General features: G+C 71.1%; 101 protein-coding genes and 1 pseudogene (1 of these 102 running past the window's edge). 46 read left to right on the top strand and 56 right to left on the bottom strand.

Going from position 1 to position 114,608, the window contains the following annotated elements:
• From ACTJJP_RS10435 to ACTJJP_RS10415, 5 genes are all read right to left on the bottom strand, one after another.
• Positions 1-1,185 carry the 5' portion of a sulfate adenylyltransferase subunit 1 gene (locus tag ACTJJP_RS10435; RefSeq protein ID WP_440774950.1) on the bottom strand. 147 nt of this gene lie to the left of the window's left edge, so the window shows 1,185 of its 1,332 coding nt (coding positions 1-1,185); the start codon lies at positions 1,183-1,185; the stop codon falls past the left edge of the window.
• Positions 1,185-2,102 (bottom strand): sulfate adenylyltransferase subunit CysD, encoded by a 918-nt coding sequence (gene cysD, locus ACTJJP_RS10430; protein ID WP_440774949.1) that lies wholly within the window; start codon positions 2,100-2,102, stop codon positions 1,185-1,187. The genes ACTJJP_RS10435 and cysD overlap by 1 nt, the downstream gene beginning before the upstream one ends.
• On the bottom strand, positions 2,099-2,842 hold the full coding sequence (locus tag ACTJJP_RS10425; RefSeq protein ID WP_440774948.1) for a phosphoadenylyl-sulfate reductase: 744 nt from the start codon (positions 2,840-2,842) through the stop codon (positions 2,099-2,101). The genes cysD and ACTJJP_RS10425 overlap by 4 nt, the downstream gene beginning before the upstream one ends.
• The gene (locus ACTJJP_RS10420) at positions 2,839-4,554 is read right to left on the bottom strand and encodes a nitrite/sulfite reductase (RefSeq protein WP_440775090.1); all 1,716 of its coding nucleotides are present in this window, start codon (positions 4,552-4,554) and stop codon (positions 2,839-2,841) included. Before ACTJJP_RS10420 ends, ACTJJP_RS10425 begins: the two co-directional genes overlap by 4 nt.
• Before the next feature lie 242 nt (positions 4,555-4,796).
• Positions 4,797-5,624 carry a MarR family winged helix-turn-helix transcriptional regulator gene (locus tag ACTJJP_RS10415; protein ID WP_440774947.1) on the bottom strand — a complete coding sequence of 276 codons (828 nt, stop codon included), beginning with the start codon at positions 5,622-5,624 and terminating at the stop codon, positions 4,797-4,799.
• Between the two features lie 106 nt (positions 5,625-5,730).
• Here ACTJJP_RS10415 and ACTJJP_RS10410 point away from each other — a divergent pair, with 106 nt between their 5' ends.
• Positions 5,731-6,237 carry a MarR family winged helix-turn-helix transcriptional regulator gene (locus ACTJJP_RS10410; RefSeq protein WP_440774946.1) on the top strand — a complete coding sequence of 169 codons (507 nt, stop codon included), beginning with the start codon at positions 5,731-5,733 and terminating at the stop codon, positions 6,235-6,237.
• Between the two features lie 150 nt (positions 6,238-6,387).
• On the opposite strand, the gene ACTJJP_RS10405 is transcribed toward ACTJJP_RS10410, so the two are convergent.
• A complete protein-coding gene (locus tag ACTJJP_RS10405; RefSeq protein WP_440775089.1) occupies positions 6,388-7,758 on the bottom strand; it encodes an MFS transporter in 1,371 nt (456 codons plus the stop codon).
• Positions 7,759-7,886: 128 nt separating this feature from the next.
• On the opposite strand from ACTJJP_RS10405, the gene ACTJJP_RS10400 reads away from it, so the two are divergent.
• The 5 genes from ACTJJP_RS10400 to ACTJJP_RS10380 all read left to right on the top strand — a co-directional run bounded on the left by ACTJJP_RS10400 (position 7,887) and on the right by ACTJJP_RS10380 (position 14,296).
• On the top strand, positions 7,887-9,656 hold the full coding sequence (locus ACTJJP_RS10400; RefSeq protein ID WP_440774945.1) for a DEAD/DEAH box helicase: 1,770 nt from the start codon (positions 7,887-7,889) through the stop codon (positions 9,654-9,656).
• 615 nt (positions 9,657-10,271) lie between these two features.
• Positions 10,272-12,146 (top strand): molecular chaperone DnaK, encoded by a 1,875-nt coding sequence (gene dnaK, locus ACTJJP_RS10395; RefSeq protein ID WP_440774944.1) that lies wholly within the window; start codon positions 10,272-10,274, stop codon positions 12,144-12,146.
• A gap of 11 nt (positions 12,147-12,157) precedes the next feature.
• Positions 12,158-12,787 carry a nucleotide exchange factor GrpE gene (locus ACTJJP_RS10390; RefSeq protein WP_440774943.1) on the top strand — a complete coding sequence of 210 codons (630 nt, stop codon included), beginning with the start codon at positions 12,158-12,160 and terminating at the stop codon, positions 12,785-12,787.
• Positions 12,788-12,798: 11 nt separating this feature from the next.
• Positions 12,799-13,779, top strand: coding sequence for a DnaJ C-terminal domain-containing protein (locus ACTJJP_RS10385; protein ID WP_440774942.1), 981 nt, complete (start codon positions 12,799-12,801; stop codon positions 13,777-13,779).
• A gap of 79 nt (positions 13,780-13,858) precedes the next feature.
• Complete coding sequence (locus ACTJJP_RS10380; protein WP_440774941.1) at positions 13,859-14,296, top strand: heat shock protein transcriptional repressor HspR; 438 nt, start codon at positions 13,859-13,861, stop codon at positions 14,294-14,296.
• 144 nt (positions 14,297-14,440) lie between these two features.
• Here the strand turns inward: ACTJJP_RS10380 and ACTJJP_RS10375 are convergent, their stop codons facing one another.
• A complete protein-coding gene (locus tag ACTJJP_RS10375; RefSeq protein WP_440774940.1) occupies positions 14,441-15,034 on the bottom strand; it encodes a hypothetical protein in 594 nt (197 codons plus the stop codon).
• 160 nt (positions 15,035-15,194) lie between these two features.
• On the opposite strand from ACTJJP_RS10375, the gene ACTJJP_RS10370 reads away from it, so the two are divergent.
• The 4 genes from ACTJJP_RS10370 to ACTJJP_RS10355 all read left to right on the top strand — a co-directional run bounded on the left by ACTJJP_RS10370 (position 15,195) and on the right by ACTJJP_RS10355 (position 22,013).
• Positions 15,195-16,922, top strand: coding sequence for an ABC transporter ATP-binding protein (locus ACTJJP_RS10370; RefSeq protein WP_440774939.1), 1,728 nt, complete (start codon positions 15,195-15,197; stop codon positions 16,920-16,922).
• Positions 16,919-19,096 (top strand): ABC transporter ATP-binding protein, encoded by a 2,178-nt coding sequence (locus tag ACTJJP_RS10365; protein WP_440774938.1) that lies wholly within the window; start codon positions 16,919-16,921, stop codon positions 19,094-19,096. Before ACTJJP_RS10370 ends, ACTJJP_RS10365 begins: the two co-directional genes overlap by 4 nt.
• Positions 19,097-19,363: 267 nt before the next feature.
• Positions 19,364-20,650, top strand: coding sequence for a glycosyltransferase (locus ACTJJP_RS10360; RefSeq protein ID WP_440774937.1), 1,287 nt, complete (start codon positions 19,364-19,366; stop codon positions 20,648-20,650).
• 4 nt (positions 20,651-20,654) lie between these two features.
• Complete coding sequence (locus ACTJJP_RS10355) at positions 20,655-22,013, top strand: glycosyltransferase (protein WP_440774936.1); 1,359 nt, start codon at positions 20,655-20,657, stop codon at positions 22,011-22,013.
• Between the two features lie 340 nt (positions 22,014-22,353).
• Here the strand turns inward: ACTJJP_RS10355 and ACTJJP_RS10350 are convergent, their stop codons facing one another.
• Positions 22,354-22,608: a hypothetical protein gene (locus ACTJJP_RS10350; RefSeq protein ID WP_440774935.1), complete on the bottom strand. Its 255-nt coding sequence runs from the start codon at positions 22,606-22,608 to the stop codon at positions 22,354-22,356.
• Between the two features lie 88 nt (positions 22,609-22,696).
• On the opposite strand from ACTJJP_RS10350, the gene ACTJJP_RS10345 reads away from it, so the two are divergent.
• Positions 22,697-23,707 carry a GlxA family transcriptional regulator gene (locus tag ACTJJP_RS10345; RefSeq protein ID WP_440774934.1) on the top strand — a complete coding sequence of 337 codons (1,011 nt, stop codon included), beginning with the start codon at positions 22,697-22,699 and terminating at the stop codon, positions 23,705-23,707.
• Positions 23,708-23,781: 74 nt separating this feature from the next.
• Here ACTJJP_RS10345 and ACTJJP_RS10340 read toward each other — a convergent pair whose 3' ends face one another.
• Positions 23,782-25,158 carry a DUF2252 domain-containing protein gene (locus ACTJJP_RS10340; RefSeq protein ID WP_440774933.1) on the bottom strand — a complete coding sequence of 459 codons (1,377 nt, stop codon included), beginning with the start codon at positions 25,156-25,158 and terminating at the stop codon, positions 23,782-23,784.
• 127 nt (positions 25,159-25,285) lie between these two features.
• Here ACTJJP_RS10340 and ACTJJP_RS10335 point away from each other — a divergent pair, with 127 nt between their 5' ends.
• Positions 25,286-27,508, top strand: a complete 2,223-nt coding sequence (locus ACTJJP_RS10335) for an ATP-dependent Clp protease ATP-binding subunit (protein WP_440774932.1) — start codon at positions 25,286-25,288, stop codon at positions 27,506-27,508.
• 124 nt (positions 27,509-27,632) lie between these two features.
• Here the strand turns inward: ACTJJP_RS10335 and ACTJJP_RS10330 are convergent, their stop codons facing one another.
• Both ACTJJP_RS10330 and ACTJJP_RS10325 read right to left on the bottom strand, forming a co-directional pair.
• Positions 27,633-28,217, bottom strand: a complete 585-nt coding sequence (locus ACTJJP_RS10330; protein ID WP_440774931.1) for a nitroreductase family protein — start codon at positions 28,215-28,217, stop codon at positions 27,633-27,635.
• A 181-nt stretch (positions 28,218-28,398) separates the two neighbouring features.
• Positions 28,399-29,760 carry a glucose-6-phosphate dehydrogenase gene (locus ACTJJP_RS10325; RefSeq protein ID WP_440774930.1) on the bottom strand — a complete coding sequence of 454 codons (1,362 nt, stop codon included), beginning with the start codon at positions 29,758-29,760 and terminating at the stop codon, positions 28,399-28,401.
• Positions 29,761-29,873: 113 nt separating this feature from the next.
• Here ACTJJP_RS10325 and ACTJJP_RS10320 point away from each other — a divergent pair, with 113 nt between their 5' ends.
• The 3 genes from ACTJJP_RS10320 (at position 29,874) to ACTJJP_RS10310 (ending at position 33,070) form a co-directional block, all read left to right on the top strand.
• Positions 29,874-31,685 carry a glycoside hydrolase family 15 protein gene (locus ACTJJP_RS10320; protein ID WP_440774929.1) on the top strand — a complete coding sequence of 604 codons (1,812 nt, stop codon included), beginning with the start codon at positions 29,874-29,876 and terminating at the stop codon, positions 31,683-31,685.
• A 138-nt stretch (positions 31,686-31,823) separates the two neighbouring features.
• On the top strand, positions 31,824-32,675 hold the full coding sequence (locus ACTJJP_RS10315) for a hypothetical protein (protein ID WP_440774928.1): 852 nt from the start codon (positions 31,824-31,826) through the stop codon (positions 32,673-32,675).
• Between the two features lie 14 nt (positions 32,676-32,689).
• The gene (locus ACTJJP_RS10310) at positions 32,690-33,070 is read left to right on the top strand and encodes a VOC family protein (RefSeq protein WP_440774927.1); all 381 of its coding nucleotides are present in this window, start codon (positions 32,690-32,692) and stop codon (positions 33,068-33,070) included.
• Positions 33,071-33,246: 176 nt separating this feature from the next.
• Here ACTJJP_RS10310 and ACTJJP_RS10305 read toward each other — a convergent pair whose 3' ends face one another.
• The 4 genes from ACTJJP_RS10305 to ACTJJP_RS10290 form a co-directional block, all read right to left on the bottom strand.
• Positions 33,247-34,365, bottom strand: a complete 1,119-nt coding sequence (locus tag ACTJJP_RS10305) for an ABC transporter permease (protein WP_440774926.1) — start codon at positions 34,363-34,365, stop codon at positions 33,247-33,249.
• On the bottom strand, positions 34,362-35,246 hold the full coding sequence (locus ACTJJP_RS10300; RefSeq protein WP_440775088.1) for an ABC transporter ATP-binding protein: 885 nt from the start codon (positions 35,244-35,246) through the stop codon (positions 34,362-34,364). The genes ACTJJP_RS10305 and ACTJJP_RS10300 overlap by 4 nt, the downstream gene beginning before the upstream one ends.
• 287 nt (positions 35,247-35,533) lie before the next feature.
• A complete protein-coding gene (locus ACTJJP_RS10295) occupies positions 35,534-36,199 on the bottom strand; it encodes a response regulator (protein ID WP_440774925.1) in 666 nt (221 codons plus the stop codon).
• Complete coding sequence (locus tag ACTJJP_RS10290) at positions 36,192-37,451, bottom strand: sensor histidine kinase (RefSeq protein WP_440774924.1); 1,260 nt, start codon at positions 37,449-37,451, stop codon at positions 36,192-36,194. Before ACTJJP_RS10290 ends, ACTJJP_RS10295 begins: the two co-directional genes overlap by 8 nt.
• Before the next feature lie 141 nt (positions 37,452-37,592).
• On the opposite strand from ACTJJP_RS10290, the gene ACTJJP_RS10285 reads away from it, so the two are divergent.
• Positions 37,593-38,165, top strand: coding sequence for an NADPH-dependent FMN reductase (locus ACTJJP_RS10285; RefSeq protein WP_440774923.1), 573 nt, complete (start codon positions 37,593-37,595; stop codon positions 38,163-38,165).
• A gap of 110 nt (positions 38,166-38,275) precedes the next feature.
• On the opposite strand, the gene ACTJJP_RS10280 is transcribed toward ACTJJP_RS10285, so the two are convergent.
• The 3 genes from ACTJJP_RS10280 to ACTJJP_RS10270 form a co-directional block, all read right to left on the bottom strand.
• Positions 38,276-39,517, bottom strand: coding sequence for an RNA polymerase sigma factor (locus ACTJJP_RS10280; RefSeq protein ID WP_440774922.1), 1,242 nt, complete (start codon positions 39,515-39,517; stop codon positions 38,276-38,278).
• A gap of 58 nt (positions 39,518-39,575) precedes the next feature.
• Positions 39,576-40,001, bottom strand: a complete 426-nt coding sequence (locus ACTJJP_RS10275) for a YciI family protein (protein ID WP_440774921.1) — start codon at positions 39,999-40,001, stop codon at positions 39,576-39,578.
• A 282-nt stretch (positions 40,002-40,283) separates the two neighbouring features.
• Positions 40,284-41,129: an exodeoxyribonuclease III gene (locus tag ACTJJP_RS10270; protein WP_440774920.1), complete on the bottom strand. Its 846-nt coding sequence runs from the start codon at positions 41,127-41,129 to the stop codon at positions 40,284-40,286.
• Positions 41,130-41,376: 247 nt separating this feature from the next.
• Here ACTJJP_RS10270 and pyrE point away from each other — a divergent pair, with 247 nt between their 5' ends.
• A complete protein-coding gene (gene pyrE, locus ACTJJP_RS10265; protein WP_440774919.1) occupies positions 41,377-41,955 on the top strand; it encodes an orotate phosphoribosyltransferase in 579 nt (192 codons plus the stop codon).
• Positions 41,956-42,363: 408 nt separating this feature from the next.
• On the opposite strand, the gene ACTJJP_RS10260 is transcribed toward pyrE, so the two are convergent.
• The 3 genes from ACTJJP_RS10260 to ACTJJP_RS10250 all read right to left on the bottom strand — a co-directional run bounded on the left by ACTJJP_RS10260 (position 42,364) and on the right by ACTJJP_RS10250 (position 43,790).
• Positions 42,364-42,516: a hypothetical protein gene (locus ACTJJP_RS10260; protein ID WP_307448889.1), complete on the bottom strand. Its 153-nt coding sequence runs from the start codon at positions 42,514-42,516 to the stop codon at positions 42,364-42,366.
• A 22-nt stretch (positions 42,517-42,538) separates the two neighbouring features.
• Entirely contained in the window at positions 42,539-43,369 is an 831-nt protein-coding gene (locus tag ACTJJP_RS10255) for an HAD-IIA family hydrolase (RefSeq protein ID WP_440774918.1), read from the bottom strand.
• A gap of 250 nt (positions 43,370-43,619) precedes the next feature.
• Positions 43,620-43,790: a CsbD family protein gene (locus ACTJJP_RS10250; protein WP_440774917.1), complete on the bottom strand. Its 171-nt coding sequence runs from the start codon at positions 43,788-43,790 to the stop codon at positions 43,620-43,622.
• Between the two features lie 187 nt (positions 43,791-43,977).
• Here ACTJJP_RS10250 and ACTJJP_RS10245 point away from each other — a divergent pair, with 187 nt between their 5' ends.
• Positions 43,978-44,925, top strand: coding sequence for an SDR family NAD(P)-dependent oxidoreductase (locus ACTJJP_RS10245; protein WP_440774916.1), 948 nt, complete (start codon positions 43,978-43,980; stop codon positions 44,923-44,925).
• A gap of 42 nt (positions 44,926-44,967) precedes the next feature.
• Positions 44,968-47,838: an HAD-IC family P-type ATPase gene (locus ACTJJP_RS10240; RefSeq protein ID WP_440774915.1), complete on the top strand. Its 2,871-nt coding sequence runs from the start codon at positions 44,968-44,970 to the stop codon at positions 47,836-47,838.
• A 37-nt stretch (positions 47,839-47,875) separates the two neighbouring features.
• Here the strand turns inward: ACTJJP_RS10240 and ACTJJP_RS10235 are convergent, their stop codons facing one another.
• The gene (locus ACTJJP_RS10235) at positions 47,876-48,511 is read right to left on the bottom strand and encodes a metal-dependent transcriptional regulator (RefSeq protein WP_440774914.1); all 636 of its coding nucleotides are present in this window, start codon (positions 48,509-48,511) and stop codon (positions 47,876-47,878) included.
• 9 nt (positions 48,512-48,520) lie between these two features.
• Positions 48,521-49,891: an Nramp family divalent metal transporter gene (locus tag ACTJJP_RS10230; RefSeq protein ID WP_440775087.1), complete on the bottom strand. Its 1,371-nt coding sequence runs from the start codon at positions 49,889-49,891 to the stop codon at positions 48,521-48,523.
• Between the two features lie 323 nt (positions 49,892-50,214).
• Here ACTJJP_RS10230 and ACTJJP_RS10225 point away from each other — a divergent pair, with 323 nt between their 5' ends.
• Positions 50,215-50,889, top strand: coding sequence for a TrmH family RNA methyltransferase (locus ACTJJP_RS10225; RefSeq protein ID WP_440774913.1), 675 nt, complete (start codon positions 50,215-50,217; stop codon positions 50,887-50,889).
• A gap of 126 nt (positions 50,890-51,015) precedes the next feature.
• On the opposite strand, the gene ACTJJP_RS10220 is transcribed toward ACTJJP_RS10225, so the two are convergent.
• The gene (locus ACTJJP_RS10220; RefSeq protein WP_440774912.1) at positions 51,016-52,344 is read right to left on the bottom strand and encodes an MATE family efflux transporter; all 1,329 of its coding nucleotides are present in this window, start codon (positions 52,342-52,344) and stop codon (positions 51,016-51,018) included.
• A gap of 94 nt (positions 52,345-52,438) precedes the next feature.
• On the opposite strand from ACTJJP_RS10220, the gene ACTJJP_RS10215 reads away from it, so the two are divergent.
• The 4 genes from ACTJJP_RS10215 (at position 52,439) to ACTJJP_RS10200 (ending at position 56,821) form a co-directional block, all read left to right on the top strand.
• Complete coding sequence (locus ACTJJP_RS10215) at positions 52,439-54,421, top strand: M13 family metallopeptidase (protein WP_440774911.1); 1,983 nt, start codon at positions 52,439-52,441, stop codon at positions 54,419-54,421.
• A 48-nt stretch (positions 54,422-54,469) separates the two neighbouring features.
• Positions 54,470-55,432 (top strand): serine hydrolase, encoded by a 963-nt coding sequence (locus ACTJJP_RS10210; RefSeq protein WP_440774910.1) that lies wholly within the window; start codon positions 54,470-54,472, stop codon positions 55,430-55,432.
• A 205-nt stretch (positions 55,433-55,637) separates the two neighbouring features.
• Positions 55,638-55,913, top strand: a complete 276-nt coding sequence (locus ACTJJP_RS10205; protein ID WP_440774909.1) for a hypothetical protein — start codon at positions 55,638-55,640, stop codon at positions 55,911-55,913.
• A 14-nt stretch (positions 55,914-55,927) separates the two neighbouring features.
• Positions 55,928-56,821 (top strand): FHA domain-containing protein, encoded by an 894-nt coding sequence (locus ACTJJP_RS10200; RefSeq protein ID WP_440774908.1) that lies wholly within the window; start codon positions 55,928-55,930, stop codon positions 56,819-56,821.
• 352 nt (positions 56,822-57,173) lie between these two features.
• On the opposite strand, the gene purU is transcribed toward ACTJJP_RS10200, so the two are convergent.
• Positions 57,174-58,055 carry a formyltetrahydrofolate deformylase gene (purU, locus tag ACTJJP_RS10195; RefSeq protein WP_440774907.1) on the bottom strand — a complete coding sequence of 294 codons (882 nt, stop codon included), beginning with the start codon at positions 58,053-58,055 and terminating at the stop codon, positions 57,174-57,176.
• A 55-nt stretch (positions 58,056-58,110) separates the two neighbouring features.
• Positions 58,111-59,229, bottom strand: a complete 1,119-nt coding sequence (locus ACTJJP_RS10190; protein WP_440774906.1) for a zinc-binding alcohol dehydrogenase family protein — start codon at positions 59,227-59,229, stop codon at positions 58,111-58,113.
• Between the two features lie 83 nt (positions 59,230-59,312).
• On the opposite strand from ACTJJP_RS10190, the gene ACTJJP_RS10185 reads away from it, so the two are divergent.
• Positions 59,313-59,912 carry a TetR family transcriptional regulator gene (locus ACTJJP_RS10185; protein ID WP_440774905.1) on the top strand — a complete coding sequence of 200 codons (600 nt, stop codon included), beginning with the start codon at positions 59,313-59,315 and terminating at the stop codon, positions 59,910-59,912.
• Positions 59,913-59,922: 10 nt separating this feature from the next.
• Complete coding sequence (locus tag ACTJJP_RS10180; protein WP_440774904.1) at positions 59,923-61,245, top strand: MFS transporter; 1,323 nt, start codon at positions 59,923-59,925, stop codon at positions 61,243-61,245.
• A 40-nt stretch (positions 61,246-61,285) separates the two neighbouring features.
• Here ACTJJP_RS10180 and ACTJJP_RS10175 read toward each other — a convergent pair whose 3' ends face one another.
• Entirely contained in the window at positions 61,286-61,684 is a 399-nt protein-coding gene (locus ACTJJP_RS10175) for an MFS transporter permease (RefSeq protein WP_440774903.1), read from the bottom strand.
• Positions 61,685-61,856: 172 nt separating this feature from the next.
• On the opposite strand from ACTJJP_RS10175, the gene ACTJJP_RS10170 reads away from it, so the two are divergent.
• The gene (locus tag ACTJJP_RS10170) at positions 61,857-62,543 is read left to right on the top strand and encodes a GNAT family N-acetyltransferase (RefSeq protein WP_440774902.1); all 687 of its coding nucleotides are present in this window, start codon (positions 61,857-61,859) and stop codon (positions 62,541-62,543) included.
• Positions 62,544-62,579: 36 nt separating this feature from the next.
• Here the strand turns inward: ACTJJP_RS10170 and ACTJJP_RS10165 are convergent, their stop codons facing one another.
• Together ACTJJP_RS10165 and ACTJJP_RS10160 are read right to left on the bottom strand one after the other, a co-directional pair.
• Complete coding sequence (locus ACTJJP_RS10165; protein WP_440774901.1) at positions 62,580-62,789, bottom strand: multidrug transporter; 210 nt, start codon at positions 62,787-62,789, stop codon at positions 62,580-62,582.
• A 5-nt stretch (positions 62,790-62,794) separates the two neighbouring features.
• Positions 62,795-63,607, bottom strand: coding sequence for an SDR family oxidoreductase (locus tag ACTJJP_RS10160; protein ID WP_055951885.1), 813 nt, complete (start codon positions 63,605-63,607; stop codon positions 62,795-62,797).
• Positions 63,608-63,862: 255 nt separating this feature from the next.
• Here ACTJJP_RS10160 and menC point away from each other — a divergent pair, with 255 nt between their 5' ends.
• Together menC and ACTJJP_RS10150 are read left to right on the top strand one after the other, a co-directional pair.
• The gene (gene menC, locus ACTJJP_RS10155) at positions 63,863-64,996 is read left to right on the top strand and encodes an o-succinylbenzoate synthase (protein ID WP_440774900.1); all 1,134 of its coding nucleotides are present in this window, start codon (positions 63,863-63,865) and stop codon (positions 64,994-64,996) included.
• A gap of 98 nt (positions 64,997-65,094) precedes the next feature.
• Entirely contained in the window at positions 65,095-66,483 is a 1,389-nt protein-coding gene (locus ACTJJP_RS10150) for a glycine--tRNA ligase (protein ID WP_440774899.1), read from the top strand.
• Positions 66,484-66,711: 228 nt separating this feature from the next.
• Here the strand turns inward: ACTJJP_RS10150 and ACTJJP_RS10145 are convergent, their stop codons facing one another.
• Positions 66,712-67,722, bottom strand: a complete 1,011-nt coding sequence (locus ACTJJP_RS10145) for a LacI family DNA-binding transcriptional regulator (protein WP_440774898.1) — start codon at positions 67,720-67,722, stop codon at positions 66,712-66,714.
• A 223-nt stretch (positions 67,723-67,945) separates the two neighbouring features.
• On the opposite strand from ACTJJP_RS10145, the gene ACTJJP_RS10140 reads away from it, so the two are divergent.
• Positions 67,946-69,199 (top strand): MFS transporter, encoded by a 1,254-nt coding sequence (locus tag ACTJJP_RS10140; RefSeq protein ID WP_440774897.1) that lies wholly within the window; start codon positions 67,946-67,948, stop codon positions 69,197-69,199.
• Positions 69,196-70,827 carry an amidohydrolase gene (locus ACTJJP_RS10135; protein ID WP_440774896.1) on the top strand — a complete coding sequence of 544 codons (1,632 nt, stop codon included), beginning with the start codon at positions 69,196-69,198 and terminating at the stop codon, positions 70,825-70,827. Before ACTJJP_RS10140 ends, ACTJJP_RS10135 begins: the two co-directional genes overlap by 4 nt.
• 115 nt (positions 70,828-70,942) lie before the next feature.
• On the opposite strand, the gene ACTJJP_RS10130 is transcribed toward ACTJJP_RS10135, so the two are convergent.
• The 9 genes and pseudogenes from ACTJJP_RS10130 to ACTJJP_RS10090 form a co-directional block, all read right to left on the bottom strand.
• Positions 70,943-71,305, bottom strand: coding sequence for a hypothetical protein (locus tag ACTJJP_RS10130; protein ID WP_440774895.1), 363 nt, complete (start codon positions 71,303-71,305; stop codon positions 70,943-70,945).
• Entirely contained in the window at positions 71,292-75,455 is a 4,164-nt protein-coding gene (gene eccCa / locus ACTJJP_RS10125) for a type VII secretion protein EccCa (RefSeq protein WP_440774894.1), read from the bottom strand. Before eccCa ends, ACTJJP_RS10130 begins: the two co-directional genes overlap by 14 nt.
• The gene (locus tag ACTJJP_RS10120) at positions 75,452-75,895 is read right to left on the bottom strand and encodes a hypothetical protein (protein ID WP_440774893.1); all 444 of its coding nucleotides are present in this window, start codon (positions 75,893-75,895) and stop codon (positions 75,452-75,454) included. The genes eccCa and ACTJJP_RS10120 overlap by 4 nt, the downstream gene beginning before the upstream one ends.
• A gap of 333 nt (positions 75,896-76,228) precedes the next feature.
• Positions 76,229-77,578 (bottom strand): EsaB/YukD family protein, encoded by a 1,350-nt coding sequence (locus tag ACTJJP_RS10115; protein ID WP_440774892.1) that lies wholly within the window; start codon positions 77,576-77,578, stop codon positions 76,229-76,231.
• The gene (locus tag ACTJJP_RS10110) at positions 77,575-77,832 is read right to left on the bottom strand and encodes a hypothetical protein (protein WP_055951860.1); all 258 of its coding nucleotides are present in this window, start codon (positions 77,830-77,832) and stop codon (positions 77,575-77,577) included. Before ACTJJP_RS10110 ends, ACTJJP_RS10115 begins: the two co-directional genes overlap by 4 nt.
• Before the next feature lie 67 nt (positions 77,833-77,899).
• Positions 77,900-78,334 carry a DUF6177 family protein gene (locus tag ACTJJP_RS10105; RefSeq protein ID WP_440774891.1) on the bottom strand — a complete coding sequence of 145 codons (435 nt, stop codon included), beginning with the start codon at positions 78,332-78,334 and terminating at the stop codon, positions 77,900-77,902.
• Between the two features lie 65 nt (positions 78,335-78,399).
• Positions 78,400-78,963: pseudogene (locus ACTJJP_RS10100) on the bottom strand (DUF6177 family protein); the annotation flags it as partial.
• Positions 78,960-79,730: an FHA domain-containing protein gene (locus ACTJJP_RS10095; protein ID WP_440774890.1), complete on the bottom strand. Its 771-nt coding sequence runs from the start codon at positions 79,728-79,730 to the stop codon at positions 78,960-78,962. The gene ACTJJP_RS10095 and the pseudogene ACTJJP_RS10100, both read right to left, overlap by 4 nt.
• 120 nt (positions 79,731-79,850) lie before the next feature.
• Entirely contained in the window at positions 79,851-80,078 is a 228-nt protein-coding gene (locus ACTJJP_RS10090; protein WP_440774889.1) for a hypothetical protein, read from the bottom strand.
• A gap of 256 nt (positions 80,079-80,334) precedes the next feature.
• Between ACTJJP_RS10090 and ACTJJP_RS10085 the strand changes: the two genes are divergently transcribed.
• A complete protein-coding gene (locus ACTJJP_RS10085) occupies positions 80,335-80,664 on the top strand; it encodes a hypothetical protein (protein WP_440774888.1) in 330 nt (109 codons plus the stop codon).
• On the opposite strand, the gene ACTJJP_RS10080 is transcribed toward ACTJJP_RS10085, so the two are convergent.
• The 11 genes from ACTJJP_RS10080 to ACTJJP_RS10030 form a co-directional block, all read right to left on the bottom strand.
• Complete coding sequence (locus ACTJJP_RS10080) at positions 80,661-80,942, bottom strand: YrhB domain-containing protein (RefSeq protein ID WP_440774887.1); 282 nt, start codon at positions 80,940-80,942, stop codon at positions 80,661-80,663. The two genes, ACTJJP_RS10085 and ACTJJP_RS10080, sit on opposite strands and share 4 nt — an antisense overlap.
• Before the next feature lie 2 nt (positions 80,943-80,944).
• The gene (locus ACTJJP_RS10075; protein WP_440774886.1) at positions 80,945-81,178 is read right to left on the bottom strand and encodes a hypothetical protein; all 234 of its coding nucleotides are present in this window, start codon (positions 81,176-81,178) and stop codon (positions 80,945-80,947) included.
• A gap of 235 nt (positions 81,179-81,413) precedes the next feature.
• Complete coding sequence (locus ACTJJP_RS10070) at positions 81,414-81,767, bottom strand: hypothetical protein (protein WP_440774885.1); 354 nt, start codon at positions 81,765-81,767, stop codon at positions 81,414-81,416.
• Between the two features lie 178 nt (positions 81,768-81,945).
• A complete protein-coding gene (locus ACTJJP_RS10065; protein WP_440774884.1) occupies positions 81,946-82,419 on the bottom strand; it encodes a hypothetical protein in 474 nt (157 codons plus the stop codon).
• The gene (locus ACTJJP_RS10060) at positions 82,416-85,142 is read right to left on the bottom strand and encodes a glycohydrolase toxin TNT-related protein (protein WP_440774883.1); all 2,727 of its coding nucleotides are present in this window, start codon (positions 85,140-85,142) and stop codon (positions 82,416-82,418) included. The genes ACTJJP_RS10065 and ACTJJP_RS10060 overlap by 4 nt, the downstream gene beginning before the upstream one ends.
• Positions 85,142-85,486, bottom strand: a complete 345-nt coding sequence (locus ACTJJP_RS10055) for a DUF6507 family protein (protein WP_440774882.1) — start codon at positions 85,484-85,486, stop codon at positions 85,142-85,144. Before ACTJJP_RS10055 ends, ACTJJP_RS10060 begins: the two co-directional genes overlap by 1 nt.
• 105 nt (positions 85,487-85,591) lie before the next feature.
• Positions 85,592-85,903: a pore-forming ESAT-6 family protein gene (locus ACTJJP_RS10050; protein ID WP_440774881.1), complete on the bottom strand. Its 312-nt coding sequence runs from the start codon at positions 85,901-85,903 to the stop codon at positions 85,592-85,594.
• 20 nt (positions 85,904-85,923) lie between these two features.
• Positions 85,924-86,256 (bottom strand): hypothetical protein, encoded by a 333-nt coding sequence (locus ACTJJP_RS10045; RefSeq protein ID WP_440774880.1) that lies wholly within the window; start codon positions 86,254-86,256, stop codon positions 85,924-85,926.
• A gap of 117 nt (positions 86,257-86,373) precedes the next feature.
• On the bottom strand, positions 86,374-86,946 hold the full coding sequence (locus ACTJJP_RS10040) for an HhH-GPD-type base excision DNA repair protein (RefSeq protein ID WP_440774879.1): 573 nt from the start codon (positions 86,944-86,946) through the stop codon (positions 86,374-86,376).
• A gap of 41 nt (positions 86,947-86,987) precedes the next feature.
• Positions 86,988-87,269 (bottom strand): hypothetical protein, encoded by a 282-nt coding sequence (locus tag ACTJJP_RS10035; RefSeq protein ID WP_440774878.1) that lies wholly within the window; start codon positions 87,267-87,269, stop codon positions 86,988-86,990.
• A gap of 218 nt (positions 87,270-87,487) precedes the next feature.
• The gene (locus ACTJJP_RS10030; protein ID WP_440774877.1) at positions 87,488-88,831 is read right to left on the bottom strand and encodes a glutamyl-tRNA reductase; all 1,344 of its coding nucleotides are present in this window, start codon (positions 88,829-88,831) and stop codon (positions 87,488-87,490) included.
• A gap of 100 nt (positions 88,832-88,931) precedes the next feature.
• On the opposite strand from ACTJJP_RS10030, the gene hemE reads away from it, so the two are divergent.
• From hemE to ACTJJP_RS10005, 5 genes are all read left to right on the top strand, one after another.
• Positions 88,932-90,047: a uroporphyrinogen decarboxylase gene (gene hemE, locus ACTJJP_RS10025; protein WP_440774876.1), complete on the top strand. Its 1,116-nt coding sequence runs from the start codon at positions 88,932-88,934 to the stop codon at positions 90,045-90,047.
• Positions 90,044-91,549, top strand: a complete 1,506-nt coding sequence (hemG, locus tag ACTJJP_RS10020; RefSeq protein WP_440774875.1) for a protoporphyrinogen oxidase — start codon at positions 90,044-90,046, stop codon at positions 91,547-91,549. Before hemE ends, hemG begins: the two co-directional genes overlap by 4 nt.
• Positions 91,550-91,660: 111 nt before the next feature.
• Complete coding sequence (locus tag ACTJJP_RS10015; RefSeq protein WP_440774874.1) at positions 91,661-92,062, top strand: hypothetical protein; 402 nt, start codon at positions 91,661-91,663, stop codon at positions 92,060-92,062.
• A 5-nt stretch (positions 92,063-92,067) separates the two neighbouring features.
• A complete protein-coding gene (locus ACTJJP_RS10010; protein WP_440774873.1) occupies positions 92,068-92,478 on the top strand; it encodes a phage holin family protein in 411 nt (136 codons plus the stop codon).
• Positions 92,468-92,746 carry a hypothetical protein gene (locus ACTJJP_RS10005; protein WP_440774872.1) on the top strand — a complete coding sequence of 93 codons (279 nt, stop codon included), beginning with the start codon at positions 92,468-92,470 and terminating at the stop codon, positions 92,744-92,746. The genes ACTJJP_RS10010 and ACTJJP_RS10005 overlap by 11 nt, the downstream gene beginning before the upstream one ends.
• A gap of 192 nt (positions 92,747-92,938) precedes the next feature.
• Here the strand turns inward: ACTJJP_RS10005 and ACTJJP_RS10000 are convergent, their stop codons facing one another.
• Complete coding sequence (locus ACTJJP_RS10000) at positions 92,939-93,814, bottom strand: bestrophin-like domain (RefSeq protein WP_440774871.1); 876 nt, start codon at positions 93,812-93,814, stop codon at positions 92,939-92,941.
• A gap of 52 nt (positions 93,815-93,866) precedes the next feature.
• On the opposite strand from ACTJJP_RS10000, the gene hemQ reads away from it, so the two are divergent.
• From hemQ to cofD, 6 genes are all read left to right on the top strand, one after another.
• Positions 93,867-94,538, top strand: coding sequence for a hydrogen peroxide-dependent heme synthase (hemQ, locus tag ACTJJP_RS09995; RefSeq protein WP_440774870.1), 672 nt, complete (start codon positions 93,867-93,869; stop codon positions 94,536-94,538).
• Positions 94,535-95,533 (top strand): hydroxymethylbilane synthase, encoded by a 999-nt coding sequence (hemC, locus tag ACTJJP_RS09990; protein ID WP_440774869.1) that lies wholly within the window; start codon positions 94,535-94,537, stop codon positions 95,531-95,533. The genes hemQ and hemC overlap by 4 nt, the downstream gene beginning before the upstream one ends.
• Positions 95,530-96,342, top strand: coding sequence for a uroporphyrinogen-III synthase (locus ACTJJP_RS09985; protein ID WP_440774868.1), 813 nt, complete (start codon positions 95,530-95,532; stop codon positions 96,340-96,342). Before hemC ends, ACTJJP_RS09985 begins: the two co-directional genes overlap by 4 nt.
• Positions 96,339-97,322, top strand: a complete 984-nt coding sequence (gene hemB, locus ACTJJP_RS09980; RefSeq protein WP_440774867.1) for a porphobilinogen synthase — start codon at positions 96,339-96,341, stop codon at positions 97,320-97,322. The genes ACTJJP_RS09985 and hemB overlap by 4 nt, the downstream gene beginning before the upstream one ends.
• 182 nt (positions 97,323-97,504) lie before the next feature.
• Positions 97,505-98,845, top strand: a complete 1,341-nt coding sequence (hemL, locus tag ACTJJP_RS09975; RefSeq protein ID WP_440774866.1) for a glutamate-1-semialdehyde 2,1-aminomutase — start codon at positions 97,505-97,507, stop codon at positions 98,843-98,845.
• Positions 98,846-98,901: 56 nt separating this feature from the next.
• On the top strand, positions 98,902-99,867 hold the full coding sequence (gene cofD / locus ACTJJP_RS09970) for a 2-phospho-L-lactate transferase (RefSeq protein WP_440774865.1): 966 nt from the start codon (positions 98,902-98,904) through the stop codon (positions 99,865-99,867).
• A 12-nt stretch (positions 99,868-99,879) separates the two neighbouring features.
• On the opposite strand, the gene ACTJJP_RS09965 is transcribed toward cofD, so the two are convergent.
• Positions 99,880-100,710, bottom strand: coding sequence for a hypothetical protein (locus ACTJJP_RS09965; RefSeq protein ID WP_440774864.1), 831 nt, complete (start codon positions 100,708-100,710; stop codon positions 99,880-99,882).
• A gap of 313 nt (positions 100,711-101,023) precedes the next feature.
• Here ACTJJP_RS09965 and ACTJJP_RS09960 point away from each other — a divergent pair, with 313 nt between their 5' ends.
• Entirely contained in the window at positions 101,024-104,227 is a 3,204-nt protein-coding gene (locus ACTJJP_RS09960) for an RCC1 domain-containing protein (RefSeq protein ID WP_440774863.1), read from the top strand.
• Between the two features lie 55 nt (positions 104,228-104,282).
• On the opposite strand, the gene ACTJJP_RS09955 is transcribed toward ACTJJP_RS09960, so the two are convergent.
• The 4 genes from ACTJJP_RS09955 to cofG form a co-directional block, all read right to left on the bottom strand.
• Positions 104,283-104,918, bottom strand: coding sequence for a 2-phospho-L-lactate guanylyltransferase (locus tag ACTJJP_RS09955; RefSeq protein WP_440774862.1), 636 nt, complete (start codon positions 104,916-104,918; stop codon positions 104,283-104,285).
• Positions 104,919-105,019: 101 nt separating this feature from the next.
• The gene (fgd, locus tag ACTJJP_RS09950) at positions 105,020-106,030 is read right to left on the bottom strand and encodes a glucose-6-phosphate dehydrogenase (coenzyme-F420) (RefSeq protein WP_440774861.1); all 1,011 of its coding nucleotides are present in this window, start codon (positions 106,028-106,030) and stop codon (positions 105,020-105,022) included.
• The gene (locus ACTJJP_RS09945; RefSeq protein WP_440774860.1) at positions 106,027-107,733 is read right to left on the bottom strand and encodes a flavin-containing monooxygenase; all 1,707 of its coding nucleotides are present in this window, start codon (positions 107,731-107,733) and stop codon (positions 106,027-106,029) included. The genes fgd and ACTJJP_RS09945 overlap by 4 nt, the downstream gene beginning before the upstream one ends.
• Positions 107,730-110,330 carry a 7,8-didemethyl-8-hydroxy-5-deazariboflavin synthase CofG gene (cofG, locus tag ACTJJP_RS09940; RefSeq protein ID WP_440774859.1) on the bottom strand — a complete coding sequence of 867 codons (2,601 nt, stop codon included), beginning with the start codon at positions 110,328-110,330 and terminating at the stop codon, positions 107,730-107,732. Before cofG ends, ACTJJP_RS09945 begins: the two co-directional genes overlap by 4 nt.
• 246 nt (positions 110,331-110,576) lie before the next feature.
• Here cofG and ACTJJP_RS09935 point away from each other — a divergent pair, with 246 nt between their 5' ends.
• Entirely contained in the window at positions 110,577-114,062 is a 3,486-nt protein-coding gene (locus ACTJJP_RS09935; protein WP_440774858.1) for a family 43 glycosylhydrolase, read from the top strand.
• Between the two features lie 146 nt (positions 114,063-114,208).
• The gene (locus ACTJJP_RS09930; RefSeq protein WP_440774857.1) at positions 114,209-114,598 is read left to right on the top strand and encodes a hypothetical protein; all 390 of its coding nucleotides are present in this window, start codon (positions 114,209-114,211) and stop codon (positions 114,596-114,598) included.
• Positions 114,599-114,608: the final 10 nt, after the last annotated feature.

Genomic DNA, 114,608 nt, shown 5'->3' with positions numbered 1-114,608 from the left:
CCGGTCGGCCCCGACGTGGGTGAGGGCGTCGAGGTCGTACCGGGAGTCGATGGATGCCACGATTGCCTGCACCGCGGCCGTGCCATGCTTCACGAGCACGCGGGAGCCGGGGGTCAGGGGCCGTGCGTCGAGCTGGAAGAGCTCGACATCGGCCTCGCGCCGTGAGGGGGGCAGCGTCCCCGCTGAGGCGATGACGGCGCCACGCGCGGCATCCACGTCGTCCGCGAGCTCGAGGGAGACGGACTGCGGGGCCACGGCGCTGTCGGCCGGAACCCCCGCGACCCGGATGCCGCGCACCACCGTGCGCACGCCCGAGCCCGACACCTCGACCTCGTCGCCCACGCGGACGGAGCCGCTCGAGATGCGCCCGGCGACCGCGCGGTAGTCGCGCAACGCCGCGGCGGTCTCGGGGTCGGCGGCCAGCTCGGGCGACAGGCCGCCCTGCGGACGGATGACCGACTGCACGGGAAGGCGCAGCGGTTCGCCGACGCGCGCGGACTCGTCGGCCGACGGCAGCGTCTCGAGCAGCTCGAGAAGCGCGGGGCCGTCGTACCAGGGCGTGCGGGTCGAGCGATCGACGATGTTGTCGCCCTCGAGGGCCGACACGGGCAGCACGTGCAGGTCGTCGATCTCGAGCTCCGCCGCGATCGATCGCGCGTCGGCGGCGACCGAGGCGAACACCTCGGCCGAGAAGTCGACGAGGTCGATCTTGTTCACCGCGACGATGACGTGCGGCACGCGCAGGAGGGCGACCACGGCGAGGTGGCGGCGCGTCTGCTCGACGACCCCGGCGCGTGCGTCGACGAGCACCACGACGGCATCCGCGGTCGTCGAGCCCGTGACCATGTTGCGCGTGTACTGCACGTGGCCGGGGCAGTCGGCGAGGATGAACGACCGCGTCCCGGTGGCGAAGTACCGGTAGGCGACGTCGATGGTGATGCCCTGCTCGCGCTCGGCGCGCAGGCCGTCGGTCAGCAGCGCGAAGTCGAACGCGCCGTGCGCGAACCCGCGGTCGGCCGAGGTGCGCGCGACCTGCTCCAGCTGGTCGGCGAGGATCGCCTTCGCGTCGTGCAGCAGGCGCCCCACGAGCGTGGACTTGCCGTCGTCGACGGAGCCGGCGGTCGCGAAGCGGAACAGCGTGGGCTCGGTCGTGGCGACCGGGGCCTCGAGGGTGTCGAGCGACATCAGAAGTACCCGTCCTTCTTGCGATCCTCCATGGCCGCCTCGCTGAGGCGGTCGTCGGCGCGGGTGGCTCCGCGTTCGGTGATGGTGGTGCGTGCGACCTCGGCGACGATCGAGGTCAGGTCGGCGGCGTCCGATTCGACCGCTCCGGTGCAGCTCATGTCGCCCACGGTGCGGTAGCGGACGGTGCGCACCTCGACGTTCTCGCCCTCGCGGGGCGGGGAGAACGGGCCGACCGGATGCCACATGTCGCCCCGGCGATAGACCTCGCGCTCGTGCGCGAAGTACAGCGGCGGCAGGGCGATCTCTTCTCGCTCGATGTAGCGCCAGATGTCGAGCTCGGTCCAGTTCGAGATGGGGAAGGCCCGCACGTGCTGGCCGGGAGTGTGGCGGCCGTTGTAGAGGCTCCAGAGCTCCGGGCGCTGGTTGCGCGGGTCCCACTGCCCGAACTCGTCGCGCAGCGAGATGATGCGCTCCTTGGCGCGCGCCTTGTCCTCGTCGCGGCGCGCTCCGCCGAAGACGGCGTCGTGGCGGCCGGCGGCGATGGCATCCAGCAGCGGAAGCGTCTGCAGCGGGTTGCGCGTGCCGTCGGAGCGCTCCTGCAGGCGGCCGTCGTCGATGTAGTCCTGCACGCGCGCGACCTCGAGGCGCAGGCCGAGGCGCTCGACGGTCTCGTCGCGGAAGGCCAGCACCTCGGGGAAGTTGTGCCCGGTGTCGACGTGCAGCACGGGGAAGGGCACGCGGCCCGGCGCGAATGCCTTCGTCGCGAGGTGCAGCACCACGACGGAGTCCTTGCCGCCCGAGAACAGCAGCACGGGCCGCTCGAACTCGGCGACGACCTCGCGGATGACGTGGATCGCCTCGGCCTCGAGCAGGTCGAGGGTGGAGAGGGCAGTGGATGCCGTGGACACAGCGCTCATGTGTGCAACCCGCATTCGGTCTTGGACAGGCCCGCCCAGCGGCCGGACCGGGGATCTTCGCCCGGGGCGACCGGGCGGGTGCACGGCTCGCACCCGATGGAGGGGTAGCCGTGGGTGAGGAGGAGGTTGACCGGCACCTTCTGGTCGTTGGCGTAGCCGATGAGGTCGTCGAAGCTCCACGCCGCGACCGGGTTCACCTTGACCAGGCCGTTGCGCGCGTCCCAGGTGACCAGCGGGGTGTGCGTGCGCGTGGGAGCCTCGTCGCGGCGGACGCCGGTGAACCACACCTCGTAGCCGCCGAGCGCTCCCTGCAGGGGGTCGACCTTGCGGCGGGCGCAGCAGAGCGCGGGGTCGCGCTCGTACAGGCGGGCGCCGTACTCGGCATCCTGTTCGGCCACCGTCTGCTCGGGCAGCACGTCGACGACGCGCACGTCGAGGGCGCGGTCCACCTCGTCGCGCGTGAAGCGGGTTTCGGAGAAGTGGTAGCCCGTGTCGAGGAAGAGCACGTCGACGTTCGGCAGCTGCTCGGCGACGAGGTGCGGCAGCGCGGCATCCGCCATCGAGCAGGCCACCGCGGCGGCTTCGGGGGCGAAATGGCGGGCGACCCAGGCGATGACCTCGGCGGGTGACGCCTCGTCGGCCGAGAGGCTGCGGAGCTCTGCATTGCCCTTCTCGGCCAGGGCTTCGAGCTCGGCGGCGCTGCGGCGCACCGCGACGCGGGGGGCGAGGGACACGGTCACTGCAGGGCCTCCTCATCGGCGCGGTGCGCCCACTGGGCGAACGTCTCGTCGGCTGCGGCGTTCCGCTCGTCGAGGAAGCGACGCACGACCCGGTCGACGTAATCGGCGATGCCGTCCGCGGCGACCTTGAGGCCGCGCACCGTGCGACCGAGGCCGGCTTCGTCGCGATCCTGCGACGCGAGTCCTCCGCCGAGGTGCACCTGGTAGCCGGGCACCTGCTCGCCGTCGATCGTGACGAGCTGACCCTTCAGGCCGATGTCGGCGGTCTGGATGCGCGCGCACGAGTTGGGGCAGCCGTTCACGTGCAACGAGATCGGGTGCGGCAGGTCGAAGGCCGCGAGACGTTCTTCAAGATCGAGCACGGCGGCGGTGGCGTTGACCTTCGTCTCGACGATCGCGAGCTTGCAGAACTCGATGCCGGTGCACGCGATGGTGCCGCGGCGGATGAGGCTGGGCCGTGCCTGCAGGCCGAGGTCGTCGAGACCGGCGACGAGGGATTCGACCCGGTCTTCGGGGATGTCGAGGATGACGACCTTCTGGTGCGGCGTCGTGCGCAGCCGCGTCGAGCCGTGCTCCTCGATGAGGTCGGCGAGGCGGGCGAGGGTGGTGCCCGAGACGCGGCCGACGATCGGCGTCGCGCCGACGTAGAAGCGGCCGTCCTTCTGACGGTGGATGCCGACGTGGTCGCCGGGAGCTGCGGGCTTGGGCAGTGCGGGACCGTCGGGCAGGGCGTAGCCGAGGTACTCGTCCTGCAGCACCTGCCGGAACTTCTCCGTCCCCCACTCGGCGAGCAGGAACTTCAGGCGCGCCTTGTTGCGCAGGCGCCGGTAGCCGTAGTCGCGGAAGATCTGCGCGACTCCGTGCCAGACCTCGGCGACCCGCTCGGGTGCGACGAAGACGCCGAGGCGCTCGCCGAGGCGCGGGGTGGTCGAGAGGCCGCCGCCGACCCACAGGTCGTAGCCGATGCCGAGCTCGGGGTGTTCGACCGCGACGAAGGCGACGTCGTTGATCTCGTGCACCACGTCGTGGTTGGGGTGTCCGGTGATGGCCGACTTGAACTTGCGCGGAAGGTTCGACAGCGTCGGGTCGCCGATGAAGCGGCTCGTGATCTCCTCGATCTGCGGGGTCGGGTCGATCAGCTCCTCGGCGGAGATCCCCGCCACGGGCGAGCCGAGCACCACGCGCGGGACGTCGCCGCACGCCTCGGTGGTGCCGAGCCCGACCGCTTCGAGCCTGCGCCAGATCTCGGGCATCGACTCGACCTCGACCCAGTGCAGCTGCACGTTCTGGCGGTCGGTGAGGTCGGCGGTGTCGCGGCCGAACTCCCGTGAGATGCCGGCGATGACGCGCAACTGCTCGGTGGTGAGCTGTCCGCCGTCGATGCGCACGCGGAGCATGAAGTAGGCGTCTTCGAGCTCTTCAGGGGAGAGGGTCGCCGTGCGCCCGCCGTCGATCCCGGGCTTGCGCTGCGTGTAGAGGCCCCAGACGCGGAACCGTCCGTGCAGATCGGTCGGGTCGATGGAGGAGAACCCGCCGGAGGCGTAGATGTTCTCGATGCGCTCGCGCACCGCGAGACCGTCGTCGACTTGCTTCCACTCCTCGTTGCCGTTCAGGGGCGCGGTTCCGTCGATCTTCCATTGCCCGTTGGGCTTGGTCGACGGCCGCGGCGGCCGGGTGGCGGCGCGCGGTGGGGTCTGGCTGGTGGTCACGATGCGGCTGTTCCTTCACTGCGCCGAGGCGGCATACGGCGGCATTTCCCCAGACGCTAGAGCGGGCTGCGGATCTCGGCCAAGGAGTGCGTCTCGGAGCGTCGCGAAGTGACATGGAGCGTCATGAACGGCCGGGGATGTTGCGCGACCGGCCGGAACGCAGTAACTCGCGACCCGCGACCGTGGTCACGCTTAGGGACCACGGCCGCGGACGGCGTCGGAATCGGGAGGTCATGCGGCAGTCCTCACTCCTGCGGTGCCGGAGGCGCGCCCGCCTCGCGACCGCGCTGGTAGCCCGCGTCGAAGCCGCGCTCGAAAGCGCGCTCGTGGCCACGGCGACGATCGTGACGCGGACCGCCGTCGTGACCGTGCTCGCCTCCGCGGTGCTCGTGTGCCGGGTGGCAGCGTTCGTGCGCGCCGTGATCCTGCCCGTGCGACGGGCGGTCGAAGCCGCGCGCGCCGGACGCGTCACGTTCGCCCGGGCCGGAGTCGGAAGCGGGGTGGTCGGCGGGGTGCGCCGGGCGGTGGCGGGCGGAGCCTGCGCCGCGCTCGCCCACGCGGAACCCGCGGTGCTCGTTCGGACCGAAGGCCCGGCGGGGGTCGGGGCCGAAGCCGTGTCGACCGGCGCCGGGGATGACGCGGAAGCCCCCGCGGGGGCCGCGGCCGGTCGTCTCGGCGGCGTCGAGGTCGAGGTCGAGGGCCGTCGCGAGCGTGTCGAGCGCCGCGGTCAGGTTCGCGAGATGCTCGGCTGGCACAACGGCCAACAGCGCCGAGCGCTCGGCATCCGCGCGGTCGAGGAGGGCGCGGCCCTCGTCGGTCAGCGACCATCCGTCGCCGGCGCGGGCGATCCAGCCGCGGTCGGCGAGAGCGGTGACGCGCTTGCCTCCGCGGGCGAGTCGATCGCGCACCCAGGGGGCGTCGATGCGTCCGTCGATGGCGCTGAGCAGCAGGAGGGTCTTGGGGTGGATGCCGCTGTCGCGCAGGTGCGCGAACAGGCGGTGGTGCAGCGCGTGGCCGACCGTCGTGAGGCGATGGGCGAGCGCGCGGGGATCCGAAGGTTCAGGGGTGTTCATGGGGGTCCTTTCGTCGGCGGACGGTCCGCCAGTGCATGTCATGTGACAACGAATGTACTGTGACATGCATTCCCGATGCTTGTCAAGGGACATGTAAAATCCCCTCGTGCCCACCGATCCCGCCGACGAGATCGCCGCCGCGCTCGCGCGCCTGCGCGGCCGGCGCCCGCGTCCCCCGTTCCCGCCCGAGGCGCACCACCACCCGCACGGGGGGCATGGGGGTCCCTGGAGTCGCGGCGCGCCGCCGTGGACCGACCCCGCGCACGGACGCTTCGGCGGGCCCGCGCGGCTGCGCATGCTCGACGCCCTCGTCGCGGCATCCGGATCGCTGTCGGTGAGCGAGATCGCCGCGGAGGTGGGGGTCGACCAGCCCCGCGCCTCGCGCCTCGTGCAGCAGTCGGTCGAGCTCGGTCTCGTCGCGCGAGAGCCCGACCCCGACGACGCGCGGCGCATCCGCGTGCGGCTGACATCCGAGGGGCAGCGGCTCGTTTCGGGTCTCCGCGGGCGGCGACGGGATGCCGTCCGCTCGGCGCTGGAGTCCTTCAGCGACGCCGAGCGCGCCGAGTTCGCGCGCCTCCTGGCCAAGTTCGCCGACGCTTGGCCCCGCGACTGAGTCCCGGCATCCGCCCTCGCCCCCCGGCCGTCCGCGAGAGCCCACGATCCGCGGGAGATGACGCGGTGCGACGCGACGACGATCGGTGATCTCGTCACGATCGTGTGATCTCGGCGACCACCCTGCCGGCGGGCGGGCGACGGGCCGCGGTCAGCGCAGGACGGCGCTCTTCACCCTCACGGGCAGCATCAGCAGGAGACCCGCGGCGAGGATCAGCACGATGCCCAGGATGCCGAGGCGCGTGTCGCCCGTCACACCGACGAACAGTGCGAACAGGCCCGGCGCGAGGAACGACACCGCGCGTCCGGTCGTGGCGTAGAGGCCGAAGATCTCGCCCTCCCGTCCCTCGGGAGCCACCCGGGCGAGCAGCGAGCGGCTGGCCGACTGCACCGGACCGACGAAGGCGCCGAGACCCAGACCCACGATCCAGAAGCCGGTCTGCGACGTGCCGATGAAGAGCATGACGGTGCCCAGCACGATGAGGCTGGCGAGGGATGCCAGGATCACGCGCTTCGGGCCGAACCGGTCGTCGAGACGTCCGGCGACGAACGTGCTGATGCCGGCGACGAGGTTCGCCGCGACGGCGAAGTAGAGCACCTCGGTGGAGGTGAAGCCGAACACCTGCGCCGCGATGATCGCTCCGAAGGTGAACACCCCCGCCAGACCGTCGCGGAAGAGGGCGCTGGCGGCGAGGAACAGCAGCACCTGCCGGCTGTCGCGCCAGAGCGAGCGCAGCGTTCCCCACAACACGACGTAGGAACGGAGGAAGCCGACCCGCACCCGGCGGTCCTGCGCCGGGATCTCCGGTACGCGCAGCAGCACCGGGATCGCGAACACCGCGTACCAGAGGGCGGAGGCCAGGACGGCGAGCCGGATGTTCAGCCCGCCCTCCTCGGTGACGGCGAGGAGGCCCCCGGCATCCGGATCGCCGAAGCTCTGGATGAACAGCACCAACAGCAGGAGCAGCAGCACGATGCCGCCGACGTATCCCATGCCCCACCCGAAGCCCGAGACGCGGCCGATGTTCTCACGCGTGGAGACCTGCGTCAGCATGGCGTAGTAGTTGACGCTCGCGAACTCGAAGAACACGTTGCCGATCGCGAGCAGCGTCGCCCCGAGCACGAGGTACGCCGGGGTGCCCTCGACGAAGACCATCGCCGCCATCGCGAGCACGACGACGCCGGTGTTGACGCCCAGCCAGAGCTTGCGCCGGCCCGTCCCGTCGGAGCGCTGTCCGAGCACGGGAGCCACGAGCGCGACGACGATGCCCGCGATCATCAGGGCGATGCCGACGGCGCTGGCGTTGTCGGCGAGCGCCCGCACGAGTGCGGGGTCGTCGGCGTCGCCGTTCGCCGCGGCGCGGACGGCCGGGTCGACGAAGAGCGAGCTCGCCAGGTAGGTGCTGAAGACGAAGGTCGTGACGACCGCGTTGAACGCGGCCGAGCCCCAGTCCCACAGTGCCCAGGCCAGCACGGGCCGACGTGCGGATTCGGCGGGCGAAGCCGGCCCGGGTGAAGGCATGTCGGTCACGCTAGGACCCTTCGGTGAACACCCGGTGATGCCCGGGATCTCGAGTCGCCGGCGTCGCCGGGCGCGTTCAGGTTATCCCCACGCCCGCGCGGTGACGCGGAGCGGACTACCGTGGACTCATGGCATCCGAATCCCCCGTCGACTCCGCTGAGGCGGAGACCGCTCCCGCGCAGCTCACCTTCTCCGACCTGGGACTGGATGCCAACGTGCTCAAGGCCCTCAAAGACGTCGGCTACGAGACCCCGTCCGCCATCCAGGCGGCCACCATCCCCGTGCTGCTGCAGGGCCGCGACGTCGTGGGCCTCGCCCAGACCGGAACCGGCAAGACCGCCGCTTTCGCGCTGCCGATCCTGTCGCAGATGGAGACCGGTTCCAAGAACCCGCAGGCTCTCGTGCTCGCCCCCACCCGCGAGCTCGCGCTGCAGGTGTGCGAGGCGTTCGAGAAGTACGCCGCCCACATCAAGGGCGTCTCGGTGCTGCCCGTCTACGGCGGCCAGGGCTACGGTCAGCAGCTGTCGGCCCTCCGCCGCGGCGTCGACGTGATCGTCGGCACCCCCGGTCGCATCATGGACCACCTCGACAAGGGCACCCTCGATCTGACCGAGCTGAAGTTCCTCGTGCTCGACGAGGCCGACGAGATGCTCAAGATGGGCTTCGCCGAAGACGTCGAGACGATCCTCGCCGACACGCCCTCGACGAAGCAGGTCGCGCTCTTCTCGGCCACCATGCCGGCGCAGATCCGCCGCATCTCGGCGCAGTACCTCAACGACCCCGAAGAGATCACGGTCAAGACCAAGACCACGACCTCGGCGAGCATCACGCAGCGCTACCTGATCGTGTCGTACCAGCAGAAGATCGACGCCCTCACCCGCATCCTCGAGGTCGAGAACTTCGAGGGCATGATCGTCTTCACCCGCACCAAGAACGAGACCGAGACGGTGGCCGAGAAGCTGCGCGCCCGCGGCTATACCGCGGCCGCGATCAACGGCGACATCGCCCAGGTGCAGCGCGAGCGCACGGTCAACCAGCTGAAGTCGGGCAAGCTCGACATCCTCGTGGCGACCGACGTCGCCGCGCGCGGCCTCGACGTCGAGCGCATCAGTCACGTCGTCAACTACGACCTGCCGATCGACACCGAGTCGTACGTGCACCGCATCGGCCGCACCGGCCGCGCCGGCCGCACCGGTGACGCGATCAGCTTCGTCACCCCGCGCGAGCGCCGCATGCTCACCGCGATCGAGAAGGCGACGCGCCAGCCGCTGACCGAGATGTCGCTGCCGAGCGTCGACGACGTCAACGCCACGCGTCTCACCCGCTTCGACGACGCGATCACCGCCGCCCTCGAGGACACCGCCGCGATCGCGACCTTCCGCGACGTCGTCGCCCACTACGTCGAGCACCACGACGTGCCCGAGGCCGACGTGGCCGCGGCCCTCGCCGTCGTCGCCCAGGGCGACACCCCGCTGCTCCTCGAAGAAGAGACGCTGCGCCAGCAGCGCTTCGACAACGACCGTCCTTCGCGTGACGGCGGCGCGCGTGACGGCGGATTCCGCGACGGCGGGTCGCGAGAGGGCGGTCCGCGCCGCGACACGACGGGTCGCTTCTCGACCTACCGCATCGCCGTGGGGCGCCGCCAGCGCGTCGAGCCGCGTCAGATCGTCGGAGCCCTCGCGAACGAGGGCGGCCTGCGGCGCAACGACTTCGGCGCGATCCAGATCCGTCAGGACTTCTCGCTGGTCGAGCTCCCCGCCGACCTGTCCAACGACACGATCAACCGCCTCGCCGACACCCGCATCTCGGGCCAGCTGATCGACCTGCGCCTCGACCAGGGCGGCCGTTCGGCGAAGCGCAGCGACCGTCCCCAGCGCCGCGACCGCGACCGCGACTGACACCCCGGCCGCTGCGCCGGGTCCACGGCATCCCCTCGACGTCCCCGCCGACCTCCGGGTCGCGGGGGCGTCGTGCGTCCTGGCGCGGGGGTCGAGCTGCGGGATCGAGTCGCCGCCGCGGCTACGGGGTCGCTGCAGGGCCAGGGGCGTCGTGCGTCCTGGCGAGGGGGTCGAGGTGCGGGATCGAGCCGCCGCCGCGGCTACGGGGTCGCGGCGCGGCCAGGGGCGTTGCGAGGACGGGGTGGGTTGCGTGCACGAGGCGTCGTCCGCACGGCCGGTGTCGTCGGGTCTCCGGGGCGTGATCCGTGTGCCGGGGCGTGATTCGTGCACCGGGGCGTGCTGTCTCCGACCCGGTGCACATTCGGCGCCCCGGTCCTGCCGGGAACGCCTCGGTGCCCCGGTCCGGGTTGGACCGCCGCGCGGTCTGGGGAGCAACTCGGCGATGAACCCCGCGCGTGGGGCGCCACCTCGAAGTTGAGCCAATTCATATCAAGTCGCCTTGACCTCCTCGAGGGGCCGCGGTAACCTTGAGTCATCGCGGCTCAACCCGCGCAGCAGACTTCGCACCAACCCCGAGTCGTGGCATCCGCCCGGCTCACAAGCAAGGAGACACATATGCCCCGTGCAGTGGGAATCGACCTCGGTACGACCAACTCCGTCGTGAGCGTGCTCGAGGGTGGCGAGCCCAAGGTCATCGCCAACGCCGAGGGTTTCCGCACGACCCCCTCGGTCGTCGCGTACACCAAGGACGGCGAGGTGCTCGTCGGCGAGACCGCCAAGCGCCAGGCCGTCACCAACGTCGACCGCACGATCTCGAGCGTCAAGCGCCACATGGGCACGACCTGGTCGTTCGACGTCGACGGCAAGAAGTGGACGCCGCAGGAGATCTCGGCCCGCATCCTGCAGAAGCTCAAGCGCGACGCCGAGGAGTACCTGGGCGACAGCGTGACGGATGCCGTCATCACGGTGCCCGCGTACTTCAACGACGCCGAGCGTCAGGCCACCAAGGAGGCCGGTGAGATCGCGGGTCTCAACGTCCTGCGCATCATCAACGAGCCCACGGCCGCGGCCCTCGCGTACGGCCTCGACAAGGGCAAGGAAGACGAGCTCATCCTCGTCTTCGACCTCGGTGGCGGAACGTTCGACGTGTCGCTGCTCGAGGTGGGCAAGGACGACGACTTCTCGACCATCCAGGTGCGCGCCACCTCCGGTGACAACCGCCTCGGTGGAGACGACTGGGACCAGCGCGTCGTCGACTACCTCATCAAGCAGTTCAAGGACACCACCGGCGTCGACGTCTCGGGCGACAAGATCGCCCTCCAGCGTCTGAAGGAAGCGGCCGAGCAGGCCAAGAAGGAGCTGTCGAGCTCGACCTCGACCTCCATCAACCTGCCCTACCTGTCGCTCACCGACTCGGGCCCCGTCTCGCTCAGCGAGACCCTGACGCGCGCCAAGTTCGAGGACCTCACCAAGGACCTCCTCGACCGCACCCGCAAGCCCTTCTCCGACGTCATCCGCGAGGCCGGCGTCAAGGTCGACGACATCGCCCACGTGGTGCTCGTCGGCGGCTCCACCCGCATGCCCGCGGTCGCCGAGCTGGTGAAGAAGGAGACGGGTAAGGACGCCAACAAGGGCGTGAACCCCGACGAGGTCGTGGCCGTGGGCGCAGCCCTGCAGGCCGGTGTCCTCAAGGGCGAGCGCAAGGACGTCCTCCTCATCGACGTCACCCCCCTGAGCCTCGGCATCGAGACCAAGGGCGGCATCATGACCAAGCTCATCGAGCGCAACACGGCCATCCCGACCAAGCGCAGCGAGACCTTCACCACCGCCGATGACAACCAGCCGTCGGTCGCGATCCAGGTCTTCCAGGGCGAGCGCGAGTTCACCCGCGACAACAAGCCGCTCGGCACCTTCGAGCTGACCGGCATCGCTCCGGCTCCCCGCGGCATCCCGCAGGTCGAGGTCACCTTCGACATCGACGCCAACGGCATCGTGCACGTGTCCGCCAAGGACAAGGGCACCGGTAAGGAGCAGTCGATGACCATCACGGGCGGCTCGTCGCTGCCCAAGGAGGACATCGAGCGCATGGTGCGCGAGGCCGAGGAGAACGCGGCGGAAGACAAGAAGCGCCGCGAGTCCGCCGAGACCCGCAACCAGGCCGAGACCCTGTCGTACTCGATCGAGAAGCTGATCAAGGAGAACGAGGACAAGCTCCCCGCCGAGGTCAAGACCGAGGTGCAGGGCGATGTCGACGCGCTCAAGACGGCTCTCGCCGGCGACGACGACGACGCGGTCAAGACCGCGTTCGACAAGCTGAACGCCAGCCAGGGCAAGCTCGGCGAGGCCATCTACGCCTCCTCGCAGGCCGCGGGCCAGCCGGCCGACCCCAACGTGGGTCAGCCGGGCAACGGCGAGACGCCGAACCCCGAGGAAGACGTCATCGACGCCGAGGTCGTCGACGACGAGCCGACCGACGAGAACAAGAAGTAAGCGACAGACACATGGCACACAAGGACGACGACCCTTCGACGGGCTCAGGGCCCGAGTACGGTGGCGCCGGTCCTGACGAGACGGGGCCGGAGGAGAACACCTCCGGCCCCGCGCCGTCGGGCGAGCAGTCCGAGACGCAGGACGTGGATGCCGAGGGCCTGACCATCGACGACATCCTGGGCGCCGAGCAGACGCCCGAGGCCGCGGCAGAGGGGGCATCCTCCGACAAGGAGGCCTCGCTGCTGATCGACCTCAAGCGCCTGCAGGCGGAGTACGCCAACTACCGCCGGCGCACCGAAGAGCAGCGCGAGCGCGAGATCGAGCGGGCCAAGGGCGAGGCCGTGAAGGGCCTGCTGCCCGTCATGGACGACCTCGACCGCGCCGTCAAGCACGGTGATCTCGTCGAGGGCACGCCCTTCGCCGCGATCGGCGACAAGGTGCGCGCCGTGGCGGAGCGTCTCGGCGTGGTGTCGTACGGCGCCGTCGGCGACGTCTTCGACCCGCAGCAGCACGAGGCCATCTTCCAGGCGCCCACCCCCGGTGTGACCGAGACGACGATCCTCGAGGTCGTCGAGGTCGGCTACCGCCTCGGCTCGGTCGAACTGCGACCGGCCAAGGTCGTCGTCGCCGTACCGGCCTAGGAGGAGGACGCATGGCGAGTCAGGACTGGTTCGACAAGGACTTCTACAAGGTCCTCGGTGTCGACAAGGGCGTCAGCGCTGCCGATCTGAAGAAGACGTACCGCAAGCTCGCGCGCCAGTACCACCCCGACTCGAACCCGGGAGACGCGAAAGCCGAGGCGACCTTCAAGGAGATCAGTGAGGCCTACTCGGTGCTCAACGACCCCGAGCAGCGCGAGGAGTACGACCAGATCCGGGCCATGGGCTCGGGGGCGCGCTTCTCTGCTCCCGGGGCGGGCGGCGGCGGGGGTTTCGACGACGTCTTCAGCCGCTTCGGTCAGGGCCGGGGTCAGCAGCAACCCGGCTTCGAGGACATCTTCTCGATGTTCGACCAGCAGGGGGGCGGTTTCGGTTCCGGCCGGTTCGGGCAGACGACCGGGGGCTTCCGAGGCTTCGGCGGCCCGCAGCGCGGGGCCGACGTCACCGCACGCACGACGATCGACTTCGTCACGGCGGCCAAGGGCGAGACCATCACCCTGCAGGGTGAGGACAACGTGCCGTTCAAGGTGAAGATCCCCGCCGGCGTCTCCGACGGCCAGAAGATCCGCCTTCGCGGTCGAGGCCGGAAGTCCCCCGACGGCGGGGAGAGCGGCGACATCGTGGTGACCGTCGCGGTGCGCCCGCACCCGGTGTTCACGCGTGACGGCCTCAACCTGCGGGTGACGGTCCCGGTGACCTTCACCGAGGCGGCCCTCGGCGCGACCATCGAGGTCCCCACCCTCGGCGGTGAGCCCGTGCGGCTCCGCGTCGCGCCCGGCACCCCGTCGGGACGCGTCCTTCGTGTCAAAGGCCGCGGGATCGAGTCGAGCAAAGGGTCCGGTGATCTGCTCGCGGAGGTGCAGGTCGCGGTGCCGGCGCACCTCGACGACGCCGCCCGTGAGGCTCTCGAGCGGTTCCAGGCACTCCAGCCGAAAGAGAACCCGCGCGCCGACCTGATGTCCAAAGCGCGGTAGAACTGCAGGACGGAGGTCTCCCGGCATCCGTGATCACACCGGATGCCGGGATCCGCCGGAGCGATGGAGAGGAGAGACCGTGCCCGAGAGAGAGATCGACGAAGACGCCCCCATCTTCGCCATCGCCGCCGCGGCTGAGCTGTCGAACATGCACCCGCAGACGCTGCGCCAGTACGACCGGCTCGGTCTCGTCGTACCCGCGCGAACCCAGGGCGGATCGCGGCGGTACTCGAGCCGCCACGTCCAGCAGCTGCGCGAAGTCGCCCGACTGTCGGGCGAGGGCATGAGCCTCCCCGCCATCGCCCGCCTGCTCACCCTCGAGCAGCAGGTGCACGATCTCGCCCGGCGTGTGAACGACCTCGAGCGTCAGCTCACCATCGAACGCCAGTCGCGACCGGGTGCGCGCGTCTTCGCCGCCGGTGCGACCGGCTCGGTCGTCACGTTGCGCCACGGTTCGCGTGTGCGTCGCGCAACCGACATCGTGCTCTGGCGCCCCCGCGACATGCACGGCGACTGATCCCTTCGCCCATCCCGGATGCCACCGCTCCCGGTGGCTCCGACAGACTCAGCCACCTGAACCGCGGACATCCCGAGCGTCCGCGCATCTGCGCACGAACGGACGGCTCCCCGTGTTCGTCGCGCGGACCGCTCGTCGAGGGTGTCAGGCCGGGTCGAGCCGCAAGACCGTGGGCGATTCGCCGACCCGCAGGTCATCGGCCACGCGGATGGTGCGGGCCACGGCATCCACGGCTCCGATGACCGTGCCGAACCGCTCGCGATCGGCGCACACCGCCGTGACCGTCACGAAGTGCGAGCCCGTGTCCCACGTATAGGTCGCGAACGGCGGGGTGCGCGCATCGCTCGGCAGCGGCATCGCGAGCTTCTCGCCCACACCGAGGAAGGGGTTGGGGAAGGACTCCGTGTCGTCGTACTCCATCGGCATCATCGCCCGCGCGGTGCGTGCCTGCGGCGTGGCCTCCTGCAGTTGCGCCATCACGACGAGCAGTTCGGGATCGCTCTTCCACACCCACACGAGCACGCGACCGGCAGCGCGGCGCATCAGCAGGGGCGCGGCTTGGCTGAGGATCCACGCGAAAGCGCCGCCGCCGGGCCGAGGGGCCGCGCCGGCGGCCTGATTCGCCTGGCTGAGCAGCATGCCGATCGCCGCTTTGCGGTGTCGACGCCCGCGGAAACCGAGGGATCCGGTCACGGGCACCCAGAGGTCGGCGGGAGCGTCGGCCTGCAGTCGAGACATGGGTTCAGCCTACGATCCGCATCCTGTGAAGCGGATGCCGGAGGCCCGCGTTCGCGACGGGAGAACGCTCCCACAGCCGATGGGGTCGCCGGTGTCGGAGGTTGGTGCAAGGCTGTACTCCGCGGCCACCGCGACCGCATCGACCATCTCTGGAGGTGCCGTGCTCGGCAAGATCCTCATCCGTTACCTCTCCCGGTACCGGTGGCTGCTCCTGGCATTGCTGGTCTTCCAGTTCGTGGCGGCCATGGCGTCGCTCTACCTCCCGCGCCTGAACGCCGACATCATCGACCAGGGCGTCGCGCGCGGCGACACGGCCTTCATCTGGTCGCAGGGGTCGATGATGCTCGCCATCTCGCTCGGTCAGATCACGGCATCCGTCATCGCGACCTACTTCGCCGCCCGCGCGGCGATGGCCGCCGGCCGCGACATCCGTCGCGACATCTTCGAGAAGGTCAGCGGCTTCTCCGAGCGCGAGCTGTCGCAGTTCGGTGCGGGATCGCTCATCACCCGCAACACCAACGACGTGCAGCAGGTGCAGATGCTGGCGATGATGGGCGCGACGATGCTCGTCAGCGCCCCGCTGCTGGCGATCGGCGGCATCTTCATGGCCCTCCAGCAAGACGTCGGCCTCAGCTGGCTGATCGCCGTCGCGGTGCCGACGCTCCTGATCGCCGCGGGCCTCATCATCGCGCGCATGGTCCCGCTCTTCCGCAGCTACCAGGCGAAGCTCGACGCGGTGAACCGCATCATGCGCGAGCAGCTCACCGGTGTACGCGTCGTGCGCGCGTTCGTTCGCGAGCGCATCGAAGAAGAGCGGTTCCGCGGGGCCAATACCGACATCATGATCGTCGGTCGAAGGGTCGGGTCGCTCTTCGTCCTGTTGTTCCCGCTGGCCATGCTCGTCCTGAACGTGACCGTCGTCGGCGTGATCTGGTTCGGCGGCATCCAGGTCGACCAGGGCGGCGTGCAGATCGGCACGCTGTTCGCCTTCATGCAGTACGTGGCGCAGATCCTCATGGGTGTGCTCATGGCGAGCTTCATGACGGTGATGATCCCGCGCGCGGCCGTATCCGCCGAACGCATCGGCGAGGTGCTCGACAGTCACTCCACCCTCGAGCGGCCCGCGAACCCGGTGAGCGTCTTCCCGGAGCGCGGCGCCGTCGAGTTCGAAGACGTGTCCTTCGCCTACCCGGGCGCCGAGTCCCCCGTGGTGTCGGGTATCAGTTTCGTCGCCCGTCCCGGCGAGACGGTCGCGATCGTCGGCTCCACCGGTGCGGGCAAGACCACCCTCGTCTCCCTCATCCCGCGCCTGTTCGACGTCACCGCGGGCGCCGTCCGCGTCGGCGGCGTCGACGTGCGCGAGGCCGACCTCGACGGGCTGTGGAAGAGCATCGGGCTCGTGCCCCAGCGTCCCTTCCTCTTCAGCGGCACGGTGGCATCCAACCTCCGATTCGGTCGAGAAGACGCCACCGACGACGAACTGTGGAAGGCCCTCGAGATCGCGCAGGGGCGCGAGTTCGTCGAGGCGATGGAGGGGGGACTCGACGCGCGCATCGCCCAGGGCGGCACGAACGTCTCGGGTGGTCAGCGTCAGCGCCTCGCCATCGCGCGGGCGATCGTGCATCGGCCCGCCGTGCTCGTGTTCGACGACTCCTTCTCGGCGCTCGACCTCAGTACCGACGCCCGGCTCCGGCGGGCGCTCTGGCAGGAGTTGCCCGAGGTGACGAAGATCGTCGTCGCGCAGCGCGTGTCGACCATCACGGGAGCCGATCGCATCGTCGTCCTCGAGGAGGGGCGACTGGCAGGTGTCGGGAGCCACGAGGAGCTGCTGCAGTCCAGTAGCACCTATCGCGAGATCGTCGAGTCGCAGCTGGGGGTCGAGGCATGAGCACCACAGAGACGCTGACCGAAGAAGAGCGGGCCGAACTCGAGCTGGCCGAGCAGGCTCGACTCACCTCGGGCGACTGGGACAGCGTGGCACCCGGGAAGGCATCGAACTTCGGCCCGAGTTTCCGGCGTCTGATCGGGCTGCTGCGTCCGTACGCCGGCGCCTTCACGTTCGTCTCCGTGCTGGGAGCCCTCGGCGTCGTGCTCGCCGTGCTCGCGCCCCGCGTGCTCGGCGACGCCACGAACATCATTTTCGAGGGCGTGGTCTCGAAGGGGTTGGCCGAACAGTTCCCCGCCGGCACGTCGCAGGCCGACGTCGTTGAAGCTCTCCGCGCGGCGGGCCAGGGCGACATCGCCAACATCGTCGGTGCCATGAACAACTTCTCCGTCGGCGCCGGTGTCGACTTCGACGCGCTGCGCATGGTGGTGGTCGCCGTCCTGGCGATCTACGTCGGTTCGTCGCTGCTGTCGTGGATCCAGGGTTACGTCATCAACGTCATCATGGTGCGCACGATGTGGCGTCTGCGCGAAGACGTCGAGGCCAAGATCAACCGCCTGCCGCTGTCGTACTTCGACAAGGTGCAGCGCGGAGAGCTCATCTCCCGCGTCACCAACGACATCGACAACATCACGCAGACGATGCAGCAGTCGCTGTCGAGTGCGCTGACCTCGGTGCTCACCGTCGTGGGCGTGCTCATCATGATGTTCACGATCTCGTGGCAGCTCGCGCTCGTCGCTCTCGTCTCGCTGCCGCTCATGGCCGTCATCTTCGGCGTCATCGGCCCGAAGTCGCAGAAGGCGTTCGGCGAGCAGTGGAAGAAGGTCGGTCGCCTCAACGCCCGCGTCGAGGAGTCCTTCTCCGGTCACGCCCTCGTCAAGGTCTACGGACGCGAGAAGGACGCCCGCGAGAAGTTCGAGGTCGAGAACGAGGAGCTCTACGAAGCGAGCTTCCGGGCCCAGTTCCTCTCCGGCATGATCATGCCCGGCATGATGTTCGTCGGAAACCTGACCTACGTCGGCATCGCCGTGCTGGGCGGTCTCATGGTGGCGGGCGGCCAGCTCCGCCTCGGCGACGTGCAGGCGTTCATCCAGTACTCGCAGCAGTTCACCCAGCCGCTGTCGCAGCTGGGCGGCATGGCCGCGGTGGTGCAGTCGGGCACCGCGTCGGCGGAACGCGTGTTCGCGCTGCTCGACGCCGACGAGCAGGATCCGGATGCCGCCGACGCCCCCGGCCACGTGGAGGGGCGCGGCGTCATCGAGTTCGAGAACGTACGCTTCGCGTACACGCCCGATCGGCCGCTGATCACCGATCTGTCGTTCCGCGTCGAGCCCGGCCAGACGGTCGCGATCGTCGGACCCACCGGTGCGGGCAAGACGACGCTGGTCAACCTGATCATGCGGTTCTACGAACTCGACGGCGGTCGGATCCTGCTCGACGGGCAGGACATCGCCGATCTCCGCCGCGACGATGTGCGCGCCCGCACCGGCATGGTGCTGCAGGACCCGTGGCTGTTCGCCGGCACGATCCGCGACAACATCCGGTACGGCCGCGAGAGCGCGACCGACGCCGAGATCGTCGAGGCCGCCGCCGCCACGCGCGTCGATCAGTTCGTGCACTCGCTGCCCGACGGCTACGACACCGTGCTCGACGAAGACGCCGCGAACGTCTCGGCGGGTGAGAAGCAGCTGATCACGATCGCGCGCGCATTCGTCGCCCGTCCGTCGGTGCTCATCCTCGACGAGGCGACCTCGTCGGTCGACACCCGTACCGAGCTGCTGCTGCAGCAGGCGATGGCCGCGCTCCGCGAGGGGCGCACGTCGTTCGTCATCGCGCACCGGCTGTCGACGATCCGCGACGCCGACCTCATCCTCGTGATGGAGCACGGCGACATCGTCGAGAAGGGCACGCACGACGAGCTCATCGCGCGCGAGGGCGCCTACTACCGCCTCTACCGCTCGCAGTTCGAGCAGGCCGCGGCCGACCTCGACACCTCCGATCACGGGCCCAGCCCGGCCGTGCACCCTCAGCGGGCGTCGGCGACAGACGACGCCGAGGTGGTCTCCGCTTTCGCCGCCGCAGCATCCGAGGTCGCTGCCCCCGCGGGCACCGACGGTCCGCCGCGTCCGGCGCACGGTGCGCCCCTGCCCGACCGCCGTCCCGACGGGAACGCATAGCGCAGGCCTACCCTCGTCAGACCCCGAAGTCCGCTCGGTCTCCCTCCGGGCGGGCTTCGGCGCTATGTCGGTGCCGCGTTGGCGTTGGCGTCGGCGGCGGCGCGGGCGCGGTGCGGTGCCGGTTGCCGTCCTGCACACACCGCCCCGCCCGGCGTCCCCGGCGCCTGTGGAGCGTCCCCGGGGGAGGAAATGCCGCTCGGGTACAGTGGACAGGCGCATGACCCGCACCGTGCGACCCGTCCGCCGCATAGTTAGGCCTCACCACTCGTGACCAGTTCTGCGACGCCCGCCGATCATCCCGCGCCCGGCGCTCCGGTCCACCCCTCCCCTCCGTCGACGCCCGCCCCGGTGGAACCCGCTTCGCTCCCGGCTGACGGCGCTGACGACCGCCCGCTGCGCGTCCTCATCGGCGCCGACACCTTCCTGCCGCATGTCAACGGTGCCGCCCGCTTCGCCGAACGCCTCGCGGCCGGTCTCGTCGCCCGCGGTCACGATGTGCACGTGTCCGCGCCGAGCATCGGGCACCGCAACGGGGGAACGGCGACCGAGACGGTCGAGGGTCAGCCGGTGGTCATGCATCGACTCCCCGCGTTCCGGTTCCGCCCGCACGACTGGATCACCTACGTCCTTCCGTGGCGCTCCAAGCACTACGCGCGCATCGTGCTCGACGAGGTCAAGCCCGACGTGGTGCACATCCAGTCGCACATCGTGATCGGTCGAGGTCTCACCCGCGAGGCGCGCAAGCGCGGCATCCCCGTCGTCGCCACCAACCACGTGATGGCCGAGAACATCCTCGACTTCACCACGCTCCCCGACTTCCTCGATCGCATCGTCGTCAAGCTCGCGTGGGCCGACGCCGAACGCACGTTCAAGATGACGCGCGCCGTCACCACACCCACCCGTCGGGCGGCCGATTTCCTCGAGAAGACGATCGACATCTCGGGCGTGATCCCGGTCTCGTGCGGCATCGACCGCGCGAACTACCGCCCCGACCTCACCCCGCGCGACGCGAACCGTCTCCTCTTCGTGGGGCGTCTCACCACCGAGAAGCACATCGACGTCGTGCTCCACGCGCTCGCCCAGCTCGATCCCGCGCTCGACGTCACCTTCGACATCGTCGGCGGCGGAGACCAGCGCGCCAAGCTCGAGGCCCTCGCGCAGCAACTCGGAGTCGCCGAGCGCGTCACCTTCCACGGTCACGCGTCCGACGATGACCTCCGCGCCCTGTACTCCCGTGCCAGCCTGTTCGTCATCGCCTCGATCGCCGAACTGCAGTCCATCGCGACGATGGAGGCCATGGCATCCGGACTCCCGATCGTGGCGGCGAATGCCGTCGCCCTGCCCCACCTCGTGCATCACGGCGAGAACGGCTACCTGTTCGAGCCCGGCGACGCCGACGAGCTCGCCGCGCGTCTCACCGACGTGCTGACCGCGTCGCCCGAGGAGCGCACGCGCATGCAGCAGGCATCGCTCGACGCCGTCGCGGTGCACGACATCACCCGCACCCTCGACACGTTCGAGGCGCTCTACCGCGGTCGACCGCTGCCGGAGTAGCCGCGTGCACGTCGTGATGTTCGCCGACCAGCACCTCGAGTCGCTCGGCGGCGCGCAGGTGTCGATGCGGCTGCAGAAGCGATTCCTCGAACGCGCGGGCCACGTCGTGACGATCGTGGCGCCCCGGATGCACCGCGATGCCGCCCACGATGCCGCGTACCTCGACCTGCCCTCCATCGCCATCACCCCCGACCGCGAGTACGCGTTCACCTGGCCGGGAGCGCGCACCGATCGCTTCGTCGACGCGCAGATGGGCGCCCGTCTGCCCGTCGACGTCGTGCATGTGCAGGCCGACTTCTGGGGCGCGTTCATCGGGCATCGTTTCGCGGCGCGCCACGGTGTTCCGGTCGTCCACACGATGCACAACCGCGTCGACGTCGGGATCGAGGCGACCGCTCCCTTCCCCGGCCTCGTGCTGCGCGCCCTCAACGCGTGGGCGCGGCGGGCGCTGCCGTCGGCCGTCCCGGCATCCGGGACCGGATCCCGCCGAGGCGCACCACGCGTGCGGGACCCCCGTGGTCCTGCCCGAGGATCGAGCGGAGGCACGGCGCCGGAACGGGATGCCGCGGTCACCCGCGACGGCGCGGCTGACGCCTCAACGCGCGGCGACGGTGCGGACGCCCCATCGCGCGGCGACGGCGCCGCCGACGGCTGGGCGTACCTGCGTCGCCTCGCCCGCCTGTCGAGCGCCGTCACCGCCCCCTCGTCGCACTTCGGCCGTCGCCTCGAACGACACGGGGTCACCGCCTCGGTGGACGTGATCTGGAACGGCATCGATGACGACGTCCTCGACGCCGCTCTCGCCACCGACGCGGCCGTACGCCGGCCGGGCCGGCCGCGCTTCATCTGGCTCGGACGCATGAGCCCCGAGAAGCGGCTGCTGCCCTTCCTCGAAGCCGTGATCGCCTCGGGGATCGACGCCGAGGTCGAGATCGTCGGCGGCGGCGCGCAGCTTGGGGCAGCGCGCCGCATGATCGAACGCGGGGCGCCGCGGGCGACGGTGACGTTCGCGGGGCGACTGCCCTACGCCGAGACCCTCCGCCGGCTCGCCGACGCCGACGCCGTGGTGCAGACCTCGATCGGCTTCGAGACGCAGGGCATGACCGTGTTCGAGGCGGCATCGCTGGGCACGCCCGCCGTGGTGAGCGATCCCGACATCGCCGACGAGCTCGGCTCGGGAACGTGGACGGTGACGGATGCCACCGTCCCCGCGCTCGCGCAGGCGCTGCGTCGAGCGACCGCCGACATCGCCTCCGGGCACCCGGTCGAGCCGGACGCCTCCCTCGCGGAGCGGTTCCGCCAGTCGTCGCGCACCGCCGCCATGATCGAGGTCTACCGCCGAGCGGTCACCGCCGGACGCTGAACGTCGGCGCGGTCGCGTGCCGAGATTCCGTGTCGTGACGGGCTCGTTCCGTGCGCCCGACCTCGCGGCGGGCTCGTGCCCTGCGCGCGATGTCGGCGCGGGGCTCGTGCGGTGCGCGCGATGTCGGCGCGGCGCGCGCGATGTCGGCGCGAGGCTCGTGCCCTGCGCGCGATGTCGGCGCGGGGCTCGTGCGGTGCGCGCGATGTCGTGGCGACGCGTGCGCGGCGCGCACAACGGCGGGCGGGTTCGCGACATGCCGGGCCGGTGGCATCCGGTGTCGGCGTGTCGCTCGTCTCGTCCGCCGTCGTGCGCGGGTCGAGGCGTGCGGCCGTATCGCGGGTCACTTCGCCCGCGCGATGCGCAGCGGTCGCGTGACGGGTGACGCGGGCGCCGACGAGACCTGCAGAGTCGGTCGGGGGGCCTCGACCCCCGGCGCCGCGGCGGTTGCGTGGTGCGCGCGGGCGGACTCGTCGGGGACGGATGCCACGCGTGAGGGGTCGGTGGGGATTCGCTCATAGCCGTCGGTGCGGACGAGCCACACCGTGCCGACGACGCCGATAAGGGACAGGATGCCGAGTGCGATGAGGTAAGCCATGGCAGAGAAGCTACGGGTAGAGGAATCATGCCGACGAGTGGCATGATGGACGTCAATCGATATATTTCTGCCACATCGGAGGTTCCGCGTGCGATCGGTAGCCGTCGTCATCCAGCCGGGCTTCGCCCCGTTCGAATTCGGTCTCGCCTGCGAAGCCTTCGGCCTCGACCGCAGCGACGACGGCATCCCGAACTTCGACTTCCGTATCGTCGCGCCCGACCCCGGGGTCGTCCCCTCGAACATCGGCTTCTCGGTCAACGTCGAGCTCGGCCTCGAGGCGGCGACCGATGTCGACATCCTCGTCCTCGCGCCGATCCCGCGTGCGCAGTGGGGCGCCGTCGACCCGCGGGTGATCGAGTCGGTCCGCGACGCGCATGCCCGCGGAGCATGGCTGCTGAGCGTGTGCAGCGGGTCGTTCGTGATCGCGGCATCCGGGGTGCTCGACGGCAAGCGCGCGACGACGCACTGGCGCTACGCCGATGTCATGGCGCGGATGTATCCGGCGATCGAGGTCGACCCCGACGTGCTCTACGTGCAGTCGGGCAACATCATCACGAGCGCCGGAACGGCGGCCGGACTCGACGCGTGCCTTCACCTGCTGCGTCAGGAGCTCGGTACCGAGCTCACCAACCGCATCGCTCGGCGCATGGTCGTCGCCCCTCAGCGCGACGGGGGTCAGGCGCAGTTCATCGCCTCGCCGATCCCGGTCGACGCGTCGCTCTCCCTTGCGCCGGTCACGGAGTGGATGTTGCAGAACCTGGATGCCGAGCTCTCCGTCGATCGGCTCGCCGCGCGCGCCCATATGTCGCCGCGGACCTTCGCCCGGCGGTTCAAGGCGGATCTCGGCGCGACCCCGGCGGCCTGGCTCGCCCGCCAGCGGCTGCTCCACGCGCAACGACTGCTCGAAGAGACCGACCTCGGTCTCGACCGGATCGCGTCGGAGTGCGGCTTCGGGTCGGCGGCGGTGCTCCGGCAGAACTTCGCGCGGACGATGGGGCTCACCCCCACCGCGTACCGCGCGCGCTTCTCGTGCGCGGACTCGGGCGGGACGACCTCCGAGGCGCAGGTCGGGGCCGCGGCGGAAGCGATACCCGCCTGAGGATCGCGAGCGCGGGATCGTTCCTCGGGCGCGACGAGCGCTGAGCGTCGCTCGGCGTCGACCCTGTCCCGACCTCAGGAGTGCGCGGAGACGAAGGCCGCGTGATCGGCGCGGGCGAGGTCGGCGTAGGCGAAGGCCCAGTCGACGAGCGCCTCCGTCAGAACGCGGCCCGACCCGACGTATCCCGCGACGTCCGCGGCATCCGGAGACTGGGCGTGCGCGCGGGCGAGGGTGACGGCGCAGGCCTGTGCGTAGCGGCGGAACGGCTTGTTCGTCAGCTCGACGATCTCGATGCCCCCCTTCATGTCGTGGAACTGTCGCACGTAGAAGTCGGCGTCGTGGCCGCGCACGTGGCCGAGGAAGGGGTCCGAGACTGCCTGCAGCACGCGCTGCAGCGAGACGACGCGCGCGCCCTCTCCTTCGGCCGTGACGAGGGAGACGAGCGACTCGGGCTGGCGGATACCGCCGAACTGCTGCAACACGCTCGGGCCGGCCTGCTTGCCCTGCAGCAGGAGCGCGTGCCCGTCCCCGTCTTGCAGGAGCAGCAGGTAGCAGCGGGTCCCGACGCTGCCGACGCCGACGACGCGCCGGGCGACGTCGCTGAGGTCGTACTGCTCCAGGGTCAGGCGAACGTCCACGTTCGCCGAGGTGCGGTAGGCGCCGTCGACCGCGAGGACGCGCGCGGCGACCTCCGCGTCGACCGGGGTCATGGTCGGGGGTCTGTGGGTGAAGGCGAGCCGGCCGGAACCGCTGTCGGCGGTCAGCCGTCGAACCGCGCGCGCACCGGTGCGACGTTCGGCGTCCGCCATGGCGCGCTCGAGGACGATACGCGAGGCGCGGTCGAAGGAGTCGATGACCTCGCGCGGGCCGAAGTGCTCGAAGTAGCGGTCGACGGGGTCCTGCTCGACGCGGGATGCCATCGCGCGGACGTACGCGCGCACCGTGCTCGCGGCGGCGTCGCGGACGACGGCGAGGTCGCGATCGGTCTCGGCGCCGGCGAGGATGACGCTGGTGACGAGGCGCTTCAGATCCCACTCCCAGGGCGCCCACGCTGCCTCGTCGAAGTCGTTGAGATCGAACACGAGCGTGCGCTGAGGGGAGGCGTAGAAGCCGAAGTTCGCCACGTGCGCATCGCCGCAGGAGGCGACGTGAAGGGGGGTCGAAGGATTGCGGGCGAGGTCGGCCGCCTGAACGGCGGCGGAGCCCCGGTAGAAGGCGAAGGGGCTCGCCGACATCCGCTCGATGCGCAACGGAACGAGTTCGGGGATGCGCGCGGTGTTCTGCGCGTCGAGGATGCCGAGCGGGTCGCGTCCCTCGGTGGCGAGCACGCCGAGATCGCTCCGCGGTGTGCGCTTGCGTGCCTCTCGGCCGCGGACGCGACGTTCCGCGGTGGAGGGCGGCGGGTTCCAGGGGATGTCCGGACGGGGAGCTGCGGGCTCGAGCGTGCTCACGCGCTCACCATAGACCCGCCGTTCCGGGCTTGTCGCGGGCTCGCGGCATCCATTGCCCGCCGGTCGCGCGACTGCTAAACTTGAGTCAACGCAACTCAAGTTTGCGAACAGACTTTCAGGAGATCACATGAACGCCACGCAACAGCCGGGACAGGAGGACGCGCGGAGCGCCCTCGAGCAGTTCGGCATCAACCTCACCGACCGGGCCCGCCAGGGCAAGCTCGATCCCGTCATCGGGCGTGACGGCGAGATCCGCCGCGTCAGCCAGGTGCTCACGCGGCGCACCAAGAACAACCCCGTCCTCATCGGCGAGCCCGGCGTCGGCAAGACCGCCGTGGTCGAAGGCCTCGCCCAGCGCATCGTCGCGGGCGACGTCGCCGAGAGCCTGAAGAACAAAGAACTCGTCGCCCTCGACATCTCGGCGCTGGTGGCCGGCGCCATGTACCGCGGTCAGTTCGAGGAACGCCTGAAGAGCGTGCTCAAAGAGATCACCGAGTCCGACGGCCGGGTCATCACGTTCATCGACGAGCTGCACGTGCTGATGGGCGCGGGCGGCGGCGAGGGTTCGGTCGCGGCCAGCAACATGCTCAAGCCCATGCTGGCCCGTGGCGAACTGCGCCTCATCGGCGCGACCACGCTCGACGAGTACCGCGAGTTCATCGAGAAGGATGCCGCGCTCGAGCGCCGCTTCCAGCAGGTCTACGTCGGCGAGCCCACTGTCGAAGACACCGTCGCGATCCTCCGCGGCCTCAAGGAACGGTACGAGGCGCACCACAAGGTCGCCATCGCCGACGCCGCGCTGGTCGCCGCGGCATCCCTGTCGAACAGGTACATCCCCTCGCGGCAGCTGCCCGACAAGGCGATCGACCTGATCGACGAAGCGGCATCCCGCCTGCGGATGGAGATCGACTCGGCCCCGCTCGAGATCGACGAACTTCGTCGTCACGTCGACCGGCTGAAGCTCGAAGAGCTCGCCCTGAAGAAGGAGAAGGACGCCGCGTCGAAGGAGCGCCTCGCGACGTTGCGCGAGACGCTGGCCGGCGAGCAGGCCAAGCTCGACGAGCTGCAGGCCCGGTGGGAGCGCGAGCGCGCCTCGCTCAATCGCGTCGGCGACCTCAAGACCCGCCTCGACGCCGCCCGTGTGGATGCCGAGCGCGCACAGCGCGAGGGAAACCTCGAGCGCGCATCGCGGTTGCTGTACGCCGAGATCCCGGCGCTCGAGCGCGAGCTCATGGCGGCGGAGCGCGAGGATGCTTCGACAGGCTCAGCAACCGGCGAGAGTCGGATGGTCAACGACCAGGTGACCGACGAGGACATCGCGGCGGTCATCGCGGCGTGGACCGGCATCCCCGTCGGGCGTCTGTTGCAGGGCGAGACCGAGAAGCTGCTGCACCTCGAGCGCGAGCTCGGCAAGCGCCTGATCGGACAGCGGGATGCCGTCAAGGCGGTGTCCGACGCCGTCCGGCGCTCGCGCGCGGGGATCAGCGACCCGAACCGGCCCGTCGGCTCCTTCCTGTTCCTCGGCCCCACCGGCGTCGGCAAGACCGAGCTGGCCAAATCGCTCGCCGACTTCCTGTTCGACGACGAGCACGCCATGGTGCGCATCGACATGTCGGAGTACGGCGAGAAGCACTCCGTCTCGCGACTGGTCGGTGCCCCTCCGGGCTACATCGGGTACGAGGCCGGCGGCCAGCTCACCGAGGCCGTGCGGCGTCGGCCCTACTCGGTCGTGCTGCTGGACGAGGTCGAGAAGGCGCACCCCGAGGTGTTCGATGTGCTGCTGCAGGTCATGGACGACGGCCGCCTGACCGACGGGCAGGGCCGCACGGTCGACTTCACCAACGTCATCCTGATCCTGACGTCGAATCTCGGTTCGCCGATCCTCATCGACCCGACGATGTCGATGGATGCCAAGCGCGAGCAGGTGCAGGCGCTGGTGCGCCAGGCGTTCAAGCCCGAGTTCGTGAACCGTCTCGACGACATCGTGATCTTCCAGGCCCTGAGCCAGGACGACCTCGCGCAGATCGTCGAGCTCGCGGTCGACGCCCTGCACAAGCGGCTGCGCGAGCGTCGACTCACCCTCGCGGTGACACCCGACGCCCGGTCGTGGCTCGCCGAGCGCGGCTACGACCCGGTGTACGGCGCCCGGCCCCTGCGTCGCCTCATCCAGACCGAGATCCAGAACCGCCTCGCGATGGCCATCCTCGCGGGGACGGTCCGTGACGGTGACGTCGTGCGCGTGGATGTGGCCAGCGACGCGGACTCGCTGATGCTGGTCAGCGCCGGGCCGGCGGAAGACACGAGCGACGACTCCGGCGACGATGTGATCGAGGCCGAGATCGTCGAGTGACGGAGGAGGGGGATGCCGCGCGCATCCCCCTCCTCCCGCACGAGAAACGCCATCCTGAGCGAGACACGACGCGTCAACGCGTGTCTCCCCCGGGATGGCGTTTCTCGAGAGGGATGCCGGAAGCTCAGTCGTCGACGAGCAGCGACTCCTCGACCGTGCGGCGCTGGCGGGGAGCGAGCTCGCGCTCGCGCAGGCCCTCTTCGGCCGCGTCGATGTCGCCGAGGGCGCCCACCGCGATGACGGTGACGGGGGTGAAACGGGCGTCGATGTCGAAGGCCGCGCGCAGGTCGTCGGCGACGAAACCACCCATCTGGTGGGTGGTGAGACCCTCGGCGTGCGCCTGCACGGTGAAGTGGGCGGCGGCCTGACCGCTGTCGTACTGCGCCCAGGTGCGGGCTTCGCCGTCTTCGGTCTCGGTCTCGGCGAGCACGACGACCAGGGCCCCGGCCGCGGGAGCCCACGCCTGGTTGAAGCCCATGAGGGCGTTGACGAGCTTCGCGTGCGCCGCGGTGCCGCGGCGGGCCACGATGAAGCGCCACGGCTGGAAGTTCATGCCCGACGGCGCCCAGCGCGCGGCCTCGAGTGCGGAGCGCAGCGCCGACTCGTCGATGGGCGTCTCGGGGTCGAAGACGCGGGTGCTCCAGCGCTCGGCGAGGACGTCGAGGATGGGGGCGTCGGTGGGGGCGGTGCGGTCGAGAACGAGAGACATGGGTCCTCCTGTGAACGGAACGAAAACCGGGACGCCGTTGACCCGCTCCATTGAACGCGCGTCGCCCGCGAGATGTTCCCCGTGTGACGCCGTAGGTCTTCCGGCGTGAGGGCGGGGAGTTCGTCCGTCCCAGCCGGGGGCGCAGGTCAGCCGGGCGCGGGTCAGCGCCGCGGCATCGGCGTCAGGCGCCCCACGACGCCGGTCCGGCCGAGCCGGCCGCGTACTCGTCGAGCGGCACCTCATTCGCGCGCCACGCGTCGATGACCGGCTGCACGATGCGCCAGCACTGCTCCGCCGCGTCGCCGCGGACGGCGAGCATGGCATCGCCGTCGAGGATGCCGGAGAGCACCTCGCCGTAGGCCTTGAGCGCGCCCTCGCCGAGATCGGCGGCCAGGGTCACGCGCTCGAGCTCGAGGGGATCGTCGGCGCCGTTCACGTTGAGGCCGAGGGTCATGGTGTCGGGGCCGAGCGAGAACACGAGCTCGGACGGCTCGCTCTCACCGACGAAGCCGCCGGGGAGGTGGCGCACCGGCTTGAAGGTGACGGTGACGGCCCGGTGGCCGGAGCTCAGCGCTTTGCCGGAACGCAGGGTGATGGGCACGCCCTGCCACCGCGCGTTGCGCACCTCCACCGTCATCTCGGCGAGCGTCTCGGTGCCGCGCGCGGCGTCGACCCCCGGCTCGTCGACGTACGACGAGAAGTGGCGGTCGCCGACGTCGCCGGCGGTGTAGCGAGCGCGGCGCGAATTGCGCACCGGGTCGTCGCCCCGCACGTGGGTGGCGCGCAGCACCGCGGAGGTGGCGTCGCGCAGATCGAGTTGGTTGAGGGATGCCGGGGGCTCCATCGTGACGAACGCCATGACCTGCAGCAGGTGACTCTGGATCATGTCGACCAGAGCGCCGGCACCGTCGTAGTAGCCCGCGCGTCCCTCGAGGCCGAGGGGCTCGGGGTAGTCGATGTCGACCGAACCGATGTCGTCGGCCGACCAGACGCTTTCGAGGAGGCGGTTGGCGAAGCGGGCGCCGAGCAGGTTCAGCACGGTCGAACGCCCGAGGAAGTGATCGATGCGGAAAACCTGGTCTTCGGGCACGAGCGTCGCCAGCTGCTGATTGAGCCGGTGCGCGCTGGCCTCGTCGGTACCGAACGGCTTCTCGAGAGCGAGGATCGTGCCCTCCGGAATGGTCACGTCGCTCAGCGCGAGACACGACTTCTCGGTGACGGCGGGCGGTACCGCGAAGTACAGAGCCGGCCGACCCTCGGCGTCGTCGAGGAGCTTCTGCAGATCGGCCGGCTTCGTGATGTCGGCCTGCGCGTACGTGGTCTCCGAGATCGCGGCGAAGGCGCCATCGGCATCCATCGTCTGGAACGCCGTGCGCACGACCTCGCGCCAGTGCTCATCGGTCCAGTCCTCCATACCCGCACCGTGCAGCCGGACCGACCGGCCGGGTTCGCGCGTGAGCAACTGGCCGAGGGCGGGCAGGAGCAGTCGAGACGTGAGGTCGCCCGAGGCGCCCAGGATGATGAGGGTGGTGTCCGCGGCCATGCGGCCACCGTAGCGCTCCCCTCCGACACCGGTGCGCCGCTTGCAGCGGGCCCATGGATGCCACTAGCGCGACGCTCGGCCACGATGTCGGTGCCCTCTGCCATGATCCGAGGGTGACCACTCCGATCGAGGATTACGCCGTCCTCAGCAACTGCCGCTCCGCCGCGCTGGTGTCCCGCGACGGCCGCGTCGATTGGCTGTGCCTTCCGCGCTACGACAGCGGGTCGATGTTCGCCGCCCTCCTCGGCGACGAGTCGCACGGCGCCTGGTCGCTGCGGCCCGCCGACCCGGAGGCGCGGGCGACTCGGCGCTACGACGGCGACACCTTCGTGCTCGTCACGCGATGGGAGACGGCGACCGGGATCGCCGATGTGTACGACGCGATGCCCATCGACGCGGGCGTCGACGCCGTCATCCGACGCGTGGTCGGGGTGTCGGGCGAGGTGGACTTCATCAGCGAGGTGCGACTGCGCTTCGATTACGCCCGCTCCGTGCCCTGGGTGCGGCAGGTCGGTCACGGGAGCGAGCACGTCATCCTCGCCGTCGCAGGTCCCGATGCCGTGACGATCCGCGGACCGCGCCTGATCGCGGTCGACACCGCCCACCGCGGCCGGTGGACCACCGCGGCCGGCGCGAGCGTCGATTCGGTGCTGGCGTGGGGTCCGTCCTGGAAAGACGCCCCCGCGCCGTTCGATGTCGAGGCCGCCCTGGAACGCACGCGCGAATGGTGGGCCGCCTGGGCCGACCGCGTGCAGTCAGCCGGCACGCACGCGGCGCTGGTCACGCGCTCGCTCATGGTGCTCCGCGCGCTCACGCACTCCGAGACCGGTGGCATCGTCGCGGCGGCGACGACGTCGCTCCCCGAGACCTTCGGCGGGTCGCGAAACTGGGACTACCGCTACGTGTGGCTCCGCGACGCCGCGCTCACGCTGAGCGCCTACATCGATCACGGTTATCTCGATGCCGCGCAGCACTGGCGCACGTGGCTGCTGCGGGCGATCGCCGGCGATCCGGCCGACGTGCAGATCATGTACGGCATCGCGGGCGAACGCGACCTGCCCGAGCGAGAACTCGCCAGCCTCCCCGGATACGGGGGAGCGGCTCCCGTGCGCATCGGCAACGGCGCGGTCGACCAGTACCAGGCCGACGTGATCGGCGAGGTGATGGTCGCTCTCGAGGCAGCCCGCGACGCCGGTGTCGATGAGACGACGTTCTCGTGGTCCCTGCAGCGGGCCCTGCTCGATCAGCTCGCGCGCGAGGTCGACAAGCCCGACCTGGGCATCTGGGAGATGCGCGGCGATCCGCACTTCTTCACCCATTCGCGCGCGATGGTCTGGGCGGCGTTCGACCGCGGCATCCGGGCCGTCGAGAACGGGGGACGCGAGGGCGATGTCGACACCTGGCGCGGCCTGCGTGATCGCGTGCGCGCCGAGATCGATGCGCGCGGCGTGCACGCGGGCGGCTGGTTCACGCAGCACTTCGACACCGACGAGGTCGACGCGTCGCTGCTCGTGCTGCCCCAGGTGGGGTTCTGCGCCTACGACGACCCGCGCATGCTGGCCACCGTCGCCCGGATGGAGCAGACCCTCATGCCCGACGGCTGGTTGCTGCGTTACCGCACGACCGGGGTCGACGGGCTGACCGGTGACGAGCACCCGTTCCTCGCGTGCTCGTTCTGGCTCGTCGGGCAGTACGCGCACACCGGTCGACGCGACGAGGCGGTGACGCTGATGAAGAAGCTGACGGCGGTGGCGAACGATCTGGGGCTGCTGTCGGAGGAGTACGACCCGACGACGAGCCGTCAGGCCGGCAACACCCCGCAGGCGCTGTCGCACCTCGCGCTGGTCGGTGCGGCCGACGCCCTGGATGCCACGGTCCCGCCTCGTCACGACGCCGGGGACACCGCACCGGGCGCCGGGGCGTAGCCGCAGGCGTCCGTGCCGCCGACGCCCCCGCCGGGCCGGGTCCTCGCGCCAGGCCCCGAGACCTCGGCGCGGACGGCGGCGTCGGGGGGAAGCATCCACCACCGCCCCTGCGACCGGTCACGGCTCTAGAGTCATCGCATGGACGACGACGTCGAACTGCGGATCCTCCGCGAGCGCGTGTACGGCACCGGGGGTGAGCGTGCGACGCCCGCGATGATCGAGCGGCTCGTCGAGCTCGAGGACCGCGTCCGTCGCTCGGCCGATGTCGCGAGCGCCCCGGCGGGTGAGGAGGGGAAGCCCCTCGTGCTCGACCCCGCCCGCACCGCCGCCGAGTACGCCCTCGCGACCAGGCTCGCCACCGCACCCGGTAGCCGGACGCTCCCCTCCGACTCCGACCCCGCCTTCCCGTCCGGGGTTCCTGTGCAGTCCGGCCCCACCGCCCCGCCCCAGCCCACCATCGACCCCACGTATGCCACGGCACCCACCGCGCGGCCCGTCCTGCGCGCCGTGCTCCTCGCGGTGGGGGCCCTTGCCTTTCTCGGCGTGGGCGCCGCGATCGGCTCGACCGCGACCGCGACCGCGCCCGCGCCTACCGCCACGGCGGCCGCCGCCGACACCGTCACGGTCGATCCCGCGGCGGCGACCTACCCCGAGCTCACCTTCGCGCAGACGATCGAGGACGCGATCTCGGCCGACGTCCTCCGCGACAGCGCGATCGACTCCGGCAGCACGCGCTACATCGCCACGGTCAACGACTTCGAGATCTACCTCGCCCAGCCCGACGACGGTGTCGGCCGCTGCATCGTCACGTTCATCGCGACCGACGACCGTCCGTGGTCGGCCGGGTGCGCGACGGGGGCGCAGGAGGGGGCCGCCGTCTTCGGCATCGACGACCGTCTCAGCGTCGCGATCGGCGTCCCCGACGCGTCGCAGGTCGACGGCATCCCCATCCGCCTGTCCGAGAGCGTCACGGCGTACGTGGCGCGATGACGAAGGAGACGATCATGTTCCACCCCACTGGTGCCTACTCCGGTTTCGCGGTCGACGACCTCGACGCCGCCCATCGCTTCTACGCCGAGACCCTGGGTCTCGACGTCGACGTGCTCGAGGGCTCGGGCTTCCTCTCCCTCCACGTCGGCTCCGGTGCGCGGGTTCTCGTGTACGGCAAGCCGCACCATGAGCCCGCATCGTTCACGGTGCTGAACTTCCCCGTCGCCGACGTCGAGGCCGCCGTCGACGACCTGCGCTCCCGCGGCGTCGAGACGAAGATCTACGACGACGCCATCCTCCCGACGGACTCCCGCGGCATCATGCGCGAGGGTGGGCCGCTCATCGCCTGGTTCCGCGACCCGGCCGGCAACGTGCTAGCCGTTCTCGAGGAGTGACGAGGGAGGGGATGGATGCCGGTGTGCCCGGCATCCATCCCCTCCCTCACGGTGGTCCCTGCGCGTGTCGAAGGGACCGGACCGCGCACGTGGGGGCGGGTGGCTTCGACACGCTCAGCCACCGTGGTCGATAGTCCCTGAGCTCGTCGAAGGGACCGGGCCGCCGCGACTGCGGCTCAGCCCTTCAGCGCCTCCGCGAGCTTCACCCGAGCGCCCATGCGCAGGAGCGAGTTGCGGTAGATCCGCGCCGCGAGGCCGATCGCCAGGACGCACGAGGCCATCAGCACCAGCAGCGACAGCACGGGCTCCCACCACTGCGCGTCACCGAGGTACATGCGCAGCGGCATCCCGACCGGCGCCGAGAACGGCACGTACGACATGATCGTCAGCACGACGGGGTTGTCGTTGAAGAAGATGACGAGGAAGTACGGCGCCATGATCAGCATCGTGATGGGGGTCGTGGTCGACCCGATGTCCTCCTGACGCGACACCATCGCCGCCGCGGCGGCGAAGAGCGACGCCAGCAGCACGAACCCGAACAGGAAGAAGATCGCGAACCAGGCGATGGGGGCGCCCAGGGCGTCGAGGACCCCCGCCTGGCCCGTGACGGCGAGGCCGATCACCGCGACCGCCGCGAGCAGCACGATCTGCGCCATCGCGAGGATCGTGTTGCCGAGCACTTTCCCGGCCAGCAGCGCCCGCACCGGGATCGCCGAGATCAGGATCTCGACCACACGGGTCTGCTTCTCCTCCACCACGCTCTGCGCGATCGTCCCGCCGAAGGTCGACGCGGCGATGAGGAACACCAGACCGAAGCCGAGTGCGATCAGGTAGCGCAGAGCGTCCGCCGCTCCGGCGCCGGGGTCGAGCATCTGCACCGGCGGGGTCTCGCTGAGCATCTGCAGCAGCGTCGAGGGGACGCTGTCCTTCACCACGACGGTGTAGTCGAACGCGGCATCCGATGAGCCCGAGACCAGGGCGGCATCCACCGTTCCGTCTTCGACGAGCGCGCGCGCGGCGTCGTCGCTGTCGGACACGGTCACGTCGAGGCCGTCGACCCCCGACACGGCGCTCTGCGTCTGCGAGGTGACGGCCACGGGGGTGCCACCGCCCGCGGCGTTGTTCGCGGCGAAACCGCCCCAGACCACCGAGGCGAGGGCGGCGACGATGAGGATCGCGGTCGAGATGACGAAGGCCTTGCTGCGCAGCTTCGACCCGATCTCGCGCTCGGCGACGAGCCAGATGCTCTGCAGCTCGCCGGGCGTTCGACGCGCGGGAGAGGTGGTGGTGCTCACTGGATGACCTCCTTGAAGATCTCGGCGAGGGACGGTTTCTGCGGGGCGAAGCTGGCGACGTCTCCGCGTTCGACGGCGCCGCGCAGGATGCGCTGCGCGGTGGTGTCGTCGGCCGCGTCGAACAGGGCGTAGCCGCCGTCGAAGTCGAGGACGGTGATGCCCGGTTCGTCGCGCACCCATCCGGCGTCGCCGCCCGAGACCAGCTCGTAGCGGTGCGTCGCGTGCTGGGCGCGGAGCGCGTCGCGGGTGCCGGCGGCGCGGATGGTGCCTCCGGCGATGATCACGAGGTCGTCGCAGAGCCGCTCGACGACGTCGAGCTGGTGCGACGAGAACAGCACCGCGGCCCCCGCCGCCGCCTTCTCCTGCAGCACGCCGGCCACGACGTCGACCGCGAGCGGGTCGAGGCCCGAGAACGGTTCGTCGAGGATCAGCACCTCGGGCTCGTGCACGAGCGACGCCGCGATCTGCGCGCGCTGCTGGTTGCCCAGCGACAGCGTCTCGACGAGGTCGCCGAGGCGCTCGCCGAGTCCGAGGCGTTCGAGCAGCGCGGCGGCCTTCTTCGTCGCCTCGGCTTTGCCGAAGCCGTGCAGACGCGCCAGGTAGGCGATGTGCTCGGCGACCTTCATCTTCGGATACAGGCCGCGTTCCTCCGGCATGTAGCCGAAGCGGCGGCGGTCGGCGGTGGTGACCGGAGCGCCGTTCAGCGCGACCGTTCCCGCATCCTTGGCGAGCACGCCGAGCGCGATGCGCATGGTCGTGGTCTTGCCGGCGCCGTTGCCGCCGACGAAGCCCGTCAGCCGACCCGGGGCCACGGTGAAGCTCACGTCGTCGAGCACGCGGCGTCCGCCGTAGCTCTTGGTGATGCCGTTCAGATCGAGCACGATGCATCCCTTCTTCTCGATGTCTCCCACGTTAGGGATCCGGATACCGCTGCACCTCCGCCCCGAGTGGGGCCGTGGCATCCGTCGCGAGGGGGAGGCGGCGGGCCGAACTCCGGAGATCTACCGCCGTGGGGGCCCGGTTCGGCCGGTGGCGGTGGGGTTCGGCGCCGGTTCTCCGGAGTTACGCACGCGGCGGGCGCAGCGCGCGCCCCGGTCGCTGGGGTGCCGGCAGCAGGCCGGCGGTCGGACCGTCGGGCGGCGGGGGCACGCCCGGGAGCGCGCTGGCGTCAGGCGAGCCCGTGTCGGTGCGCGAGCACGACGGCCTGTACCCGGTCGCGGGCGCCGAGCTTCTGCAGCACGTTCGACACGTGGGTCTTCACGGTCGCCTCGCCGATGAACAGCCGCGTCGCGATCTCGGCGTTGCTCATGGCCTCGGCGACGAGCTGCAGAACCTCCGACTCGCGCTCGGTGAGCGGTTCGGTCAGAACCAGGGGCGGGGGAGCGGATGCCGTGGGCGCGGGCGCTCCGCCCGCGAATCGGGCGATGACCCGACGCGTGACCTCGGGGGCGAGCAACGCGTCACCGGCGCCGACGACGCGCACCGCCGCGACCAGCTCTTCCGGGCCGGCGTTCTTGAGCAGGAACCCGCTCGCCCCCGCGGCGAGGGCGTCGAACAGGTAGTCGTCGCGGTCGAAGGTCGTGACGATGAGCACGGCCGCATGCGAGGCGGGGTCGGCGGCGAGCCGGCGGGTGGCTTCGAGGCCGTCCATGTCGGGCATCTGCACATCCATGCAGATCACGTCGGGCCGCAGTTCGGCGGCGGCCGCGAGCGCTTCGACACCCGAGGCGGCTTCGCCGACGACCGTGATGTCGTCCTCGAGCGACAGGATGGTGCGGAAGCCCGCCCGCATCATGACGTGGTCGTCGACCAGCAGCACGCGCAGTTCAGACACGGGTGGCCTCCGCACGGGCGGCCGGAACGCGCGCGCGCACGAGGTAACCGCCGCGGGCACGTGGGCCGATCTCGATGGTGCCGCCCGAGACGGCGGCGCGTTCGCGCATGCCGAGCTGGCCGAGCCCCGGTGCCGACGAGCCGCTGCGGCCGGTGTTGGACACCTCGAGTTCGACGGCATCCGCATCGAATCTCAGACGCACGTCGGCGGTCGCGCCCGGCCCGGCGTGACGACGGGCGTTGGTGAGGGCCTCCTGGGCGATGCGATACAGGTTGACCTGCACGAGGGGCGCCGGGTCGTGCGGGGGTTCGCCGATGACGGCGAAGGTCGTCGCGAGCCCCGCCGCGGTCGCCTCGTCGCACAGCGCGCGGATCGAGGCGAGGCCGTGCGTGGTCGGGGCCGTGTCCGGAGCGTTGTCGGCGCCGGGGGAACGCAGGGTCTCGAGCAGGTGGCGCAGCTCGTGCAGCGACGAGCGCGCCGATCCCTCGATGCCGGTGAGCACGGCACGGGCGGCCTCGGGGTCGCGGGCGAGCAGCGATCGCGCCACCCCGGCCTGCACGCCCATCAGCGAGACGTGGTGCGCGACGACGTCGTGCAGCTCGCGCGCGATGCGCACGCGGTCGAGGGCGACGGCTTGGGCCGCGGTCACCTCGCGCTCGGCTTCGAGCTCGGCGGTGCGCTCCTCCAGGGCCGCGCGCTCGCGCATCTGCTGGTGCGAGCGGTCGCCGAAGTAGTACGCGCCGCCGAAGAACAGCGCATTCACGCCGATCATCAACAGCTGGTAAGCCACGAACGGCGAGAAGGCGCCCGCGCGCGAGAACGCGCCCTCCACGGCGGCGTCGACGGGTTGCGTGGCATCTTGGAACATCACCACGAACAGCCAGGCGAACATGCCCACGATGATCGCGATGCGCACGATCGTGGCGCGGCGCCGGTTCTCCTCCCAGGCGCCCACGGTGTAGAGCGCGATGAACATCGCGATGTTGCCCGCGTACAGCTCGGGGATGCGGAACGTCACGGCCAGGAAGTACGCCACCGACACGATGACCGCCGTCGCCGACGGCCATCTGCGGCGGAAGGCGATCGGGACGGCGAGGATCGCGACGTACCCCAGCGCGACGGCGAGAGAGCCCTGTTCGTCGCCGTAGATGCCCGATACCGATGACAGCACGGCGCTCAGCAGGCCGCCGAGGAACAGCACGAGCGCGAGCACGGCGTCGCCCCGACTCTGGGTGCGGGTGAGGCCTGGCATCCCTCCACGCTAGAGCCGACATCCGACACGTGCATCCCCCGTGGGGTGGAGTCAAGAGGGCGGGGAATACGGATTCGACCCGGATGCTTGCACGTGAATGAAACCGGGCGCTTCGCCCCCGTCATCCCAGAGAGGATCATCGTGACCGAGTACACGATCGGCTACATCGTCGGCAGCATCTCCAGCACCTCGATCAACCGCCGCCTCGCCAAGGCGCTCGAGAAGGTCGCCCCCGAGGGCGTCACCCTGAAGGAGATCCCGATCAAGGACCTCCCCTTCTACTCGCCCGACCACGACGGCAACTTCCCCGAGGTCGCGACCACCTTCAAGACCGCGATCGAGGATGCCGACGGCGTCATCATCGTGACCCCCGAGTACAGCCGCTCGATCCCCGGTGTGCTGAAGAACGCGCTCGACTGGTCGGCTCGTCCCTACGGCGAGGCGTCGTTCAACGACAAGCCCACCGCCGTCGTCGGCACCTCGCAGGGCGGTATCGCCACGGCAGCCGGCCAGCAGCACCTGCGCAGCGTGCTCCTGCACTACAACGCCCTCGTCCTCGGCCAGCCCGAGGGGTACATCCAGTCGACCCCCGGCCTCTTCGAGGAGGACGGCACCGTGACCGACGAGGGCACCGCGGAGTTCCTCCGTTCGATCATCGAGGCGCTCGTGACGCTCGTCGCGCGCACCGCTCCGGCCGAGGTTCCCGCGGCCTGACGCACCTCACGGTGGGGCCGGGGTCTTCCCCGGCCCCACCGTCGTGCGTCCGCACGGAGGGGCGCGCCGAGCACCGCGGCTTCCGGTGAGGAGTGCGGCCCGCGCCCCGCTCAGCTCCCCAGCGCGTCGGCCTTACGCCGCAGCAGCGCCGCCTCCCTCGCGTTGCGGGTGAGCGCCGCCGCCGCCCGCAGTTCCGCCCGGGCTTCGTCGCGCCGCCCCAGCCTCGACAGCAGCTCCCCACGCACCGAGGGGATCAGGTGAGAGCCTCGCAGCGCTCCGGCCGACGCCAGCGCTTCGACGAGCGCCAGGCCCTCGGAGGCACCGGATGCCATGGACACGGCCACCGCGCGATTGAGTTCGACGACGGGACTCGGCGCGACCCGGCCGAGCATCTCGTACAGCAGCACGATGCGGTCCCAGTCCGTCGCCTCGACGCTGGTCGCCTCGGCGTGACAGAGCGCGATGGCCGCTTGCAGCTGGTACGGCCCCCGGCCCCGGCCGAGCGCGTCGGCGCGGTCGATCAGCGCCGCGCCGCGGGCGATCGCGGAGCGGTCCCAGCGGCGGCGGTCCTGGTCGGCGAGGAGCACGGCATCCCCGTTCGCATCCACGCGCGCGGCGAACCGCGAGGCCTGCAGTTCCATCAGCGCCGAGAGCCCGAGCGCTTCGGATTCCCGGGGCAGCAGACTGTTCAGCACGCGGCCCAGGCGCACCGCCTCGTGCGCGAGTTCGGTGCGCAACACGGCGTCCCCGGCGCTGGCGGCGTATCCCTCGGTGAAGACGAGGTAGATCACGCTGAGCACCGCGCCGAGGCGCGCCGGCCACTCCGCCGGATCGGGCACCGCGAAAGGCACGTGCGCCGCGGACAGCGCTTTCTTCGCGCGCACGATCCGCTGCTGCATCGTCGGCACGGGGACGAGGAACAACCGGGCGATGGCGTCGGTGTCGAGGCCCGCGACCACCTTCAGCGTCAGCGCCACCTGGGCCTCACGGGCGAGGACGGGATGGCACGCCGTGAACACCAGCCGCAGCACGTCGTCGTCGATCGGCTGCCACTCGGCATCCGTGACCTCGTCGAGGTCCGCACCGATCAGGCGGTACTTCTCGCTGAGGTTCTGCGCGCGGCGCCAACCGTCGATCGCCCGGCGCTTCGCGACCGCGGTCAGCCACGCGCCGGGATTGCGGGGCACGCCATCGCGGGGCCACGTCGCCAGCGCCTCGGCGACGGCATCCTGAGCCAGGTCCTCGGCGGTCGAGAGGTCGCCGACCACGCGCGCGAGCGTCGCGACGATCCGAGCGCCTTCGATGCGCCAGATCGCCGCGACGCGTCGCGACAGGTCGGGGTCGGGGTTCATGACGCGGGTTGCGCCTGCGCGAGACGGCCGGCGGCCCCGCTGTGGGAAGGGGTGCGGGTCACCGGGTGGACTGCTCCTCGCGCCACCCTTCTTCCTTCTGGATGTACTCGTTGTCGGCGAACGCGGCGAAGTCGGTCTCGTCGGTCACGCGACGCACCTCGAGCTTGTTGCCGGCGATGAGCGGCGCACGCCGCGCCCACTCGACGGCCTCGTCGCGCGAAGACACCTCGATAATCCAGAAGCCGTTGAACAGCTCGTGCGTCTCGCCGTAGGGGCCGTCGGTGACGACCGGCTCCTCGCCGCCGAACTCGACGACGAAGTTCTTGCTCATGTCCTCGGCCAGTCCGTCACCCGCGACGAGCACACCCGCGGTCATCATGGATTCGTTGTACGCGCCCATGTCGTTGATGACCTGCTCGAACGGGATCTCCTTATATGCCGCGTACGCCTCGTCGGTGCCGCGCATGATCAGCATGAACTTCATCGTGAACTCTTCTCGTGGGTGCTCGGTCGAGCGATCGGAGGGGAGCGAATGCCTTCCCCTACTATCGCGTCGAACGAGCCGCGGGGGAATCGACAGGGCGCGGGAAAAACTTCCGGATGCCGGGCTGTCGCGGCCGCACGTGATGCACGTTCCTCGCAAGATCGCGGCTTTCTCGCACAATCGCGCGCGATTGCGGCGGTCGCGCCGGGCGCCGGTTCGACTGCGGAGGCGCGGCGTCACGGATGCCAGGAGCACGGCATCCGGATGCCACTCACCCGGCGCTCAGCCGAAGATCATCGGCAGGTCGTCGTCGTCGTCCGCGCCCGACAGGTCGAGGTCGGCGACGACGGGGACGTGGTCGCTGGGAACCTCGCCCTTGCGCTCGTTGCGGTGGATCTCGGCACCGTGCACGGCGTCGGCGAAGGCGGGGGAGCCCAGGATGAAGTCGATGCGCAGCCCCTCGTTGCGGGGGAAGCGCAGCTGCTTGTAGTCCCAGTAGGTGTAGCCCGTGGGGATGAGCGGGCGCACGACGTCGGTCAGTCCGGCCGTCTCGAACGCCGCGAAGGCCGCACGCTCGGGAGGCGAGACATGGGTTGTCGCGCCCTCGACGACCGTGGGGTCGCCGTTGTCGTCATCCGTCGGGGCGATGTTGAAGTCGCCGGTGAGGGCGAGCGGCAGGCCGGAGTCCTTCGCCAGGGTGTCGGCAGCGTACTGGCGGAGCTTGTCGAGCCAGTCGAGCTTGTAGGCGTAGTGCGGGTCGTCGAGGCCGCGACCATTGGGTACGTAGAGGCTCCAGACGCGCACACCGCCCACGGTCGCTCCGATCGCGCGGGCTTCCTGCGGGAGGTCGGGGCCCTCTTTGCCCTTCTCGAAACCGGGCATGCCGGGGAAGCCGATCTCGATGTTCTCGAGCGGCTCGCGGCTGGCGATGGCGACGCCGTTCCACTGATTCAGGCCGTGTGCGGCGACGTGGTACCCGGCCTCTTCGAACGCGGCGTACGGGAACTGCTCCGTCTTGCACTTGATCTCCTGCATCGCCAACACGTCGATGTGCTCGCGCACGCAGAACTCGACGGTGCGGGTGACGCGGGCACGGATGGAGTTGACGTTCCAGGTGGCCAGGCGCATGGCATCCAGCCTACTTTCGTGCGCCGACCTCGCCGCCCGCCGGGGCCGGCGCCGGCCTCGCCGCCTTGCCGCGTCAAGCGCCGGCCTCGCCGTCCGACGAACGATCCGCCGGATGCCGTGCGCACAACGGCGGATGCCCCTGTCGGCCCGCCGCATCCCGGCGGCCCGAACGCGGCGCGTCGGCCTTTCGCCCCGCCGTTGTGCGGGCGCCCGTGCCGGGAGGGCGGCGCGCAATAGACTCGACGCCGTGACCGCCGCCTCCACTCCCGAGCTCGAAGCCGACCGCCAGGCCCTCATCCGCCTCATCAACGACGAGGCGGTGTTCCACGGCGACTTCACCCTCTCGAGCGGCAAGAAGGCGACGTATTACGTCGACATGCGCAAGCTCACGCTCGACCACCGCGCAGCCCCGGCCATCGGCCGTCTCGTGCTCGACCTCGTGAAGGACCTCGACGGCGTCGTCGCCGTCGGCGGTCTGACGTTGGGCGCCGATCCGATCGCGAACGCCGTCATGCACGAGTCGGTGCACGCCGGTCACCCGCTCGATGCGTTCGTCGTGCGCAAAGAGCCCAAGGATCACGGCCGCGGACGCCAGGTCGAGGGCGCCGATGTCGCGGGCAAGCGCGTCGTCGTCGTCGAAGACACCTCGACCACGGGTCAGTCGGCGCTCAAGGCCGTCGAGGCGCTGCGTCGCGAGGGCGCCGAGGTGGTGGCCGTCGCCGTGATCGTCGACCGCAAGACCGGCGCGCAGGCCGCGATCGAGGCCGAGGGCCTGCAGTGGCTGGCATCCATCGATCTCGACGACCTCAGGCTCGCGCCGCAGTAATCCAGGGTCGAGCCGTCGCCCGCCGCGAGGACCGGGCCTACGACGAGGGCAGACCGTACAGGCGCGGATGGCTCCGTCTTGGCATCGCAGACTGTTCTCACGACTCCGCGCCGAACGGATGGATTCCGTGCGTCAGGCTCTCGCGCCGAACGGCGGATGCCGGGTGACGGGCTCTCGCACCGAATGGTGGATTCCGTGCGTCAGGCTCTCGCGCCGAACGGCGGATGCCGGGTGACGGGCTCTCGCACCGAGTGGTGGATACCGTGCGTCAGGCCCTGCGCCGGACGGCGGATGCGGGGCGTTGCGCACTCCTGCCGTACGGCGGATGCCGGGCACCCGGCGCCTACGCCGAACGCGCTCTCGGGGGGAGCTGCCCGGGGATCGCGCTGTGCGCCCTCGCCGCGGATGTCAGCGCGGCTCGTCGTCTCCGGGTCCGGGGCCGTCGAAGGGATCGCGGCCGCCGCCGCCGCGACGTGACCGCCGCCACTGCACGATGAACGCGACGAGCGTGCCGGCGGTGATGAAGAAGGCCGTGATCAGCCACAGTGTGCGATCGTCCATGCGGTCGTCCTCTCGGAGGGGCTCAGAGGCCCGCCTCGAGCCCTTCTTCGCCGTCCGCGAGTTCGGTCTCGAAGGGTTCGGCGCGCACGAGTTCGGCGATGGAGCCGAGGATCTCGTCGGGTCGGAAGGGGTAGCGCTCGATCTCGCGCTGATCGCTGATGCCGGTGAGCACCAGCACGGTGTGAAGGCCCGCCTCGATGCCGGCGACGATGTCGGTGTCCATGCGGTCGCCGATCATGCCGGTGTTCTCGCTGTGGGCGCCGATGCGGTTGAGGGCCGAGCGGAACATCATCGGGTTCGGCTTGCCGACGATGTACGGCTCCTTGCCGGTGGCTTTGGTGATGAGCGCGGCGATCGCGCCCGTCGCCGGGAGCACGCCCTCGGTCGATGGTCCCGTGGCATCCGGATTCGTGGCGATGAAGCGCGCACCGCCGCGGATGAAGCGGATCGCCTTCGTGATGGCCTCGAACGAGTAGTTGCGGGTCTCGCCCACGACGACGTAATCGGGCGCGGTCTCGGTCATGATGAAGCCGGCCTCGTGGAGCGCGGTGGTCAGTCCCGCCTCGCCGATGACGAAGGCGGAGCCGCCGGGCATCTGCGACCTGAGGAAGTCGGCGGTCGCCAGCGCCGAGGTCCAGATGGACGCCTCGGGCACCTCGAGACCAGAGGCGCGGAGACGTGCGCTGAGGTCGCGCGGCGTGAAGATCGAGTTGTTCGTCAGCACGAGGAACGGCGTGCCCTCGGCGCGCCACTGCGCGAGAAGTTCGGCTGCCCCCGCGATGGGCGTGTTCTCGTGGACGAGAACGCCGTCCATGTCGGTGAGCCAGCACTCGATGTCGCCACGCGTCCGCATGGGGCCAGCCTAGCCCCGGCCTCCGACGTGGCATCCGGAGTTCGCCCGCGGGCCGGTGGTGTGCGCAACTCCGGAGATCCGCGCCTGCGCGCCCGTCACCACCGCTGGATTCCGCGAACAAGCCAATTGACCGGCGTCGCTTCACCGGAGTTACGCACACGCCCCGGGGGACCTCCGCGTCGCGACCCCGCCAGAACAAGCGCGGGCGGGCCCGACCAGAGGCCGTGACCCGCCCGGGTGCGGCGCGGACTTACTTGAAGGTGTCTTTAACGTTCTCGCCGGCCTTCTTGGCATCCGCCTCGGCCTGCTCGGCCTTGCCCTCGGCGACGAGCTTGTCGTTGTCGGTGGCGTTGCCGATGGTTTCCTTCGCCTTGCCCACGATGTCCTGAGCGGCGTTCTTGATCTTGTCGTCCAGACCCATGATCTGACTCCTTCTCGAAATGTCGGCGTCGGCGAGAGGTCTCGTCGCGACGGAGCTGGTGCTCGTGAAGGAGACGCGTCGAGTCGATGATTCGTCACGCCGCCGTCGGAGAATTTTTCCGAGCGACGATATGCCGGAAACGGAATGAACCCGTGACGGGGGCGAACGATCTGGTTAGGGTCGTAGGGTGGCGCGCACCGAGTGGGACCCTCAGAACCTCCCCGACCTGTCGGGGCGGTCCTATCTCGTCACCGGCGCGACGCGGGGGCTCGGGTACTTCGCGTGCGAGCAGCTCGCGGCGGCAGGGGCGCGCGTCCTGCTCACCGGACGCAACCCCAACCGTCTCGCCGCCGCGAAGTCGGCGGTCAAGCGATCGCATCCGGATGCCGCGATCGAGACGCTGCTGCTCGACACCAGCAACATGGGATCCGTGCGTGCGGCGGCGGCGACCGCTCGCGCACGCGGGCGCCTCGACGGACTTCTCCTGAACGCCGGCGTCGTGCATCCGCCGAAGCAGCGTGAGACCGTCGGCGGACACGAGCTGGTGTTCGCCACCAACGTGCTCGGCCATTTCGCGCTCGCCGGAGAGCTGCTCAAGCCTCTCGCCGCCGCCCGCGGGCGCATGGTGTGGGTGGGCAGCATGTCGACCTCGATCTGGGGACACCTGCCCACCGATCCGGAGCTCAGCGAGGGGTACACGCCCTGGCGCGCGTACGTGCAGTCGAAGGCGGCGACCACGGCGCTCGCGCTCGAGGCCGACAAACGGCTGCGCGCGCACGGCGTTCCGGTGCAGAGCCTCGCGGCCCATCCCGGGTACTCGACCAGCGGACGCACCCGCGGGGTGCGCGGCGTCAACGAGCCGAGCCGGCTCACCCGCTTCCTCGACAACCTGCAGGCGCCGATCACGCAGTCGAAGGAGCAGGGCGCCTGGGCGCTCGTCCGCGCGCTCATCGACCCCCTCGCCGAGGGGGGCGAGATGTACGGACCGGCGCTCGTCGCCCGGGGCGCGCCCCGCGTGGCCACCCCGGCACGGCGCACTCGGCGCAGCGAGCTCGGAGCCGAGCTCTGGGCGGCGTGCGAGACCGCGACCCACGTGCGCTGGCCGTTCGATCGGGCCCGACGCGCGGCATCCTGATCTCCCCCTGTCGATGTCGGCGCTGAGCCCTACAGTGATCGCATGGACCAGGCGACGGCCGACAGCATCGATTCCGCCGACGTCCGCGGCCTGAGCGCCGCCGACGTCGCCGAACGGGTCGCGGCCGGCCACACGAACGCCTTCACCGCCGACAGCAGCCGAAGCGCGTGGAACATCGTGCGGGCGAACGTCTTCACGCTCTTCAACGCCATCGTCGCGGCGTGCTTCCTCGTGCTGCTCTTGCTCGGGCGCTGGCAGGACGCCCTGTTCGGCGTGGCCGCGCTGTCGAACGCGGTGATCGGTTGCGTGCAGGAGTTCCGCGCGAAGGCGGCCCTCGACCGTCTCGCGCTTCTGAACGCCCCCCGTGCCCGCGTGCGCCGCGAGGGCCTCGACGCCGAGATCGCCCCGCCCGACGTGGTCCGAGACGACCTGCTCGTGCTCCGCGCGGGCGATCAGGTGCCCGCCGACGCGGTCGTCGTCGACTCGCGCGGGCTGCAGATCGACGAGTCGATGTTGACCGGCGAATCGGATGCCGTCGACAAACGCCCCGACGACGAAGCGCTGTCGGGGTCGATCGTCGTCGCCGGCGAGGGCACGGCCCGGGTCGTGCGGGTCGGGTCGGAGTCGTACGCGAACACGTTCGCCGCGGAGGCGAAGCGCTTCCAGTTGGTCTCGAGCGAGCTGCGGACCTCCATCGACCGTGTGCTGCGGTGGGTCGGGTGGGGGATCGGCCCCATCGGGCTGCTGGTGCTGAATGCGCAGATGATGGTCGCCGGCGGGTGGGTGCAGGCGTGGCAGCAGGGGACCTGGCAGCAGGCGGTGGTGAACACGATCGCCTCGCTGACCGCGATGATCCCGCTCGGTCTCGTGCTGATGACCTCGATCGCCTTCGCCGTGGGTGCGGCGCGACTGGCGGGGCAGAAGGTGCTCGTCAACGAACTGCCCGCGGTCGAGGGCCTCGCCCGCGTCGACGTGATCTGCCTCGACAAGACGGGCACGCTCACGGCCGGTGAGATCCGCTTCGACGACGCGCTGACATTCCACGAGACCGACGGGTGGCGTACCGCTCTCGCCTGGTATGGCGCGGCGGCGGACGCGAATGCCACCGCGAAATGCCTGCGAGAGCCGTTCCCCCTCGATGAGCCGGTCGAGCCGGTGCGGCGGATTCCCTTCTCGTCGGCGCGGAAGTGGAGCGCGGTCTCGTTCGCATCCGGGGGCACGTGGATCCTGGGTGCACCGGAGATGGTGTTCGGCGACCTCGTGGCCGACGCGGGCAGCGACGTGGGGGCCGCCGTCACGCGGCTGGCGTCATCCGGTCGTCGCACGCTCGTGCTCGCCCGCACCGACGCCGCCCTCGATGACATCGATGTCGAGCAGGAGCGGCTGCCGGAGGCCCCCGTCGCCGTCGCCGTGCTCACGTTTGTCGAGGCCGTGCGGCCCGACGCGGCCGAGGCGCTGCGGTACTTCCGGGAGCAGGGGGTCGGCGTGCGCGTCATCTCGGGCGACAACCCCCGCACGGTGGCCGCGATCGCCCGCGAGGTGGGACTCGAGGTCGACGAGGGCTACGACGCCCGACGCCTGCCCGACGATGACGCGGAGCTCGGGCTCGTGCTCGAGCAGCACTCGGTGTTCGGCCGCGTCACCCCCGACCAGAAGCGACGCATGGTCACCGCGCTCCAAGCGCGCGGACACGTCGTGGCCATGACGGGTGACGGCGTCAACGACGCCCTGGCCATCAAGACGGCCGACATCGGCATCGCAATGAACTCGGGCGCCGCGGCGACGAAAGCGGTCGCGCGCCTCGTGCTCCTCGACGGACGCTTCTCGCACCTTCCCTCGGTGGTGGCCGAGGGGCGGCAGGTCATCGCCAACATCGAGCGCGTCTCGATGCTCTTCCTCACCAAGACCGTCTACGCCACCGGCCTCGCGGTGCTCTTCGGAGCGCTGGTGATGGAGTTCCCCTTCCTCCCGCGGCAGCTGTCGATCACCGACGGGCTGACCATCGGCATCCCCGCGTTCTTCCTGGCGTTGCTGCCGAACACCCAGCGCTACGTGCCGGGGTTCCTCTCGCGATCGTTGAGTTTCGCGATCCCGGCGGGGCTCGTCATCGCCGTCTCGCTCACGCTGTACACGCGCCTCGCGATGGGCATCGGTCTCAGCGTCGAACAGCTGCGCACCGGGGCGACGATCATCCTCGCGATCGTGGCGATCTGGGTGCTCACCGTGCTGTCACGGCCGGTGACCCGCGTGAAGGTGCTCGTCATCGGTGCGATGTTCATCGCCCTGACCGCGATCTTCACGGTCCCGGTGCTGGGGGAGTTCTTCCAGCTGCAGGATCCGGGCGAAGACGGAGCGGTGCTCATCACGATCGTCATCGTCGCGGCCATCGGGGCGATCGAGGTCGTCCGTTTCGGCCACCGCCGTTTCGTGCGGCGTTCGCTCCTCGCCCGTGCCGGTGGCCGACGGGACGACGCCCCCGCCGCGACCGGGGTGTCTGAGCGGCGCCGGCCCACGGCTGTCTCCGCGGCGATCGTGCTCGTCTACGTCGGCGGCCTCATCAACACCGCTCTGGGCATCGTCGTGCTGCTCACCCGCTACGGGGTGCCGGACGACCTCGTGCTCCCCACCTCGCTCGTCGGTGCGGCGACCGTGCTCCTGGGGCTGCTCACGGTCGCGGGCGGGTCCGCGCTGTCGCGTGGCAGCGTGCTCGCGCGGAACCTGCTCACCGCCTACCTCGCGGTGCTCGCCGCGCTGCAGGCCACGGCCATGGTGCTCACCGAACTCGATCCGGTGCTTTCGGTCGCGCTCCTCGCGGCGGTGGCCGTGATCGTCGCGATCTGGGTGCCCGCGGGTTCTCGACGGTGGTTCCGCCCCGCGAGTGCTCAACCGGGCGCTTCGGTGCCCTCCGCCTAGCCTCCGGCCGGGCGCCGCACCGTCGCCGCAGCGCGTCTCAGGCCGTCAGCCAGACCGACCCGCCCGCCCCGGCGGGGAGGGTCACCTCGACACCGTCCGCACGGACGACCTCGTCTGACACGACCTCGAGCTCGTGCCCCACGTCGATGCGGCGTTCGACCAGGGCTCGCAGCAGCTCGGGATCGCGATCGCTCACGCGCAGCACGCGTCCGGCGTGGCCGGCGGGCGCCTCGGTCAGCAGCACGAAGGGTTCGCGGTGCACCACGCCCTCGGCATCCGGGATCGCGTCCCCGTGCGGATCGAAGCGCGGCCGACCCAGGCGCTCGTCGATGCCCTCGAGGAGCCGGTCGCTGAGGGCGTGCTCGAGCACCTCGGCCTCGTCGTGCACCTCGTCCCACGCGTAGGCGTACTCGCGCACCAGCCAGGTCTCGATGAGTCGGTGGCGCCGGATGACGCCGGCCGCACGACGAGCGCCCGCTGCGGTCAGCGACACGGGACCGTACGGGCGGTGCGTCACGAGACCCTGCGCCGCGAGCTTCTTCACCATCTCGGTCACGCTCGAGGGGGCGAGGCCCAGCACGCCCGCGAGCTGCGAGGGCGTGATCGGGGTGTCCTGCCACTCGGTGTGGTGGTAGATCGCCTTGAGATAGTCGTCGGACACGGGCGATTCCACGCCGCCAGCCTATCCGCCGGTGAACACCAGCCACAGGAGCACGACGTTGAGGGTGATGAGGAACACGGATGCCACGACCCCGGCGACGGTCGTCAGGATGCGGTTGCGGTAGGCGCCGAGCACCGTGGCCCGGGCCGTGAGCACGACGAGGGGGACGAGCGCGAACGGGATGCCGAACGACAGCACCACCTGGCTGAGCACCAGCGCGAGGGTCGGATCGACGCCCAGGGCGAGGAGAACGAGCGCCGGCACGAGCGTGACGAGCCGGCGCACCACCAGGGGGATGCGCGCGCGCAGGAGCCCGTGCATGATCTCGGCCCCCGCGTATGCGCCGACGGAGGTCGAAGCCAGGCCGCTGGCGAGCAGTCCCACCGCGAAGAGTGTCGCGACGACGGGGCCGAGACCGTCGCGCAGCGCGGCGTAGGCGCCCTCGAGGCTGTCGGTGCCGTCGACGCCGGCGAGGTTCGCCGCGGCCAGGAGCAGGATCGCGAGGTTGACCGTGCCGGCGACGGCGAGGGCGATGGTGACGTCCCAGCGGGTCGCGCGGAGCAGGCGAGGAGTGGAGATGCCGCGGGCGTTCTCGAGGCGGGAGTGCGCGGTGTCCGTCCGGTCGGCGTCTGCGGGGTTCGGTGTCGTCGATCCCGTCGATCCCGTCGATGTCTGCGAGGCGGCGGTGGTCGGCTCGTCGGCTGCCGACGGAGTGGCATCCGTCGACGCTCGAGAGGACCTGACGAGTGCCGGCGCGGAGGACTCGGCCGTGCCGGTGCCGGCAGCCGGCGCGAACCGGTCGCGCGCCAGCGCCGAGTGCGCGTAGATGGCGTGCGGCATGATCGTCGCTCCGAGGATGGATGCCGCGAGCAGCACCGACTCCGTCCCCTCGAAGCGCGGGATCAGCCCGCCGATGACGCCGTCGGGTGCGGGCGGGGCGAAGAGGAGTCCGAACGAGAAGCCCACCGCGATGACGACGAGCAGGCCGATCAGCACCGTCTCGAACGCGCGGGCGCCTCGACGCGTCTGCACGAGGAGCAGGCCCATCGACACGACTCCCGTGATCGCGCCGCCCCACAGCAGGGGAACGCCGAAGAGCAGATACAGGGCGACCGCTCCACCGATGACCTCGGCGACGTCGGTGGCCATCGCGACGAGCTCGGCCTGCAGCCAGTAGGCGCGTCGCGCCCAGGGCCGGCGGATGCGGCGTCCGAGCACCTGCGGGAGGCTCTCGCCCGTGACGATGCCGAGCTTGGCCGAGAGGTACTGGATCAACCAGGCCATCACGTTGCCGAGCACCACGACCCACACCAGCAGATAGCCGAACGCGGCGCCGGCGGTCATGTTGCTGGCGACGTTGCCCGGGTCGAGGTAGGCGACGCCGGCGACCATGGCGGGCCCCAGGAGCCAGAGGGCGCGCCCCGGCGTGTGGCGTCGGCCCTCGGCATCCCCTGTTTTCGGCACACCGAAAAGTTATCAGGATTTCGGTTCACCGAAAAGTGAGAGGCCTGTCGTGCGAGGGTTCGTGGCGGGAGGCGATTCGGGGGGAAGAGTCGCGGGATCGCGGAATCCGTCCTCCCTCGCTCGAACACCCTCCGGGGCCATGAGTTGGGGCCGGTCCGCGGAGCCCGCGCCGGGCCCGTGAGTCCCCGCCACCCCGCGGCTCCCCGCGCCGCCCCGCGGGGGTGTCCCGCCCGCCCGGGTAGCCTGAACAGGTGACGGATGCCGACGAGCCCACGCCGGCGCCGGGCGGCGACGCGGCCGACGCGGCGCGGACCGAGCCGCAGCCGACCCACGGTGTCGGCCCCTGGCCGGGAGGACCCGCGAACTGGCCCGAAGACCCGCGTTACGACACGGAACTGCTCGCGGACGGCGACACCCGCAACGTGGTGGACGAGTACCGCTATTGGACGATGGAGGCGATCGTCGCCGACCTCGACGCGAAACGGCACCCGTTCCACGTCGCCATCGAGAACTGGCAGCACGACCTCAACATCGGGTCGATCGTGCGCAGCGCCAACGCCTTCCTCGCCGCCGAGGTGCACATCGTGGGCAAGCGCCGCTGGAACCGCCGCGGCGCCATGGTGACCGACCGGTACCAGCACGTGCGTCACCACGAAGACGTCGCGACCTTCTCCGCGTGGGCGCGCGAGGCGGGTCTGCCCGTGATCGCCGTCGACAACGTCGAGGGATCGGTGCCCGTCGACCGGGCGGAACTGCCCGAGGCATGCGTGCTGCTGTTCGGGCAGGAGGGCCCGGGGTTGTCGCCCGAGGCGATCGCTGCCGCCGCGGGGGTGGTCGAGATCACGCAGTACGGCTCGACGCGTTCGATCAACGCGGCGTCTGCGGCGGCCGTGATCATGTACGAGTGGTGCCGCCGCTGGGCGTGAGGAGCAACGCGTGCGTGGGTCTTGTTCCTTCGACGGGCTCAGCGACCCCGGGCGAGCGCGGGCGCAGGGACCCGGGCGAGCGCGGACGCAGGACCCCGGACGAGCGCGGACCGGTCGGGTACGGGCTCAGCCGCCGGCCGTCATCCAGGCCGACCCGCGCACCCGCAGGCCCAGGGTGAGCGCCCGCGCGAGCAAGTAGACGCCGAAGAACGCCGCGGCCAGCCACGCGAGCCCTGCCGCGCCACCCCCGGCGAACAGGCCGACGAGCACGAGGGCGGGCACGTACGGCACCAGGTTGAGCACGCCGGCGAGGGCGAGGTAGCGCGCGTCGCCCGCGCCGATGAGCACGCCGTCGAGCACGAAGACGAACGCGGCGAGCGGCTGCGACACCGCGAGCACGAGCAGCGCCGGCTGGATGAGCGCGGCGATCTCGGCGTCGCCCGTGAAGACGAGACCGAGCACGCCCGACGACGCCGCGACCACGGCTCCGACCGCGACGCCGAACCAGACGCCCCACGCGCTGGTGCGGGCGAGGACGCGCGCGACCGTGTCGGTGTCGCCGGCGCCGAGCGCACGCCCGATGAGCGCTTGCGCGGCGATCGCCAGGGCGTCCAGCGCAAAGGCGGCGGTCGAGAAGATGGTGAAGGCGATCTGCCAGCCCGCCAGCTCAGCCGAGCCGAGGCCGGTGGCCACGGCGACGGTCGCGAGGAAGGCGGCGCGGAGGCTCACCGTCCGCAGGAACAGCCACCCGCCCGATCGCACCGTGCCCCCGAGGCCGTCGCGCTGCGGACGGACGGATGCCGCGTGCAGACGCGCGAGACGCCGCACGACCAGAACGTACGCGCCCACCATGCCCCACTGGGCCACGACCGTGCCCACGGCGGAGCCGGCGATGCCCCACCCGAACCCGTAGATGAACAGGGCGTTCAACGCCGCGTTCGCGCCGAAGCCGAGCCCCGCGATCCACAGCGGGGTGACGGTGTTCTGCATGCCGCGCAGCAGACCGGTCGCGGCGAAGACGACGAGCATCGCGGGAAGGCCCCACATCGAGATCGTCAGATACGTGCGGGCGTTCTCGGCCACGTCGGGCGCGGCACCGAACGCATCGACGACCATCGGCGAGAGGATCGACCCCACCGCGGCGAGCACCGCGCCGAGCGCGAGGGCCAACCACATGCCGTCGATACCCACCGACACCGCGCGCCCCGGTTCGCCCGCACCGAATCGCCGGGCGACGGCCGGGGTGGTCGCATAGGCGAGGAACACCATGAGCCCGACGATCGTGTGCAGCACCGCTCCGGCGATGCCGAGGCCCGCCAGCGGGGCGACGCCGAGGTGCCCGACCATCGCGGCGTCGACGATGAGGAACAGCGGCTCGGCGATGAGCGCGCCGAGCGCGGGAACGGCGAGCCGCACGATGGAGCGGTTCAGCGTCTCGGGCGGCGAAGTCGTCACGCGTCGAGCCTAGGACGCGCCCGGCGACACCGATCCGGTCTCACCCGCCGCGGGTTCGGAGCCGGCACAGAGAACCGGCCTTTATCCTGACTGCATGACCGACATCCCCCGCTCCTCCGGTCTCGCGCTCGACGAGCTCAGTGACGAGATCCGCCCCCAGGACGACCTGTTCCGCCACGTGAACGGCCGGTGGCTGGAGCGCACCGAGATCCCCGATGACAAAGCCCGCTGGGGCTCTTTCCACCTCATCGCCGAGCAGGCCGAGGCCGACGTCCGCACCATCGTCGAGGAGTCGCAGGACGCCGAGCCGGGCACGGAGGCCCGCAAGATCGGCGACCTGTTCGCGAGCTTCATGGACACCGCGCGCATCGAGCAGCAGGGCGGTCGGCCGCTGGCCGGGCAGCTCGAACGGGTCGACGGAGTCGACGGCATCCCCTCCTTCCTCCGGCTCGTGGGCGAGCTCGAGCGCGACGGCATCAGCGGCCTGCTCACCCTGTTCGTCGAGCCCGACCCGGGCGACCCCACGCGCTACGTCCCCGTGATCTACCAGGGCGGCATCTCGCTGCCCGACGAGAGCTACTACCGCCTCGACAACTTCGCCGAGACCCGTGACGAATACCGCGGGCACATCGCGCGCATCCTCGATCTCGCCGGTGTCGCCGAGGCCGCGGCATCCGCCGATCGTGTCTTCGCCCTCGAGACCGAGATCGCTTCCGCGCACTGGTCGCGCGAAGACAGCCGCGACTCGGTGAAGACCTACAACCTGAAGACGTGGGACGACGTGGTGGCGCTCTCGGGCGTCGACCTCGAGCCCTGGCGTGCGGGGGTGGCGCCGGGCCATGAGGGAGCATTCGCCGAGGTGGTCGTGTACCAGCCGAGCTTCGTCGAGTCGCTCGGCCATCTGCTCGTCGAGGAGCGCCTCGAAGACTGGACGGCGTGGCTGCGCTTCAAGATCGTTCACGCCGCGGCGGCCTTCCTCTCCGACGACTTCGTGGCCGAGAACTTCGCGTTCTACGGCACGCAGCTCACCGGCGTGCCCGTCAACCGCGAGCGGTGGAAGCGCGGTGTGAGCCTCGCGGAGGCGGCGCTGGGCGAGGCGATCGGCAAGGTCTACGTCGAGCGGCACTTCAAGCCCGCGGCGAAGGATGCCATGGACGGCCTCGTCGCCGACCTGATCGAGGCGTACCGCCGCTCGATCCAGAACCTCGAGTGGATGACCGACGAGACCCGCGAACGCGCGCTCGCCAAGCTCGACACGTTCGTGCCGAAGATCGGCTACCCGGTGCGGTGGAAGGACTACTCCGACGTCGAGGTCGACCCGACCGACCTCGTCGGCAACGTCCGCCGCGCGCACGTGTGGGAGCACGACCGTCAGCTCGCCAAGGTGGGCCAGCCGATCGACCGCGACGAGTGGTACATGACGCCGCAGACGGTCAACGCGTACTACAACCCGCTCATGAACGAGATCGTGTTCCCCGCGGCGATCCTGCAGTACCCCTTCTTCGACGCCGATCGCGACGCGGCCGCCAACTACGGCGGCATCGGGGCGGTCATCGGCCACGAGATCGGGCACGGCTTCGACGATCAGGGCAGCCGCTTCGACGCCGACGGATCGCTTCGCGACTGGTGGACGGATGCCGACCGCGCGGCCTTCGAGCAGCGTACGAAGGCCCTCGTCGCCCAGTACGAGGCGCTCGTGCCGCAGGGCCTCGGCGACGAGCACCACGTGAACGGGGAGCTCACGATCGGCGAGAACATCGGCGACCTGGGGGGCCTGGGCATCGCGATCGCGGCGTACCGCATCTTCCTCGCGGAGCAGGGTGAAACCGAGGGTGACGGGCCCGTGGTCGACGGGTACACCGGGATCCAGCGTCTGCTGCTGAGTTGGGCGCAGATCTGGCAGCAGAAGGGCCGGGATGCCGAGACCATCCGCCTTCTCACCATCGACCCGCACTCGCCGAACGAGTTCCGGTGCAACCAGATCGTGCGCAACATCGACGCGTTCTACGCGGCCTTCGACGTCACCGAGGGCGACGCGCTGTGGCTGGACGCCGACCAGCGCGTCACCATCTGGTGAGGTCGCGTTTGTTGTCTTCCCGACACTGAAGGAGCCACGCTCGTGGGCATGCCTCCGGTTCCCGAGCCCGCCCTGCCCGATCCCCTCGGCGGGCCGGTGGCGTCGTCGCGACGCGACGCCCCGGCCCTTCGGGGGGCCGGCCGCAAGGGGCCCAAACGCCTGCCGAGACGCGCCGCCGCGGGGCGGCGTTCCTTCACGGCGACGCTGCGTGCCCTCGACGAACTGGCCGCCTCCGGTGCCCAGGTCTCGGTGCGCATCGACGACCTCGACGGGGGAGCGCAGGTGCTCGCGGGCGACGACTTCGTCACCCTGCCGGTCGGCGGGCTGGGAGTCGTGCCCCTGCTGGTGGAGGTGGCGGCCTCCTTCGAGGACGGTCGCATGGATCCGCTCGAGATCCTCGATCGCTCCGCGGTGCAGGGCGCCGCGCACGGGGGCGTGTGGCAGCACCTGAAGGCGCCGGCCCTACCGCTGGTCGACGTCGCGATGCTCGCGGCGTCATCGGGCGACGCCCTCGCCGTCAACGCATTGCTGCACCGCGTGGGGCTCCAGGCCGTGCGCGCGCGGATCGAACAGCTGGGGCTGCGGCGCACCGCCCTGCTCGACCGGTTCCGCGACGACCGAGGCCCCGACGACGCACCCCACCTCGCCCTTTCGACCGCGCGCGAGATGGCCCAGGTGTTCGCCGGGCTGGTGAACTCGACCGTCGTCTCGCCCGGTGTGAGCGCGCAGGTCGCGGAATGGCTGAGTCTGAACCACGATCTCTCGCTCGTGGCATCCGCCACGGGACTCGACCCCTTCGCGCACGAGAACGACCAGCACGGGTTGCTCTTCGTCAACAAGACCGGCCGCGCGTCGGGGGTGCGCGCCGAGGCGGGCGTTCTGGGCGGTCCTCGCGCGGGGGTCGCGTACGCGCTCGTCGTCAACTTCGACGACCTCACGATCGCGCACCGACTCCGCGCGCACGACGCGTTCCGCGTGCTCGGCGTCGAACTCATGGAGTACGTGTACTGACGTCCCGGTCGTCCGGGGCGCCGTCCGGGGAGGGGGAGTGCCTTTCCGCGCGCGCCCGAGCCGCGGGGCCGCGCCCACCGCGCAGTGATGGTCGGAATCGTCCCCCTCCGGCGACGAGAACGCAATCCCTCCCGGCCGTTTCGTCCGCGCTGGGACCCTGGTGGCCACCGCATGAAAATGCTGCAAAGAAAGGGACCCCGAAGCCATGTCCGACTCCTCTTCCTCCACCGACCCGTTCGCCGACTCCAGCGGACCCGAGGGCCACTCCATCACCGACTGGACCGACCTCGGCCGCGAGATGTGGTCGTACCTGACCGGCCGCGGCGCCGCCGTGAACTACTCCTTCGTCGACATGACCGTCGAGGTGCCCCGCGACATCGGCCCCGACGCGCCTCGCGCGACGTGGAAGCTCAACGGCACCCTCCGCGTCACCACGAGCGACGACACCGCGGCCGGGTCCGACCCGTACCGCGGCAACTGAGGGGCGGCGCCATCATGGTGCGCCTCGACATCGACCTGTCGTTCTCAGAGTACGAGCAAGGGTCGGATGCCGACACCCCGCCGTTCGAGGGCACGATCACAGCCGCGGGTAGCGAGGTGCGCATCGTCGTGAGCGATCCGTCGCGGCTGCCCGGCAACGGTCGGCGGACACTCGCGGAACTGTCCACGGTCGCCGACGCCCTGGCATCCCGGGGCATCTCCGTGCAGCTCGAGGGCCCGGACGGACCGATCCTGCAGCTCGGCGATGTGAAGAAGAACGCGCTGCAGCGGGCGATCACGGGTTCTCGCCACATCCGGTTGGGATCGGTCGGGGCTGTCGCGCCGCTGCTGACGCGACGCAACAAAGGGCAGGCGCTGACCTTCCCCGTCCCGCCCGAGACGCCGTTCCCGCTCGTGCCGACGATCAACCGCACGGTGCGTCGCCGCATCACGACGACGCACTACACGCCCGGGTCGGGTCGTCCACGGTTGATCTTCGCGGTCGGCGACGCCACATGGGACGGCTCGCGACCCCGCGAGTTCGACCTGCTGCCGACCAAGACGGTCATCGGGTCCGGCGAAGAGGCCGACCTGCGCCTGCCGGGGCTCTCGCCCGTGCATGCCGAGATCCGCCACGAGGGCGACGACGAGTACGTGCTGTACGGCTTCGACGTGGTCGGCGGTGGCGGGGCGCGCGAGCAGGGTCCGGGTCGCGACCGCGGCGGACGGATCCTCCGCACCGGTGCCCGCATTGAACTGGGCGACTGGCGGCTGGCCTACTTCCGCGCGGAGTTCGCCGACCACGGACGTCCGTACGGTGGCCGCATCGGGGGCGAGCTCTCCCGTCAGCGCAGGCAGCCGCCGCGCGGCGGCGGCGGTCCGCTCAGCCGCGCGAGCGACCCCGAGTGACGCGGCGCCGGGCCGGTCGGGCGCGTGCCGCTCGGCCGGCGCGGCGGCCTGCGGTCGGGTGCTCCGCGGGCGCGCGCGTTCGCGGTGGTCCCGGGCCGCGCGCGTCCGCGTTCGTCCGGGCGCCTGACGCCGGGCGCCCAGACGCCGGCGGTTTTCGCCGAGATCACGTCCGATCGCCGAGACGACATGCGATTGCAGTGAGAACGGCGTGATCTCGGCACACGCGTGTGATCTCGAAGCCGAAGCCGAAGCTGAAGCTGAAGCTGAAGCCGAAGCCGAAGCCGAAGCCGAAGCCGAAGCCGAAGCCGAAGCCGAAGCCGAGCCGAAGCCGAAGCCCGGCCCCCCCGGTGCGTCAGAAGACGATCGTGTGGTTGCCGTCGCGCAGCACCCGGTCTTCGGCGTGCCAGAGCACGGCGCGCGCGAGGACCTGGCGCTCGACGTCGGCGCCGCGGCGGGCGAGCTCGGCGGCCGAGTCAGCGTGGGTCACGCGCACGGTGTCCTGCTCGATGATCGGGCCCTCGTCGAGATCGCTCGTGACGTAGTGCGACGTGGCGCCGATGAGCTTGACGCCGCGCTCCTTCGCTTTCTTGTACGGCTCCGCGCCGATGAAGGCCGGCAGGAACGAGTGATGGATGTTGATGACCGGCACGCCGATCTTGTCGAGGAACTCGGGCGAGAGGATCTGCATGTACCGCGCGAGCACGATGAAATCGACGTTGCCCACGAGCAGCTCGAGGATGCGGGCCTCGGATGCCGACTTGTCGGGCCCGGGCGTCGACGGCACGTGGAAGAACGGAACGCCGAAGGACCGCACGTCGTCGGCCGACGTGGTGTGGTTCGACACGACCATCGAGATGCTCACGGGCAGGTCGCCGCGACGGTGACGCCAGAGCAGGTCGAGCAGACAGTGGTCCTGCTTCGACGACAGGATCGCCATGCGCTTCGGCGTCGAGAGGTCGGTGAGGTTCCACTCGAGCTCGAACCCGTCGCCGAGGGTCTTCGCGAGGTCGGCCTCGATCTCGGGCATGGCCGCGGGCAGGTCGGGACGGTGGAACACCACGCGCTGGAAGTACGCGCCGCCGCGAAGCTGGTCGGAGTACTGGTCGAAGGCGACGACGTTGCCGCCCTGCCGCGCGATGAGGGCCGAGACGGCGGCGATGATGCCGGGGGTGTCCTTGCCGTGCACGATGAGGCAGGCGTGATCGGGCTGCAGGTGGGGGCTCGCGGAGACCATCGGACCATTCTGCCGTGCCCGGATGACGCCGCCGACCACGCTTCCGAAGGGGGTGTCAGAGCCGCACGACGACCTTCTTCGCCGAGACGCCCGCGCGCTGCCGATCGAGCGCGCCCTGGAGGGCGTCCAGGCCCGTTCCGACCACCAATGGCGCCGGTACCGGGCGGAGGGTCCTCGCGGAGAGGGCGCGTGGAACGACTTCGCCCCACAAGCGCGGTCCGACCTCGTCGTCGCGCAGGCTGCTTCCCCAGACGAAGCCCGCGCGGATGCCGTGGCGGCGGGCGCGCAGTATCGACCGCGCGGTCGCGAGGCCGATGTACGAGAAGACGGGGATCATCGCGGGGAAGAGGCGACGACGGCCGACCAGGTCGGCGAGCGAGAGGGGCGTGCTCGCCATGGCCAGCCGCGTCCCGCCGGTGCGGCGCAGGACCTCGATGCAGGCGTCGGTCGACCCGGCGCCCAAGGCGACCGCTCCCGCGACGGTGCGGGAGCCGATCGCGGCGACGAGATCGTCCACGGCCGTGGGTGCGTGATGATCGGCCCCGTGCTCCGCGCCGAGTTCGCGCACCAGGTCGGCGTTGCGGCCCGACGCGGTGGTGACGACGTCGTATCCGGCGGCGCGTGCCAGTTGGATCGCGTTCAGCCCCACGCTGGTCGATCCGCCCCAGACCACCACCACCTCGCCTGTTCGCGCGTCGCCCTGCTCCGTCGGCATCCGGAGTCCGAGGTGGGCGGGTTGGAACAGTGCGCAGGCGGCCGTCGAGAGGGCGAGGGGGAGCACTGCCGCCTCGTCGTCGCTCCAGGCGTCGGGGACGGGGGCGGCGAGGCGTTCGAGCAGGACGGAGTACTCCTGGAACGCACCCTCGCGCACCGCGTCACGGCCGCGATCCGTGCCGGTCGCGAGCCCGAACACCCGCTGGCCGACGTGGAAGAGCGTGACGTCCGAGCCGATCGCCACGACCTCGCCCGCGATGTCGGAGCCGAGTACCGCGGGTGTGCGCAGCCAGCGGTACGTGATGCGGCTGGTGCCCTGGACGACCCAGTCGACGGGGTTCACCGCGACGGCGCGCACGCGGACCAGGATCTCGTCGCGGGCCGGTTCGGGGGTCGCTGTCGGGCGTACGGCGAGACGGGCGCGGGGAGTGGGCATGACGGCCGCGAGGTGGGAGGACATGAGGACCTTTCGGCAGTGATGACACGCAGTGCCCTCACTATACGACGTGATGGCACCACGTGTCTTCGCTTATGCTCGACCGCATGGGCAGATGGGCTCCCGACACGAGGGAACGGCTGCGCGAGGCGGCCGTCGATCTGTTCCGAGAGCGCGGATTCGCGGCCACGACGGTTCCCGACATCGTCGAGCGGGCGGGAGTCACGCGGCGCACGTTCTTCCGCCACTTCAGCGACAAGCGCGAGGTCTTCTTCGGCGACGACGAGATCCCCCGGCTCGCGACCGCCCTCCTCGCGGCGGCCCCCGCGGACGCACCGGCTTTCGATGTGGCCTGGGCCGGTCTGCACGCGCTCGCCGCGGACCGCTTCGAGCCCCGGCGCGCGCAGATGGTCGTTTCCCGCCGGATCATCGAGACCGAGCCGGCCCTTCGCGAACGCGATCTGCAGAAGCAGGCCGATCTGCGGGAGGCGATCCGCGAGGGGTGTGCCGCGCGCGGCGTCGACCCGCTCACGGCCCGCGTCACCGCCGGGGCCACGGTCGACCTGCTGCAGACCGCTCTCGAGCTGTGGCTCGCCGACGACGCGGGACAGCCGCTGGTCCGGCACCTCGACGTAGTCCGGCGCCGTATGGCCGACGTGCTCGGCGTGGTGCCCGGGTCCGCGTCCGGTGTCGGCGCTCCCCGTTAGCCTGGGACACGTGACCAGCACCCTCCGCCTCGACCGGCCGGGTTGGCGCACCTGGACGCTGTGGATCGTCGGCGTGCTCGCCTACGTCGTGTCCATCATCAACCGCACATCGCTCTCCGCCGTCGGCGTGGATGCCGCTGTGCGCTTCAACGCCGATGCCTCGGCGCTGTCGATGTTCGCCGTCATCCAGCTCTTCGTCTACGGCGCGATGCAGATCCCGGTCGGACTCCTCCTCGACCGGTTCGGCGCGCGCCCGATGATCGCGATCGGCATGGTGCTGATGGCGGTGGGGCAGCTCGTCATGGCCTTCGCGGATGCCGTGGGCATCGGCATCCTGGCCCGTGTGCTCATCGGCGCGGGCGACGCCATGATCTTCCCGAGCGTGCTGCGCGTGATCGCGACGTGGTTCCCCGCGCAACGAGCACCGGTGCTCGTGCAGCTGACGGGCATCATCGGTCAGCTCGGGCAGATCGTCGCGGTGGTGCCGCTCGCAGCTCTTCTGCACGCCACGAGCTGGAGCGTCGCGTTCGGGAGCGTCGCGGGTCTCGGCGTGTTGTTCGCCGTCCTCACGTACGCGATCATCCGCAACCGTCCACCCGAACGACGCGATGACCCCGTCGACACCTCGGTCGACACGCAGACCGGCGCGATCCGGGTCGTGCGGTCGGCGCCCGATCTGCGCCAGGGCTTCCGCGAGTCGTGGGCGCACCCGGGCACGCGTCTGGGCTTCTGGTCGCACTTCGCGACGCCCTTCGCGGGAACGGCCTTCATGCTGCTGTGGGGTTTTCCCTTCCTCACCGCGGGCGAGGGGTTGGAGCCGGCGACGGCGTCGCTGGTGATGACCTCTCTCGTCCTGTTCAGCATCCTGAGCGGTCCGATCATCGGGGCGCTGTCGAGCCGGCATCCGACGCGCCGATCGCGATGGCTCGTGCTGCCGACGGTCGTGTTCCAGGCGATCGTCTGGATCGTCGTCATCGCGTGGCCGGGGCCCGCGCCGGTGTGGCTGCTCGTCGTGCTGATGTTCGCGTTGTCGACCGGGGGTCCGGCGTCCATGATCGCGTTCGACCACGCCCGTACGTTCACTCCGAGCCATCGCCTCAGCACGGCGACCGGGATCGTCAACGGCGGAGGATTCCTCGCGGCGCTGTTGGCCATCCTCTTCATCGGCATCGCGATGGACGTGCAGGGGGCGGGCACGCCCGACACCTACACGTTGGACGCGTTCCGTCTCGCGTTCCTCACGCAGGTCCCCCTGTGGCTCGTCGGCGGGATCGCCATCGTCATCGAGCGCGGCCGCACCATCCGGCACGTGGGCGGCGTGCTCCCGCGCTGACGCGACGACGACGGCGTGCCCCGTCGAGGGGAGCGCGCGGTCAGCCGCCGGTCACCCGCTGCCAGAGGTCGGTGATGAGCGGCACGATGTCCGACGCCCGGTCGGCCGATCCCACGGCAACGGCGATGAGGGGGAACACCGTCACCGCGAGGGCCACGACGATCGCGATGACCGCGAGGGTCCACGACATCCACGGTCGGCGTCGCGTGACGGCCAGCAGCAGCGCCCCGGCCACGATCACGAGGCCCAGCAGGGTCACGCCGATGACGCTGCCGAAGGGGAAGGGCACGAGTCCGGCCGTGCTGGCCGTCGTCGCGGCGAGGAAGCCCACCAGGGGCAGGTAGAGCGCGAGGGCGATGATCGCCGTCAGGGCCGCGCCGACACCGGTCGCGATGTAGACGCCGCGGGGCCGGCGTGCGAGAGACGCGGAGCCGCGCATCAGGAGAGCACCTCGGACGACGTCTCGCAGCGGGCGGTGAGCGTGGATGCCATGTCGTGTCCTCTCGTCGGTGACGCATTCGTTCGCATACACCGATGAGACGCGGTGACGAGGCGAAACGTCACGCGTGGGCGGCACACGAAACGCCGGACGACGATGCGAGACTCGAAGCATGAGCGCGATCGACATCCGCACCCTGGTCGACGTCGACGACATTCACCAGGCCGCTCGCGTCCTCGACGAGGTGTGGGGCGAGCGCGGCACGATGCCGGCGAACATCCTGCGGGCCCTCGAGCACGCGGGCAATTACGTCGTCGGTCTCTTCGACGACGGGCGGATGATCGGCGCGTCCGCGGCGTTCTTCGGCCTGCCCGCCGAGCGCTCGATGCATTCGCACATCACCGGCATCCTGCCCGGGCACCAGGGTCGCGGTCTCGGCCGTCAGCTGAAGGAGCATCAGCGCGCCTGGGCGCTCGAACGGGGCGTCGGGCGCATCACCTGGACGTTCGACCCGCTGGTCGCCCGAAACGCCCACTTCAACCTCGCGGTGCTCGGCGCCCGCGCGACGGAGTACCTCGCGGACCACTACGGTGCCATGGCGGATGCCGTGAACCGCGGCGACGAGTCCGACCGCCTCATGGTGAGCTGGGCGCTCGCGGAGCCTCCCGCGCCGAGGCCGACGGATGCCGAGACCCTCGCCGTCGTGGCCGTGCCCGCCGACATCGAAGCCCTCCGTCGGAGCGACCCGCCGGCCACCGCCGAGTGGCGCCGGCGTCTGCGCGGCGATCTCGGCGGGCACCTGGCATCCGGTCGTCGAATCGGCGGGTTCGACCGCCGCGGCTACCTGATCGTGAGGTGATGCGCGGGGGCGCCGCATCGGCTCGCCCCCGCACGGTCACTGCTCGCTGATCGGCACGTCTTTCTCCGCCGCGGGGTCTCCCTGGCCGGGTCCCGGACGCACCGCGGCGTCATCGCGCACGTCGATGCGCGTGACACCGTCGTGCTCGCTCACATCGAAGCGCGGGGCCGCGTCCTCCTCGGTCGCCTTCGGCGCACTCGTGAGCTGGTCGTGGCGGTTCTCGTCGAAGCTCTTCTCGTCGCTCATCGTTCTCACTCCTCGCCGGCCGAACGCCAGGCGTCCGACTCCATGTGAGAGCCCGCCTGCGGGCCCATGTGCAGCATCCCGCCGTCGACGACCCAGCTCGCGCCCGTCACGTACGAACCCGAGGGCGAGGCGAGGAAGCGGATGACGTCGGCGATCTCCTCGGGCTTGCCGGGCCGACCGAGCGGGATGCCGGGGCGGTGGATGCGGTCGGCGTCCTCGGCGGACATGTCGTTGATGGGGGTGGCGATCTCGCCGGGGGCGACGGCGTTCGCGGTGATGCCGTACTGGCCGAGCTCGAGGGCCATGGTCTTGATGAGCCCGCCGACGCCGTGCTTGGCGGCGACGTAGGGGGCGGAGCCCACACGGGGCTGGTGCTCGTGCACGCTCGAGACGACGATGAGGCGTCCGCCGTTGCCGGCCTTCACCATGCGGCGGGCCGCGGTGTGCAGGGCGAGGAACGCGCCGTCGAGGTTGAGCGAGATGTCGGTGCGCCAGGTGTCGAAGTCGAGGTCGAGGAACGAGCCGCCGATCCCGCCACCGGCGTTGTTGACGAACACGTCGAGGCCGCCGAGCTCGTCGGCCATGGCGTTGACGGCATCCGGGACCGCGTCGAAGTCGGTGGCGTCGAACTGCGCGACGGTCGCGCGCGACCCGCGGGCGCGAACCTCGTCGGCGACCTTCTCGGCGCCGTCCTTGTCGGAGTGGTAGGTGATCGCGACGTCGAGACCGGCGTCGGCGAGGGCGAGGGCGGTGGCCGCGCCGATCCCCGAGTCGGAGCCGGTGACGATCGCGTGGCGGGGGGTGAAGTCGTCGCTCATGCGGGCGACGCTACGCGGGCGCTCCGCCTCGGCCCGCGGCCTTGCCACGGCCGGGTGCGGGCGTTACGGTCGCGGGTCGTCGGGGTGCGGGCGCGGCGACGACATCCGCGGGGCCGGCGTGTGCGGAACTCCGGAAGAACCGCCTCTCCCGGCCACCGCCGCGCCCGGAACACCACCCGGGTGCCGATTTCTCCGGAGTTCGGCACACCGACCTCCCGGCTCCGCCGCACCGGGGTGGGCGGTTAGCCTGCCGTCATGCCCCTCACCCGCCCCGCCCCGCCCGTGACCCTGGAGGCCGTGGAGCTCCGCGTCCTGCGGATCCCCCTCGTCTCGCCGTTCACGACGTCGTTCGGCACCGAGACGGTCCGCGAGGTCATCATCGTCACGGCGCAGACGTCCGACGGCCGCGGCTGGGGAGAAGTGGTCACGCAGTCGGAGCCGTCCTACTCCAGCGAGTACACCCAGGGCGCGTGGGACGTTCTCACCCGCTTCCTCGCACCGGCCCTGCTGGATCGCCGCACTTTCTCCCCCGAGGAGGTCGGCGGCATCCTGGGCCGTGTCGTCGGGCACCGCATGGCCAAGGCGGGTCTCGAGCTCGCCGTCGTCGACGCCGCCCTCCGCGCCGACGGCCGCAGCTTCGCGCAGTACCTCGGCGCCGTGAACGACAGGGTGCCCTCGGGCGTCTCGGTCGGCATCCAGCGTGATCCCGCCGCGCTCGTCGACGCCGTCGGCGGCTACCTCGACGAGGGGTACGTGCGCATCAAGATCAAGATCAAGCCCGGTCGCGACATCGACGACACCGCGGCCGTGCGGGCGGCGTTCGGCGCGATCCCGCTGCAGGTCGACGCCAACTCGGCGTACACACTCCCGGATGCCGACACCCTCGCCGAGCTCGACCGCTTCGACCTCCTGCTCATCGAGCAGCCGCTGCAGGAAGACGACCTCGTCGACCACGCGACCCTCGCCCGGCGCCTTCGCACCCCGGTGTGCCTCGACGAGTCGATCGTGTCCGACAAGGCCGCCGCCGACGCTCTGGCGCTCGGATCGGCCGCGATCCTGAACATCAAGGCCGGCCGCGTCGGCGGGTATCTCGAGGCCGTCGCGATCCACGATCGTGCCCGAGCCGCCGGCATCCCGGTCTGGTGCGGCGGCATGCTCGAGACCGGGATCGGACGCGCCGCCAACGCCGCGCTCGCGGCCCTCCCCGGCTTCACTCTGCCCGGAGACATCTCGGCATCCGCCCGCTTCTACGACCGCGACATCGTGACCGAACCGGCTGTGCTCGAAGACGGACACGTACGGGTGCCGACCGGCCCCGGGATCGGCGTCGAGATCGATGCGGCAGCGCTGAAGGAGTTCACCGTGCGTCGCGAGCGAATCACCCGATGAGACCGGACGGCCGGCCGGGCGAGACCGGCCCGTTTCGATAAACTGGATGCCGCGCACTCGCGCCCGATCCCCACATCTTTGCGACCATTGGAGCCACCGTGGCCGAACAGTCCCGCCTTGACAAGGTCATCGCCCTCGCCCGCCACCGCGGGTTCGTCTTCCAGGCCGGTGAGATCTACGGCGGTTCGCGGTCGGCGTGGGACTACGGCCCCCTCGGTACGGAGCTGAAGGAGAACATCCGCCGCCAGTGGTGGCAGACGTTCGTCCGCGGCCGCGGCGACATGGTGGGGCTCGACTCGAGCATCATCCTGCCCAAGCGCGTCTGGGAGGCCTCGGGCCACGTCGCCACCTTCACCGACCCGCTGGTGGAGTGCCTCAGCTGCCACAAGCGCTTCCGCGCCGACAACCTCATCGAAGACTTCGAGGCGCGCAAGGGCCGTAAGGCCGAGAACGGCCTCGCCGACGTGCCGTGCCCGAACTGCGGCACCAAGGGCCAGTACACCGAGCCCAAGTCGTTCTCCGGTCTGGTGAAGACCTACCTCGGCGTCGTCGACGACGAGTCGGGCCTGCACTTCCTGCGTCCCGAGACCGCGCAGGGCATCTTCGTGAACTTCTCGAACGTGCTCACGGCATCCCGTCGCAAGCCCCCGTTCGGCGTCGGCCAGGTCGGCAAGGCGTTCCGCAACGAGATCACGCCCGGAAACTTCATCTTCCGCACCCGCGAGTTCGAGCAGATGGAGATCGAGTACTTCACCCCGCCCGCCGAGGCGAACGAGTGGTTCGAGCACTGGGTCGAGGCGTGCTGGAACTGGTTCATCGACCTGGGCATCGACGCCGACAACATGAAGCGCTTCGACGTGCCCGAAGACGACCGCGCGCACTACTCCGCCGGCACGATCGACGTCGAGTACCGCTTCGGTTTCCCCGGCAAGGAGTGGGGCGAGCTCATGGGCGTCGCCAACCGCACCGACTACGACCTCAAGAGCCACTCCGAGGCCTCGGGCCAGTCGCTCACGTTCTTCGATCAGGCGTCGGGCGAGAAGTACACGCCGTACGTCATCGAGCCGTCGTTCGGTCTGACGCGGGCGATGATGGCGTTCCTCGTCGACGCGTATCGCGAAGAAGAGGTGCCCAACGCCAAGGGCGGCACCGACACCCGCACCGTGCTGAAGCTCGACCCGCGCCTCGCGCCCGTCAAGGTCGCCGTGCTGCCGTTGTCGCGCAACGAGCGCCTGTCTCCGCTCGCCCGTGAGACCGCCGATGCGCTCCGCGCGGCCCGCTGGAACATCGACTTCGACGACGCCGGCGCGATCGGTCGCCGCTACCGCCGCCAGGACGAGATCGGCACCCCGTTCTGCGTCACGGTCGACTTCGACTCCCTCGACGACAACGCCGTGACCGTGCGCGACCGCGACACCATGGGCCAGGAGCGCATCGGACTCGACGCCCTGCACGGCTACCTCGCGGAGCGCCTGCGCGGAGCCTGACCCCGGGCGATACGCGACCGGATGCCGTGGCCTCGGGGTCGCGGCATCCGGTTTCGTGTTCCGAGGCCGGGCATGCCCCGGGTGCGGGGCGTGCTCTGGCGTATCGGGCAGCGGGGTCCGGCGCGGACGGTCGGGTGCCGCCTTCGGCGCTCTCCGGCGCGAAGGTCTCGACCGGTCGCCGAGCGTCCGCCGCGACGGACGGGGCCGGTCCGCGCCGGCGGCCCGGTGTCAGGCAGTGCTCGCCCGCCCCGCGGTGCTCTCGCGCACGACCAGCCGCGGAACGGTGACGCGGATGGGGTCGGTGAGCTCCCCGGCATCCCACACCTCGACGAGCAGTTCGAGGCAGGCCGACCCGAGCGCACGCGCCTCGAGGTCGATCGAGGTCACGCCGGGTGACAGCAGCGCGTGGGCGGGCTCGTCGACGCAGGCGGCCACCAGCAGGTCGTCGCCGACCCGGCGTCCGGCCCGCGCGGCGGCCGCGAGCGTGGCGGGGGCCGATCCGCTGGGGGCGATGACGAGCGCGTCGACGCGGGGGTCCTCCAGCACGTCGAGGACGACGGTCGAGACCTCGTCGGCGGTGGGCACGAACGAGGTGTGGCGTGCGAGGGCGTCGCGCCCGTTCTCCGTGCTCCAGCGCGCGTAGGCGTCTGCGAGCTCGCGGCTCCACGTGGTGCCGTCGGGCGGCAGGATCGCGGCGATCCTCGCGGCTCCGCGTGCGCGCAGATGGTCGAGCAGCCGGAAGAGTGCGGTGGTGTGGTCGATCGCGACGCTGGCGCTCGCGAGCCCCGGGCCGCCGAACACCTGCTCGCCACTGACCACTGGGCGCCCCGAGGCCAGCACGGCCCGGACGCCGGCGTCTTCCACCGAGGCGTCGACGACGACGTAACCGTCGACGAAATCCGAGGGCGCGCCCGCCTGCCCGTCGTCGCGATGGGGGAGCAGAATGACGGAGAGGCCGCGCCGGTCGGCGGCGTCGACGACCCCGAAGGCGAAGTCGGTGTAGTACGGCAGGTGCGTCGTGCCGGCCGGGAGGTGCAGCCCGACGGCGGCGGAGCGCGCGGTGCGCAGACTCCGCGCGGGGACGTTGACGCGGTAGCCGAGCCCGCGTGCGACCTCGAGGACGCGGTCACGGGTGTCGTCCGACACGCCGGCCTTGCCGCGCAGGGCGAAGGAGGCGGCGGCGATCGAGACGCCCGCTCCGGCGGCCACGTCGTGCAGCGTCGGTCGGCGGGGGGTCATGGAGTGCGACGTTACCCGACCGTCGTCGGGGCGCCGCGTCGACGGTCGGGCGGAGAGGTCTTGCGCGCGACCCTACTTAAACGTTTAATGTGTGAGAAACAGAACCGGCACGCCGACCGAAACACCCGGTCCGTAGCCTCGGGTCCACCGGATGCGATCGACGACGACGCCTCCGGACCCGCTCCCCGCCTGCCGGCCCCGCCGGCTCCCCCGAGAGGTTCACGTGTCCGCTCCCCCTCGCACCGCGCCCGCGTCGACCGGCGCCGCGCGCCTGCCCATCCGCTTCCCCACCGCCTCCTCGACCTTCCTCGTCGGCATCGCGGGCTACCTCGGCGTGAACCTATCGCCGTACATGATCGCCGCCGTGCAGGAGGGAACCGGCGCCGACGTGCTGGCGGCGAGCTGGCTGGTCACCGGCACACTCCTGCTCACGGCGCTCACCGGACTCGCCGTGGCGCCCCTCTGCGCCGGGGCGCGCCGCCGCACCGTCGCCCGCGTGGGTCTCGGGCTCTCGGTGGCGGGGTTCGGTGTCGCCGCCCTGGTGCCCGCGCTGATCGTCGCCGGACTGCTCGTGGGCGGGATCGGGGCGGGCGGCGCCGTCGCGGCCGCCGGCGCGGCGCTCGCCGCGTTCCGCAACCCCGACCGCGTCGCCGGCTTGAACGGCCTGGCCAACCGCGCGCTCATCACGGTCATCCTCGCCGTGGTGCCGCTCATCGGGCTCGCCCCGATCGACGTGTTCGGAACGATGGCGCTGTTCAGTCTCGTCTCGCTCGTCGTGGTGGCGTGGATGCCGTCGTTACCGGCGGCGACCGTGCACGCCGCCGCGGCGGTCGGCGAGGCCGTGCCCATCGAGGTGCCCCCGACGGGGGTCCTGCGCACGGCGGCCCGGCCCTCCCGCACCGTCACGATCGCGGGCTCCGTTCTGCTGGTCGTCTTCGCGTTGTGGGCCGCGAGCGAGGACTCGCTCTGGGCCATGGCCGGGGTCATGGGCGCCGATCTGTCGGGTCTCACCCCCAAGGGGCTCAGCGTCGCCCTGAGCGGCGCCACCGCGGGCGGCCTGGTCGGGACGATCGCCCTCGTCGCCATCGGCGACCGCCTGGGGCGCGGGGTGCCCCTGTTCGTGCTGATGGTGGCCGGCGGCATCCTGAAGATCGTCGAGGGCTACGTCACCGACCCCACCGTGTTCGTCGTGGTCTTCATCGCCTGGAACACCCTGTACGCGGTGGCCTTCATGTACTTCATCTCGACCGCGGCGGCCCTCGATGCCGACGGTCGCTGGTCGGGCCCGCTCCTGGCGACCTACCTCGTCGGCTCCGCCCTGACCCCGGTGATCGGCGCGTCGCTGGTCGAGCTGTTCGGGTACCAGGGCTTCGCCCTCACCCTCGGGATCGCCAGCTTCGTGCTGGCCGTGCCGGCCGGAATCGTCGGCGTCCTCTCGCGCCGCCTCGAACGCGCAGCCAAGGAGGCCGCAGAATGACCCGCACACTTTACCGCGGAGGCCGCTTCTTCACCGCCGACGCCGACCCGGCTCGGCAGTGGACGGATGCCGTCGCCGTCGACGGCGAGACCATCACCGCCGTGGGGGCCGAGGCGGCCGCGACCCCGGTCGACGAGATCGTCGACCTGAATGGCCGGCTCGTGCTCCCCGGGTTCACCGACGCGCACACGCACCTGCTCATGATGGGTGCGGCCCTCGGCCAGGTGGCTCTCACGGACGCGCGGTCGCTCGAGGCCATCCAGGACGTCCTGCGCGCGGCACGTGAGGCCGACCCCGACGCGGTCGTGCTGCGCGGCAGGGGGTGGCTGTTCGATTCGGTGCCCGGGGGTGCCCCCACCGCGGCGATGATCGACGCGGTCGTCGACGACATCCCGGTCTACCTGGATGCCAACGATTACCACTCGTGCTGGGTCAACAGCGCCGCCCTGGCCGAGCTCGGCATCACCCGCGACACCCCCGACCCGCTGGGCGGCGAGATCGGCCGCGACCCTTCGGGTGAGCCGAACGGCATGCTGTACGAGACCGCGGCGGTGCAGTACTCGTGGAATCAGCGCGACGCGACGACGACAGACGCCGAGCGCGACGCGGCCGTCGACCGCGTGTTCGACGCCTACGTGCGCGCCGGTGTGGTCGGCGCGGTCGACATGGCGTTCTCGGAGCACGGCCTGGCCGCGCTCGACCGGGCCGTCGAGCGACACGGCGGCACACTGCCCATCCGCGTCGCGGCGCACTGGCTCGTCGAGAACACCGGCGACCGGGAGCAGAACCTCGCCCAGCTCGCGCGAGTGGTAGAGCTCGCGGGTCGTCCCTCGTCGCCGTGGCTGCGGGTCGTGGGCATCAAGCTCATCCTCGACGGCACGATCGACGCGTGCACCGCCGCCATGGGTGCACCCTATGCCGACGGCTCGCAGGCCGGGCCCATCTGGCCCCTCGACGACCTCGCGCCGGTCGTCGCCGCCGCGGATGAGGCCGGGCTGCAGATCGCCCTGCACGCGATCGGGGACGCCGCGAGCGACGCGGCCCTCACCGCCATCGAGCGGGCGATGCAGGCCAACGGCGACATTCCGCGCCGCCATCGCATCGAGCACCTCGAATACGCCGCTCCCGGCACGGCCGCGCGCATGGCGCGCCTCGGGGTCACGGCATCCATGCAGCCCGTGCACGCCGATCCGGCCATCTTCGAGAACTGGGCCGCGATGCTCGGCGACGAACGCGTCGAGCGGGCCTTCCCCTGGCCGGAGTACGAGGATGCCGGGGCCCTCCTCGCCTTCTCGACCGACGCGCCGACCGCCCCCTACGATGCCCTCGCGAACATGTACGTCGCCGTCACCCGCGCCTCGGCGCTCGACCTGTCGGTGCCGGCCGTGCACCCGCACTTCGCGGTGCCGCTCGCGAACGCCATCGCACACGCGACGCGCGACGCAGCGGCCTCCGTCGGCGACGGCGAGTGGCGCGGACGCCTCGCCCCGGGCTTCGCCGCCGATTTCGCGGTCTACGACGACGACCCGTTCGAGGAGGGTTCCGCGGCGTTGCTGCGGACACGCGCGGTGCGCACGGTGGTGGCGGGTCGTGTGGTGTTCGCGGCGGAGGAGGCCGCCGTCCGGTAGAGCAGGGGCCGGGGCGTCCGGCGGGGGAGGACGTTCCCGGTGGCGCCGGCCGTCGAGGGGGCGGGCGGCCATCGTCCGGGTGCGCCGCTGCGTCGCGGCATCCGGGTTCGCAGACTCAGCCCAGGTGCACAGCGGTACCGCCGCAGGCGACGGCGGCCGCCTCGATCAGGCGGACGCCGATGACGCCCTCGGGTTCCCAGGTCGTGAGGGCGTCGGTCGTCCATCGGGCGTCGGAGGGCACCTCGACGGCGCCGTAGACGCGCGTGAGCTCGGCGGGAGCGGGGACGAGACGGGGGCGCAGGACGGTCACGACGACCCGGTCGAGCATCACGACCTGGGCGGCCGCGCCGTCGTCGAGGGGTCGTACCTCCACGGGCGTCGCGGCGAGCTCCTCGGGCGTCAGCACGCGGGAAACGGCCTGCGCGAGCGTTTCGATGCCGATCGGCTCGCGGGTGAACGCGACGCTACTGCGGGGCACGGTTCCTCCTCCGTCTCGTCAGGGGCCGCTCGCCGTCGGGCGGGGTCGGGCCCGCGATCGCGTCGGCGTCGGCAGGGGCGGGGCGAACCGGAGCGGTGCCGTCGGACGGTGCGTCGGAGTCCTCCGGCGCGGCGATCGTGCCGGGGTCGGCCGAGGACGCGCTTGCACCCATCACGCCGACCGCGGTGGTGGCATCCGCCGTCGCGACCGTTCGGTCCTCCGGTGCGTCCGCGTCCGCGGCGGCATCCTCCGTCTCGCCGGCGACGAAGTTCGCCACCTGCACGAGGGTCGGGCGATCGCCGCGGCGGGCGAGACGCCCACGGCCGGCGATCATCGGCTCGGCGTACAGCTTCGGCAGCAGCGCACCCTCGGAGCGGTCGCCCGACATGATGAGGGTCGTGCCCCCGGTGTCGCGGATCCCCTGCAGCGCCAGATCGAACATCGCCCGCGAGGCGCCGGCCACCGGGCGGCTCACCACCACGTTCACCCGAAGATCGCGCGCCGACGCCAGGTACGGCAGCAGGGGCCGCAGCGGCTCCGTGCCGCCCGCGGCGAGGATGTCGAAGTCGTCGGCGACCACGAGGATGCGCGGACCCGCGTCACGATCGCTCTGCCGCTTCTCGAGCTCGACGGCGATCGACTCCGCCAGCAGTCGCGCCTGCCGACCGGAGGTGGCGTGTCCGCCGAGATAGGCGTCGGGGATCTCGGATGCCAGGTCGCCGCGCGCGTCCATGAGGGCGACGACGAGTTCCTCCGGCGAGTGCCGGTCGATCGCTCCCTGCACGATGCCGCGGAGCGCCGTCGTCTTGCCGCACCGGCTGTCGCCGAGCACGAGAAGGTGCGGGTCGCGGGTGGCGATGTCGAGGGTGACGGGTTGCATCGTGTCCTGTCGGAGGCCGAGGGGCACGGCGTCCGGTTCGTCGATCGCGTCGGGCAGATCGGCGGGGTCCAGCACCTCGGGCAGAAGGCGGATCGGCGCGGCTCCCTGACCGCCCCAGCGGGCGGCGCTCTCGCGGGCGAGCTGCTCGAGGGCTTCGCCGGTGTCGCCGTCGTCCACCTCTTCGAGCAGTGGCAGCGCGATCTGCGCGAACAGCTTCGCATCCGTCAGCACGCGGCCCGGCTCGTCGGCGCGCAGGGTGGTCGACAGCTTCCGCGCGATCTGCGAATCGGCGGGGTCGTTGATCTTGAGCTCGAGGCGCGTGCCGATGAGGCCCTGCAGGTTCATGCGCAGTTCGTTCCATCGCGACAGGGCGACGACGACGTGGATGCCGAAACTCCCGCCGCGTTCGAGGAGCTGGCCGAGCGGTGCCTCGAGGTCCTCGAAGTCCTGACGAAGGGCCCCGAGACCGTCGACGAGCAGCACGACGTCGGCGCTCGGCAGGTCGGGGAGGCGCCCGGCGGCGTGCTGGCGGCGCATGTCGGCGAGGGAGTCTAGGCTCTGGTCGCGGAACACGCGCTCGCGCACGGCGAGCATGCCGGTCAGTTCTTCGAGCAGGCGCGTGAGCCGCTCCCGGTTGCCGCGCGTGGCGACCCCGCCGACGTGCGGGAAGGGCTCGATGCGCGCGAGACCGCCGCCGGTGAGATCCATGCCGTAGATGCTGACCTGGCGCGGCGAATGGGTGAACGCCAGCGACGCGGCGAGGGTGCGCAGGAACATGGAGCGGCCCGACTGCGGGGCGCCGGTGATCGAGACATGTCCTCCCGACCGCGTGAGATCCAGCATCCACGGACCCTGCGTCTGCGTCGACGGGTCGTCGAGCAGTCCCATCGGCGCGCGCAGCGTGCCGGCGCCGTCGGCCTGCGGCAGCACCCCGCCCAGGGTCAGCACGGGGGGCAGCGGCGGGAGCCACACCGGCCGGGTCCGCGCGATGCCGCGCGCGAGCTGCGACGTCGCGGCCTGCACGAGGGTGCGGCCGGTCGTCGGCGTCTCGGGCTCGGCGCTGTCGAGCTGCTCATCCTCGGGAGCGTCCTCGGGCAGGTCGTAGGCGGGCAGGGCCAGCACGGGCGGGGCGTCGTCGTGGCGGGGACCCGAATCGATCGGGTCGGGAACGGCGCCCGAGACGTACCCGGCGCGGAAGCGCGTGTACACCGACGTGTCGACCTTGAGGTAGCCGAAGCCCGGGATGGCGGGCAGGTGGAACGCGTCGGGGGTGTCCAGCACCACGGCCGACTCCGACTCCGAGAACGTGCGGAGCCCGATGCGGTAAGACAGGTAGGTGTCGAGGCCGCGCAGGCGGCCGGCCTCGATGCGCTGGCTCGACAGCAGCAGGTGCACCCCGATCGAGCGGCCGATGCGCCCGATGGTGAGCAGAAGCTCCACGAAGTCGGGTTCGGCGGTGAGCAGCTCGCCGAACTCGTCGATGACGAGGAACAGGTGCGGCAGGGCGGGGAGCTCCGGGCGGTCGCGTCGCATCTGCCGGTAGTGACCGATGGATGCCGCGTTCCCGGCATCCTTCAGCAGGCGCTGTCGACGCACGACCTCGCCCTGGATGCTGGCGCGCGCGCGTTCCGTGAGCTGGGGGTCGTCGGCGAGGTTGTCGATGATGCCCGCGACGTGCGGTAGACGGGCGAAGGGAGCGAAGGCCGCACCGCCCTTGTAGTCGACGAGGATCATGCTGAGGTCGTCGGGCGCGTGCGTCAGCGCGAGCCCCAGGATGAGCGTGCGCAGCAGCTCGCTCTTGCCCGAGCCTGTCGCGCCGATGCAGATGCCGTGCGGGCCCATGCCGAGCTGCGCCGATTCCTTCAGGTCGAGCAGCACCGGTGCCCCGCGGTCGTCGACGCCGATGGGCACGCGCAGGAACTCGGCTGCGCTGCGGGTGCGCCAGACGGCCGCGGTGTCGATGGCGTCCACGTCGGAGACGCCGAGGAGTTGAGTCACATCGGGGGCGAGGGCGGTGCCGGTGTCTTCGGCCGACGTACGACGCAGGCGCAATCCCGCCAGCGGCCGCGCGACGATCTCGAGAGCTGCGGGGGTGAAGGCATCGATCCGGATGCCGCTGACGGCCGCTTCCCCCGATCCCGGTGTCTCGATGGTGGCGACGCCGCCCTCGACGGTGACGCGGACGGCGACCGTCGTCGGTTCCTTGAGGCGGTCGTCGACGAGGTGCACGACCGTCACCCCGAGAGCCGCGAGGTCGAGCGCGGCGTCGAGGCGCGGAACGGGGGATGCCGCGCGGTCGGCGTCGTCGACGAAGATCACCAGGCGGCCGGGCTTCGTCCGCCGACCGGCGCGGCGCGAGGCGGCGGCGGTGGCGACGCGGTCGCGCAGTTCCTCGCGCAGCAGCGACAGCAGTTCGGGAAGGCTCGGCGCGATGCGACGCGCGGTCACGGCACCGGTCGGCGGAGCCTCTCCCGCGACGTGCGGGAGCAGGTCGACCCCGTGCCAGTCGTCGCGCTGCGCGGGAGCGACGGCGAGGGCGACGTGCACGTCATCGGGGGAATGGAACGCGGCGATCTGCGCGGCGAGGGCGCGGGCGATGCGCAGGGTGTCGCCGCGCGCGCCGACGAGCGACACCTGTCCGCCGCGTTCGAGGTCGACCGTCGCCGGCATCCCCTGCGAGACGCCCGCCAGGCGCACCATGCGCTCGGCCGAGTCGCGCATCACGGGGTCGAAGGGCTGCACGGGATTCTGCTCGGGCGGCAGGGCGACATCGACGGCCCGCAGGTCGCCCGTGCCGACGCGTACGCGCAGGAAGTCCGCATCGCCGGGGCGTCGCTCCCAGCGCCGGGCGGGGTCGGCCGCGATCTCGACGAGCGTGCCGGGCGCCGGATGCAGAGCCAGGGCGGCGCTGCGCTGGGCGTCGGCGGTGCGGCGGACGTCTTCGCGCGTCTCCTCGAGGTAGTCGAGATAGCGCTCGCGCTGCACGCGACGTTGGCGAGCGGCGTTCCCGCGCTGCGTGAGCGCCATGCCGAGTCCGCCGACGAGGGCGACCACGAGGATCACCGCGCCGACGACGACCATGATCGGGTTGTTGCGCAACAGCACGATCATCGTGATCGACGAGAGGCTGCCCACGATCGGCAGCAGCGACTGCAGGGGGAAGCCGGTGGCGCCCTCCCCGATCGGGGGCGGTGGGGCGAGGATCACGTCGGGGGCGGGCTCGACGGCTTCGCTGATGCGAGCCGGGCGGTGCACGATGCGGACGGTCACATCGACCTCCCCGTCGCGTCCACCACGGCCGCGGCGAGTCGCACGACCGCGAGGTGGGTGGCCGATCGTCGCGCCCGCCCGCCCGCCCGGAGTCCCGCATCGAACGGGATCGGCACCACCGTGTGATCGGCGCCGGTGGCGAAGGCGCGGGCGACCCCGTCGCCCTCCCTGCCGTGGTCGACGAGAGCGAGCACGACCGACGGCGACTCCGGGAGCCCGCGCACCGCGCCGACGACCGAGCGGGCGTGCTCCGCCGCGGCGCGATGGGCGTCGCTCACGAGGCAGACGACGTCGCAGAGCGCCGCGCATGCGGCGAGGTCGACGAGCGGATGCCGCGGCCCGAAGTCGGTGATCGCGACGTCGAAGAAGCGGGCGATGGGAGCCGCTTCGCCGAGCCACGCGCCCACCGCGTCGTCGGCGTCGCGGGGCCGGAGCGCCACCACACCGTCCCGCTCGGACAGCCCGCTGAGGGCTTCGGCGGTCGTCCGGGCCGCGGCCNGGGACGGGGGCTGCGCCGAGCCGCGCGGCGAGGCCGGCGCCACGGGTCGACACGTCCACGGCCAGCACCGGCTCGCTGCGCCGCCCCGCGATCGCCCGCGTGAGCTGATGCGCGACGGTACTGGCGCCGGCGCCCGAGCTCAGCGACACCACCCCGATGCGGCGCGTGGTCGAGAGGCCGCCGCGGATCGCGGCATCCCACTCCGTCAGCCGGACGCGTCCGTTCGCGCCGCTGCCGAACACCGCGGTCGACACGGCGCGCAGGTCGATCGCGCTCACGACCGGCCGCCGAACATGCCGAGGAGGTCGGCGTAGACGCCGAGCGCCCCCACCAGCAGCGGAACCAGCGAGACGACGGCGAGGGTCTCGACGACGTTGCCCAGGCCGCGCAACCGCGCCCGCACATGGGGACGGGGGCGCACCAGCACCATCGTCGCGATGAGGGCCGCCGCCACGACCGCGGCACCGGCGCCGAGCCATCCGAGTCCGCCCGAGAGCAACACCGTCAGACCCGCTGCGGCGATCGCGCCGGCGGCCGCCCACAGCAGCCAGCCCTGCCAGCGCAGCGGGAACGCGCGCGTGCGGAGCGCGGCGACGAGGAAGAACGCCAGGGCGAGCAGCTCTGTCCACACCGTGCCGGAGAACGCGAGGACGACGCCGGAGACTGCGAGAACGGATGCCACGGCCCCGACGCTCCACGAGAGCGCCGCGTACGCTTCGTCGATCGCGGCGAAGGCGCGGGGCCGGGCGGGCGGGGCACCGTCCGCGGCGCGCTGGTCGAGATCGGTGAGCCCGGCCGCCGACAGGGCGATCCAGGGCAGCGGACCGGTGGCGAACGCGGCGATGACGCCGGTCACGGCCGCGGCGGCCACGGCATCCACTCCGCCGAGGATGAGCCCGAGCAGCACGGACGACAGCACCGCGCCCAGCGCTCCGCCGGACGCGGCGCCGCGACGACGGTGCGCGACGCCGGCGCCGAGGAGGGCGACGGCGAATCCGGTCGCGAGGCTCGCGGCGATCCCGCCCACGAGGGGTGCGGCCCCGACGAACCCGTGAGAGGTCAAGGCCGCCGTCGTCGCGGTCCCTACGGGGAGCGCGAGACCGGCTGCAGCGGCCGAGACGCACGTCGAGAGGCGACGAAGACCGCCGAGACCCACGCCGGTGGCGACGGTCACGAGCGCGACGGCTGCGACGAGCGCGGCGAAAGCGGCGACGGTCGGCGACGACCACGGTGACAACAGCCCCGCGACGGCGAAGGCTGCGGCGATCCCGATCGCCCCCGCGACGGCCCGAGCCCGGTCATCCCACCGGTCGGGACGGGCATCGTGCGCATCGGCGGCGGCATCGGTCACATCGATGACCACGGGCGGAGGCGGTGCGGCATCCAAGCGCACGAGGCGCACCAGAGTGCCGTCGGCGAGGTCGAGCTGCTGCGGCGTCAGGGCGATGTCGACCTGCTCGCCGTCGGGCGCGATCAGTGCGAGGGGGCGCTCCACCGTGCCCGCGGTCTCGCCGAGCATGTCGATCAGCTGCGGCAGGGCGGCGCCGACCGGCTCGCCGCTGGGGACGACGACCTCGGCCCGACGCTCGGAGCCCGCGACGGTCAGACGGGTGTAGATGCTCACGGGGTGACGGCTCCGGTCGGGGTCTGGATCGAGGTGCTCGTCTGGGCGCGCTCGGTGAGCAGCTGAGAGACGAACGACACGCCCACGCAGGCGGCGCACGCGATCGCGGCGACCACGATCGAGCCCATCAGTCGCTTCATGTGGTCGTTGACGGTGCGGCGCTCGCCGATGTGGCCGTAGACGAGGGCGGCGCCCAGGCGCATGCGCTGGATCTTCGCCTGCTCGATGAGAACCGTGTCGCGCTGGTCGGGCATCAGCGGACTCCTTCCTGCGGGAGCAGCTGCGGGCGCACGCGAGGGGCGACGTCGACCGTTTCGGGCATCAGCGAACTCCTCCGGGCGAGACGAGCTGCGCGCGCACGTGCGGGGCGAGATCGAGCAGCTCGGCGAGACGCGCCGGGTCCAGCGTCGCCAGCACCTCGTTCAGCCGGGTCCATCCGCCGCCGTCGACCGAGCCGAGTGGCAGCAGCACGCCGGGGAGCCGGGGGCTGCCGACGATCGTGCCGCCGACGTCGTCGATCCAGCGCTTCGCGTCGATCCCCAGGGCCCGCACGCCCACCGGGCCGATCAGCAGGGCCAGGGGCTCGGGATGCGGTGCCGCGGTCGCTCGTCGGGCGAGGTCGGGTGCGCCGATCGCGGCGAAAGCGACGCCGATGAGCGGAAGCCCCACCGTCGCCGCGCGCGCGAGCAGTTCGCGCGCCTCGGCGGTCGCCGCCGTTCCCGCGTCGCGCCCGACGCCGGGCACCGCCGCCCACACGCGCGTAGTCTCTTCGAGTCCCTCACGGGTGCGGGCGGTCTGCAGCGTCGCGANTCATCGCCGCCGACGGCCGTCCAGTGGCTGTCCAGCGGGATGCGACGCCGCGACCGCTCGGTGAGATCGTCGCGGTCCCAGGGCGCGAGCAGCGGCTCGACGGCGCCCCACGCGGCGGGTTCGGCGTCGGTGAACAGCGCGATCGCCGCTTCGGCGACCCCGCCCAACCGCACTGGGCGGGTCACGCGGTGTCGCGTCGACACCGTCGCGACGACCTGGAGAGTGGATGCCACCTGCGCCCGCACGAAGAAGGGGTGCACGGTCTCGGGCGTCGGGGCTCCCGCGGTGAGCGCGTCGGCGGGAGCATCGAGGCGCACGCCCGTGCGGGCGTCGTAGAAGCCGTCGTCGCGGGTTCGGACGACCCAGTGTCCCTGCACCGCTGCCAGCATCTGAGCCAGCGGTTGCGTCATGCGCGAGTGCTCGCCGGAGACGACGAGGGGACGCAGCCCCTGGGTCGCCGTCTTGTGCAGCCAGTCGCTCATCGCGGTGGTCAGGGCGATGATCGGCGCGCGCGTCTCGGTGCCGGCCCAGCCGGGGCCGGCGGCGTCGAGGAGGGGATGGTCGACGGTGGTCATGCGGCATCCCGAACGGTCAGGGTGCGATCGCCGATCTCGAGGACGACACCGGTGGGCACGGGGGTGCGCTGGTGGGGGAGGAGGGGAGTGGAGGAGCCGTCGCCGCGCACGAAGGTGCCGTTGGTCGACCCGAGGTCGATCACCCATACCTGCCGGCCGTCCCACTCGAGGCGCACGTGCGACTTCGACAGCGTGCGCGACATGTCGGCCCAGCGGTAGACCTCGGCGGGCGCATCGGCCGGGGCTGAGGGGGCGCGCCCGAGGATGAGGGCGGTGTCGAGGGGCAGGCGTTCGCCGGAGTCGAGCAGCAGCGTCGGTACGCTTCCGCGCCGCGCCCGGCCCGAAGCGGCGGGAGCGGCCTCCGGGAACCGGAAGGGTGCGACAGCCGGTGCGAACGGGTCGCGCCCGCGGCGCAGGTCGAACATGGCGAGCTTGCCGGATACCAGGGCCCACAGCGCCGAGCCCCCCGCGGCGACCCCGGTCTCACGGTGGACGATCCGTGCGTCGACCGTGGAGGCGCCGAGGGTGCGCCCGGTGCGGCCGAGCAACCAGGCGGCGACAGCGAGGAGCCCGACCGCGATGACGATGAGGAACCATCCGAGCGCGGGCTGTCGCGTCGCGATGACGATGAGTCCGGCGGCAACGAGAGCCAGGGGCATCACCACGTCGAGGGCCACAGCCCCGGCGATCTTGCCCGGAAGGGCGCGCGCGCAGGAAGCGAAGGGGTCCACGTCGGCAAGGCGTGGGGTCTCCTGCACGTTCGTCATCGGCGCCTCCTCAGCCCTCCACCCTATGCGGGTCGTTCGGTAGACGGTCAGAAGAGCCGCCCGTTGCGTGCATAACTCACGGCGGGAAAGAATGAGCCGCTCATCAGCACGTCTCGATGCTCACCGACGATGTGGCGGCACAGAGATGAGCGTCGCCGCCATCTGGAAGACGTTCTGAGCGGCATCCTCCGACATCTTCTCGAGGTCGGAGTCCAGTGAGAAGCGGATGGCGCGATCGAGCACGCCACGGGTGTCGGCGACCCACTCGGTCAGGTCGGCGACGGGGAGTCCATCGGATGCCGCGATGACGCCCGCGACATCGGCGACACGTGCAGCGCACCCTCCCACGCGGCCACGTGGTCGCCGGGGAGGAGGGCGGACTCTCGCGGGACGCTCGCATCGTCGAGCTTCCGACGCGTGTCCTGCCAGTCACGGTCATCGGCTTGGCCTCTCGGTGGTCGACAAGGCGGAAGGACGTGTCGCGGGGGAAGATGGATTCGTGGGTGACGACGCGATCCTGAAGATGTGGGCGCATCGAGCGGGCTTTCCGAGCCGCCTCGCGGCGAGTGACGTTGTGCGGGGATGGTGGAACGCGGAGACCGCTGTGGCGGTTCGTCGCGCTGCTGACTCCACCTGGCAGGTCGACATCGAGAACCGCGGAGCGCGAACGATCGAGGCGGTCTTCGCGATGGAGGCCGACGCGGATCGGTTTCTTCTCATGCGGTTCGGGGTGTTGTGGCGTCTGGAGCGGGGATTCGACGACTGCTTCCCGCTCTCCCCCGCCGAGGGCGTTGATGTGAAGGCGAGTGGATCGGGGTACGCCGTCCGCGCAGGAACGGGGAGCGCGGAGATCCTGTCCAAACGACAGGCCATCCGTTTCAGCCACGTCGCGGGCGAGTCGCTCGCCGCCGTCAGTGCGCGCCTCATGACCTAGGTCGCGCGCCTCAAGCGGTCCATCTGCTCGTCGACGGGTTCAGCGCTCGACAACGTGAACACGGCGCCGCCATCCTTGGGAACGACGTACGGCCCGTTGCCCGTGAGCGCCTGAAAGACGTCTCCGTGAGCGGCGAACGCCTCCGACTGATAACCCTGAACCCACCACGAGCCGTAGTCGAGCGTCTCGCCGACCAGGACGCAACGGGGCATGCCGTGCTCCTCGGCCCCGCGGAGCGCTTCGCGAACGATCTCGCGTGCACCAGCCTCGTCGATCATCTTCAACCTCGCTTCGTGATGATGAGTGCGATCTTGACCCCTTGCTCGAGCCGAGCGAATAGGCCGGTCTGCGTGTCGATGAAAGCAACCCCCATTCTTGGCGTGAATGACGTCGAAGACATCGCCGCCCCCTTCGCCAGCTCGACGACGGCCCGCCGGTCGGCCTTCGGCATGTGGGCCTTCGGGAATCCGAGGTAGGCGGTGACGGCAGCGGAGAGAAGTGCATCGGTTGTCACGGTCTGGTCGTTCCTATGAGCGCGTCGCGGAGATGCGGGAGAGGAATGTCGGCGACGGCGCTGAAGCGCGCGGCGTCGAGGTCGCTCGCGAAGAACCAGTGAGCACCGTCTCGGTTGCGGGATAAGCGATACGTGCCGCCGCCTCCCTCGGTGAGCGCGAGTCGCTCGCCGCTGTCGATGCGCTCCTCATGACCTCGGTCGCGCGCCTCGAGCGGCCATCTGCTCGTCGACGGGTTCAGCGCTCGACGACTTCGCCGACGTGCCCGTCGCGGGACTCGAGGAATTTGTCGGGTATCCGTAGCCGCGCTGCCGCAAGTACATCGTCCACAGCCTTCTTCACGATCACCCGGCCGTTATCGAAATGGTCGTCCCGAAGTTTCAGGAGCGATACGCGACGCCCGCCGTAATCGACGCTGAATCCGCCACGCCCGCGGTCGTAAATGAAAGCTACCGGGAGGAACTCATAGAGGGTGAACTCGAACGTGAGCCACGGTCTAGGGGCATCGCGAATCTCGGTCACTGCTGAGTCGCTCGCCACATCGCCGCGGTAACGCAGTTCCAGCGCAAGATCTCGAGCCAGTTGGTCCATTGAACTAGCGGATAGCGATCGAGCCACCGTCAACCTCTTGCAGATAAACGAAGTCGCGATGAGAAACGAGATACGCCCCTTCGTCTTCCAAAGCCGAGTCCGGGTACGCCCACGGTGTTCGCGGCACCCGCGAAAAGCAGCGACCCATGGAGCGGTCGCGGCGTGCACGCACTCCTCTTCAGGCCCCCGCGAGGAGGGCTCGAATGGTGTCGAGGTTGTCGTCGGCGAGGTAGCTGAACTTCGCCGCTTCGAGGTCGCTCGCGAAGTAGCGCGGTACACGGTGCGAACCACCGGACAGGATGAAGCCCGACTCCGAGTCTCCCGACAACTCGAATCCATGGGTGGGCACGGCGATCCCGTCCTCGGATAGGACGAGCTTGCGTCGGAGGGGCGCTGCACCGTGGCTCTGCCGGATATCGTTGGCCAACAGGCTCGATACGTAACGAGCGACATCTTCGACCGTGTCGGACTGAAAAACGACACCGCGATCTTGGTCGCGCCATGCTTTGCGCACCCGCCACCCACCCTCAGTCGGATAGATGGTCAAAGTGATCTCGTCTGATCGCAGAACGAGGTCGTCGCCTGTCTGCGAAACGCGCGCGACATCGGGTGCTGAAGCGACAACCGAAGCCAGGACGTCGATCGCGCTCATCCGAGTACTCCCAAGTCGATCAAGTCGTCAACACTGATGAATTCCGGACCGGACGGCAGCGATCGGAAGAACCGGATCTGCCAACCACCTCCCGGGTAGCCTAGCGCTCGGTCGATCACGGAAACCTCCACCTTCACACCCTTCGGTAGGTGCGTCGCGAGATCGAAGGCGAAGTAATCCATCGCCCGGTGACCGGGGGTGAGACCGCGCATCTCGAACGGCGTTCCTTCGACTGTCAGGTAATCACCGGTCCAACGGCCGATTCGGTCGATGCGCGCGAATTCGGGGTAGTCATGCAGGAGGGACGGAAGGTCGTCATAGTGCACGCGGCTCCCCGGTACGGCTCCATCGTTGCCCGGCCAGCGGACACCCCCGGATGTCCCGTTCGGGTGGTCGGGGTACGTGTAGCGAGAGTTCCAATCGGCCTGGTCGGCGATCGCTGTGCCGTGCGCATCGCGACCCCACGCAGCAGCCGGGTCGTCCAAGAGCACGTGAACCTCCGGATCATCGACCGGAGTTGCGCGATACCAGGGCTGGGGCGTGCCACTGTCGGGCCTCACGTCGCCGTAGATCGGGTCGACGGTGCCGGTGTCGTGAGCACGTACCCAGCCAGGGCCGGAGCCATCAGATGCATACATCGGCCCCTCATGTCGTGGAGCGGCAGGCGAGGCCGACGGCTGGACAGAGTGGGGAGCTTGAGGATCATCGAGCCGCGATGAGTCGTTCGGGGCGGCATGGGCTTCGGCGCTCTCGCGGTCCGACGGCCCCCGCCCGTCGTCAATGTCATCTCCGTGACCCGCGCCGTCGTCTTCGCTGTCGCGTGGTGAGTGGGTGCCATCGTCGTTCGGTTTGCTGCCCCAGGCATCGTCGCCGCGTCCCACGCTGCCGGTCCCATCGCCGGTGTCGGGGCCGCCGTGCCCGCTGCTCTCGCCGCCACCGTGGCCGCTCCCGCCACCGGTCTCGGTGGACGGCTCGCGCACCACCGTCGACTCGCCCGAGCCGCTCGTCTCGGTGCGCACGGGGGCATCCTCGACGATCGAGTTCACCGGGCCGGGCCCTGTCTCGCCGCGCGCGCCGCCGGCCGCCACGAGCTCGGGCTCGCGTACGGGTGCCGGGACGGTGGCATCCACCCCGCCGTCGGTGCGGACCGGGACGTCGGCGCGCACCGGCACGTCACCGCCGCGGACGCCGTCGAACGACCCGGCGGGCATCTCGATGCGGCCCGAGGGGATCTCTGCGGTCGGCGGGAACTCGTACACCGGCACACCGTCGTCGATGCGGGCCGTGACGGTGCCCAGATCCACGCCCGCACCGTCGAGCGCGTCGAGCGCCGAGGTGGCGTCGTCGGCGACGAAGGGGGTGTCGGGAGTGTTGAGGTGGAAGCCGTCGGTGGCATCGGAGCGGAGGCGGCCGATGAGGCCGTCGAGGCTGTGCAGCCCCGCACCTCCCAGACGCATCGCCCCGTTCATCGCGAGGGCCGCCGGGTCGACGAAGTCGACGACCCGCGCCATCTTGGACACGACGGATGCCGCGGTCGAGGCGGTCTTGACACCGGCGACGGCCGCACCGCCGACGGGGATGAGCGCTGTGCCGACGTTGAAGACCGACTCGCCGAGGGCGGTGCCGGGGTCGTCCTGCCACTTGTCCCAGGCGATGAGCGCCTTGCCGGTGTTGATCGCCGCCTCGTCGGCCTGCGCCTTGAAGTCGCGCACCTCCTGGGGTAGGAAACCGTCCATGCCCATGGACTGCAGGAGGGAATCCGACTGGAAGATGGGGGCGAGGACGCCGGTGTTCGCGGCGCCCGCGAACAGCAGCATGCCGAGGTTGCCCCAGGCGGCGCCGTACGCCTCGCCCGAGAAGAAGTCGCCCGTGGCCGGGTTGTAGCCGAGCACCAGAGTGCCCAGGCCCTCGACCGTGCCCCAGATGCCGCCGACGGCGATGCCCTCCCACAGGAAGTCTTTGAACACGAAGTTGACGGTCGCCTCGCCGCAGCCCTCGGTGCGGTCGACTTCGGCGCCCCAGGGCATCTCGGTGCCCTCGGGGATCTCGGCGATGCCGTAACCGAGGGAGTCGTCCTCGGACTGGGCGGCGCGAAGCGGGGCCGCTCCGTAGAGCGCGCGGATGCGGTTCGCGCAGGCGCGCTCGGCCTCCCACAGCTTGACCTGCTGCGCGTTGACGGCGGCGAGCAGCTCGTTGTTGCGGTCGACGTGCTCTTGCGACTCGTGCCACTCCTTCGTGACCGTGCGGTAATGCTCGGGAGCCGCCTGCGTCGTCGTCGACGACCCCCACGATCCCTGATAGGTCGGCGCCGCGGTCGCTCCGCCGTAGGGCGACTGCGCCGCCGACCACGCGGGGTTGATCTCGCGCACCTGCACGCCACCCTGGATCGAGTCGACGAAGGTTTTCGCCTCGATGCGCAGCGCGTCGAGCTCGGCTTTGATCGGGCGGACGTCGTTCGCGAACGCGATCAGTGCGGCCGACACCTCGGCGAGGTTGTCACCGGCCTGGGTCGCCTGGGAGCTCACGGGGGCCATGAGCCCGAGCAGGGTGGGGGACTCCGGCGCCTCGTAGACACCGGCCATGCCCTGCCATTTGAGGTTGACGTTCGAGCCGTGCTCCGTCACCTGGCCGGAGAGCGTCCCGATCGTGCGGGCGTTCTCTTCGATGGCATCCGGCTGGATGTCGGCGCCGGGGATCTTCTCGTAGTCGATGGGGCTGGGCATCACATCATCCCGTTCGGAAGGGTCGGCGGGTACACCGCGGCGACGGCGGCCGATTGCGCCGTGGCGGCCATCTCCATGTCGCCGGCGACGTAGGCCTCGGTGGCCGAGACGACGCCCTGCGCGGCGGCGCCGATCCGGGTGCTCATGCCCTGGATGCGCGGGCCCTCTTCCTGCTCGAAGTACGCCTGCACCGCCTCGGAGATCGCACCCGACTGCGTCGCCGTCACCGCTCCCTCGAGAGCGGGCGTCAGCGCGTTCAGCGCCGTGCCGAGCGCCTCGGCGTCGACATTGACCTCTTGCAGCACGGATACGACACCCGACGGCTGGATACGCCACGCTGTCATCGCCCGATCCCCTTCACTTCCCTGGTGTGCGCACGCCCCTCACCCCGGACGTCGCGCGCTGACGATGCCGGGCGCGCGGACGGCGCCCGGCATCGCGCGGCTGTGTCAGCCGATGGATTCCACCGCCGCGCGAGCCTTGCTCAGCGCGGTCTGGGCCGATTCGTCATTGCGCTCGAGCGAGGAACGCAGTGTCTGGATGATGCCGCGCACCTCGGCGGCGGCGTTCTTCCAGCGCAGTTCCTTGGCGCGGTAGTCCTCCGAGACCCCGTCGGCGGAGTAGTCGGCCATCGCCGCTTGAACGTCGCGGTCGCGCTGGTCGATGAGCGTCTCCAGCAGAGCGGCGACGCGGTTGAAGTTGTCCTGTGCGTTCTGCGATGCCGCGATCGAGTAGTCGCGACGGTCTCCCTGATTCACCATGAGTCAGTCCTCTCCGATCCTCAACGGGCGCCGAAGCGGGCGGCGTCGAACGACGACCCTGCTTCCAGGCTGGTGGTCTGGTCGACCATCGACGACTCGCCCTCCTGGAAGGAGCGGTCCATGCTGGAGATTCCGCCGAGCACGCCGTCGAGGGCGAGCTTCAGCTCGGACGAGATCGCGTCGGTGCGCGACTTGAACCGGTCGAACGCGGCACGACCCGCGCCCTGGAACTGCCCCTCGAGCGGCTCGGCCGCCTCGAACAGTTGCCGCACCAGCAGGGACAACTCATCACTCGACCCCGAGGTCGCCTTCGTCAGCACACCCAGAGTGTCGGAACCCATTGCGAACTTCACGAGCCCACCCTTCGATCGTGAACAACTTGCAGTGAACTCGACGACTCTAACCAGCGCCCCGGCGCGACGAAGCGAATATGAGAGAACTCTCCTTTTTCCCGCGCGGGGGAGGAGGGGTCAGTCGCCTGCTTTCGCGGCGGCTTTCGCGGCGCGCTTGTGTTCGCGCACCTTGGTCAGGGATTCGGGGCTGACGATGTCGGCGACGGAGCGGAACGAGCCCTCCTCGCCGTAGGGAGCCGACGCCTCCCGCCAGTCGGCGCCCTCGAACCCGCGCTGCTTGCCGAGGAGGGCCAGGAAGATCTTCGCCTTCTGCTCGCCGAAGCCGGGCAATGCCTTCAGGCGCTTCAACACGGTCGCGCCGTCCGGGTCGTCACGGGTCCAGATGTTCGCGGCATCCCCGTCCCAGTCCTCCTCGACCGCGGCGCACAGCGACTGGACGCGTTTGGCCATCGATCCCGGGAATCGATGCACCGCGGGTGACTGCGAGAACGCGGCGGCGAAGTGGTCGGGGTCGTCGTGGGCGATGGTGGCGGCATCCATCGAGCCCGTGCGCTCCTGGATCTTCAGGGGACCCGCGAACGCCGTCTCCATCGCGACCTGCTGGTCGAGCAGCATCCCGATGAGCAACGCGAGCGGGTTGCCCGACAGCAGGTCGTCGGCGGCGGGGTCGTCGGTGATGCGCAGGCTCATGCCCCCATTCTCCCGCCGTGGCCCGCAGCGGGCGTCGCGGATCACCCTCGCTCGGCTACCCACTTCTCGGCGAAGGGCACGGCATCCATCGTGGAGAGATCACGGGTGATCTCGTTGAGCTGGGCGGTGAAGGCGTCGACGTCTCCCGCCGGCAGACGCCGGACCTCCGACCCGTCGATGCGACGGATCACGACCTCGCTCACCGACGGCGCGTCGCTGCCGGCGTCGAAGAGCCCGAGCACGAACGTCGCGGCCCAGCGCAGCCCGTTGCGTGCGCGGTCTTCACCGGCGACGGTGTAGACCTCGGATGCCGGTGTGCTCACGGCATCCATCCTGCCCGAGCGGCGGGGCCTCGTGTCGATTCGCCGCTCGTCCCGTGATGCGCGACGAGCGGAGGACGAGGGGCGGCGGGAGAGAGAATGCCGGGGGTTTCGCCCTCCGACGGTCCCCGGCCCTCCACTCCTCACCGGGAGCCCCGCCGCCGCAACCTGTGGATGCCGCGTCGTCGGCCCCGTGAGGACCGCGACAGCCGCCGCGCGGGTCAGCCGGCGTCGACGATGCCGCCCTCGACGCGAGCGCCGGGGGCGAGGGAGGGGTCGGCGACCTCGATGCCGAAGAGGGCGGAGAGCGCGTCGACGTACTCGTCGGCACGGCCGGTCTCGGCGAGTTCGTGCGCGCGCGTGGTGGGAGTGTGCAGCAGCACGCCCACGAGGTGGCGGAGCGCCTGCTCGGTCTGTCCCCCCTCGTCGCCGCGGGCACGCACGCGCGCGACCTCGGAATCGAGGACGCCGAAGACGTGGGCGCGGAGCGCGACGACCGCGGGAGTGATGTTCTTGCGCTCGCCGACCGAGGTGAAGCGGCGGGCGGCGTCGCGGACGAGGTCGCGCGCGGCATCCGTCGCCTGCAGCTCTTCGAGCGGGGCGTGCAGGCGGATGGTCTCGAGGTCGAGCAGATCGACACCGGCGACCGTGGCGACGTCGGGGTCGACGTTGCGGGGCAGGCCCAGGTCGATCACGAGGCGGCGTGCGGTGTGGTCGACGGGGCAGACTCCCGCGCTTCCTTCGACGGCGGTCTCGTAGGCGCCGCGCCCCGCGGCGAACGTGGCCGCGCTCAGCACGTAGTGCTCGGCGGTGGTGCACGTGATGACGAGGTCGGCGTGGGCGACGGCGCGGGGGAAGGTCTCGGCCGACACGGCGCGCAGGCCGTGCTTGAGGGCGAACTTCGCCGCCCGACCCGAAGGCGAGTGCACCGAGATGTCTTCTGCGCCCTGATCGCGCAGGGCGGCGACGGTGGCCGCGGCGTAGGCGCCGGTGCCCACGAGGAGCACGCGCTGCGTCGACCAGTCGGCGATGCGGCTGTCGGCGAGTTCGAGGCCGAGACGCACGAGCGATCGACCCGCGCGACCGATGGCGGTGGAGTTCTTCACGCCGCGCTGCGCCTCGGACGCCCGCTGGAACAGTCGCTCCAGTTCGGCGGAGGTGGTGCCGAGCTTGCGCGACTCGGTGAGGGCGCGGCGCACCTGGCCGGCGATCTCGCCCTCGCCGACGACGACGGATTCGAGACCGGATGCCACCGAGAACAGGTGCTCGGCGACCTCACTGCCGCCCAGCACGGTGTATCCGCCCTCGAGCTCGCTGGCGGGCACACCGGTGGCGGCCTCGATCGCGGCGAGAGTGGCTTCGATGCCGAGTGCGACGGCGGCGGTCACCGGCTCGTCCATGTCGACGTAGGCCTCGAAGCGGTTGCACGTCGCCACGACGACGGCACCCTGCACGCACTCGTCGTGCGCGGCGATCAACGGGGCGACGGGGGTGCGGGGTACGCTGAGCCGCTCGAGGAGCTCGAAGGGCGCGGTCTTGTGACTCGCGCTGACGCACAACAACACTCCGTCATTCTACGCCCGGGTGTCGCGAGGTGTTCCGGACGGCGTCTCGACGTCAAGGCATCCCCTTCGCCCCCAGGGGGCGGGTGGGAGGATGGATGCCATGGCCTCCCTCGATGCACCCCTCCTCCGCGCCCTCCGTGGCGACCGCCCCGAGCGGCAGCCGGTGTGGTTCATGCGTCAGGCGGGGCGTTCATTGCCGGAGTACCGGGAGCTCCGCGTGGGTACCCGCATGCTCGATGCGTGCCTGACCCCCGACCTCGCGGCCGAGATCACGCTGCAGCCGATCCGCCGCCACGACGTGGATGCCGCCATCTTCTTCAGCGACATCGTCGTTCCCCTGCGTCTCGCCGGTGTCGACGTGGTCATCGAGCCCGGCCGCGGCCCGGTGTTCGCCGATCCGGTGCGCACGGCTGATGACGTCGTCCGCATCACGGCGATCGACCCCGCCGAGGTGGCCGCTGCGGCCGAGCCCGTCCGCGAGGCGGCGCGCAGGGTCACGGCCGAGCTCAGCGACGCGGTGCCCCTCATCGGTTTCGCGGGAGCGCCGTTCACCCTCGCGGCCTATCTGGTCGAGGGTGGACCGTCGAAGGAGCACCTGCGCGCCCGCGGCATGATGCACGCCGACCCCGCCTCGTGGCACCGTCTGGCCGGCTGGCTCGCGAAGGTCTCGCGCGCGTTCCTCGACGCGCAGATCGAGGGCGGCGCGCAGGCGGTGCAGCTCTTCGACTCGTGGGCCGGCTCGCTGTCGCCGTCGACCTTCCGGGAGTTCATCGCCCCGCACTCGCACGAGGCGCTCGAGGGCATCGAGGTCCCCCGCATCCACTTCGGCGTCGGAACCGGCGCGTTCCTCGATGACATGCGTCTCGGGGGCCTCGCCGACGCGGTCGGTGTCGACTGGCGGATGCCGCTCGACGAGGCCGCCGCCCTGGTCGGCCCCGACGTCACCCTGCAGGGCAACATCGACCCGGCGCTGCTCGGCGCCCCCTGGCCCGTGCTCGAAGCCCACGTCGACGACGTGCTCGCTCGCGGCCGCGCGGCGCGTGCGCACGTGCTGAACCTCGGCCACGGCGTGCCGCCCGACACCGACCCCGAGGTGCTGACCCGCATCGTCGCGCACGCGCACGCGCACGCGCACGGGCAGCTGGCGGATGCCAACCGTACGGCCGCCACGGGCAGCGGCACGGCCGACGAGAGCGCAGGCGGGAACGCCGCGTGAGCGAGGCCCTCGACCGGCTGGTCCAGCATGCGCACGAAACCCGTGTCGTGGTCGTCGGCGGTGGCGTCTCGGGTCTCGTCGCGGCGCGCGAGTGCGCGAAGGTCGGGCTGCAGGTCACGGTGATCGAGAAGTCCGACGCCTTCGGCGGTGTCCTCCGTTCCGCGGAGGTCGGCGGCATGACCCTCGACGTGGGGGCGGAGAGCTTTGCGACCCGGGGCGGAGTCGTTCGCGCACTGCTCGCCGAACTCGACCTCGGCGACGCCGTCGTGTCGCCGAATCCGGCGGGTGCGTGGGTTGCGGGTGTGCCCGGTGTCGGTGCGGCACCGCTCCCGAAGGGCGGGGTGCTCGGCATCCCCGACAATCCCTTCGCCCCCGACGTGCGTCGCATCATCGGCTGGTCGGGTGCGTGGCGGGCCTACCTCGATCGGCTGCGGCCACCCCTGACGATCGGCCACGCGCACAGCCTGGGCAAGCTCGTTCGGTCGCGCCTGGGCTCCCGGGTGCTCGACCGCCTCGTCGCCCCCGTCACCAGCGGGGTGTACTCCGCGCGCCCCGACGACATCGACGTCGACCTCGCCGCCCCCGGCCTCAACGCCGCGCTCACCCGCACCGGCTCGCTGACGGGCGCCGTCGCCGAGCTTCGCGCGCGTCGATCGGGCGTGAAGCCGGTCGACGCCCCGGCATCCGAGGTTCCCCTCGCCGCCGGTTCGGTTCCGGCTCCCGCCCCGGGCGGCGCCGTCGACGGGCTCGCCGGGGGGATGTCGCGCCTCGTCGACGCGCTCGTCGCCGACCTTCGAGAGAACTTCGTCGATCTGCGCACGGGCGTCTCCGCCGAGAGCCTCTCCCGCACCGATGGCGGGTGGTCGGTGACGACCTCGGTCGACGACGAGCCGCTCGTCGCGCGAGCCGTCATCGTCGCCCTGCCCGAGGGGCCCGCGCGAGCGCTGCTCGCCCCCGTGGTCCCCGGTCTCGAGGTGGCCGACCCGATCGCCCCGATCGTGGAGGTGGTGACCCTGGTGGTGAATGCCCCGGTGCTCGATCTCGCTCCCCGCGGCACCGGCGTCCTGACGGTGCCCGGCAGTCACACCGCCAAGGCCCTCACCCACTCGAGCGCGAAGTGGGACTGGGTGCGGGATGCCGCCGAGCCCGGCGTCCACGTGGTGCGGGTGTCCTTCGGCGCGCAGGGCGAAGAGCCGGCCACCGCGGCGCTCGACGACGATGCTGCGGCGCGCCTCGCGCTGTCGGAGGCGGCGGCTCTGCTCGGCGTCGAGTTGTCGGCATCCGCTCTCCTGGCTGCCCACCGCTCGCGCTACGTGCAGTCGCAGCCGGCCGCGACGATCGGTCGCGCGGCCGTGACCGCCGCGGCGCGCGGTGCCGTGAGGGCCGTCGACGGTCTCGGCGCGACCGGGGCGTGGATCTCGGGCACGGGACTCGCGCAGGTGATCCCCGATGCGCGCGAGGAGGCCGACCGTGTGCGCAGCGCTGCGCTCTGGCGCGGGTGAGCATCGTCGCGATCGACCATGCGCGCTCCCGTGTCAAGGGCGGATGCCGGATGCGGCATACATCGCTACTGTGAGACTCGACCAGCACTCGATCGAGCGTGAGGAGACCCCATGAGGGGCAAAGCAGCACTCGTCGTCGGACTCGTGGCGGGCTACGTGCTCGGAGCACGCGCCGGCCGCCAGCGTTACGAGCAGATCAAAGAGCAAGCCGAGAAGGTCTGGGAGCAGCCCGCCGTGCAGGGACAGGTCGAGAAGGTGAAGGCGCTGGGCGTCTCCGCCCTCAAGTCCGTCCCCGGTGTGGTGTGGAAGGGCGCGAAGTCGGTCACCAACGCGGCGTCGGGCTCGGGCACCGTTCAGGAGCGCGCCGAGCGCGCCGGACGTGCGGCCAAGAAGTCGGCGCACGAAGTCGCCGACGTGGTCGAGGATTCCGTCGACGACGCGAAGAAGGCCGAGAAGACGGCCACCGCGCGGGCCAAGGCGGCCCAGGGCGGCTCCAACGCATCGGAGAGCTGACGCGCATGACGACTCCTCGCGGATTCCGCGACCGCTCCGACGACGGTCTGTTCACTCTCATCGGCGACATCCCCGAACTGGTGCGCAACCTCGTCATCGCCGAGATCAACGGCGCGAAGGCGTGGGCGCAGCGCACGGCGAAAGACGCCGGGATCGGCGCCGGCTGGTTCGTCGGTGCGCTGGTCGTGCTGTTCTGGGCCGTTCCGGTGTTCTTCGCCTTCGTCATCGCCGGACTGTCGTCGTGGTGGCCGGTATGGCTGTCGGCTCTCGTGGTCTTCGGCGTGATGGTCGTGATCACCGCGATCCTGGCGCTGCTGGGTTACCTGCGTTTCAAGAAGCTGTCCAACCGCGAGAACCCGGGCAAGGCCATCGCCGAAGACGTCCGCATCGTGAAGGAGGCCCGTGATGAGTATTGATCGTCCCGTCCCCGTGCCCCGTACCGCCGTGCCGCTCGGCATCACCGACCCCGTCGAGTCGGCCCGTGCCGAGCTCAAGGCGGCGTTGGCCGCGATCGAGGTCAAAGCGAACGTCCCGCGTCGCGCGAGCGACGCCGTCGACCGTGCGGTCAGCGACGTGCGGGCCAAGGCCCGGCAGAACCCCGCCGCGGCCGCCGCGGCGGTTGCGGGTGTCGCGGTTGCCGTCGGCCTCGCCGTCTGGGGCATCGTCAACGCCTACACGCGCTGAGAAGTCCGGATGAACGGCCCGCCCCTCCGGGGACCGGGCCGTTCTCCGTTCGCGGCGGATGAGGTCGAGCGTGTCGACGTCTCCGGGTGAGCCGCGGGTTCCGGTCCCTTCGAGAGGCTCAGGGATCGTGGTTGCTGCTCGGGGAGGCGCGATGATGCGGAAGGCTGAGCCCGTCGACGTCTCCGCCGCCGCTCACGGCTCGGCGGCGAACAGTCCCTGCAGCAGATCTTCGAAGTATTCAGGCGTCACGGCGATCGGGCCCGCGTACGCGTGGTCGAAGCCGGCGATGGCGTAGAGCAGCAGCGCGACGAAAAGGGCCAGCATGCCCGACATCAGCAGGTGCACGCGGAGGTTGCGCACCTCGATGAGGCCGATGAGGATCGCGTTCAGCACCGCGCCGACGGCCAGCACGATCCACAGCACGCTCGGCAGGGCCAGGTGGGTGAGCGCGATGCGCTCCCGGCGACTCTCCACGAGCGAATGGAACTGATCGAGCGACTGCTGGACGTACAGGATCTCGGCGGGCGAGCTGGGCTGCACGGAGGCGATCGCCTGCTGCATCGCCGTGATGTTGGCATCGGTTTCGGCGGGGATCTGGAGCTGCCGCTGCAGGGGCCAGTCCAGCTCGATGACGTTGCGCGTGTACTCGGCGATCTGCTGCTGCAGCTGCGTCGACGCCGGTTCCGGGAGCAGCGCCCCCGTGCGGTACAGCGCGGCGAGCGTCGAGGACTCCTCGAGCACGATCCCGTCGACCTCGGTGAAGTTGCCGTAGGCGGCCGCGGCGATCAGCGCCAGGGTCACTCCGTAGAAGACGCCGTAGGCGCCGACCGCGTAGCTGAGGACGCGGTCCCACTCCTCACCCTGGGGTGCGACACGGAAGACCCATTTGCGAAGGATCAGCAGGATGGCGCAGGAGCCGCCGACCACGAGCACGATGAACACCGGCAGTCCCACGGACAACGGCAGGTCGTAGAGCCACATCGAGCACCCCTTCACGGCGGCATCCCCCGACGCCGTCGTCGCACAGTACCAATGGCGGGCGACGCGCCGCACCTGTCGGTCTTCCACCGGCGAGTCAACCGGTTTGGCCCGCCGCCGCGGCGAGACGAGACTAGGAACCATGTCCCACGACAGCTCTTCTTCCGTATACACACTGTGGGCGGTCTTCCGCCGCGATCCCGAGAACCCCGTCACCGCCGTCGACGCCACCGAGCTCGCCGACCTCGTCTCGCTCGTCGAGGCCGACGGCGTCACGGTCCGAGGTTTCTACGACGTCAGCGGCCTCCGCGCCGACGCCGACCTCATGGTCTGGCTGCACGGCGAAGACCCGCAGGCGCTGCAGCGCGATCTGCGCCGCCTGCGTCGCACCGAACTCCTGAAGAACCTCCTGCCCACCTGGAACGCCATGGGCGTGCACCGCGACGCGGAGTTCAACCGCTCGCACGTCCCCGGCTTCCTCCGAGGCATCGAGGCGCAGCAGTGGCTGTGCCTGTACCCCTTCGTCCGCAGCTACGAGTGGTACCTGCTGCCCGAGGAGGAGCGCCGCGAGATGCTCATCGAGCACGGCAAGAAGGGCAGCGCCTACAAGGGCGTCATCGCCAACACGGTGGCATCCTTCGCCCTCGGCGACTACGAGTGGCTCCTGCCGATGGAGGCCGACGTGCTCACCGACCTCGTCGACATGATGCGCGATCTCCGCTACACCGAGGCCCGCCGGCACGTGCGCGAGGAGGTGCCGTTCTACACGGGTCGCCTCGTCACCCTCGACGAGATCCCCGAGATCCTGCAGTGACCACGTCGCTGCGCCTCGGCACCCGCCGGAGCGCCCTCGCGATGACGCAGTCGCAGACCGTCGCCGACGCCGTGGCCGCGGTGTCGGGGCGCGTCGTCGAACTGGTGCCGATCGTGTCGGAGGGAGACGTCAATCGCGCCTCCCTGTCGCAGCTCGGCGGACGCGGGGTGTTCGCGAACGGTCTGCGCGAGGCGCTCGCCGCCGACCGGTGCGACTTCCTCGTGCACTCGTTGAAGGATCTGCCCACGCTTCAGCCCGAGGGGCTGATCATCGCGGCGACGCCCGCGCGCGAGGACGCCCGTGACGTCGTCGTGACGCGCGACGGCACCCCGCTGGGCTCGCTCCCGTCGGGATCCCGCGTCGGCACAGGATCCCCTCGCCGCGTCGCGCAGGCCCTGCGGCACAACCCGCGGCTCGACATCCGCGACATCCGCGGCAACGTCGACTCGCGTCTCGCGCGGGTGCGCGACGGCGAATTGGATGCCGTCATCCTCGCGGCCGCCGGCATCTCGCGCCTCGGCGGCGATCTCGGCGGACTGCACGCCGAAGAGCTGGGTCTCGGGGAGTGGCCGACCGCTCCCGGGCAGGGCTCGCTGGCCGTCGAGACCCGCACCGACATCGACCCCGAGATCCACGACGCCCTCGCCCGACTCGACGACGCGCACACCCGCACCGCGATCACGGCGGAGCGCACGGTGCTCTCCGCTCTCGACGCCGGGTGCAGCGCGCCGGTGGGCACGCACGCGGCGATCGCCGACGGCGACCTGCGGTTGCGTGCCATCGTCTACGCCCTCGACGGCTCCCGCCGGATCGGTATCGATCGAACAGTGCGTCTGGACACGGGGTATGCTCGGGAACCGGGCAGTGGCAATGATGCAGATGCTGCCGACGACGGGGGACCCATTGCGCGTGCGACGCGTGCGGGCCAAGAAGCCGCGCGTCGGTTGCTCGAACGTGGGGCGGCCGACCTGGTACCACGAGAGTCGACCACATGAATGAAGGCCACTGGCACACGCCGAACCCCTCGACGGGCAGCGTGCCCAAGCCGCTTGCCGGGCGGCGCGTCCTCGTGCCGCGCGGGGGGCCCTGGGGCGACGGTGTCGCGGCTCGCCTGCGGCAGTACGGGGCTGTTCCGGTCATCGCGCCGTTGATCAACTTCGCGCCGACCAACGATCAGGCCACCCTCGATCAGGCACTAGCCGACCTCGCTTCCGGTGCGTTCGACTGGCTCACGCTCACCAGTGCGACCACCGTCGACGTGCTCTACGCGTACAAGGCGGTCATCCCCGCGCAGACGCGCGTCGCCGTCGTGGGTGAGACGACGGCCGCGGCGATGCAGGCCGTCGGCTACCGGGTCGACCTCGTGCCCGAGCGCGACAACTCGGCTCAGGGCATGGCCGAGCAGATGATCCACCTCGAGTCCGCCCCCCGCACGGTTCTCACCCTGCGCAGCGAGATCGCCAAGCCCGTGCTCACGCGCCTGCTCATCGAGGCCGGTCACGACGTGCGCAGTGTCGTGGCGTACCGCACCGTCGGAGTCCCCGTCTCCGACAAGATCGCGGGCGACGTGCACTCCGGCCGCATCAACGCGATCCTCGTCACCAGCGGCTCGGTCGCCGAACAGGTGGTCGAGCAGTTCCCCGACATCCCGGCATCCACCGTCATCGCCGCCATCGGACCGCGCACCGCGAAAGACGCCAAACGCGCCGGCCTCAGCGTCGACGTCGTCGCCGAACGGCAGACGGTCGACGCTCTCATCGAGGCGGTCGCCCGTTTCCCCGTCCCCACCGAATCGACCCCATGAGTTTTCCTGAGCACCGCCCGCGGCGCCTTCGCCGCACCCCCGCCGTCCGTCGTCTCGCCCGCGAGACGCAGCTCGTGCCTTCGCAGCTCGTGCTGCCGATGTTCGTGCGCGCGGGCATCGCCGAGCCGAGCCCCATCGGCTCGATGCCGGGGATCGTCCAACACTCCCTCGACTCCCTCCGCCGCGCAGTGGCCGAGGCGGCAGAGCAGCGCATCGGCGGCGTGATGCTGTTCGGTGTGCCCGAGACGCGTGATGCCGTGGGCAGCGGCGCCGACGACCCGAACGGCATCCTCAACGTCGCGACCGAGGCCGTCGTCGCCGAGGTGGGCGACACGCTGGTGGTGCAGACCGACCTGTGCCTCGACGAGTTCACCGACCACGGGCACTGCGGTGTTCTGCGGGCCGACGGGGCGGTCGACAACGACGCCACTCTCGAGCGCTACACCGCGATGGGTCTCGCGCAGGCGAGGGCGGGCTCGGCGATGCTGGGCCTGTCGGGCATGATGGACGGCCAGGTCGGCGCGGTGCGCGAGGCGCTGGATGCCGAGGGCTTCACCGACACGCTCATCCTGGCGTACTCCGCGAAGTACGCCGGGGCGTTCTACGGTCCGTTCCGCGAGGCCGTCGACTCGCAGTTGAAGGGCGACCGCCGCTCCTACCAGCTCGATCCCGGCAACGGCCGCGAGGGCGTTCGCGAAGCGCTGCTCGACGTCGAAGAGGGCGCCGACGTGGTCATGGTCAAGCCTGCTCTGCCGTACCTCGACGTGCTCGCCGACGTGAAGGCCTCGGTCGACGTGCCGGTGTGGGCATACCAGGTGTCGGGCGAGTACGCGATGGTCGAGGCCGCCGCCGCCCACGGCTGGATCGACCGCCGGGGCGCCATCATGGAGAGCCTGTTCGGCATCCGCCGTGCCGGCGCCGACGCTATCTTGACGTACTGGGCCCTCGAGGCCGCCCGCTGGCTCCGCGAAGAGCTCTGAGCCCCGCCCGCTGACGCGCGCTCGTGCGGCGCGCCGCGCTGACGCGCGGTGGCGTGAGTCGCCAGAATGTGTCGCTTCGACCGCCTCGGAGGCGACGAATCTTGGCGGCTCACGCGGGTGAGCGGTAGCGAAGCTGACCCGCGCGGAGCCGACACCTGCGCGCGCCCGGAAGAATGGATGCCATGACCGATCTCAACGACCAGTGGTTCGCCCGCGCCAAGGACGTCATCCCGGGCGGGGTGAACTCGCCCGTGCGCGCCTACGGATCCGTCGGCGGCACGCCGCGGTTCGTGCAGTCGGCGTCGGGTCCGCGCATCACGGATGCCGCGGGCCGCGAGTACGTCGACCTCGTCGCCTCGTGGGGTCCGGCACTGCTCGGTCATGCGCACCCCGAGGTCGTCGGCGCGGTGCAGTCCGCGGCGTCCCGGGGTCTGTCGTTCGGTGCGCCGACGGGGGCCGAGGTGGAGCTCGCCGACCTCGTCGCGCAGCGCGTGCAGGTCGGCGACCTGAAGCCGATCGAGAAGGTGCGCCTGGTCTCGACCGGCACCGAGGCGACGATGACGGCGATCCGCCTCGCGCGCGGCGTCACCGGTCGCGACCTGCTGATCAAGTTCGCCGGGCACTACCACGGCCACTCCGACGGACTCCTCGCCGCGGCGGGGTCGGGTGTCGCCACGCTCGCGCTGCCCGGCTCGGCGGGCGTTCCCGCCCCCATCGCCGCGCAGACGCTCGTGCTGCCCTACAACGACCTCGACGCCGTGCGCGAGGTGTTCGAGGTGCACGGCGAGGACATCGCCGCGATCATCGTCGAGGCGGCGTCGGCCAACATGGGTGTCGTGCCACCGCTGCCGGGCTTCAACGCGGCTCTCGCCGACATCGCGCACAGCCACGGCGCGCTGCTGATCGTCGACGAAGTGCTCACGGGCTTCCGCGTGCACCCCGCCGGTTTCTGGGGACTGCAGGCCTCGCGGGGCGAGCGGTACCTGCCCGACATCCTCACGTACGGCAAGGTCATCGGCGGAGGGATGCCGCTGGCCGCCCTCGCGGGCCGCGCCGAGATCATGGACCACCTGGCTCCCCTCGGCCCGGTCTACCAGGCCGGAACCCTGTCGGGGAACCCGCTGTCGGTCGCCGCGGGGCTGGCGACCCTGCGCCTCGCGACGCCCGAGGTGTACGCCGCGGTCGACGCCGCGGCCGCTCGGGTCGCCGACGCCCTCGACGCCGCGCTGACCGCCGAGGGCGTGGTGCACGTCGTCCCGCGCGCCGGTTCGCTGTTCGGCGTCGCCTTCCTGCCCGAGGTGCCGCTCGACTACGCCACGGCGCTCACCCAGCAGTCGTACCGCTACGCGGCGTTCTTCCATTCGATGCTGGATGCCGGGGTCTCGCTGCCGCCGAGCGTTTTCGAGGCGTGGTTCCTCACCGCCGCCCACGACGACGTCGCTCTCGAGCACGTTCTCGGTGCACTCCCGGCGGCGGCGAAGGCCGCGGCGGAGGCGCTGGATCCGACGCTGCTCGCGCAGTAGAGGTCACGTCGCTCGCGAGGAGGCAGGCGCGTCGAGTCGGGTGCGAGACTGGAGGGATGCAATCTCCCTCGCCCCGTGTCGTCGTGCTCGCCGGTGGAGTCGGGGGTGCGAAGTTCACCCTGGGCGTGCGCGCCGCGCTCCGTCGGTCCGGCGCGCCGGAGGCCACCGTCGTGGTCAATACCGGCGACGACCTCTGGCTCTCGGGGGTGCGGCTGCAACCCGACGTCGACTCGATCACCTATGCGCTCGCGGGGCAGAACGACACCGTGCGCGGGTGGGGTCGCGCCGGTGACACCGAGCGTGTGAACGAGGAGCTGCAGGCGTGGGGCGCGGGCTGGCCGTGGTTCACCCTGGGCGACCTCGACCTCGGCACGCACCTGGCGCGCACCGGTTGGCTCCGCGAGGGACTGACGCCCACCCAGGTGCTCGCTCGTATGGCGGAGCGGTGGCCGCTCGGCGTCCGGCTCCTGCCCATGACCGACGCCGAGGTCGACACGCACGTCTTGCTCGAGGACGGGGGTCGCCTGCATTTCCAGGAGTGGTGGACGCGGCACCGCGCGGAGCTCAGGCCTCGCGCGTTCGAGAACCCCGGGATCGCGGATGCCGTCCCGGCTCCGGGAGTGACGGATGCCATCGCGGCGGCCGACGTGGTGCTGCTCGCCCCGTCGAACCCCGTGGTGTCGATCGGGCCGATCCTCGCGGTTCCGGGTGTGCGGGAAGCGCTTCACGAGACGGCGGCCCGGGTCGTCGGCGTCTCGCCGATCATCGGCGGTCGCGTCGTTCGCGGCATGGCCGACGTGTGTTTGACAGCGATCGGGGTCGACACCGCGGCGGCCGCGGTCGCTCGGCATTACGGCGCGCGGTCGACCGGTGGCGTGCTCGACGCCTGGCTGCTCGCGGAAGAGGACGCGGCATCTGCCCCCGACCTGGAATCGGCGGGTATTCGCGCAATCGTGGCCCCGCTGTGGATGAGCGACGAGGACGCGTCCGCGGCGATCGCCGAGGCGGCCCTGCGGGCGTGAGCGGCGGAGTCTTCACCGCCTCTGCGCGTCGAGCTTCAACGCGCTGCGAAGCGCCCGGACGGAGCGGAAGCCGCTCCTCTCGGCGACGGTGAGCGGGTCCGCCCGCGGGTCCAGGGCGAACGCCCTGCGCGCCGCCTCCAGACGGGAGGATCGAAGGATGTCACGGGGCGATGCGCCCGCGGCGGAGAGCACGCGCGTGAGATGCGGACGCGACACCCCGATCTCGTGGGCCGCCCGCTCGACGGTGTACGTCGGATCGGAGGCGTTCTCCGCGAGGAGTCTTCTCGCCGCGCGGGCGATGTCGGATCCTGCGGCGGCCGACCCTGGTTCCGCCGGACGGGAGATGGCGTCCGCCAGCGTCCTGACCGCGTGCGACAGGAGTCGTGCACTCTGCTCATCGAGCGGTGCGTCCGCGTTCAGGAGCACGTTCACCGTTCCCGCGAGGCACGTCCAGACCGTGTGGAGCGGTGTCCCACCCGTGCGCAGCTGACGCACGCTCTCGACCGGAGCGTCCCGCAGCGGGTCGACCTCCACCTCGATCCGGGCGACAGGGTGCGTCGAATCGACGGCGGTGATCCCCCTCCCCGCCCAGATGAGGGCGTCGCGTTCTCCCATCTCGGACGTCGCTCCGTGCGGGTCTCGGATCCGACTGGTGGCCTGGACCTGCAGCCACACGTGTTCCGACGACGTGTCCGCGTCCATCGCCCGCGTCATCGCGACCGGGGTGTGCCAAATCCTCCGGACGACCACGCCGGGGAGCGCCAGTTCGTCGATGAAGGCCTGCTGCGTGGCGTCAGGCGCGGCGGCGGCGATCCACCCCTGTTCGCGGAACCATCGGATCATCTCCGGTCCCGCCACACGGGCGCGACGGGGCCGCGTGGAGTGTGGACGGTCGGGTTCGGGACGGTTCATGGGCTTGGGTGTCGAGTGTCGCGGCCCGGCCGTCCGCAGACGTCGGCGACGGTTCGCGATCACCCGCGCCACCTCCGGATTTCGCCCGAACCGCGGGAGGAATCCGGAGATGCGCCGTACGTCGAGGGCGCATGGTCGACGCGAAAGACGCATGATTTTCGGCTCCTCGACCGAGGCGCTCCACCATGTTCTCGACGCGATCCTGCGACCACTCGAGCAGGACGAACCGAGAAGCGAGGCGGACATGGCAGACATTCACACGGAGACAGCACAGGAGCGCGGGGTAGGACGACGGACTCTGCTCGTCGGAGCGGCCTGGAGTGTTCCCGCGATCGGCATGATGACGTCGACGCCGGCCTTCGCCTCGTCGACCGACCGCACGGTCGCCCTTTCGCTCACGTCCGGTTCCACCCTGCCGGCGGCCGGCTCGACGTCGTTGCAGGTCACGGTGACCAGCAGCGGCGGGAGTGCGTTCGCGGGCGCGCCTGTCACCCTCACGGGGCCGGCCTCCGCGACGTTCGGCTCGAGCAGCGGCACCACCGACGGATCGGGTCGGTTCTCCACCACCGTCGACCTCGGGACACCCTGGGCGACACCGGGTAGCACCGTGACGCTGAGCGCGCTCAGCGACGGGGCGTCCGCTTCGACGAGCCCCACCGTGCTGGGTGCGAACCTGCTCGCCATCGCCGGAGGGTACGGGACGGCCGCGGTGCAGACGGAACGCGTGTTCCCCTCGCCCGTCGAGCAGGCGCTGGCGAGCCTCAACTTCTCGATCGTGTTGTTGAAGGACGGTTCGGTCTGGGCCAAGGGCGCCAATTCGCGAGGTCAGCTCGGCAGCGGGACGACGTCGGACCGCTCCACGTGGGCAGCAGTGCCGGGCGTGAGCGATGTGGTCCAGGTGACCGCGGGCCGCGACATCGTCTTCGCGCGCCGGAGCGACGGGACCGTGTGGGGCTGGGGTGCCAATGAAGTGGGCCAGATGGCGAACGGCGGCTCCAGCGACGTTCTGAGTCCGGCGGCGATCGCGGGGCTCAGCGACGTCGTGCACGTGTCGGCGGGGGCCGTCTCGGGCCACGTCGTCCTGTCGGACGGCACGGTTCGCTCGTGGGGATCGAATGCGGCGGGGCAGATGGGCATCGGCACGACCTCCTCCTCGAGCGGGCTGGTGACCGCGAACGTGTCGAACGTCACACAGCTGGTGACCAGCAACCGCACCGTCATCGTGCTGCTCGGTGACGGCTCCGTTCGCGCATGGGGACTCAACGATCGCGGTCAGACCGGTACGGGAGCCTCGACGTCCACCGTCCCGACGCCGACGCTCATCGCCGGCCTGTCGAACATCTCCGCCCTCACCGGAGGACGCGAGTCCTCCGGTGCGCTCCTGAGCGACGGCACGGTGCAGATGTGGGGGATGAACGACAACGGTCAACTCGGCGACGGTACGACGACGGACCGATCCACCCCGGTGGCCGTCAGCGGTGTGACGTCCGCCACGTCGGTGGCATCCGCAGGTCTGTCCACGTACGCGCGGCTGCGTGACGGCTCGGTCGTCGCCTGGGGATACAACGGAGATGGGCGTCTCGGCGACGGGAGCACCACGAACCGCACGACCCCCGTCGCGGTTCAGGGGCTCTCCGATCACACCATCAGCCGACTCATGAACGACAACGGGCAGACCAACGCGGCGTTCTTCGTCATCGGTCTCGAGAGCCTCACCGTCGCTGCGAACCCCGCGACGGTGTCAGCCGGTGCAGACGCCACGCTCACCGCGGTCGTGACGTCAGCCTCGGCCGCAGTGGCCAACCGCACGGTGCAGTTCACCGCTGATTCGGATGTGCAGCTCTCGCGCGCATCGTCCGCGACGGGCGCAGACGGGAAAGCCTCCGTGATCTTCACCCCGGCCGCGTGGACGCGTCCCGGCGCGACGATCGCATTCGGAGCGTCGACGGTGTCGGCGAGCGCGCGGGCGTCCGTCTCCGTCCTGGGCTCGAACATGCTCGGGATCGGCGGCCCGTGGGGGGCCTCACTCGCTCAGACGGAGCGCGTTTTCCCCTCCCCGGTCGTGAAGGCCGTGTCCAGCGACGGATTCTCGTTCGCGGTTCTGGCCGATGGGACGGTGTGGGCGCGCGGCAAGAACGCGAGCGGTCAGCTGGGCGACGGGACGACCACGGACCGCTCGACGTGGGCCGTCGTGCCCGGCCTGACCAACGCCATCGACGTCTCGTCCGGGTACGCGCACGCCTTCGCCCTGATCTCCGACGGCACGGTGCGCGCCTGGGGTGCGAACGAGTCCGGTCAGCTCGGCGACGGCACCACCACCAACAGGACCACCCCCGTACCGGTCATCAACGTCAGCGGTGTCACCCACCTGCAATCCGGGCCCTCGAACGGATGGGTGCGACGGTCCGACGGTTCGGTCTGGGCGTGGGGCTGGAACCATGTCGGCCAGCTCGGGAACGGTACCGCTCAATCGGCGGCCAACCCGACACCCGCGGCGGTGACGAACGTCACGAATGCCGTGAGCATCACCACCTCGAACTGGACGTGCATCGTCCAGCTCGGTGACGGGACGTTCGTCGGGTGGGGTGACGGCAGCTACGGCCAGCTCGGCGATGGGACCACCACCTCTCGCTCGACGCCCGCTTCCACTCTCGGCGGGCTGACGGGCGTGAAGAAGGTCGTCGGCGGCAAAGAGACCTTCTACGCTCTGCTCGACGATGGTTCAGTGAAAGCGTGGGGGATGAACGACCACGGTCAGGTCGGCGACGGGACGACGACCCACGCGCTCGCGCCGGTCGCCGTCAGCGGTCTGAGTTCGGTCGCCGACGTCACGGGCGCGGGTCGCAACGGGTTCGCCCTGCTCACCGATGGGACGCTCAAGGGCTGGGGCTGGAACGCCCGCGGTCAAGTCGGAGACGGCACCTCCGGTAACGATCGCACGGCTCCCGTCACCGTCCGGGTGCCCGTCGGAGCGGGGTCGATCCGCTTCCTCCGGAACGCGGGCTTCGACGGCGGGACCTTCTTCTCGGCGACGTTCACCGCGTCGAGCGGGACCGACCTCGCTCGCGGGGCGGCTGTCACGGTGAGCTCGACCTACAGCACTCTCGTGGCCGCGAACGCCATCGACGGGGATTCCCGGACGCGCTGGTCGAGCGACTTCAACGCCGCCAATCCGGACACCCAATGGCTGCAGGTGGATCTCGGCGGCCAGCGCCGGGTCGGCAAGGTCGTCCTCAGCTGGGAGACCGCGTCCGCGAAGGCGTACACGGTCGATGTTTCCGCTGATGGGTCGACCTGGACGACCGTCGCGTCGACGAGCAGCGGAGCCGGGGGGATCGAGAACGTGACCTTCTCGACGGTCACCGCTCGTCACGTCCGATTGAATCTCACGCAGCGCAACACCAGCGCCGGGTACTCCCTGTGGGCGGTCGAGATCTACGAGGTGTGATCGGCGGAGGGGGTGGCACCGGTCGGTGCCGCCCCCTTCCCATCGAGGGAAGTGATCATCGCGCTTCGGCGATCAGCACGGCCGAGGTACGGGGTCCGATACCGAGAGCCACGGCCGCAGAGAGGTGCGCGGCCGTGTCGACATCGCGGCGGAGGGTGGAGTCGCCCCCCACGGCGAGATCGGTGCACCCGAGCAGGCGGTGACGGGCGGCGGAGTCCTCGCCGAACGCCGAGACCCACACCGCTCCCGCGCGGGCGGTGACGAGGGTGGAGCCGGTGGCCTCGGAGTCCACGACCACGCCCCGTTCGACCGATGCCGCAAGCTCGAGCGCGGCATCGAGGTCGGCGGGACGCAGGGCGGGCAGATCACCGAGGAGCGCGGCGCGCGCCGTGCCGAGACCGGCAACGTCAGCCCCCCGGGCGATGGCGCCGTCGAGACCGCGCGTGTCGCCCTCGGGCACGACCTCGACCTGGGGCTCGCGACGGAGTTCGGCGCCAATGTCCGCGTCGTCGGTGACGACGATGACCCGGGAGACCAGGGTGGCCGCCGCCGCCGCAGCGATGGTGTCGAGCGCGATGGCGCGCGCGAGGGCCTCACGGTCGACGCCGACGTCGACCAGACGCGACTTGCCGACGGCGGCAGGTTTCACCGGGACGATGATCGTCCAGCCGGAGGTGTCGGGAGTGTCCATCGCATCCATTGTCCGTCGGGGGCCGACATCGTCGGGTGGGGGGAGCCGGCGGCCCCCGTACATGTTGACGGGCATCGGTACGACCCGCGTCGGACCCCGTGTCAGGCGAAGCGCTTGCGTAGGCGGGGCAGGATCTCCTCGCCGTACATGCGCAGGAACTCCTCCTGGTCGTGACCGGGGTCGTGGAACACGAGATGGCGGAAGCCGAGGTCGACGTAGCGGGCGATGCGCTCGACGTGCTCGTCGGGGTCGGTCGAGACGATGAACCGCGATGCCACCCGCTCGATGGGCAGTTCGGCGGCGAGGCGCTGCATCTCGAGGGGGTCGTGCACGCTCATCTTCTCGTCGGCGCTGAGGGCGAGCGGGGCCCAGAAGCGCGTCTTCTCGAGCGCGGTGTCGTGGTCGGGGTGGTACGAGACCTTGACCTCCATGAGCGTGTCGACATCGTCGCGCGTGCGTCCGGCCTTCGACAGACCGTCGTCGAGCGCGGGGAGGAGCTTCTCGGTGTAGAGCGCCGGGTCCTTTCCGCTCGTGGTGATGTAGCCCTCGGCGATGCGGCCCGCCAGGCGTGTGGCGGCGGGGCCGGAAGCGCCGATGTAGATCGGCACCTTGTGTGCGGGGCGGTCGTAGATGGTGGCATCCTTCACCGAGTAGTACGTGCCCTCGTAGGTGACCCGCTCGCCCGCCCACAACTCGTTGATGATCGTGATGGCCTCTTTGAGGCGCTGGAAGCGCTCGGGCGGCTCGGGCCACTCGAGCCCGAGGGTGACCTCGTTGAGCGCCTCGCCGGTGCCGACCCCGAGCACCACCCGATCCGGATACATCACGCCGAGAGTCGCGAACACCTGCGCGATCACACCGGGGTGGTAGCGGAACGTGGGAGTGAGCACGCTCGTGCCGATGATCACGCGCTCGGTCCGCGCGCCCAGGGCGCCGAGCCAGGGGAGGGCGTTGGGGGCGTGGCCGCCGTCGTGCATCCACGGTTGAAGGTGGTCGGAGAGGAAGACGGAGTCGAAGCCCATCTCCTCGGCCAGCACGCCGAAGTCGAGCAGCTCGTTCGGGCCGAACTGCTCGCTCGAGGCCTTGTATCCGAATCTCAGTGGAACGCTCATGAACTGTGTCTCCTCGGCGTGCGGATGGGCGTGGGGGGTGTCGTAGGTGCGGTGGCCGCGGCGGTGGCCGTCGGCGGCGGGGACGCCGTGCGCGCGGGCGCCCGGGCGGGGCCGACGTCGACGGGCTGAGCGACCGGAGCCGTGGTGGCGGGTCCGGTTCCTCGAACGGGCGCGGCGGTGACGGCGGGCGCGGACGCCGCCGCGGACTCGGCCACCGGAACAGGGGCCGCCGCGGGCGCGGGTACCGAAGCGGGCGAGGCGACGAACTCCGACCCGTCGGTTGCGGCCAGCCGCTCGCGGAACGCCTGTACCGTTCCCGGCCACAGCAGGGTCAGCCGGCCCGAGCGGTCGTCGACGTACCAGTTACGGCATCCGCCGGTCAGCCAGGGCGTGGATGCCGCGGCGGCGGCGATCTCGTCGGTGTAGGCCGCTTCGGCTTCGGGGCGCACGCGCAGGACGGCATCGGGGCGTCGGTCGCGCTCGCAGAGCGCCCGCACCACGTAGGCCGCCTGCTCCTCCGCCATCAGGACGGCCGAGTTGTGACCGAGGCTGGCGTTGGGGCCGTTCAGCACGAAGAGGTTGGGGAAGCCCGCCACCACCGTCGAGCCGAACGAGGTCATGCCCTCGAACCAGTGCGCCGCGAGCGTGTCCTCTTCGCCTCGCACGAGATCGGCGTAGGGCTGCTGGGCGGAGGCGAAACCGGTGGCCAGCACGAGCACGTCGGCCTCGTACCGGTCACCGCTCTCGGCCGTCAGCATCGGGCCGTCGACGGCGACCAGGGCCGTGGGCTCGAGGGTCACGGCATCCGAGGCCACGGCGGGGTAGAACGCGTCGGAGAGCAGGACGCGCTTGCATCCGAAGGCGTAATCCGGGGTGAGTGCGGCACGCAACACCGGATCGGCGACCTGGGCGTGCAGGTGGTCGAGAGCTGACGCGCGGGCGGCGGCGGACGCCGCGGCGTCACCCGAGCGCGACGCGTAGCGCCGCTCGCCCTCGGCGTAGAGGTCGGCGCGCAGCCGAGCGAGGTCACCGGGGTGCGCGGCGAGGTGCTCGCGGTCGGCATCGCCGATGTCGCCGCCTCCGCGGGGCACGATCCACGCGGGTGTGCGCTGGAACAGTGTCACCCGCGCGCCGCGACGGGCGAGCTCGGGTACGAGCTGCACGGCGCTCGCGCCCGTGCCGACGACCGCGACGCGCGTGCCGGCGAGGTCGACGCCGTGATCCCATCGCGCGGTGTGGAAGATCGGGCCGTCGAAGGATTCGAGTCCGGGGATGCCGGGGACGTGCGGCTCGGTGAGGCGGCCGCACGCCAGCACGAGGGAGCGGGCGGCGAGGGGTTCGGCGCCCGTGTCGAGGTACCAGACCGCGTCGGCGGCATCCCAGCGCGCCCCGAGGAGGGGGGTGCGAAGGCGCAGGCGATCGCCGAGACCCTCGAGGACGGCGACGCCCCGGAGGTACGTCTGGATCTCGTGACCGGACGCGAACGTGCGCGACCAGCCGGCGTTCGGGTGGGCGGCGAGGCTGTAGAGGTGCGCGGGAACGTCGCACGCGACGCCGGGATAGGTGTTGTCGCGCCAGGTGCCGCCGACGTCGTCGGCGCGTTCGAGCACGACGATGTCGTCGCGACCCGCGCGGCGCAGGGCTCCGGCCATGGCGAGCCCGGCGAAGCCGGCGCCGACGATCGCGACGTCGATGACCCTCACGCGCGCGGCCCGTCGGCGGGAAGCGCGAAGCGGGTGCCGCCGCTCGTCACGACGTACGGGCCGGTGGGGTCGGGCAGTTCCGTCGCCACCCGGTAGTCGGTCGTGCGGAGCCGGAACGGCCTCATCAGGCTGCGCGCGATCCGCTCGGCCGCGGTGACCGGGAGTTCGAGCCCCTGCTCGATCCCGGCGTCGGGCAGGACGCGGCCGTCGTAGAGAGTGCCCCCGAGGTCGTCGCCGCCGGATCGCAGCAGCACGGCCGCGGCCTCGCGGCCCACGCGTGTCCACGGGATCTGCACGTGCGGGATGCTGCCCGACAGCAGGAGCCGCGACACCGCGACCATCGCCCGGTGCTCGTCGATCGGCGCGCGTCCCGCCACGAGCGGCACGTCGCCGCCGGGCAGGGGGATCGGGACGAACTCGGCGAAGCCGCGGGTCTCGGACTGGATCGCGCGCAGACGCCGCAGGTGCGCGACGCGCTCTTCGGCGGTCTCGACGTGGCCGTAGAAGATTACCGAGGTCGAGCGGAACCCGGCGCGATGCGCCGCCGTGATGGTCTCGACCCACTCGTCGATCTCGAGGTCGCCCGGCGCGACGAGCGCGCGAACCCGCTCGCTGAGCACCTTGACCCCCGTGCCGGGAACGGTGTCGACACCCGCCTCGCGCATCGCCGTCAGCGCGCCATCGAGCCCGAGGCCGCCGCGGTCGGCGAGATCGCGGACGTCGAGCGGACGGTAGGCGTGCACGTGGATGCCGGGAGCCCCGCGCTTGACGGCCCGGACGATGTCGAGGTAGCCGGCGGGGTCTTCGTCACCGCGGAGCGCACCCTGGATGCAGATCTCGGTGGCGCCGAGACCGGCGGCGTCGGCGGCGATCGCGCCGGCGTCGTCGAGGTCGAACTCGCCCGGGCCGGTGCGTCCGGTGCGCCGGAAGCCCGTCGAGGTGAGGTTGCGGTTCTGTACGAGAGTGATCGGCTCGCCCACGGTGTAGCGCCGCGCGTCGTCGGCGACCGCGGTGACGTCGTCGAGCTCGTCGCCCGTGGCTCGCAGCAGGCGGGTCCACTCGGCGTCGTCGAGGGAGAGGGGGGTGGATGCCGCCCGCTCGGCGAGCCGGCGGACACCGGGGTCGGGGGTCGCGGTGCGGCGGGGCGCGGCATCCCGGGGCGCGGCATGCCGGGGCGCGGCATGCCGGAGTGCGTCCGCGGGGGCGGGAGGGGCGGAGGGCTCGGGACGGGCGGGGGGCGCGTCGTCGAGGATCGGTCCTCCCTCCGTCGCACGCACTCCCTTCCTCACATCGGGTGACGTCGCGAGCGCGTCCGCCGGGCGACGCGGATCCCCGCCGGTCGGGGCGACCACGCCGACGGGCCTCACGTCGGCGGCGAGACCCTCGGAGTCCGCCAATGCCCGCAGAGGAGCATGCAGGGCCGGGTCGATCCAGTGCGCGGCATCCTGAACGTATTCGGGGTGGGCGGTCAAGCGCTCGCGCAGCAGGAAGCCGCGCGCGGCCGTGTGCGCGGCGAGATCGTCGATCTGCGGCCAGGGCCGCTCGGGATTGACGTGGTCGGCGGTGAGCGGCGACACCCCTCCCCAGTCGTCGGCACCGGCCTCGATGAGCAGGCCGAGCTCGCGCGGGTCGGAGAGGTTGGGTGGCACCTGGATGCGCATGTCGGGGCCGAACACGAGCCGCGCGACGGCGACCGCAGCGAGGTAGTCGCGCGTGTCGGCATCCGGTGCGCCCTGCATCGCCGTGCGGGGTTTCGCGCGGAAGTTCTGCACGATCACCTCTTGCACGTGCCCGTGGCGGTCGTCGAGCTCGCGCAGGGCGACGAGCGATTCGGCGCGGTCCCGCACGGTCTCGCCGATCCCCACCAGGATGCCGGTGGTGAACGGGATGCCGGCGGCCCCGGCGTCGTCGATGACCCGCAGGCGCAGCGCGGGGTCTTTGTCGGGCGAGCCGAAGTGCACCTGGCCGGGCTCCTCGTAGAGGCGCCGCGAGGTGGTCTCGAGCATCATGCCCATCGACGGCGACACCGGCCGAAGCGCCCGCAGCTCCTCGGGGTGCATCACGCCGGGGTTGGCGTGCACGAGCATTCCGGTCTCGGCGGTGATGAGGCGGGCGATGTGGGCCACGTAATCGATGGTCGAGGCGAAGCCGTGGGCGTCGAGCCACGCGCGGGCTTCGGGCCACCGCTCCTCGGGACGATCGCCGAGGGTGAGCAGTGCCTCTTTGCAGCCGAGGGCCTGCCCCTGGCGCACCACCGTCAACACCTGCTCGGGACTCATGTAGGCCGGTTTGCGCAGCAGGTCGAGCTGACCGGGCGTATCGACGAACACGCAGTAGTGGCACCGGTCGCGGCACAGGGTCGTCAGCGGCACGAACACCTTGCGGGAGTACGTGACGATGCGCGGGCGGCCCGCGCGGCGGAGCCCCTCGTCGCGCACACCCGACGCGACGCGGAACAAATGGGGCAGCGGCACGCCGAGGAGCGCCTCGGTCTCGTCGACATCGGGGCGGTGGCCCGCCGTGATGCGCGACAGGAGATCGTCGATCGTGTCGCCCCGGGCCGGTGCGACTCGCGGCGCAGCGCTGCCCGTACTCATCGCTCAAGGCTATCCCCCGCCCCCGACATCCGGGCCGGGGAGCGCGCCGACGGCGGTGCCCCGGCCGTCGGGGGAGTTCTGCGGCTGACGTCCTCGCCCGTCCCGATCGCGACGGGTTCATGGACAGGGCGCAATGTTGCCGCTAACATTCACGGACGCGCACCCCACCCGTCGCCGACATGGACGGCATCGGCGAGCCTCTGGCTGCGAGAGTGCGCCGTCACCCGAGCAAAGGAGCCGGAACACGTGAGTACCCGACGACGCCTCGCCTTCCTCACCGCTTTGGCGGTCGGGGCGGCGACCATCGCCACCGCGCAGCCCGCGATCGCCGCCCCACCCGCCGACGGCCTGGTCGCCGCCTACGACTTCCGTCAACCCACCGGCGCGACGGTCCCCAACACGGCGACGGGATCGTCGCTCGGTCCGGCGACCGTGCGCAACGTACAGAGCACCGACTGGACCGCGAGCGGCCTGACCATGCGCGGCGGGGCCAAGACCTCGACGGGCAACTGGGTCGAGCTGCCCGATGACATCCTGGCGGGTGATCGATCGGCGACGGTCGTCGCCGAGGTCAAGGCGTCGCCGGCCATGCTCAACTCGTTCCACTTCCTGTGGAACGTGGGCAACGAGTCGGCCGCGACCGAGTACTTCTTCGCCTCCCTCAACTGCGGCTCCGGCCGGACACCGCTCCTCGGCGTGAAATCGGCCGGTGTCGAGCGGCTCGTAGGGGCCCCGTCCTGCGGCGTCACCGCGAACCAATGGGTCAACGTCGCCTCCGTCGTCGACGGTGCCACCGGGCGTGCGTCCTTCTACCTCGACGGTGTCCGCGTCGCCGACGCCGCGATCGATCGCACCCCCGCCGACGTGCGCGACCAGTCGCTCAACACCATCGGCCGCGCGCCCTGGCCCGACCCGCTCTTCCAGGGAGCGATCTCGGCCTTCCGCGTCTACGACCGCGCCCTGTCGGCGACCGAGGTCGCGGCCACGGCTCAGACCGACGCCGAGACCCACCAGGCCGAACTGCGGGCGCAGGCTCAGGCGATCCTCGACGCCCTGGCGTTGACGGACGTCTCGACCTCGACCGACATCGACCTCCCGACCTCCGGCGGACGTGTGACCTGGACCTCGAGCAACCCCGCGCTCGTGGCGCCCGACGGGACGGTGACCGCCCCCGTCGCCGGTCAGCCCGGTGGCACCGCGCAGCTGACGGCGACCGCCGCCGTCCGCGGCGTGACGGCCACCCGGTCCATCACCGTGACCGTGACGGCGTCGGCCGAGACCGCCGCACAGCGCGCCGCCCGTCTGGCGGGGCGGTTCGTCATCCCCAGCGTCCTCGAAGCGGGTTCGACCCTTCCCGATGCCCCCGAGGGGACGACGGTCGCGGTGAGCTCGACCGACGGCGGTGTCGTCGTGACCGACGGCGTCGTCACCGGCGCCGACGGATCGATCACCGTGCGTGTGACCGATGTCGCGACCGGCGCGACCGCCGACCGCACCTTCGCCGTCACGGTGCTCCCGGCCGACTCGACCGAGCAGCTGCTCGCCTACAACCGTGTGCCCACGCTGGTCACCGAGGCGAACAACGCCGATGTCGCGCTCAGCATGCACCTCGCCGTCGGCGACGGCGACGCCTGGCGTCCGCTGAACGAGAACTACGGCATCTTCTTCCCGAAGACCGCCGTACCCGTGCCGGCGAACGGTCCACGTGACGGTGACATCCGGAGCCTGCGCGACCCGCACCTGTTCACCCTCGAAGACGGCGGCTACGGCGTCGTCGCCACCCGCACGGCCCGCGGCGGGGGAGCCGACGGGACGCAGAGCTCGAGCCTGCTCTTCGCCCGCAGCGCCGACCTGCGCAGCTACGACGAGGTGGGCATGGTCGACCTCGGCGTGACGTCGGGGGTCAACGACCCCGCGGCCGTCTACGACTCCGCCGCGGACCGCTACGTGGTCTCGTGGACGTCCGACGCGGGAGCCGCGATGTACACCTCGTTCGCCGACCTGGGCGACGTCTCCACCCGCGGTGAGGTGCGTCGCGGCGAGGTCGCCGCGACCGCAGGCGTCGACGAGGCCGAGGTGGCGGACTACGACTCGGGCAACAGCGTCCCGGTCGACGCCGACACCCTGGCGGCGCTCGAGGTGCGCTTCGGACGCGTCGCGAACACCGGCGTCACCGCCCCGGCACGGGTCGAGATCGCGCAGGGGTCCACCCTCGACGCCGCCGCCCTCGCGAAGCGCGTCGAACTGACGTACTCGGACGGCTCGAAGGCCACCCGTCCGGTGACGTGGGATGCCGCATCCGTCGGCGCCGTCGATACGTCGAAGCCCGGAACGTACGAGGTCAGCGGCACGGTGAAGCAGCCGGAGTACGCGACGCCGTTCGCCGACGAGCGCGCCGACCCCTCGGTGTTCCGTTACGACCTGAACGGGCAGCAGAAGTTCCTCATGATCGCGACCGAGGACATCTACGGCGGCAACATCGACCCGCAGGGCGGCGCGCACATGCCGATCCGCATCGCGAACTCGATCGAAGACCTGTCCGACGAGGCGATCCGCGCCGGACGCAACGTCGAGGTCGACCTGCTGCGTCGCGGCGACCTCGACGCCGAGGGCCGGGCCATGACCGGATGCTTCTGGGCTCCGGAGTACCACGTCATCGGCGGCAAGCTCTCGATCCTGTTCATGCCCTGCTACGACGGGGCGAACGGTCGCCCCGACATGTTCACCGGCCAGGCGAGCATCATCCAGCTGAAGAAGGACGCGCAGGGGCGCGACCTCGACCCCGCGGTGCCCGCCAACTGGACGAAGGCGCAGAAGGTGCTCCGTTCCAACGGTGGCATCCTGAACCCCGTTCAGACGATCTCTCTCGACATGACGTACGTCGAGGACTCGGGGCAGTCGTACTACGTGTGGCAGCAGCTCGGCGCCCTGTTCATCGCCAGGATGGACCCGGCCGACCCGACCCGTCTGACCTCGGAGCCGGTCCGCATCCTCGCCCCCGAGTACGCCTGGGACAACGTCATCGCCGAAGGGCCGAACGTGTACGCCCGCGACGGCAAGCTGTACCTGATCTACTCCGGTTCGACCGTCGGCGACACCTACACGACGGGCCTCGCCCTGGCCGCGGCCGGTGAGAACGTCGACCTGACCTCGCCGAGCGCGTGGAGCAAGCTCAACTACCCGATCCAGAAGTCCGGCGTCTTCAACGGCTCCTGGCAGCTCGGCACGGGCCACGGCATGTGGTCGCAGGACGAGGACGACAACCTGCTGTATGTCTTCCACGCCCGCACCGACAACAACAACCTCAGCGGTCGCGACATGTTCGTGCGCCGGGTGCACTTCGCCGCCGACGGCCTGCCGATCTTCGACATGGAGAGCGCCGAGGAGGTCGCGCCCGACAACCGTCGCGTCACGGCCACGGTCGTCGTGACCGCGCCGGTCGGCCTCGAGGTCACCGGAGCCGTGAGCTCCCGGTGCATCTCGGGCAAGGTCACCCAGACCGTCACGGTGCGAAACGCCGAGGGCTTCCCGGTGACGGTGACGGCGAAGGGCCCGTACGGAACCAAGGCGTTCGGCTCCCTCGCCGCGGGCAAGAGCTCGTCGGCCGCCTTCACCACACGTCTGGGGGCGATCCCGGCCGGGACGGTGACGGTGGATGCCACGGCGACCGTGGACGGCAAGACGGTGACCGACACGGTCTCGGTCCCGTTCGCCGCCGCCCGCTGCGGCTGACCGTTGCTCGAGGCCGCGTCCGGGTCCGCCCCGGGCGCGGCTTCGTCGTGCCGCGGAGGAGTGCGCGAGCGACACGGGCCGATCGTTGCGCTCTCGTGAGGTGAGGCGGCCGGTGGGCACCCGCTCGCGCTGGCAGGATGGATGCCATGGTGACCCTGCTGCTCGATTCGACGCAGCTCGAGGTCGTGCTCTCGCCGACCGAACGGGCGATGTCGTTCCGGAAGTCCAACATCGTCGTCCCGCGCGAGCACATCGAGCGCGTGCAGCTCACCGATGACGCCTGGACGTGGTTGCGTGGCGTCCCCAACCCCGGCATCAACCTTCCGGTCGCGGTCGGCATGGGCACGTGGAAGTCGGCGGGCGGCAACGACTTCGTCGTCATCCGCGGACGCAAGCCCAGCGTCGTGGTCGATCTCACCGGTCACGACGAGTTCGAACGGCTCGTGCTCACCACCAAGCACGGTGTGGCTCTGCTCAAGGCCCTGCGGCTCGACGTGGCATCCGAACCCGAGAACGTAGCCGACATCGTCGCCTGACGCGCGCCCT

It is taken from the genome of Microbacterium sp. 22296 (assembly GCF_052045385.1).
In the GTDB taxonomy this organism is placed as follows: Bacteria; Actinomycetota; Actinomycetes; order Actinomycetales; family Microbacteriaceae; genus Microbacterium.
This window is presented reverse-complemented; position numbering and strand designations above follow the sequence as displayed.

What these genes read in the sequence shown, in the direction of transcription:
- cysD (WP_440774949.1), bottom strand. Translation starts at nt 2,102, where the DNA reads ATGAGCGCTGTGTCCACGGCATCCACTGCCCTCTCCACCCTCGACCTG.
- ACTJJP_RS10415 (WP_440774947.1), bottom strand. Translation starts at nt 5,624, where the DNA reads ATGAACACCCCTGAACCTTCGGATCCCCGCGCGCTCGCCCATCGCCTC.
- ACTJJP_RS10405 (WP_440775089.1), bottom strand. Translation starts at nt 7,758, where the DNA reads ATGCCTTCACCCGGGCCGGCTTCGCCCGCCGAATCCGCACGTCGGCCC.
- ACTJJP_RS10400 (WP_440774945.1), top strand. Translation starts at nt 7,887, where the DNA reads ATGGCATCCGAATCCCCCGTCGACTCCGCTGAGGCGGAGACCGCTCCC.
- dnaK (WP_440774944.1), top strand. Translation starts at nt 10,272, where the DNA reads ATGCCCCGTGCAGTGGGAATCGACCTCGGTACGACCAACTCCGTCGTG.
- ACTJJP_RS10390 (WP_440774943.1), top strand. Translation starts at nt 12,158, where the DNA reads ATGGCACACAAGGACGACGACCCTTCGACGGGCTCAGGGCCCGAGTAC.
- ACTJJP_RS10385 (WP_440774942.1), top strand. Translation starts at nt 12,799, where the DNA reads ATGGCGAGTCAGGACTGGTTCGACAAGGACTTCTACAAGGTCCTCGGT.
- ACTJJP_RS10375 (WP_440774940.1), bottom strand. Translation starts at nt 15,034, where the DNA reads ATGTCTCGACTGCAGGCCGACGCTCCCGCCGACCTCTGGGTGCCCGTG.
- ACTJJP_RS10365 (WP_440774938.1), top strand. Translation starts at nt 16,919, where the DNA reads ATGAGCACCACAGAGACGCTGACCGAAGAAGAGCGGGCCGAACTCGAG.
- ACTJJP_RS10350 (WP_440774935.1), bottom strand. Translation starts at nt 22,608, where the DNA reads ATGGCTTACCTCATCGCACTCGGCATCCTGTCCCTTATCGGCGTCGTC.
- ACTJJP_RS10335 (WP_440774932.1), top strand. Translation starts at nt 25,286, where the DNA reads ATGAACGCCACGCAACAGCCGGGACAGGAGGACGCGCGGAGCGCCCTC.
- ACTJJP_RS10330 (WP_440774931.1), bottom strand. Translation starts at nt 28,217, where the DNA reads ATGTCTCTCGTTCTCGACCGCACCGCCCCCACCGACGCCCCCATCCTC.
- ACTJJP_RS10325 (WP_440774930.1), bottom strand. Translation starts at nt 29,760, where the DNA reads ATGGCCGCGGACACCACCCTCATCATCCTGGGCGCCTCGGGCGACCTC.
- ACTJJP_RS10315 (WP_440774928.1), top strand. Translation starts at nt 31,824, where the DNA reads ATGGACGACGACGTCGAACTGCGGATCCTCCGCGAGCGCGTGTACGGC.
- ACTJJP_RS10310 (WP_440774927.1), top strand. Translation starts at nt 32,690, where the DNA reads ATGTTCCACCCCACTGGTGCCTACTCCGGTTTCGCGGTCGACGACCTC.
- ACTJJP_RS10290 (WP_440774924.1), bottom strand. Translation starts at nt 37,451, where the DNA reads ATGCCAGGCCTCACCCGCACCCAGAGTCGGGGCGACGCCGTGCTCGCG.
- ACTJJP_RS10280 (WP_440774922.1), bottom strand. Translation starts at nt 39,517, where the DNA reads ATGAACCCCGACCCCGACCTGTCGCGACGCGTCGCGGCGATCTGGCGC.
- ACTJJP_RS10275 (WP_440774921.1), bottom strand. Translation starts at nt 40,001, where the DNA reads ATGAAGTTCATGCTGATCATGCGCGGCACCGACGAGGCGTACGCGGCA.
- ACTJJP_RS10270 (WP_440774920.1), bottom strand. Translation starts at nt 41,129, where the DNA reads ATGCGCCTGGCCACCTGGAACGTCAACTCCATCCGTGCCCGCGTCACC.
- ACTJJP_RS10260 (WP_307448889.1), bottom strand. Translation starts at nt 42,516, where the DNA reads ATGGACGATCGCACACTGTGGCTGATCACGGCCTTCTTCATCACCGCC.
- ACTJJP_RS10255 (WP_440774918.1), bottom strand. Translation starts at nt 43,369, where the DNA reads ATGCGGACGCGTGGCGACATCGAGTGCTGGCTCACCGACATGGACGGC.
- ACTJJP_RS10250 (WP_440774917.1), bottom strand. Translation starts at nt 43,790, where the DNA reads ATGGGTCTGGACGACAAGATCAAGAACGCCGCTCAGGACATCGTGGGC.
- ACTJJP_RS10240 (WP_440774915.1), top strand. Translation starts at nt 44,968, where the DNA reads ATGGACCAGGCGACGGCCGACAGCATCGATTCCGCCGACGTCCGCGGC.
- ACTJJP_RS10230 (WP_440775087.1), bottom strand. Translation starts at nt 49,891, where the DNA reads ATGGTCGCCGGCGTCGCCTACCTCGACCCGGGCAACGTCGCCAGCAAC.
- ACTJJP_RS10215 (WP_440774911.1), top strand. Translation starts at nt 52,439, where the DNA reads ATGACCGACATCCCCCGCTCCTCCGGTCTCGCGCTCGACGAGCTCAGT.
- ACTJJP_RS10210 (WP_440774910.1), top strand. Translation starts at nt 54,470, where the DNA reads ATGCCTCCGGTTCCCGAGCCCGCCCTGCCCGATCCCCTCGGCGGGCCG.
- ACTJJP_RS10205 (WP_440774909.1), top strand. Translation starts at nt 55,638, where the DNA reads ATGTCCGACTCCTCTTCCTCCACCGACCCGTTCGCCGACTCCAGCGGA.
- ACTJJP_RS10200 (WP_440774908.1), top strand. Translation starts at nt 55,928, where the DNA reads ATGGTGCGCCTCGACATCGACCTGTCGTTCTCAGAGTACGAGCAAGGG.
- purU (WP_440774907.1), bottom strand. Translation starts at nt 58,055, where the DNA reads ATGGTCTCCGCGAGCCCCCACCTGCAGCCCGATCACGCCTGCCTCATC.
- ACTJJP_RS10190 (WP_440774906.1), bottom strand. Translation starts at nt 59,229, where the DNA reads ATGTCCTCCCACCTCGCGGCCGTCATGCCCACTCCCCGCGCCCGTCTC.
- ACTJJP_RS10185 (WP_440774905.1), top strand. Translation starts at nt 59,313, where the DNA reads ATGGGCAGATGGGCTCCCGACACGAGGGAACGGCTGCGCGAGGCGGCC.
- ACTJJP_RS10175 (WP_440774903.1), bottom strand. Translation starts at nt 61,684, where the DNA reads ATGCGCGGCTCCGCGTCTCTCGCACGCCGGCCCCGCGGCGTCTACATC.
- ACTJJP_RS10170 (WP_440774902.1), top strand. Translation starts at nt 61,857, where the DNA reads ATGAGCGCGATCGACATCCGCACCCTGGTCGACGTCGACGACATTCAC.
- ACTJJP_RS10165 (WP_440774901.1), bottom strand. Translation starts at nt 62,789, where the DNA reads ATGAGCGACGAGAAGAGCTTCGACGAGAACCGCCACGACCAGCTCACG.
- ACTJJP_RS10160 (WP_055951885.1), bottom strand. Translation starts at nt 63,607, where the DNA reads ATGAGCGACGACTTCACCCCCCGCCACGCGATCGTCACCGGCTCCGAC.
- menC (WP_440774900.1), top strand. Translation starts at nt 63,863, where the DNA reads ATGCCCCTCACCCGCCCCGCCCCGCCCGTGACCCTGGAGGCCGTGGAG.
- ACTJJP_RS10145 (WP_440774898.1), bottom strand. Translation starts at nt 67,722, where the DNA reads ATGACCCCCCGCCGACCGACGCTGCACGACGTGGCCGCCGGAGCGGGC.
- ACTJJP_RS10135 (WP_440774896.1), top strand. Translation starts at nt 69,196, where the DNA reads ATGACCCGCACACTTTACCGCGGAGGCCGCTTCTTCACCGCCGACGCC.
- ACTJJP_RS10110 (WP_055951860.1), bottom strand. Translation starts at nt 77,832, where the DNA reads ATGCCCGACCAGCGCGACACGGTTCTCATCGAGCAGGCGAAGATCCAG.
- ACTJJP_RS10095 (WP_440774890.1), bottom strand. Translation starts at nt 79,730, where the DNA reads ATGACGAACGTGCAGGAGACCCCACGCCTTGCCGACGTGGACCCCTTC.
- ACTJJP_RS10080 (WP_440774887.1), bottom strand. Translation starts at nt 80,942, where the DNA reads ATGATCGACGAGGCTGGTGCACGCGAGATCGTTCGCGAAGCGCTCCGC.
- ACTJJP_RS10070 (WP_440774885.1), bottom strand. Translation starts at nt 81,767, where the DNA reads ATGGACCAACTGGCTCGAGATCTTGCGCTGGAACTGCGTTACCGCGGC.
- ACTJJP_RS10065 (WP_440774884.1), bottom strand. Translation starts at nt 82,419, where the DNA reads ATGAGCGCGATCGACGTCCTGGCTTCGGTTGTCGCTTCAGCACCCGAT.
- ACTJJP_RS10060 (WP_440774883.1), bottom strand. Translation starts at nt 85,142, where the DNA reads ATGCCCAGCCCCATCGACTACGAGAAGATCCCCGGCGCCGACATCCAG.
- ACTJJP_RS10055 (WP_440774882.1), bottom strand. Translation starts at nt 85,486, where the DNA reads ATGACAGCGTGGCGTATCCAGCCGTCGGGTGTCGTATCCGTGCTGCAA.
- ACTJJP_RS10050 (WP_440774881.1), bottom strand. Translation starts at nt 85,903, where the DNA reads ATGGTGAATCAGGGAGACCGTCGCGACTACTCGATCGCGGCATCGCAG.
- ACTJJP_RS10040 (WP_440774879.1), bottom strand. Translation starts at nt 86,946, where the DNA reads ATGAGCCTGCGCATCACCGACGACCCCGCCGCCGACGACCTGCTGTCG.
- hemE (WP_440774876.1), top strand. Translation starts at nt 88,932, where the DNA reads ATGGCCTCCCTCGATGCACCCCTCCTCCGCGCCCTCCGTGGCGACCGC.
- ACTJJP_RS10015 (WP_440774874.1), top strand. Translation starts at nt 91,661, where the DNA reads ATGAGGGGCAAAGCAGCACTCGTCGTCGGACTCGTGGCGGGCTACGTG.
- ACTJJP_RS10010 (WP_440774873.1), top strand. Translation starts at nt 92,068, where the DNA reads ATGACGACTCCTCGCGGATTCCGCGACCGCTCCGACGACGGTCTGTTC.
- ACTJJP_RS10005 (WP_440774872.1), top strand. Translation starts at nt 92,468, where the DNA reads ATGAGTATTGATCGTCCCGTCCCCGTGCCCCGTACCGCCGTGCCGCTC.
- hemQ (WP_440774870.1), top strand. Translation starts at nt 93,867, where the DNA reads ATGTCCCACGACAGCTCTTCTTCCGTATACACACTGTGGGCGGTCTTC.
- ACTJJP_RS09985 (WP_440774868.1), top strand. Translation starts at nt 95,530, where the DNA reads ATGAATGAAGGCCACTGGCACACGCCGAACCCCTCGACGGGCAGCGTG.
- hemB (WP_440774867.1), top strand. Translation starts at nt 96,339, where the DNA reads ATGAGTTTTCCTGAGCACCGCCCGCGGCGCCTTCGCCGCACCCCCGCC.
- hemL (WP_440774866.1), top strand. Translation starts at nt 97,505, where the DNA reads ATGACCGATCTCAACGACCAGTGGTTCGCCCGCGCCAAGGACGTCATC.
- cofD (WP_440774865.1), top strand. Translation starts at nt 98,902, where the DNA reads ATGCAATCTCCCTCGCCCCGTGTCGTCGTGCTCGCCGGTGGAGTCGGG.
- ACTJJP_RS09965 (WP_440774864.1), bottom strand. Translation starts at nt 100,710, where the DNA reads ATGATCCGATGGTTCCGCGAACAGGGGTGGATCGCCGCCGCCGCGCCT.
- ACTJJP_RS09960 (WP_440774863.1), top strand. Translation starts at nt 101,024, where the DNA reads ATGGCAGACATTCACACGGAGACAGCACAGGAGCGCGGGGTAGGACGA.
- ACTJJP_RS09955 (WP_440774862.1), bottom strand. Translation starts at nt 104,918, where the DNA reads ATGGACACTCCCGACACCTCCGGCTGGACGATCATCGTCCCGGTGAAA.
- fgd (WP_440774861.1), bottom strand. Translation starts at nt 106,030, where the DNA reads ATGAGCGTTCCACTGAGATTCGGATACAAGGCCTCGAGCGAGCAGTTC.
- cofG (WP_440774859.1), bottom strand. Translation starts at nt 110,330, where the DNA reads ATGAGTACGGGCAGCGCTGCGCCGCGAGTCGCACCGGCCCGGGGCGAC.
- ACTJJP_RS09930 (WP_440774857.1), top strand. Translation starts at nt 114,209, where the DNA reads ATGGTGACCCTGCTGCTCGATTCGACGCAGCTCGAGGTCGTGCTCTCG.